At 49.6% G+C, this 115,343-nt stretch carries 104 protein-coding genes (1 of these 104 only partly in view); 66 read left to right on the top strand and 38 right to left on the bottom strand.

The annotated features are described in order from the left end of the window. Together AC4IE8_RS06605 and AC4IE8_RS06600 are read left to right on the top strand one after the other, a co-directional pair. Positions 1 to 105, top strand: the 3' end of a protein-coding gene (locus AC4IE8_RS06605; RefSeq protein WP_490790614.1) for a hypothetical protein. Its footprint begins 450 nt before the window's first position; only the last 105 of its 555 coding nucleotides appear in the window; its start codon lies off the left edge, out of view; its stop codon occupies positions 103 to 105. Positions 106 to 293: 188 nt separating this feature from the next. After that, positions 294 to 788, top strand: a complete 495-nt coding sequence (locus AC4IE8_RS06600; protein ID WP_490790613.1) for a low molecular weight protein-tyrosine-phosphatase — start codon at positions 294 to 296, stop codon at positions 786 to 788. 146 nt (positions 789 to 934) lie between these two features. On the opposite strand, the gene rne is transcribed toward AC4IE8_RS06600, so the two are convergent. Next, a complete protein-coding gene (rne, locus tag AC4IE8_RS06595) occupies positions 935 to 3,943 on the bottom strand; it encodes a ribonuclease E (protein ID WP_490790612.1) in 3,009 nt (1,002 codons plus the stop codon). A 545-nt stretch (positions 3,944 to 4,488) separates the two neighbouring features. Here rne and rluC point away from each other — a divergent pair. Genes rluC through sppA form a run of 3 tightly spaced genes read left to right on the top strand, consistent with a single transcriptional unit; the run spans position 4,489 to position 7,145 of the window. Further along, positions 4,489 to 5,445 (top strand): 23S rRNA pseudouridine(955/2504/2580) synthase RluC, encoded by a 957-nt coding sequence (gene rluC, locus AC4IE8_RS06590; protein ID WP_068995450.1) that lies wholly within the window; start codon positions 4,489 to 4,491, stop codon positions 5,443 to 5,445. A 1-nt stretch (position 5,446) separates the two neighbouring features. Continuing rightward, entirely contained in the window at positions 5,447 to 6,106 is a 660-nt protein-coding gene (locus AC4IE8_RS06585) for an HAD-IA family hydrolase (RefSeq protein ID WP_490790611.1), read from the top strand. Positions 6,107 to 6,155: 49 nt separating this feature from the next. Beyond that, the gene (gene sppA / locus AC4IE8_RS06580; RefSeq protein WP_490790610.1) at positions 6,156 to 7,145 is read left to right on the top strand and encodes a signal peptide peptidase SppA; all 990 of its coding nucleotides are present in this window, start codon (positions 6,156 to 6,158) and stop codon (positions 7,143 to 7,145) included. A gap of 45 nt (positions 7,146 to 7,190) precedes the next feature. Here the strand turns inward: sppA and AC4IE8_RS06575 are convergent, their stop codons facing one another. From AC4IE8_RS06575 to AC4IE8_RS06560, 4 genes are all read right to left on the bottom strand, one after another. After that, positions 7,191 to 8,150 carry a Rossmann-like domain-containing protein gene (locus AC4IE8_RS06575; RefSeq protein WP_490790609.1) on the bottom strand — a complete coding sequence of 320 codons (960 nt, stop codon included), beginning with the start codon at positions 8,148 to 8,150 and terminating at the stop codon, positions 7,191 to 7,193. 290 nt (positions 8,151 to 8,440) lie between these two features. After that, on the bottom strand, positions 8,441 to 9,454 hold the full coding sequence (hypE, locus tag AC4IE8_RS06570; RefSeq protein ID WP_068995454.1) for a hydrogenase expression/formation protein HypE: 1,014 nt from the start codon (positions 9,452 to 9,454) through the stop codon (positions 8,441 to 8,443). A 147-nt stretch (positions 9,455 to 9,601) separates the two neighbouring features. After that, positions 9,602 to 9,886 carry a hypothetical protein gene (locus AC4IE8_RS06565; RefSeq protein WP_490790608.1) on the bottom strand — a complete coding sequence of 95 codons (285 nt, stop codon included), beginning with the start codon at positions 9,884 to 9,886 and terminating at the stop codon, positions 9,602 to 9,604. A 195-nt stretch (positions 9,887 to 10,081) separates the two neighbouring features. After that, positions 10,082 to 11,197: an aminotransferase class V-fold PLP-dependent enzyme gene (locus tag AC4IE8_RS06560; RefSeq protein ID WP_490790607.1), complete on the bottom strand. Its 1,116-nt coding sequence runs from the start codon at positions 11,195 to 11,197 to the stop codon at positions 10,082 to 10,084. A 446-nt stretch (positions 11,198 to 11,643) separates the two neighbouring features. Here AC4IE8_RS06560 and AC4IE8_RS06555 point away from each other — a divergent pair, with 446 nt between their 5' ends. Together AC4IE8_RS06555 and AC4IE8_RS06550 are read left to right on the top strand one after the other, a co-directional pair. Further along, entirely contained in the window at positions 11,644 to 11,874 is a 231-nt protein-coding gene (locus AC4IE8_RS06555; protein ID WP_069005532.1) for a hypothetical protein, read from the top strand. Positions 11,875 to 12,173: 299 nt separating this feature from the next. Beyond that, positions 12,174 to 12,587 (top strand): chromosome partitioning protein ParB, encoded by a 414-nt coding sequence (locus AC4IE8_RS06550; protein ID WP_490790606.1) that lies wholly within the window; start codon positions 12,174 to 12,176, stop codon positions 12,585 to 12,587. A 307-nt stretch (positions 12,588 to 12,894) separates the two neighbouring features. Here AC4IE8_RS06550 and dsrE2 read toward each other — a convergent pair whose 3' ends face one another. The 3 genes from dsrE2 to AC4IE8_RS06535 form a co-directional block, all read right to left on the bottom strand. Continuing rightward, positions 12,895 to 13,389, bottom strand: a complete 495-nt coding sequence (gene dsrE2 / locus AC4IE8_RS06545) for a sulfur carrier protein DsrE2 (RefSeq protein ID WP_490790663.1) — start codon at positions 13,387 to 13,389, stop codon at positions 12,895 to 12,897. 179 nt (positions 13,390 to 13,568) lie between these two features. After that, positions 13,569 to 13,799, bottom strand: a complete 231-nt coding sequence (locus AC4IE8_RS06540; protein WP_068995463.1) for a sulfurtransferase TusA family protein — start codon at positions 13,797 to 13,799, stop codon at positions 13,569 to 13,571. Positions 13,800 to 13,880: 81 nt separating this feature from the next. Beyond that, entirely contained in the window at positions 13,881 to 14,471 is a 591-nt protein-coding gene (locus tag AC4IE8_RS06535; RefSeq protein WP_490790605.1) for a TetR/AcrR family transcriptional regulator, read from the bottom strand. Positions 14,472 to 14,611: 140 nt separating this feature from the next. On the opposite strand from AC4IE8_RS06535, the gene AC4IE8_RS06530 reads away from it, so the two are divergent. The 5 genes from AC4IE8_RS06530 to AC4IE8_RS06510 all read left to right on the top strand — a co-directional run bounded on the left by AC4IE8_RS06530 (position 14,612) and on the right by AC4IE8_RS06510 (position 21,191). Beyond that, the gene (locus AC4IE8_RS06530) at positions 14,612 to 15,055 is read left to right on the top strand and encodes an Hsp20/alpha crystallin family protein (protein ID WP_068995465.1); all 444 of its coding nucleotides are present in this window, start codon (positions 14,612 to 14,614) and stop codon (positions 15,053 to 15,055) included. 22 nt (positions 15,056 to 15,077) lie between these two features. Beyond that, positions 15,078 to 15,473 carry an Hsp20/alpha crystallin family protein gene (locus tag AC4IE8_RS06525; RefSeq protein ID WP_068995485.1) on the top strand — a complete coding sequence of 132 codons (396 nt, stop codon included), beginning with the start codon at positions 15,078 to 15,080 and terminating at the stop codon, positions 15,471 to 15,473. Between the two features lie 635 nt (positions 15,474 to 16,108). Beyond that, positions 16,109 to 18,439 carry a hypothetical protein gene (locus AC4IE8_RS06520; RefSeq protein WP_490790604.1) on the top strand — a complete coding sequence of 777 codons (2,331 nt, stop codon included), beginning with the start codon at positions 16,109 to 16,111 and terminating at the stop codon, positions 18,437 to 18,439. Positions 18,440 to 18,860: 421 nt separating this feature from the next. Continuing rightward, entirely contained in the window at positions 18,861 to 20,222 is a 1,362-nt protein-coding gene (locus AC4IE8_RS06515; protein WP_490790603.1) for an AAA family ATPase, read from the top strand. 12 nt (positions 20,223 to 20,234) lie between these two features. Further along, the gene (locus AC4IE8_RS06510) at positions 20,235 to 21,191 is read left to right on the top strand and encodes a DUF4435 domain-containing protein (RefSeq protein ID WP_490790602.1); all 957 of its coding nucleotides are present in this window, start codon (positions 20,235 to 20,237) and stop codon (positions 21,189 to 21,191) included. A gap of 684 nt (positions 21,192 to 21,875) precedes the next feature. On the opposite strand, the gene AC4IE8_RS06505 is transcribed toward AC4IE8_RS06510, so the two are convergent. The 6 genes from AC4IE8_RS06505 to AC4IE8_RS06480 form a co-directional block, all read right to left on the bottom strand. Beyond that, positions 21,876 to 22,667 (bottom strand): phosphate ABC transporter ATP-binding protein, encoded by a 792-nt coding sequence (locus AC4IE8_RS06505; protein ID WP_068995071.1) that lies wholly within the window; start codon positions 22,665 to 22,667, stop codon positions 21,876 to 21,878. A 43-nt stretch (positions 22,668 to 22,710) separates the two neighbouring features. Continuing rightward, the gene (locus AC4IE8_RS06500; protein ID WP_083226250.1) at positions 22,711 to 23,526 is read right to left on the bottom strand and encodes a phosphate ABC transporter ATP-binding protein; all 816 of its coding nucleotides are present in this window, start codon (positions 23,524 to 23,526) and stop codon (positions 22,711 to 22,713) included. After that, entirely contained in the window at positions 23,520 to 24,389 is an 870-nt protein-coding gene (pstA, locus tag AC4IE8_RS06495) for a phosphate ABC transporter permease PstA (protein WP_490790601.1), read from the bottom strand. Before pstA ends, AC4IE8_RS06500 begins: the two co-directional genes overlap by 7 nt. 5 nt (positions 24,390 to 24,394) lie before the next feature. After that, a complete protein-coding gene (pstC, locus tag AC4IE8_RS06490; RefSeq protein WP_083226248.1) occupies positions 24,395 to 25,327 on the bottom strand; it encodes a phosphate ABC transporter permease subunit PstC in 933 nt (310 codons plus the stop codon). 1 nt (position 25,328) lies between these two features. Then, complete coding sequence (phoU, locus tag AC4IE8_RS06485; RefSeq protein ID WP_490790600.1) at positions 25,329 to 26,402, bottom strand: phosphate signaling complex protein PhoU; 1,074 nt, start codon at positions 26,400 to 26,402, stop codon at positions 25,329 to 25,331. A gap of 126 nt (positions 26,403 to 26,528) precedes the next feature. Beyond that, complete coding sequence (locus AC4IE8_RS06480) at positions 26,529 to 27,413, bottom strand: PstS family phosphate ABC transporter substrate-binding protein (protein ID WP_490790599.1); 885 nt, start codon at positions 27,411 to 27,413, stop codon at positions 26,529 to 26,531. A gap of 483 nt (positions 27,414 to 27,896) precedes the next feature. Between AC4IE8_RS06480 and AC4IE8_RS06475 the strand changes: the two genes are divergently transcribed. Then, on the top strand, positions 27,897 to 28,400 hold the full coding sequence (locus tag AC4IE8_RS06475; RefSeq protein WP_490790598.1) for a hypothetical protein: 504 nt from the start codon (positions 27,897 to 27,899) through the stop codon (positions 28,398 to 28,400). 104 nt (positions 28,401 to 28,504) lie between these two features. On the opposite strand, the gene cysC is transcribed toward AC4IE8_RS06475, so the two are convergent. The 4 genes from cysC to AC4IE8_RS06455 form a co-directional block, all read right to left on the bottom strand. Beyond that, on the bottom strand, positions 28,505 to 29,134 hold the full coding sequence (cysC, locus tag AC4IE8_RS06470; RefSeq protein ID WP_490790597.1) for an adenylyl-sulfate kinase: 630 nt from the start codon (positions 29,132 to 29,134) through the stop codon (positions 28,505 to 28,507). Between the two features lie 188 nt (positions 29,135 to 29,322). After that, entirely contained in the window at positions 29,323 to 30,045 is a 723-nt protein-coding gene (locus AC4IE8_RS06465) for a phosphoadenylyl-sulfate reductase (protein ID WP_490790596.1), read from the bottom strand. Then, on the bottom strand, positions 30,032 to 31,720 hold the full coding sequence (gene cysI, locus AC4IE8_RS06460) for an assimilatory sulfite reductase (NADPH) hemoprotein subunit (protein ID WP_490790595.1): 1,689 nt from the start codon (positions 31,718 to 31,720) through the stop codon (positions 30,032 to 30,034). Before cysI ends, AC4IE8_RS06465 begins: the two co-directional genes overlap by 14 nt. Further along, positions 31,720 to 33,501 carry a diflavin oxidoreductase gene (locus AC4IE8_RS06455; protein ID WP_490790594.1) on the bottom strand — a complete coding sequence of 594 codons (1,782 nt, stop codon included), beginning with the start codon at positions 33,499 to 33,501 and terminating at the stop codon, positions 31,720 to 31,722. The genes cysI and AC4IE8_RS06455 overlap by 1 nt, the downstream gene beginning before the upstream one ends. Positions 33,502 to 34,203: 702 nt before the next feature. Between AC4IE8_RS06455 and AC4IE8_RS06450 the strand changes: the two genes are divergently transcribed. Further along, positions 34,204 to 35,424 carry a DegT/DnrJ/EryC1/StrS family aminotransferase gene (locus AC4IE8_RS06450; protein ID WP_068995141.1) on the top strand — a complete coding sequence of 407 codons (1,221 nt, stop codon included), beginning with the start codon at positions 34,204 to 34,206 and terminating at the stop codon, positions 35,422 to 35,424. On the opposite strand, the gene AC4IE8_RS06445 is transcribed toward AC4IE8_RS06450, so the two are convergent. Together AC4IE8_RS06445 and AC4IE8_RS06440 are read right to left on the bottom strand one after the other, a co-directional pair. Next, a complete protein-coding gene (locus tag AC4IE8_RS06445) occupies positions 35,416 to 36,444 on the bottom strand; it encodes a sulfotransferase (protein WP_068995063.1) in 1,029 nt (342 codons plus the stop codon). The genes AC4IE8_RS06450 and AC4IE8_RS06445 overlap by 9 nt on opposite strands. 54 nt (positions 36,445 to 36,498) lie before the next feature. Next, on the bottom strand, positions 36,499 to 37,284 hold the full coding sequence (locus AC4IE8_RS06440) for a class I SAM-dependent methyltransferase (RefSeq protein WP_490790593.1): 786 nt from the start codon (positions 37,282 to 37,284) through the stop codon (positions 36,499 to 36,501). A 242-nt stretch (positions 37,285 to 37,526) separates the two neighbouring features. Between AC4IE8_RS06440 and AC4IE8_RS06435 the strand changes: the two genes are divergently transcribed. Both AC4IE8_RS06435 and AC4IE8_RS06430 read left to right on the top strand, forming a co-directional pair. Further along, positions 37,527 to 38,864 (top strand): phenylacetate--CoA ligase family protein, encoded by a 1,338-nt coding sequence (locus AC4IE8_RS06435; RefSeq protein WP_490790592.1) that lies wholly within the window; start codon positions 37,527 to 37,529, stop codon positions 38,862 to 38,864. Beyond that, the gene (locus AC4IE8_RS06430; RefSeq protein WP_068995060.1) at positions 38,857 to 39,546 is read left to right on the top strand and encodes an acetyltransferase; all 690 of its coding nucleotides are present in this window, start codon (positions 38,857 to 38,859) and stop codon (positions 39,544 to 39,546) included. The genes AC4IE8_RS06435 and AC4IE8_RS06430 overlap by 8 nt, the downstream gene beginning before the upstream one ends. On the opposite strand, the gene AC4IE8_RS06425 is transcribed toward AC4IE8_RS06430, so the two are convergent. The 3 genes from AC4IE8_RS06425 to AC4IE8_RS06415 are packed head-to-tail and all read right to left on the bottom strand — an operon-like array spanning position 39,543 to position 43,940. Next, the gene (locus AC4IE8_RS06425) at positions 39,543 to 40,556 is read right to left on the bottom strand and encodes an Ldh family oxidoreductase (RefSeq protein ID WP_068995059.1); all 1,014 of its coding nucleotides are present in this window, start codon (positions 40,554 to 40,556) and stop codon (positions 39,543 to 39,545) included. The two genes, AC4IE8_RS06430 and AC4IE8_RS06425, sit on opposite strands and share 4 nt — an antisense overlap. Then, entirely contained in the window at positions 40,553 to 42,007 is a 1,455-nt protein-coding gene (locus AC4IE8_RS06420) for a pentapeptide repeat-containing protein (protein WP_068995139.1), read from the bottom strand. The genes AC4IE8_RS06425 and AC4IE8_RS06420 overlap by 4 nt, the downstream gene beginning before the upstream one ends. A gap of 55 nt (positions 42,008 to 42,062) precedes the next feature. Next, entirely contained in the window at positions 42,063 to 43,940 is a 1,878-nt protein-coding gene (locus AC4IE8_RS06415) for a tetratricopeptide repeat protein (protein WP_490790591.1), read from the bottom strand. 370 nt (positions 43,941 to 44,310) lie between these two features. On the opposite strand from AC4IE8_RS06415, the gene AC4IE8_RS06410 reads away from it, so the two are divergent. Continuing rightward, complete coding sequence (locus AC4IE8_RS06410) at positions 44,311 to 45,228, top strand: LysR substrate-binding domain-containing protein (RefSeq protein ID WP_068995057.1); 918 nt, start codon at positions 44,311 to 44,313, stop codon at positions 45,226 to 45,228. A gap of 257 nt (positions 45,229 to 45,485) precedes the next feature. Here the strand turns inward: AC4IE8_RS06410 and AC4IE8_RS06405 are convergent, their stop codons facing one another. From AC4IE8_RS06405 to AC4IE8_RS06380, 6 genes are all read right to left on the bottom strand, one after another. Beyond that, on the bottom strand, positions 45,486 to 46,661 hold the full coding sequence (locus AC4IE8_RS06405; RefSeq protein WP_490790590.1) for a porin: 1,176 nt from the start codon (positions 46,659 to 46,661) through the stop codon (positions 45,486 to 45,488). Positions 46,662 to 46,917: 256 nt separating this feature from the next. After that, positions 46,918 to 49,659, bottom strand: coding sequence for a formate dehydrogenase subunit alpha (gene fdhF, locus AC4IE8_RS06400; RefSeq protein WP_490790589.1), 2,742 nt, complete (start codon positions 49,657 to 49,659; stop codon positions 46,918 to 46,920). Further along, a complete protein-coding gene (locus AC4IE8_RS06395; RefSeq protein WP_068995054.1) occupies positions 49,649 to 51,358 on the bottom strand; it encodes an NAD(P)H-dependent oxidoreductase subunit E in 1,710 nt (569 codons plus the stop codon). Before AC4IE8_RS06395 ends, fdhF begins: the two co-directional genes overlap by 11 nt. 178 nt (positions 51,359 to 51,536) lie before the next feature. Next, entirely contained in the window at positions 51,537 to 52,274 is a 738-nt protein-coding gene (locus tag AC4IE8_RS06390; protein WP_068995053.1) for an ABC transporter ATP-binding protein, read from the bottom strand. Between the two features lie 4 nt (positions 52,275 to 52,278). Beyond that, positions 52,279 to 53,025, bottom strand: a complete 747-nt coding sequence (locus tag AC4IE8_RS06385; protein WP_490790588.1) for an ABC transporter permease — start codon at positions 53,023 to 53,025, stop codon at positions 52,279 to 52,281. Between the two features lie 4 nt (positions 53,026 to 53,029). Next, positions 53,030 to 53,923, bottom strand: a complete 894-nt coding sequence (locus AC4IE8_RS06380) for an ABC transporter substrate-binding protein (RefSeq protein WP_490790587.1) — start codon at positions 53,921 to 53,923, stop codon at positions 53,030 to 53,032. Between the two features lie 552 nt (positions 53,924 to 54,475). On the opposite strand from AC4IE8_RS06380, the gene AC4IE8_RS06375 reads away from it, so the two are divergent. The 5 genes from AC4IE8_RS06375 to pabB all read left to right on the top strand — a co-directional run bounded on the left by AC4IE8_RS06375 (position 54,476) and on the right by pabB (position 59,910). Then, positions 54,476 to 55,618: an ABC transporter substrate-binding protein gene (locus tag AC4IE8_RS06375; protein WP_068995050.1), complete on the top strand. Its 1,143-nt coding sequence runs from the start codon at positions 54,476 to 54,478 to the stop codon at positions 55,616 to 55,618. Between the two features lie 143 nt (positions 55,619 to 55,761). Continuing rightward, positions 55,762 to 56,691, top strand: coding sequence for a PQQ-dependent catabolism-associated beta-propeller protein (locus tag AC4IE8_RS06370; RefSeq protein WP_490790586.1), 930 nt, complete (start codon positions 55,762 to 55,764; stop codon positions 56,689 to 56,691). After that, positions 56,688 to 57,425 carry an ABC transporter ATP-binding protein gene (locus tag AC4IE8_RS06365; RefSeq protein WP_068995048.1) on the top strand — a complete coding sequence of 246 codons (738 nt, stop codon included), beginning with the start codon at positions 56,688 to 56,690 and terminating at the stop codon, positions 57,423 to 57,425. The genes AC4IE8_RS06370 and AC4IE8_RS06365 overlap by 4 nt, the downstream gene beginning before the upstream one ends. Next, positions 57,422 to 58,228, top strand: a complete 807-nt coding sequence (locus AC4IE8_RS06360) for an ABC transporter permease (protein WP_490790585.1) — start codon at positions 57,422 to 57,424, stop codon at positions 58,226 to 58,228. The genes AC4IE8_RS06365 and AC4IE8_RS06360 overlap by 4 nt, the downstream gene beginning before the upstream one ends. A gap of 290 nt (positions 58,229 to 58,518) precedes the next feature. After that, positions 58,519 to 59,910, top strand: coding sequence for an aminodeoxychorismate synthase component I (gene pabB / locus AC4IE8_RS06355; protein ID WP_490790584.1), 1,392 nt, complete (start codon positions 58,519 to 58,521; stop codon positions 59,908 to 59,910). A 78-nt stretch (positions 59,911 to 59,988) separates the two neighbouring features. On the opposite strand, the gene AC4IE8_RS06350 is transcribed toward pabB, so the two are convergent. Beyond that, on the bottom strand, positions 59,989 to 62,055 hold the full coding sequence (locus AC4IE8_RS06350; protein ID WP_490790583.1) for a TonB-dependent receptor family protein: 2,067 nt from the start codon (positions 62,053 to 62,055) through the stop codon (positions 59,989 to 59,991). A 275-nt stretch (positions 62,056 to 62,330) separates the two neighbouring features. Between AC4IE8_RS06350 and AC4IE8_RS06345 the strand changes: the two genes are divergently transcribed. The 6 genes from AC4IE8_RS06345 to AC4IE8_RS06320 all read left to right on the top strand — a co-directional run bounded on the left by AC4IE8_RS06345 (position 62,331) and on the right by AC4IE8_RS06320 (position 71,297). Then, complete coding sequence (locus AC4IE8_RS06345; RefSeq protein ID WP_068995045.1) at positions 62,331 to 63,659, top strand: ATP-binding protein; 1,329 nt, start codon at positions 62,331 to 62,333, stop codon at positions 63,657 to 63,659. A 6-nt stretch (positions 63,660 to 63,665) separates the two neighbouring features. Then, positions 63,666 to 64,313 carry a response regulator gene (locus AC4IE8_RS06340; protein ID WP_068995044.1) on the top strand — a complete coding sequence of 216 codons (648 nt, stop codon included), beginning with the start codon at positions 63,666 to 63,668 and terminating at the stop codon, positions 64,311 to 64,313. 192 nt (positions 64,314 to 64,505) lie between these two features. Beyond that, complete coding sequence (locus tag AC4IE8_RS06335; RefSeq protein WP_490790582.1) at positions 64,506 to 66,812, top strand: TonB-dependent receptor; 2,307 nt, start codon at positions 64,506 to 64,508, stop codon at positions 66,810 to 66,812. A gap of 623 nt (positions 66,813 to 67,435) precedes the next feature. Further along, positions 67,436 to 68,761, top strand: a complete 1,326-nt coding sequence (locus tag AC4IE8_RS06330) for a response regulator (protein WP_490790581.1) — start codon at positions 67,436 to 67,438, stop codon at positions 68,759 to 68,761. 431 nt (positions 68,762 to 69,192) lie between these two features. Further along, entirely contained in the window at positions 69,193 to 70,503 is a 1,311-nt protein-coding gene (locus AC4IE8_RS06325) for an NAD(P)/FAD-dependent oxidoreductase (RefSeq protein WP_490790580.1), read from the top strand. A 203-nt stretch (positions 70,504 to 70,706) separates the two neighbouring features. Then, positions 70,707 to 71,297, top strand: coding sequence for an HNH endonuclease (locus tag AC4IE8_RS06320; protein WP_490790579.1), 591 nt, complete (start codon positions 70,707 to 70,709; stop codon positions 71,295 to 71,297). Between the two features lie 78 nt (positions 71,298 to 71,375). Here AC4IE8_RS06320 and msrB read toward each other — a convergent pair whose 3' ends face one another. The 5 genes from msrB to AC4IE8_RS06295 all read right to left on the bottom strand — a co-directional run bounded on the left by msrB (position 71,376) and on the right by AC4IE8_RS06295 (position 75,778). Then, positions 71,376 to 71,822 carry a peptide-methionine (R)-S-oxide reductase MsrB gene (gene msrB, locus AC4IE8_RS06315; protein ID WP_068995041.1) on the bottom strand — a complete coding sequence of 149 codons (447 nt, stop codon included), beginning with the start codon at positions 71,820 to 71,822 and terminating at the stop codon, positions 71,376 to 71,378. A gap of 821 nt (positions 71,823 to 72,643) precedes the next feature. Then, a complete protein-coding gene (locus AC4IE8_RS06310; RefSeq protein WP_068995040.1) occupies positions 72,644 to 73,171 on the bottom strand; it encodes a DUF3299 domain-containing protein in 528 nt (175 codons plus the stop codon). Between the two features lie 53 nt (positions 73,172 to 73,224). Next, entirely contained in the window at positions 73,225 to 74,484 is a 1,260-nt protein-coding gene (locus AC4IE8_RS06305) for an ABC transporter permease (RefSeq protein ID WP_068995039.1), read from the bottom strand. After that, the gene (locus AC4IE8_RS06300) at positions 74,484 to 75,197 is read right to left on the bottom strand and encodes an ABC transporter ATP-binding protein (RefSeq protein WP_068995038.1); all 714 of its coding nucleotides are present in this window, start codon (positions 75,195 to 75,197) and stop codon (positions 74,484 to 74,486) included. The genes AC4IE8_RS06305 and AC4IE8_RS06300 overlap by 1 nt, the downstream gene beginning before the upstream one ends. A gap of 8 nt (positions 75,198 to 75,205) precedes the next feature. Next, a complete protein-coding gene (locus AC4IE8_RS06295) occupies positions 75,206 to 75,778 on the bottom strand; it encodes a DUF2796 domain-containing protein (protein ID WP_083226243.1) in 573 nt (190 codons plus the stop codon). A gap of 471 nt (positions 75,779 to 76,249) precedes the next feature. Between AC4IE8_RS06295 and AC4IE8_RS06290 the strand changes: the two genes are divergently transcribed. Continuing rightward, the gene (locus AC4IE8_RS06290) at positions 76,250 to 77,323 is read left to right on the top strand and encodes an alpha/beta hydrolase (RefSeq protein ID WP_490790578.1); all 1,074 of its coding nucleotides are present in this window, start codon (positions 76,250 to 76,252) and stop codon (positions 77,321 to 77,323) included. A gap of 155 nt (positions 77,324 to 77,478) precedes the next feature. Here the strand turns inward: AC4IE8_RS06290 and AC4IE8_RS06285 are convergent, their stop codons facing one another. After that, positions 77,479 to 77,946 carry a hypothetical protein gene (locus AC4IE8_RS06285; protein ID WP_490790577.1) on the bottom strand — a complete coding sequence of 156 codons (468 nt, stop codon included), beginning with the start codon at positions 77,944 to 77,946 and terminating at the stop codon, positions 77,479 to 77,481. 759 nt (positions 77,947 to 78,705) lie between these two features. Between AC4IE8_RS06285 and AC4IE8_RS06280 the strand changes: the two genes are divergently transcribed. From AC4IE8_RS06280 to AC4IE8_RS06115, 34 genes are all read left to right on the top strand, one after another. After that, complete coding sequence (locus AC4IE8_RS06280) at positions 78,706 to 80,061, top strand: sugar ABC transporter substrate-binding protein (protein ID WP_490790576.1); 1,356 nt, start codon at positions 78,706 to 78,708, stop codon at positions 80,059 to 80,061. A gap of 45 nt (positions 80,062 to 80,106) precedes the next feature. Then, entirely contained in the window at positions 80,107 to 80,991 is an 885-nt protein-coding gene (locus AC4IE8_RS06275) for a carbohydrate ABC transporter permease (protein WP_490790575.1), read from the top strand. Next, positions 80,988 to 81,818, top strand: coding sequence for a carbohydrate ABC transporter permease (locus AC4IE8_RS06270; protein WP_490790574.1), 831 nt, complete (start codon positions 80,988 to 80,990; stop codon positions 81,816 to 81,818). The genes AC4IE8_RS06275 and AC4IE8_RS06270 overlap by 4 nt, the downstream gene beginning before the upstream one ends. A 15-nt stretch (positions 81,819 to 81,833) precedes the next feature. Beyond that, the gene (locus tag AC4IE8_RS06265) at positions 81,834 to 82,937 is read left to right on the top strand and encodes an ABC transporter ATP-binding protein (RefSeq protein WP_490790573.1); all 1,104 of its coding nucleotides are present in this window, start codon (positions 81,834 to 81,836) and stop codon (positions 82,935 to 82,937) included. Positions 82,938 to 83,415: 478 nt separating this feature from the next. Next, a complete protein-coding gene (locus tag AC4IE8_RS06260; protein WP_490790572.1) occupies positions 83,416 to 84,252 on the top strand; it encodes a ParA family protein in 837 nt (278 codons plus the stop codon). After that, positions 84,249 to 86,321 (top strand): ParB family protein, encoded by a 2,073-nt coding sequence (locus tag AC4IE8_RS06255; protein ID WP_490777400.1) that lies wholly within the window; start codon positions 84,249 to 84,251, stop codon positions 86,319 to 86,321. Before AC4IE8_RS06260 ends, AC4IE8_RS06255 begins: the two co-directional genes overlap by 4 nt. 72 nt (positions 86,322 to 86,393) lie before the next feature. Beyond that, positions 86,394 to 86,972 carry an STY4526/YPO1902 family pathogenicity island replication protein gene (locus AC4IE8_RS06250; protein ID WP_490790571.1) on the top strand — a complete coding sequence of 193 codons (579 nt, stop codon included), beginning with the start codon at positions 86,394 to 86,396 and terminating at the stop codon, positions 86,970 to 86,972. Beyond that, positions 86,965 to 88,236, top strand: coding sequence for a hypothetical protein (locus AC4IE8_RS06245; RefSeq protein ID WP_490777398.1), 1,272 nt, complete (start codon positions 86,965 to 86,967; stop codon positions 88,234 to 88,236). Before AC4IE8_RS06250 ends, AC4IE8_RS06245 begins: the two co-directional genes overlap by 8 nt. Before the next feature lie 373 nt (positions 88,237 to 88,609). Next, entirely contained in the window at positions 88,610 to 89,077 is a 468-nt protein-coding gene (locus AC4IE8_RS06240; RefSeq protein ID WP_490790570.1) for a hypothetical protein, read from the top strand. A 301-nt stretch (positions 89,078 to 89,378) separates the two neighbouring features. Next, complete coding sequence (locus AC4IE8_RS06235) at positions 89,379 to 89,642, top strand: hypothetical protein (protein WP_490790569.1); 264 nt, start codon at positions 89,379 to 89,381, stop codon at positions 89,640 to 89,642. Between the two features lie 103 nt (positions 89,643 to 89,745). Then, positions 89,746 to 90,570, top strand: a complete 825-nt coding sequence (locus AC4IE8_RS06230; protein WP_490777395.1) for a PFL_4669 family integrating conjugative element protein — start codon at positions 89,746 to 89,748, stop codon at positions 90,568 to 90,570. A 160-nt stretch (positions 90,571 to 90,730) separates the two neighbouring features. Then, entirely contained in the window at positions 90,731 to 91,255 is a 525-nt protein-coding gene (locus AC4IE8_RS06225; RefSeq protein ID WP_490777394.1) for a hypothetical protein, read from the top strand. Between the two features lie 690 nt (positions 91,256 to 91,945). Further along, positions 91,946 to 92,557, top strand: a complete 612-nt coding sequence (locus AC4IE8_RS06220) for a DUF3577 domain-containing protein (protein ID WP_068995023.1) — start codon at positions 91,946 to 91,948, stop codon at positions 92,555 to 92,557. A 910-nt stretch (positions 92,558 to 93,467) separates the two neighbouring features. Continuing rightward, positions 93,468 to 93,941: a hypothetical protein gene (locus AC4IE8_RS06215; protein WP_490790568.1), complete on the top strand. Its 474-nt coding sequence runs from the start codon at positions 93,468 to 93,470 to the stop codon at positions 93,939 to 93,941. Continuing rightward, positions 93,871 to 94,626 carry a TIGR03759 family integrating conjugative element protein gene (locus tag AC4IE8_RS06210; protein ID WP_490790567.1) on the top strand — a complete coding sequence of 252 codons (756 nt, stop codon included), beginning with the start codon at positions 93,871 to 93,873 and terminating at the stop codon, positions 94,624 to 94,626. The genes AC4IE8_RS06215 and AC4IE8_RS06210 overlap by 71 nt, the downstream gene beginning before the upstream one ends. Then, positions 94,623 to 95,156 (top strand): lytic transglycosylase domain-containing protein, encoded by a 534-nt coding sequence (locus AC4IE8_RS06205; RefSeq protein WP_490777391.1) that lies wholly within the window; start codon positions 94,623 to 94,625, stop codon positions 95,154 to 95,156. Before AC4IE8_RS06210 ends, AC4IE8_RS06205 begins: the two co-directional genes overlap by 4 nt. Next, entirely contained in the window at positions 95,156 to 97,369 is a 2,214-nt protein-coding gene (gene traD, locus AC4IE8_RS06200) for a type IV conjugative transfer system coupling protein TraD (protein WP_490790662.1), read from the top strand. Before AC4IE8_RS06205 ends, traD begins: the two co-directional genes overlap by 1 nt. After that, a complete protein-coding gene (locus tag AC4IE8_RS06195) occupies positions 97,369 to 98,082 on the top strand; it encodes a TIGR03747 family integrating conjugative element membrane protein (RefSeq protein ID WP_490777390.1) in 714 nt (237 codons plus the stop codon). Before traD ends, AC4IE8_RS06195 begins: the two co-directional genes overlap by 1 nt. Positions 98,083 to 98,092: 10 nt before the next feature. Continuing rightward, positions 98,093 to 98,392 (top strand): integrative conjugative element protein, RAQPRD family, encoded by a 300-nt coding sequence (locus AC4IE8_RS06190; protein WP_068995018.1) that lies wholly within the window; start codon positions 98,093 to 98,095, stop codon positions 98,390 to 98,392. Positions 98,393 to 98,395: 3 nt separating this feature from the next. Continuing rightward, entirely contained in the window at positions 98,396 to 98,638 is a 243-nt protein-coding gene (locus tag AC4IE8_RS06185) for a DUF3262 family protein (RefSeq protein ID WP_490777389.1), read from the top strand. Positions 98,639 to 98,659: 21 nt separating this feature from the next. Beyond that, on the top strand, positions 98,660 to 99,058 hold the full coding sequence (locus AC4IE8_RS06180) for a DUF2976 domain-containing protein (protein ID WP_490777388.1): 399 nt from the start codon (positions 98,660 to 98,662) through the stop codon (positions 99,056 to 99,058). A gap of 66 nt (positions 99,059 to 99,124) precedes the next feature. Beyond that, positions 99,125 to 99,493, top strand: coding sequence for a DUF3487 family protein (locus tag AC4IE8_RS06175; RefSeq protein ID WP_083226240.1), 369 nt, complete (start codon positions 99,125 to 99,127; stop codon positions 99,491 to 99,493). Beyond that, positions 99,490 to 100,131: a PFL_4703 family integrating conjugative element protein gene (locus tag AC4IE8_RS06170; protein WP_490777387.1), complete on the top strand. Its 642-nt coding sequence runs from the start codon at positions 99,490 to 99,492 to the stop codon at positions 100,129 to 100,131. The genes AC4IE8_RS06175 and AC4IE8_RS06170 overlap by 4 nt, the downstream gene beginning before the upstream one ends. Further along, positions 100,128 to 100,988, top strand: a complete 861-nt coding sequence (locus AC4IE8_RS06165; RefSeq protein ID WP_490777386.1) for a TIGR03749 family integrating conjugative element protein — start codon at positions 100,128 to 100,130, stop codon at positions 100,986 to 100,988. Before AC4IE8_RS06170 ends, AC4IE8_RS06165 begins: the two co-directional genes overlap by 4 nt. A gap of 11 nt (positions 100,989 to 100,999) precedes the next feature. Continuing rightward, positions 101,000 to 102,373, top strand: a complete 1,374-nt coding sequence (locus tag AC4IE8_RS06160; RefSeq protein ID WP_490777385.1) for a TIGR03752 family integrating conjugative element protein — start codon at positions 101,000 to 101,002, stop codon at positions 102,371 to 102,373. Positions 102,374 to 102,390: 17 nt separating this feature from the next. Next, positions 102,391 to 102,837 carry a TIGR03751 family conjugal transfer lipoprotein gene (locus AC4IE8_RS06155; protein ID WP_490777384.1) on the top strand — a complete coding sequence of 149 codons (447 nt, stop codon included), beginning with the start codon at positions 102,391 to 102,393 and terminating at the stop codon, positions 102,835 to 102,837. Between the two features lie 15 nt (positions 102,838 to 102,852). Continuing rightward, on the top strand, positions 102,853 to 103,302 hold the full coding sequence (gene ssb, locus AC4IE8_RS06150) for a single-stranded DNA-binding protein (protein ID WP_068995010.1): 450 nt from the start codon (positions 102,853 to 102,855) through the stop codon (positions 103,300 to 103,302). A gap of 133 nt (positions 103,303 to 103,435) precedes the next feature. Further along, on the top strand, positions 103,436 to 103,588 hold the full coding sequence (locus tag AC4IE8_RS06145) for a hypothetical protein (protein ID WP_490777383.1): 153 nt from the start codon (positions 103,436 to 103,438) through the stop codon (positions 103,586 to 103,588). A gap of 139 nt (positions 103,589 to 103,727) precedes the next feature. Next, the gene (locus AC4IE8_RS06140; protein WP_490777382.1) at positions 103,728 to 106,559 is read left to right on the top strand and encodes a conjugative transfer ATPase; all 2,832 of its coding nucleotides are present in this window, start codon (positions 103,728 to 103,730) and stop codon (positions 106,557 to 106,559) included. Continuing rightward, positions 106,556 to 106,981, top strand: coding sequence for a hypothetical protein (locus AC4IE8_RS06135; RefSeq protein ID WP_490777381.1), 426 nt, complete (start codon positions 106,556 to 106,558; stop codon positions 106,979 to 106,981). Before AC4IE8_RS06140 ends, AC4IE8_RS06135 begins: the two co-directional genes overlap by 4 nt. After that, on the top strand, positions 106,959 to 107,195 hold the full coding sequence (locus AC4IE8_RS06130) for a hypothetical protein (RefSeq protein WP_490777380.1): 237 nt from the start codon (positions 106,959 to 106,961) through the stop codon (positions 107,193 to 107,195). Before AC4IE8_RS06135 ends, AC4IE8_RS06130 begins: the two co-directional genes overlap by 23 nt. Further along, positions 107,192 to 108,454: a TraU family protein gene (locus AC4IE8_RS06125; protein ID WP_490777379.1), complete on the top strand. Its 1,263-nt coding sequence runs from the start codon at positions 107,192 to 107,194 to the stop codon at positions 108,452 to 108,454. Before AC4IE8_RS06130 ends, AC4IE8_RS06125 begins: the two co-directional genes overlap by 4 nt. 27 nt (positions 108,455 to 108,481) lie before the next feature. After that, positions 108,482 to 109,912 (top strand): hypothetical protein, encoded by a 1,431-nt coding sequence (locus AC4IE8_RS06120; RefSeq protein WP_490777378.1) that lies wholly within the window; start codon positions 108,482 to 108,484, stop codon positions 109,910 to 109,912. 41 nt (positions 109,913 to 109,953) lie between these two features. Then, positions 109,954 to 111,567 (top strand): conjugal transfer protein TraG N-terminal domain-containing protein, encoded by a 1,614-nt coding sequence (locus AC4IE8_RS06115; RefSeq protein ID WP_490777377.1) that lies wholly within the window; start codon positions 109,954 to 109,956, stop codon positions 111,565 to 111,567. A gap of 44 nt (positions 111,568 to 111,611) precedes the next feature. Here AC4IE8_RS06115 and AC4IE8_RS06110 read toward each other — a convergent pair whose 3' ends face one another. Then, a complete protein-coding gene (locus tag AC4IE8_RS06110; protein ID WP_490777376.1) occupies positions 111,612 to 111,917 on the bottom strand; it encodes a hypothetical protein in 306 nt (101 codons plus the stop codon). A 220-nt stretch (positions 111,918 to 112,137) separates the two neighbouring features. On the opposite strand from AC4IE8_RS06110, the gene AC4IE8_RS06105 reads away from it, so the two are divergent. Together AC4IE8_RS06105 and AC4IE8_RS06100 are read left to right on the top strand one after the other, a co-directional pair. Then, entirely contained in the window at positions 112,138 to 113,028 is an 891-nt protein-coding gene (locus AC4IE8_RS06105; protein WP_490790566.1) for a hypothetical protein, read from the top strand. 51 nt (positions 113,029 to 113,079) lie between these two features. Then, positions 113,080 to 113,814, top strand: a complete 735-nt coding sequence (locus tag AC4IE8_RS06100) for a TraX family protein (protein WP_490777374.1) — start codon at positions 113,080 to 113,082, stop codon at positions 113,812 to 113,814. On the opposite strand, the gene AC4IE8_RS06095 is transcribed toward AC4IE8_RS06100, so the two are convergent. Next, positions 113,815 to 114,240, bottom strand: a complete 426-nt coding sequence (locus AC4IE8_RS06095) for a DUF3653 domain-containing protein (protein WP_490777373.1) — start codon at positions 114,238 to 114,240, stop codon at positions 113,815 to 113,817. A gap of 159 nt (positions 114,241 to 114,399) precedes the next feature. Here AC4IE8_RS06095 and AC4IE8_RS06090 point away from each other — a divergent pair, with 159 nt between their 5' ends. Continuing rightward, positions 114,400 to 115,293, top strand: coding sequence for a tyrosine recombinase (locus tag AC4IE8_RS06090; RefSeq protein WP_490777372.1), 894 nt, complete (start codon positions 114,400 to 114,402; stop codon positions 115,291 to 115,293). Positions 115,294 to 115,343: the final 50 nt, after the last annotated feature.

The following is a 115,343-nucleotide window of genomic DNA, read 5'->3' as shown; positions in this document are numbered from 1 at the left end:
GTTGTACGCCGTGGCAAAAAACACAATCTCGAGTTGAAAGTTGAGAAGGACAAGAAGGGGAGTCTGCCTAAAAAGAGACCGTCATTCAGGCCTTCCAATAAATAACAGTCAAATCCGGATTGGGAATTGGCGTAATTCCAACCGATCTCTCAATCATCATCAATCAACGATATCTTTCCTTGGTAACCAGACCATACTCCGCCGAATGGGGTAGAATGGCCCATTTTGGATGGCACCTCGATGGCCACTGGTCGCAGGCGTCATCAGCCGACTAAAGATATGAGAATAGCCATATGACAGGTAGTGAAAAAATAGAGGTTCTGTTCGTTTGCATGGGCAACATTTGCCGATCCCCAACCGCACAAGGTGTATTTCGGGATATTGTGGAAAAGGCGGGGCTGAGTGACAGAATCATTACCGATTCCGCCGGTACGATCGATTATCATGTGGGCGGTAAGCCGGATCGCCGGGCTCGGGAAACTGCCAACAAGCGGGGTATCGACCTGACTGATCTGCGTGCTCGTCAGGTGAGGGTGAGCGACTTCGATCAATTTGACTATGTGTTGGCCATGGATCGCTCAAACTATGAGGACTTGAGTGCTCTCTGTCCGTCAGGGGAGGAGCATCGGTTGCATCTGTTCATGGATTTTGCCCCCGCTCGAAAAGAGCAGGAGGTACCTGATCCCTATTATGGGGGTGCTGCCGGTTTCGAAAATGTTTTTGATATGGTCGAAGAGGCGTCCCGAGGACTGCTAGAACACATACGCCAGCAGCATCTTCTACGTTAAGCCTGGAGAGGTTCAGTTTGGATCGATCCTCAACCCAACATCTTCATACTAACTTTACAAAGCCCCTGGATGGGATTTGCTTGAATCGAGCTTGGCTGAGTCGGTCGGGAGGGGCTCAGCCCCTCCCGACCGTCACAACTTAAGAATCAATCCCTACTGGCGTCAACAACATTGACATCCGTATTGGCTGCAGGTTTCTTGGTCTCAACCTGAACGGATTTGGATGCAGGCTGAGCACGGCTCTCCAATGCCTTTTCAATGGTAGCCTTGGCTTGCGGCATTGCCGATTGTGGTTCAGGGGTAGCTTTGGCTTGCGGCTTTGCCGATTGTGGCTCAGGGGTAGCCTTGGCTTGCGGCTTCGCCATTTTTGGTTCAGCGGTTGCTTTCGCTTTCGGGCTTTCAACCTTGGCGTTTTCCGCCTTGCTCTCTTTAGCGATCGGTTTCGTCTCAACCTGTTGAAGTTTCACCGCTTTGGGTTTTGGCTTCGGCTTGGGTTTCACAGCGTTATCAACAGGCTCTTTCCGGGGAGAGGCCTGGGTCGCTGTGGTTTTAGCAGGCTTCGCCTTAACCTCGGTTTTAGCCTTGGTTGTCTCAACCTGTCCCGCAGGTTTTGGCGGCTTGGCTTTTTGCTCAGCCTGTTTTGGTTCAGCTGTGGTTTTATCTTGCTTTTTCGCCGGCTTACGATCAGCTACCAGCTTGGCATCTGAGCTTGTCTGGGATTCTGCCGGTTTGGCTGCTGTAGGCTCAGTTTTGGCCGTTTTTACTTGCTGCTCAGGTTGCGGTTTGGCTTTTGGCTTCTCTCTAGGTGCAGCCTCGGCTGTCTCAGCAACGCGATCAATCTGTTGAGATTTCTGATTTACCTCAACCCGGCTGCTGTCATCCCGCGACTCGGTCTCTTGCCTTGCCTCTGCCGGTTTTCCAGCTTTGGCGGTCCTGGGCGAGGCAGACTTCTTCTGTGCCCTGGGCTGTTGTCGCTTCGGTTTCTCCTGACTCTTCTCTTGAGCCTTCTCCTGAGCCGGGGCTTCCGAAGTCGCTTCGGTAGCGCCATTGTTTACTGCGGTCTGATCATTATTCCGTTCAGCGGCTGAGCGTCTTCTGCGTCCACCGCGACGTCCCCGTCTCGACTTCGGCTTAGGTGTGGTTTCCGTGTTGTCACCTGCCACGGCTGCCGTGGCTGGTGCGGCCTGCTCCTGGGGCTTTTTCTCCTGTGTGGCGCGCTTGTCGGCGGATCCACCAGCCTTGTTGCCGCCACGCCGCCTGTTGGACGATTTGTCCTGGTTTCTGTTGTCACCGCGACGCTCACCGCCGGCGGATTTTGCATTCCGCCCACCAGGCTGAGTGGCGCGTCGGCCTCGACGGTTATTTGAATTGGATCCGGACTGTTGACGGGCCGGGGCCTTTTTCTCTTCAACTTCAGGCTGTGCAGGTTCAACCTCCTTGGAGGAGAAGATACTGAAGATCTTTTTCAGAAAGCCGGTCTCGCCAGTCTGGCTGTCGGTTGCTGCCGGTGCCGGTGCAGGTGCCGGTGCTTCCATTCTCTGTGGTGCCGGGCTGGCCGGTGCGATGGATTTTACTGCTGGCTGTTCGGATTTAACCTGTTTCGCGGTGATGTACTCAGCAGTTTCAGTCGCTTCATCGGAGACCATCTTATAGCTGGAGACGGTATCGTCTTCGTCCGGCAGATCGCTGGCGCGGATCCGGTCAATCTGGTAGTTGGGTGTCTCCAGATGGATATTGGGAATGAGAACAACTTCGATCGACTGACGCTTCTCGATGTCATGAATCATCTGGCGCTTTTCATTCAGCAGGAAGGTGGCCATATCCACCGGCAGCTGGGCCATGATGCGACCGGTATTCTCCTTCATCGCCTCCTCTTCGATGATTCTCAGCACCGAGAGGGAGAGGGATTCCACACCACGTACTGTGCCGTGTCCTTTACAACGGGGACAAGCCTGCTCACTGGCTTCTCCAAGGGAGGGCCGCAGGCGCTGTCTCGACATCTCCAGCAGGCCAAAGCGGGAGATCCTGCCGATCTGAACTCGTGCCCGGTCCTGTTTCAGCGCCTCTTTGAGACGATTTTCCACTTCACGCTGATTGCGGGAAGGGGTCATATCGATGAAATCGATGACAAACAAGCCCCCCAGATCACGTAATCTGAGCTGGCAGGCAACCTCATCGGCTGCTTCCAGGTTGGTGTTCAGCGCGGTCTCTTCGATGTCGGCGCCTTTGGTTGCCCGGGCGGAGTTGATATCGATTGAAGTCAGGGCCTCGGTATGATCGATCACAATCGCGCCACCGGAAGGCAGACTGACCTCCCGTTGAAAGGCAGATTCGATCTGGCTTTCGATCTGGTAGCGGCTGAACAGGGGCACTTCATCATCGTAATGGCGCAGCTTTTTACCGTATTGCGGCATCACCTGGTTGATGAAACGCTCCGCTTGACCGTATACATCCGCGTCATCGATGACGATCTCGCCGATATCCGCCCGCAGATAGTCCCGAATGGAGCGAATGATGACATTGCTCTCCTGGTAGATCAGAAACGGGGCGGGTTTCTCGGCAGAGTGCTCGATGGCATTCCAGAGCTGGATCAGATAGTCGAGATCCCACTGCAGTTCTTCGCTGTTTTTGCCGACACCGGCGGTGCGTACGATCAATCCCATATCTTCCGGGATCTGCAGTTCACTCATCGCTTCCCGCAGTTCGGTACGGTCCTGCCCTTCAATTCTGCGGGAGACGCCTCCAGCCCTGGGGTTGTTGGGCATCAAGACGAGATAGCGTCCGGCCAGAGAGATGAAAGTGGTCAGCGCAGCACCTTTATTGCCACGCTCCTCCTTCTCGACCTGAACAATGACCTCCTGACCCTCTTTCAACGCCTCCTGGATATTGACGCGCCCTGATGACTCTCTGGCCTTGTTGGTGAAGTAACTTCTGGAGATCTCCTTGAGGGGTAGAAAGCCGTGGCGTTCTGCACCGTAGTCGACGAATGCGGCCTCCAGGCTGGGTTCGACACGGGTGATACGCCCTTTGTAGATGTTGGCTTTTTTCTGTTCCCGGCCGGGAATTTCGATATCGAGATTAAAGAGTTTTTGGCCATCGACGATGGCAACACGCAACTCCTCAGGTTGAGTTGCGTTGATCAACATACGTTTCATATTGTGTTATCCGTACAGCCGCCCGACGTCCCATCCCAATGAGCAAAGCGACACACCATCATGAACAGGCATAACAAATGCCTGCTCAGTTCTGGAGCATCACTCAGCAACCTCCGGGGCTGGGAGGGTGTTCCAAACCAGAAAACTAGCTCGGACGGCTGAAAAACTGTTAAAGTTCGCCGCTCGGGATCTGCTATTGACCGAACTGATCAAGGCGCTCAGAGCTGGGAGTGTGACATGGATTTTTCTATATGGCCCGGTAATCGCTTCCAGGGCCTAATCCGAATTCGTCGGATTGACACTCGATATTCACTCTGGCGCGGCTGTGAGGGTTCAGATTAAGAGCCAGGTCCCAACGGCACCTGTACGCTAAGCTGGTAATCCGGGTTGCACAAACGAGAAATCGGGCTGCAACATCGCTTACTGACCGCGTGGGCGTCGGCTGTATTGAGGTTCACAAACTGGCCGGCGCCTGAAAAACTAAATTGAATATAGCAATCTTCACACCGAACATCAATCTTACAATGCAATTAAATCGGCGCTAAATGTCAGAATCAAAAAAGAATTCTTCAACGGTACGATTCATTGACATCACTCAGGAAGAGGCCGGGCAGCGAATAGACAACTACCTGATTCGACAACTCAAAGGGGCGCCGAAAAGCTATGTCTACAGAATCCTGCGAAAAGGCGAGGTGCGGGTCAACAAGGGCCGGGTAAAAGCGCACTACAAGCTCAAGTGCGGAGACTCGGTTCGCCTGCCACCGATGAGGCTGTCCGCAAGGGCTGAACAGGGTGGTAGGATTCCGGACAATCTGCTCGATCTCCTGAGATCTGCTGTCGTTTATGAGGATGAGCGGATTCTGGTGGTCAATAAACCCTCGGGTCTGGCGGTACACGGCGGCAGCGGTGTCAGTTTCGGTGTCATTGAGATATTGCGCCAGCTGCGATCCGGGGAGAAGCATCTGGAGCTGGTCCACCGGCTCGATCGGGATACCTCCGGGTGTCTGTTGCTCAGTAAGAAACGCAGTGCCTTACGCACTCTGCATGAACTGATTCGTGAAAATAGGATCGATAAACGGTATCTCGCCTTGCTCCATGGCAGTTGGCGCAAAGGTGTGCAGACGGTGGATATGCCGCTGAAGAAGAATACACTGCAGGGTGGTGAACGTGTGGTGCGTGTGGATGCAGAGGGGAAACCCTCTCAAACCATCTTCAGGCGGATAGAGCGTTTTACAGAGGCGACCCTGGTTGAAGCGGAACTGATTACCGGCCGAACCCATCAGATCCGTGTTCACAGTCAATGGTTGGGATCACCGGTCCTTGGTGATCAGAAGTATGGTGATGCAGTGGCCAACCGGGCTTTCAGAGACAAAGGTTTGAAACGACTGTTTCTGCACGCCTACAAACTCGGACTGCGTTGGCCTGGCGAGAAAAGACAACTGACCATCGAGGCGCCACTTCCGGATGCCTTGTCCCAGGTTCTGACAAAACTTAAGGGTTAGCATGAAATTTGAGTTGTTAATATTTGATTGGGATGGGACTTTGATGGATTCTGAGGCCCGAATCATCGCCTGTGTCGAAGCTGCTGTGCGGGATTTGGGGATGCCGGTACCGGGCACTAAATCGATCAGCAATATCATCGGTCTGGGTTTGAAGGAAGCGGTCCACCAACTTTTTCCCGATGCGGATGATCAGCTCCATCTGCAGATCGCAGCCCGCTATCGGGTGCACTTTTTCAGCGACGAGGAGGCGCCGTCTCAACTGTTCGACGGGGCCAGAGAGACGCTGCAGGAACTGTCCGATCGTGGCCATATGCTGGCTGTGGCAACGGGCAAAGGTCGGCAGGGATTGGATTATGCGCTGGAGACGACTGGATTGGGTGATTTCTTCCATCTGACCCGATGTGCGGATGAGACTTTCTCCAAGCCCCATCCGGAAATGCTTAATCAGATTCTTGAATTGAGTGGCATGGATCCTCATCAGGCGCTGATGATCGGTGATACGGAATATGATATGGAGATGGCGGTGAATGCAGGTATGTCCTGTTTGGGGGTAACCTACGGCGTGCATGCGGCAGAGCGTCTGCGGAAACATAAACCGCTCGATTGTATCGATCACATCGCTATGATACCCAAGTGGCTTGATGGCTATGTGAAAAACTAGAGAATTTATCTAAATAAATTATTTATCAATAGCATGTAAGGTTTTTTTAATGTCAGATAAAATGCAAGAGGAACAGCGTAATCAATCTGAACCCAGTCAATGGGAAAGGGATCTGCTCAACCAGATGGTGATGGCGACCGTGGCGGAAAACCGCAAAAGCCGCCGTTGGGGGATTTTCTTTAAATTTCTCACCTTTGCCTATCTGTTCATCCTTCTGGCGATGTTTCTCTGGTCAGATAAACTCCAGGTGGACCAGATCACAGCGACTGAGCACACCGCGCTGATCAATGTGAAGGGGCTGATCTCCTCCGAGACCAAAGCCAGTGCCGACAAGGTAGTGACAGCGCTGCGCAAGGCCTATGAGGATGAGAAGACCAAGGGGATTATCCTGCGCATGAACACACCGGGTGGCAGCCCGGTTCAATCCCGCTATATCAATCGGGAAATCGGCAGGCTGAAAGAGAAGCATCCAGACATTCCGGTCTACGCGGTTGTCTCCGATATCTGCGCCTCAGGCGGCTACTACATCGCGGCGGCGACGGATAAGATCTACGCGGACGAGGGCAGTCTGGTCGGCTCCATCGGTGTACTGATCAATGGCTTCGGTTTCGTCGATGGCATGCAGCAGCTTGGCATTGAGCGACGCCTGATTACTGCGGGTGAGAACAAAGGGCTACTCGATCCATTCTCCCCACTGGAACAGTCTGACAAAAGCCATATCCAGCAGATGCTCGATCAGCTGCACAACCAGTTCATCGAGACGGTCAAAGAGGGACGAGGTGATCGTCTCAAAGTCGATCAACACCCGGAAATATTCAGTGGTCTTTTCTGGAGTGGGGAAGAGGCGCGCAAGCTCGGACTGATCGATGAGTTCGGCAGCAGCAGTTACGTGGCCAGAGAGGTAATCGGAGCTGAAGAGATTGTGGACTTTACTCAGAAGGAGGAGGTCTGGGATCGCCTGGCGCGCAACCTGGGAGCAGGCGCCGCCTCGGTTCTCGCCAGTATGGCCGGGCTTGGGGAGGGCCTTACGATACGCTGATGTCAGTACTGATCACTGACCTGCCCAGTGAAAGGGCAGGTCTGGTTAACAGTTCAAACCATCCCACTCTTGTTTATAGCGGCTATCCAGTCGGGACAGTTGCTGATCCAGTTGCAGCAGGTTCTGTTTACCCGGGTAGGATTGATTGTGCTGTTGGTACCACGCCTCCATCGCCTTTTTCAACCCTTCCCGCTGGTTGAAGATCGATCCGATGGCACCTTTCAGGCGGGTCAGCTGATCGCTCTGCAGATCGGCGATGGCGTAGCGCACGCCGGTCTCAAAGATTCGGGTCCCGCCGCCTTCACGTGCTGTCTGCCAGAGTTGCTCGCTAGCGTGGATCTGTACGCCGGCAAGATAGTCGATACCATAATCCTTGAAAATCTCCAGCCAGGGGGTGGTAGGTCCCATCAGCACCACCTGTGCCTCCCTCGACAGTTCCGCCAGACGGGGGAAGGTCTTATTGATCAATGTGGTGGCACTGAGAAAGACCCACTCCGCATCCCTGAGAAGAAATTCTGCTGCCGGATCCGGCAGATCCTCTGAGGTCGGATTGCGCTCCAGAATGGTCAGTTCAAAGTCACCATCGAGCCGATGTTCGATACCTGGGTAACGCCCTATCACCACCACCTTTTTTCCCGTCAGCTGAGGTTTGAAATGCTCAAATACGGCAAGATTGGCGGAGCCTTTCGGGAATAGGGGGGTGGCGGATTCAGTCAGTGGGTTGTTGCTGTTGATCTCTGCGTTGAGTGCCGCCATACCAATGGCCGCTTCATGCTGATTCCAGGATTTAACCCAACCGGCCAGCTGTTTCAAGTTGCGACCAACCAGCGTGCCGGACCAGGGCAGGACTCTGGTCATGCTCCCGGGACTCATCGCCAAACCGGTTGATGACTGGTCTCGCACCAGTGTCCAGGTAAGTCCTATCTGGACCTCTTCGACTCTGCCATCATCGGTAAGCTGATCGAGAAGCTGCTGATAGAGTGACCAGGGGTGATGAGCATTCATGGAGGCTCCTGTAATACAAACTCCGCTATTGAATAAACCGTTGCTGTAGCTCGCAGCAAAGCAGACGGCTGGTTGATTCATTGAATGCAAATATCAATCCAGTGCTAACCTGTTGAATCAGCAAGAGGATGCCATGAATATAATGTCGGCTTACCTACAAAGCCGACATCTGTGTCAGTCTGCTTGGGATCACGGTGATGTCCTAGGGCCTATTGGATTCGTGTTAACAGGCCCCAGGCAGAGGATTCTTCAACAGCTCTAGCGTTCTCACAAGGAGATCTGTCAACAGCTCAGCAGATCCTGGGCAGTGGATCATCCTCAAGCTCGTCAAGAATGCGCGATCCACCAAGTTCGGTATGCAGTACAACAAAGGGGTCGTTGCTTTCTGTCTCTCCAATGATTCGGGCCAGTTCTCCGCCGGGCAGCGCCTGCCAGCGCTGGAGTGCCTGATCGGCCTGATCGGCTGCGATGACAGCAACGACACGTCCTTCACAGGCCAGATAGAGTGGGTCGTAGCCCAACATATCGCAGACAGAGACGACTGGATCGCGTAATGGAATGGCCGATTGATCCAGATTGACCCGCAGGCCGGTGCCACGACAGAGCTCATGGGCCACTGTGGCCAAACCGCCACGAGTGGGATCACGCATGAAGCGAAGTCCCGGCAAGTCCAACAACGCTTGGGTGAAGGGTAAGACACTGGCCGCATCCGACATGAGATCGCCACGCAGACCAAACTGCTCTCGAGCCAGCATCACAGCGATACCGTGATCGCCCACCGGTCCACTGACCAGCAATCGGTCTCCCGGCTGAATCTGTGACATGCTCAGATTGATCTCGGTTGCCTTGATACCGATGCCGGTAGTCGCCAGATAGACACCACCGCCTTCACCCCGTCTTACAACCTTGGTATCTCCCGCCACAACGGCCACATCGATGGCCTTTGCCGCCTGAGCGATGGAGATGATGATTCGCTCCAGGGCAGCTACTTCAAAGCCCTCTTCAATGAATGCATTCAGACTCAGGTATTTCGGTATGGCGCCGGATACTGCCAGATCGTTGGTCGTACCATGCACCGCCAGCGAGCCGATGTTACCACCAGGAAATTCGAGTGGCTGTACGATGAAGCCATCGGTGGTGAAGAGCAGTTCACCATGACGTTCAAGGGGCAGGGTGACCGCATCAGCCTGAACATCCAGGGTTGGATTTTTCAGGTGTTTGGCAAACAGCAGTTCGATCAGTTCGCGCATCAGTCGGCCACCATTACCATGGGCCAGAGAGATGTGTCTATCAGGTAGGTTCATAGGGTCAGCCCAGAAAGCAGCGTGTCAGATATAGGTCCGGGGACGGGAATAGGGTGGGAACCTTAAATTGTTTTTTGGATTTGAGCAAAGTGTGGTGAAAAAAACCCCGCCACAATGGCGGGGTAAGTAAAAAATTAATCGATTGTATTATTCGGCTGGCGCTGCGGGAGCCGCCGGTGCAGCAGGTGCAGCGTAGGGATAGCCATAACCATAGCCTGGATAGCCATAGCCAGGATAGCCGTAGCCAGGATAGCCATAGCCATAGCCGGGATAACCGTACCCATAGCCAGGATATCCCCAAGGACCCGGGCCATACCAATCATCATCATCAAACCAATCAAAAGGTCCCCAGAAAGCCTGGGAAGGCAGTGTGATAAGCAGCGCAGAACCGGCAGCAGCTGCAATCAAAGCGGTTTTTAAGGTTTTTTTCATGGCGATTCTCTCCTTCGTTACTCATCTGTTATGTTTGGGAAGAACGGGCCGTCGACTCCCAACATGTCTTTTTCATTGGTTGAAATGGTTCAATACCTATCGGGTAGCTCCTTGAACCTGATTATTACTATATGCCAGAAGGAGAAAAATTGGTTGATCTAAATCATAAAATTACCGACTATTAATATAACGCTTTTACAGTAGCACCTTCAGTTGTTTGAAGGCTGCCGTGATCTGTTCCTGGGTATTATAAAAATGGGGTGAAAAGCGGATCCCGCCACCACGGTAGGCGCACATCACTCCCTGCTCCATAAGTGATTGATAAAGTAACTGATTGTCCTGATCAGGCACGATAAAAGTAACAATTCCACCACGCTGATCTGAAGCTCTGGGAGTGATCAGCTGATAGTGGTTGGCATCCACCTGATCGATGGTGAAATCGGTCAGTTTCTGAATGGCAGTGGCGACCTCGTCCAATCCTTGGTTGAGCAGCAGTGAGAGACTGTTGTGCAGGGCATGCACACCCAGCATATTCGGGCTGCCACATTCGAATCGACGGGCTGATTCGGCAGCTTGCCGCTCTGTCTGATCAAAATCCCCCACCTCCTCGACCATGTGCCAGCCGTACTCGTTCAGTTTGAGCTGCTCTCTGAGTGCTGGTCGGCAGTAGAAAAGCGCCAGCCCCTCAGGCCCGAGCATCCACTTATGTCCATCGGCCACCACCACATCGGCCTGACAGCTTTGTACATCGAACGGCATGGCCCCGAGACTCTGAATTGCATCGACGACAAAGACAATATCCCTGGCCTGACAATAGTCACCCAAGGGTTCCAACTGCATGCGCCTGCCGCTCGCATATTGAATGGAGCTGACAGAGAGCAGTTTGGTGCGACTGTCACAGAGGGCGAGCAGATCTTTTTCAGGCTGTTCACTCCCGGCCAGATCGAGTAAGCGGACTTCCACACCCTGGTTCTGCAGGGATTGCCAGACAATCCGATTGGACGGGAACTCCTGAGCAATGGAGACGATATTGTCACCAGCCTGCCATGTCAGGCCATAGGCAACAAAAGAGAGTCCCTCGGAGGTGCTCTTCAACAGAGCAATATCCTCTGCGTTTGGTGCATTGATGAGTTGTGCCATCAGCTGGCGCAGGGAGCTCTCTTTGACCAGCCAGTGGGGATAATTTTGTGAACCCTGGAGGCCATTTTCCCGGGCAAACGCCTGCACAGCGGCAACCGTCGACTGGGGCCAGGGGGCCACCGCCGCATGGTTTAGGTAGATAAGGGCCGGATCTAATGCAAACTCTGCCATGTTCACCCCTGAGTCGGTATTGGGTATTTGGCTGAGTAGGCCGTCAAATGCCTACCTCTTGCCTATGGAGTCAATTTTCGATTATGACCTGAAACGGTTTGGGAATGGAGCTAAAAACCTGAATTGTATGGCCATTGATCAGAGCCATTTTTATAAGGCTGGATATGTCTTGAAAAGTGAAAAATAGTAATAAATATAATAAAAACAATAAAATAATATGGAAAATTAAAGTAACTTGTCTGATATGAAATAATAAAAATATTTGAACTTGTGCATAATTTACTAGTTTAAAACTTTAGAACTTATTAATATTGCCGATATCTAAGGATAGAAAGGGACTTTATAGGTTTTTCCGGTTTTGGTGTCGATTGAGGATTGTCAGTGCCAAAACCATATTTAAACGACATTATGTATTTGTGACTAATACGCGAGTAGTGAGGTGTACTATGTCATTTCTCAATTGTAAGCTCTTGCGCCGCTTTGTCTCTTTGGCTGGCGTTCTCCTGATCGGCGGTATGTTACTCGAAGTGATGGCTCATCTGTTGATGAGTGACGTCAATCTGCTGCTCATTCAACCACTCGCACTGGGTATGGTATTGATCAGTCCTGTGATCATGCTGATGACCGTTGTGATTGCGCTGATCCCCGGGGTCAGACTGAACGACTGCATTCACTAGATAGAACCTGAAAGACAACAACACATAGAAGACTCTTTTAGGTTCGGAAGGGAAGCCAATCATCCTATCTGGCTGACAGGGTATCCTTTGGCCGCCATTTCCCTCCCAAAGAAGAAACTTCCATCCTAACATACGAAAACCAGGGTTGTAGGACAACATGTGTGCGGATAATCAATCGAATTGTCTAAACTGCGATTGACCAACTTGGTTGTTTAAAAAATTTACAATCACCAGGGAAATGGTGCGGCAGGCTTTGATCTATAATCTGACTTTTCAATCGATAAGAATAGGGGAGCCGTATGTCCATTTCGTTTAGAGGCGTGTTGTTATCTGTTGTAATTACCTGTCTGACATTGTTTCATCCAACCGCATCGGCTGCCAAGGCCTGCAAAGGAATGAGTAAGTCCGCCTGTTCTGGCAATGCAAACTGCAGCTGGGTAAAGAGTTACACCACCAAAACCGGCGCCAAGGTCAACGCCTACTGTCGCACCACATCCGGCAAAAAAAGTAGCAGCCAGAGTACATCCAGCAAGCAGAAAAAGAGTAAAACGTCGGATAAGAGTGTAAAGAAGGATAAAAAGAATAAGAGTAACAGCGATAAGAAAAAGCAGTCCAAAAGCAGTAATAAAGTAACGGATAAGAAGAAAAAAGAGAGCAAGAAAGACAAAAAGAAGAAGAAAGAGAAAAAGAGCAGTAAGAGCAGTAAGAGTTAACGCGTTCGTCTTCTCTGAAACGAAATAACGCCTGATCATCCCGGCGGATGCCCCATGTTGTCTTGAATGGTTTTTGGGTCACCGAATTGAAAGCGCTGCGGTTTCTGTGCTGTGAAAGATGACTCCCAGTAAAGCGACTCAACAAAAGGGGGAGTTACAATAGCGGTTAGAGATCGCTAACCATACAATGGCGGATTCTTGGGTCCGGCATTTGCCGGGATGACGCTGGTTACACTATCTGATTAACTTACAGTACATGTCACCCCCTCGTGATTGAGGGGGGTATAGAGATTGACGGGGCACGCTATTAAACAAACAGATTCACATCAGCCTTTGAGGCTCTGGGAAGAAAGCTAGCGGCGCCAACCCACTCTTCAATCTCAGGGATGAAATCCTCCTTGCCGTAGTCGAACAGATCCACAGTCATCTGGCAGGCAATCAGTTTCACCTCGGCCTCGATACACAACTCTCGCAACTGATCGATGCGGGCAATACCTTTCTGATCCATGGTCTTTTTCATCATGCCGGTGGCCATGTTTTCAAACCCTGGCACCAGTGTCATGATCGAGTTCGGCATCGGAATCTCTTTACCTTTGATCCAGGTCGGTCCTTCCGGCAGCTTCATTGGCATGGCCGGATTACCCAACGGGCTGACCTTCAAATCGAGGTTCTGTTTCAGCAGGTTCAGGCCGTAAAAGGTGAAAAAGATCGACACATCCCAACCCAAAGCCGCTCCAGTAGAGGCAAGAATGAACGGAGGATAGGCCATATCCAATGTGCCTTTGGTGGCGATGATGGTCATCGAGGGAATATGATTCGCCTCCCGTTCCGCCATTTTTTCGGCAAAGCGCTGGTCGAACCACTGGTTCATCTGTTCATTGGAAAGTTCGGAAACAGGTGCTGCACTACTCATTTTACAACTCCTAACTCATTCGGAAATTACAGTTCAGGAAGATTGGTTAACCACCTTCTAGTAGATGATCAAGCCTTGCGGATTCTGAAAAAGAAGCCATCTTCGATGGATTCGCTTGCGATCATTTGATTGCCCGTCTGTTGGCAGAAAGAGTCCAGATCCTTAACAGAGCCTGGATCTGTTGCCTTGATCTCCAACACCTCTCCGGATGCCAGCGCCGAGATGGCTTTTTTTGTCTTCAGTATGGGCAGTGGACAACTCAAACCGCGGGTGTCCAGGGTGTGTATGTTTTCAGTCATGACTTCTCTCCTCTAAGTTACTGTCAATCATACAAGATGACCGGTCGGTCAAGAGTGAGGCCAAAAAAATAGACCTCAAATTCAGTGTTTGCGCTCGATCCGAATGCTTTTGATTGCCGGACCCAAATTTCGTACCACATCAGGATCGTTACGGGTCTTGGCCAATAGAATCACGCCTTCGAGATAGGCCAGCATGGCTGTTGCCGTGGCTTTGGTATCCAGAGGCGGGATCTCACCCTGTTCGATAGCCTGCTCCAGTGCCTGATGGAATCGGCCGCTGGCCTTGTCGAAGATGGCGTTCAACCGGGCTCTGATCACCTCATCCCGGGTGCTGACCTCCAGGGCCAGATTGCCGAACAGACAGCCGGGCATGCGTCCTTCAAGGCTTTTTGCCGCCTTTTGCCAGAAATAGACTGCATCCACCATGTAATCCAAGCGCTCCATTGGGGGCAGGGCATCATCGAATGCCTCGGCGACGAAGCCGTTGGCCCAGTCATCTGACATATCATCGATCACCGCCATGGCAAGATCCTGCTTGGACTGGAAGAAGTGGTAGAAGCTGCCTTTCTGCACATTCGCCATGGAACAGATCTCTTTAATACCGACATCCGCATAGCTGCGCCCATGAAACAGTTCACGGGCCGTGGCCAGAATTCGCTCTTTCGTGTCCATCTCAATACTCATGTGGCTCAGTATATTAGACCGGTCGGTCAAGTCAAGTTATTTTGCCCTGATTTGAGGGGTGCTTGAAAAATTCACAGGTCATCCCTATCTATCAATCAACGCAAAAACAATTGCCAGGAGTTTTAACAATGTTCGCAAGATTAAACGGTTTTGACCGAAGCCTGACAGACAATTTCATGCATCTTGAGAGTGAGATGGAACGCCTGTTTGAGGCTGCAGGCCTGAGAGGTCTGCATCATACAGCCAAGCATTCCGTACAGCCGCAGATGCATATCGGTTCCACTCCGGAGCAGGTGGATATCTATCTGCCGGTTGCCGGCATCGATCCCAAGGCCGTGAACATTTCACTCGAAAGAAATCAAATGACCATCAGCGGTCAACGTGATGTGGAAAAGAGTGACAGTGCCAAATTGGTTAAAAAGGAGCGGTTTGACGGTGAGTTCCGCTATCAGATCAATCTGCCTGACGATGTGGATCAGGAGAAGGTGGAAGCCAGCTATGAGCAAGGTGTACTTCACGTGAAGATAGCAAGGCGTGAAGCGGCAAAGCCACGTCAAATCACGATTCAGTAATCATCGATTGGAGATCAACATCATGAGTCATCAACCAGAAGTTGTAGCAAAAGAGAAAGCGGTAGCGGAAAAGAGAGCGAGCTCTTACCAGTCGGTGCGCCCGAATGTGGATATTCACGAGGACAAGGAGGGCATCACCTTACTGGCCGATATTCCAGGTGTCTCCAGAGAGGCTTTGGATATACAGATCGATAACGAGATTCTCTCGATTGACGGCAGAGTTGAACTACCCGTGCCAAACGGCGCCAAAGCGGATTATGCCGGTAATCAAACAACCCGTTTCCAGCGTAGCTTCTCTTTGAGTAAAGAGTTGGATGGTGAGCAGGTCGAAGCCACATTGAAAGACGGTGTACTGGCCCTGCGCATCCCCAAACGCCAGGAGTTTAAACCACGCAAAATAGAGATTCGCACCGCGTAAGCACCCCCCCGCTTACCTTGCGGATAGTCGGCCCCGGCCTGAGCAGATCAGGCCGGGGTTTTTTTAGCTGATGCAGTTTTGTATTTTTAGATTACTCTCTTCGTTCATCATTTGGGCCGGCTTCCACTTATACAAAGTGCTTTATACTTCTGTCCGGTTTACTCCGGGATGACGACAAAGTATGTTATTTCAAGGTGATAGTATTCACTCTATTTCTCTTGTTGTTCCGGTGAATACGTTATTAAATTAGATTTGTATTGGGTTATTGATTAGATCCATTTTGTTTCTATTTTCATTGTTCAATTACCCTGCCGCTATCCACTGGCTTCATTAAAAAAATTAAAAGCTAGTGTGTCTCATCGATTACTTCTTATCTATAAATACTGATGGCTGTAATGATCGAATGAATGCCATGCTAGTTCTTGGTAGTCAACCGCATTGGTAATATTACCGATTACACGTTCTTGCACTTGATAGGCGCAAAACAACTGCTAATAGTTTACAAGTGGATGCAGTGTTTTTCTGAAGTCAGGAAGAAATAAGGATGTTGATACTACTAGAATGACAGGATTATCAGTTGAATGGAGTAGTCCCCACCTTTATGGATTCCTACCAATCATCAAGGAGTGACCGACATGGCAAGTGAGCAGAAAGGTTCAGGTAGTGGCAAGGGAATCAATTCAAAACTAGTTCTTAGAGAACTCAACAAAGGAGATGAAAAACCTCAGGTCGAGATCACACTGATCGATCGGCAAGGTAAGGAGTTTGAGACTGTACAGATCGCTGAAGATGGAGCTTTTGGCCTGCCACTTGGCGCCATCGAAAAAGCCCATCGTATTCGGGTTGGTCCTGCTACGGAAACCGCGAGTGGTGAGGTCCCAAGCTCTCTGTTTGTTAATTACCGGGTTGCTGATTTTGTCGCGCGGTTGGAGCAGGGTGTGTTGGATATCGGTCGCAGTGTCTGGCGGGAATGGTTGTTTCGCTACCGCTGTGTAGCGGGAAGTGTCCGTCGATGCCGACCCTCTCCCTGGTGGTATACACAGTTGGCTGAGGCTGTCAGGTATCCTCTGAGTCTATCCGCCAGAGGATTCAAAATGAACCGCCTGGCTAAGGCTTCCATTCAACCCACAGCGGTAGCAAGCTTGTCCACTACCCTGGAGTTGGGTGAACTTATTGCCTGGCCGATCAGGTGTACCCCCATCTGCTTGGGTACGATCGAGGTCTATCGGCGAATCTGCTGCTGTGAACCCTGGGTATTCACCGATCATCGACTGGAGCGCTTGATCAGAGAGCTTGAAAGGCTACTCGAAAGGATACCGGAAGTGCCCGACTTTCCCGATCCCCCAGGTCCCGGTCCCGATCCGGCGCCTTTCCAACGGGCTATTTTGCATGAGGGTGCACTGGACGAGCGCGTCTTGCACGCTGGAGAGGATCTGCACGCCTTACGTACCCTTCCGGTGGAGCGGATTGCCGAGTATGTCAACGCCAGACCCTACCTGCTGTGTCGACGCTATGAGTGCAGCGCGCCGATAAAAGTAGCCGAGGGCACGATTGGTGCCGACGGTCGATTTGATATCTGTTGGCACGAGTTTCCGGTATTGCTGCGCAGAGGATGCCATGAAGAGTTTGCCTACAAAGTGAAGCAGCGTTTCGGTCCATTTACCATCACCATCTACAATGGTGTGAATGCCGGTCATTGGTACGATGCCGATGACAATCCAATGCTTCGCTCCTACCATCCCCTGGCCGTTGCCTGCCGCGACAACGGTGGAGAAGGCGATGCCTTCGTCTATCTGGATGAAATTGGTGATACGGATTCATCACTGCTCAATACACCCGATCAGACATCGGCCACCTCGGTTGCATCACCAGGCATGAACGGTGGTGTGGCTTTTCCCAGCGGCGGCCCGGATGGTAACGGGGTTCATGACCGAAACTGGGGTGGCACCCTTAAGCTGGCCATCATGTTCTCCGAGAGCATGCGCGATACAGGCGCCAAATATTATCGGGTGAGTGTGACTGAGGCCGATAGCAATGGTAATCCGGTTGGATCGCCCGAATATGTCACCAGCGGGCTCTCTTGGAATAAAGCGGTTGCCGTGCCCGGTGGTGTGGATGTGGTGTCTGAAAGCCTGGGGCCTGTCAGCACATCGGCACCTGACGAACCTCAGGACAGTCTCTATCTGATCCCGTTTGATGGGGATCTGGGGTCCAATGCGGACTGGGAAGCGGATCAGTACCATGCCTACCTCAACACCCGGGACCTAACCAAACAGTGGAGCGATCCCGATGCGGATAACGGCCAACCTGCCAAGCGGCATCTGGTCACCATCGAGGTGTTCAACGCTGCCGGAGAACGTCTGCGACCTAACGGTACCCCGCCATCGGGTCTGCCGGGGGCAGAGGTCGAAGCAGCCTTTACCTATCGTAGAAAGATCCAGGATACAGGCCCCACCAATATGGTGCCCTATGGCGCCTTGAGCCACCTGTTCTGGTGGGATAACAGAGACGTGGTCGCCAGCATCGAGGATCTGAGAATGAACGGTGTCGCCTCGGATGAGGAGTGCCAGTTCATGAATGGTACAGAGAGTTCCACATTCGGCATCGGATACCGTGCCTACCACCCCTGGGAGATGTTCCAGAAAAACCATGTGATCTCCTGGAGGAGGGGGTTGAGTGGCGGTAGCGATACGATGCACAACAGCACGAATAATGTGGGTGCCCCCCCTGGGGCAGAGGGTGCGAGCCCAACCCATACGTTCGGCCATATGTTGAACCATCCCACACCTTCAACGCCACCACGAACCAAGTGTGCCTTCACGGTGTTCCTGACAACCTACAACAAGCGCACCGATGGCGATGATCTGAGCTTCAGCTGGGATCACGACAACGCCGCATTTGCTTTGGATGTGGCACCTGTGGTTTGTGCACCTTGTAACGGTGATGATGAGGAGGATGATGATTGATCGTAGGGTGGTCTTGAAAAGTAAACAGTCATAAAACGACAAGTTGGACAACCCGGCCAACAGGCCGGGCTGTCCAGTTCCCACCTGTACTGCTATCTACGAAGTTGCGAGCTCATCGGTTGTCTTGCCATCTATCAGGTAGGCCCATTCTTGTAAGGAACAGGTATAAATCGACCTGACTTGAACTCCACTGCAGTGCTACACCACATAAGGCTAAATGAGCGTCCTCTTTCAGGAATTCTCTACTTCGGCTATCGGCCAGGAGCGGACATTTGACGGGCTTGTTCTATACTTCTGGAACCGGCCATTAGCAGGTATATGCTTAGGCAATATGCGATAATTGGTGTCGATCCTAAGCGGATGCAAAGACAGAATCAATCGAGCCTGACACTATTAATCAAACTATTAAAAAGGCGCCAGAATGAGCGATATATCGAGATTTGAGATTACGGGCCTTCATGGCTTCAAGAATATAGACCTTCGATTCAGAGACAACACTCTGATACTAGTTGGCGAAAATGGCGCAGGAAAAACGACTGTATTGCATCTACTCTATTACCTTCTTTCAGGGCAATGGAGCGCAATGGCAAAATACAAGTTTGAATACTTGAGGCTAACAATAGGGAATACAAAACATATCGTCAACTATTCAGACATCAAAGACTCTCTCCTTAGAATCGACAAAAAGATACTCCATAATCTTCCTTTAAATGTTCGGCATCGAGTCTTAGCATTGCTCGAACAAACGGAGGGACAACTGCCAGTCCATGAATTAGAGGAACTATGTGATCACTATAACATTCCACTTCATTACTTGATAGGTCAATTAGACTTATTCGATAACCCAAGAAGAGGAAAGCCGAGCGCACTATCCAAAAAACTCGATGAAATCATAAGTTCTTTAGGTGCTCAGCTTCTTTACTTGCCGACGTATCGAAGAATAGAGCAGGAACTGAACTTGATTTTCAAAGGACTCGATGAACGTGAATTGAAAAATAGACGGCGAATGCTTGCTTCCCGCCGTAACACTGACAATTACGTTGAGCTTGTTGAGTTTGGAATGAAGGATGTGGAGTTCGATATAAGGAAAACTCAAGAAGAGTTGGATAAGTTTGCGCGAGAGAACCTTAATACTCTTACTTTTAGCTACCTGGGAGATATCGTAGAAAAGAAATACGAATCTGTTGATTTGTTACCGATTAAAGAGGTAGATCAGAAGACGATTGACAATATCCTGAATCGGATTCAGGAGCCAGTACTTTCTCAGGACAACAAACGGCATTTAAAGAAAATCATTCAGACAGTGAAAGATGATTCGACAAAGCTTGTCCACTCACAGGTCATTTGCCACTATTTTACGAAGCTGATGGCTTTTCATGAGGAGCTTGAAAAGAAAGAAACTAAAATCGTAAATTTCTGTAAGGCATGTAACAACTATATGGTTGACAAAGAGTTTCAGTACAATACATCCAGCTTCAATTTTCGGATTGTCCCAAAACCGGTAAATGATGTAGATCGAGAAATTGAATTGCAGAACCTGTCATCAGGGGAGAAGCAGATTGTGTCGCTTTTTAGCCACCTCTATTTGTCGGGTGGAAAAAAGTATTTCGTTCTAATTGATGAGCCAGAATTATCGTTGTCTGTTGATTGGCAGCGAAAATTTGTTTCAGATATTCGTAAGGCCGATTTCTGCACTGGCATAGTCGCTGTCACGCATTCACCATTTATCTATGATAATGATCTTCGGGAATATGCGCATGGGCTCGGGGAATTTATTGTTTAATAGGTCATATCAATGAGCATGTTAAATGTACACGCCGCGGCCTTAAGCAGTAAGATTGCCAGCTACCACGAGTTTTTATCGAGATTCTCGAAGAAGACGAAAGTGGTATATGGTTTTGTAGAGGGAAAGGAAGACCCCTGTTTTTACCGTGGGTTTGTTGATCACTTCCTTCCAGACGATTATGAGGTTGAACTTTGGCCTGCTGGAAATCGTGATCAAGTTCTTCGGATTCACCGAGATATCGATTGGCGGCGGTTTCCAAAAAAAAGAATAGTATTCTTTGTTGACCGTGATCTAACGGACCTAATACCCGAGAAATTACCAAGCGATATCAATATTTACATTACGGATAAATATTCAATTGAGAATTCAATCTCGAATCGTGGAACGTGTCGACGTATGTTAACTGAGGTCTTTGGATTCTCGCATGTCAGCCATTACGAAATGGATCAGGTTTGCGATAAATTTGAGACTGAGATCGAAAACTATTTCATCGCAATGATCCCAATAATGGCTCGAATACTTTTTTGGCGAAGATCTGCCGCTAATGCAAATTTGAATAACATTAATATTGGCAAGATGATGTCTGTTCAGGACGCGACGCTTGTTGTTGATGAGTCTTCAGCAGCAAAAACAGCTAGAATAGAATATCTTCACAGATGTGTTGGCATCGTTTTTGATCAACGGATAGATATTTCCACTGAACTGGCAGACTTCAGTAAGGTTTCTGCATATCGTAATTTTGTCCGTGGCAAATATGTTATGTGGTTTATGGTAGAGTTCTGTAAATCAGTTCACCATAGCGCTACATCATTCTTTTCTGCCTGCGAAAAGCCTCCAAAAATGAAGGTGTCTATCTCTACAGCAAACGCTGTGACGATCATAGGAAATCGCACCCGCGTTCCCCAATCATTCCGATCATTTATTTTAAATACATTCTGCGCATACATCGATCAGAAGCAGGCGTAGTTATCCACAAGTGTCTGCAGTAGTCCGAAAAATAAGTAGGAAAAATTTATGATTAAAGCAATAACACAAGATCCTCGAACAGGAATAAATGCGTCGAGATTAGGAAATTATATGAGTCAATGATGGAAAGACATAGATAGCTGGAAGGATGTTTACCAGATCCCCACATAATCTACTTAAGAAATAATATATAAACAACGGAGCATCATTGCATACGCTGTTAAAGAAATGTGCTAGCTATATCCTTATTATTTCCCAGGCATCAACTATTGATATAGTCATTTGAGCCTATTTAGAAAGCGCAACTCTATAGCTGAATCGGCACGTAAATATAGGAAGCGGCCACTATTAGCCAAGCCAGCTTGTCCAACTAAAAGTAAGATGACAGCTCCTATCCGACTTCAGGCTTGCCTTGTGCGAATAAGTACGTCCGCTTTGCTTGGATTTTCCTTCGACTACCTTTTAGCGCTAGATGTCCGCAACGGTCGCTCAACAGACAGCCGCAGTCTTGCCGAAGGCGAATGTTAGCTTTCCGCATATCGTGCTAAGAATTAGTCCCATCCCGTGACAATTTTTCGTACTAAACTACTAGCTAGAAATTGACTACTTCCAAATAACCTAATTGCGTCAATTAGCGTTCATTTGCGGACTTTTCATTAACAGCAGTAGATTAAAGCCGGCCCATCAACCATACCGACCTTCAATATAATCCGCCGTCTCCTTCTGCTCCGGGGTAACAAACAGATCTTCTGTCGCTTGATGCTCGATCACTCTACCCATCAGCATGAAGATGCACTCTTCACTGGCCCGTCTGGCCTGAGCCATGTTGTGGGTCACAATCAGAATGGTGTATTCACCACGCAGTTCCCAGATCAACTCCTCTACTGCGGCGGTTCCCTTCGGGTCCAGGGCGGAGCAGGGCTCATCCATCAGCAGCACGCTGGGTTTCACCGGCAGTAACCGGGCAATGCAGAGTTTCTGCTGCTCCTCCAGTGAGAGTTCGGTGCCTTTATGGTTCAAACGATCTTTGACCTTCTCCCACAGCAGCACCTGCTTGAGTGCGGACTCGACGATCTCATCCGGATCAGCCTTGGAGCCTTTGTTGTGCAGCCGATGGCCGAACAGAATGTTGTCACGGATCGAGATCGGTAGCGGGTTGGGGCGTTGGAATACCATGCCGATCTGCTTTCTGACCTGCACCAGTTCGACGGCTGGATCGTAGATATTGTTGTCCAGGACATTGATGTCACCTTCGATACGTACATAGCCCAGACGCTCATTGATGCGGTTGACACTGCGTAGAAAGGTCGATTTACCACAGCCCGATGGACCGATCAGCGAGGTGATCATGCCGTTTCGAATGCTTAGATCCACATCGAACAGAGCTTGAAAGGTGCCATACCACAGATTCAGATTCCGGGTGTGAATGGCATACTCAGGGGATTGGTTGTCGTCTTGATCAATTATGGCATTCATATTGGTATTCGTATTCGTTTTTAACTGGCCCTAAGCACCGGCATCAGCCGAACTTACCCTCGACGTAATCACGGGTTCTCTGGTCCTTCACCTCACCGGTGAAGAGATCCTCCGTATTGCCTACTTCGACACATTCGCTTTCGAGGAAAAAGGCGGTCCGGTCGGCCAGACGTCGTGCCTGTTGAACCAAGTTGGTGACCAGGATAATGGTCATATCCTGCTTCAACTCTTTAAGTACATCCTCGATACGCATGGTGGTAACCGGATCGACGGCGATTGAGAATTCATCCAGCATCAGCAGGTCGGGCTCCTGCGAGAGTGCTCTGGCAATCGTCAAACGCTGTTGCTGTCCGCCGGAGAGCAGGCTGCCGAGCGAGTTCAAGCGATCTTTAACCTCGTCCCAAAGAGCGGCCCGGGTTAGACAACGCTCAACAATGATATCCAGTTCGCTTTTTCTGTTTATGCCTCGCAGCCTGGGTGACAGGGCAACGTTTTCATAGATCGTCAGAGGCAGTCCCACAGGCAGGGGAAAAACTACACCGATGCGGCTGCGCAGGGCATAGATATTCTTCAGATTCTGAACATCCAGTCCATTGAATTTGATCTGTCCCTCAACCGACATGTTGGTGTCGAAGGTATCCATACGGTTGATCGATTTCAGGAACGAAGTCTTCCCCGCATTGGCCGGGCCGATGATGCCAAACACCTCGTGCTCACGTATTTCCAGGTTAACCCCTTTCAGTGCGGTGTGTTGGCCATACTTAATGGTCAGGTCATTGGTTTCCAGTTTGACCGGGGCCTCTTCCGCGACAGCAACCTGTTCTGTCTCGACTTCAAGATTGGTATTGGGATTTACCATTTCTTTTTACCTCGCAGATACATGCGGAAGGCGATCGAGATGCTGTTCATGATCAGCACCATGGCGATCAGTACCAGCGCCACACCAAAGGGCAGCTCTTCCGGTACGCCTGGTACTTGGGTTGCCACCACAAACAGATGCAGCGACATCGCCATGGTCTGATCGAATACGCCCTGAGGCAGGAATGGCAGGAAGAATGCCGCACCGGTAAACATGATCGGTGCGGTCTCGCCGGCGGTGCGGGAGACTTCGAGAATTACACCGGTTAAAATGCCGCTGATCGCATTCGGCAGCACGATCCGTCGGATGGTCTGCCATCGGGTCGCACCCATATTCCAACAGGCTTCACGAAACGCCTGTGGCACCGCTCTCAGTGACTCACGGGTTGATACGATGACAATCGGCAGGGTCATGATGGCCAGTGTCAGACTGGCCGCCAGTATGCTGGTGCCAAAGCCGAAGAAGATGACGAAGGCGCCGACCCCGAAGAGTGCGTGAACAATGGACGGAACACCGGCCAGATTGATGATGGCCAACTGGATGAGGCGGGTAAACCAGTTGTCGCCGGCATACTCATTCAGGTAGATGGCTGCGGCTACACCCAAGGGCACGGAGGCGAGCAGGGCAACGGCAACGATCCATACGGTTCCCAACAGGGCGGGGAAGATACCGCCGGCGGTCATCCCGTCGGTGGGATTGGTAAACAGGAAATCGATTGAGATGACACTGCCGCCTTTTGAAATCAGGGTGAACAGAATAATCGCCACCGGCACGATCAGCAGTATGGTCATCATAAGAAAAAGCATGCGAAACAGGCCTTGTACCCGTTTGTTTCTGGCATTTAGATCGGATTCTGCAAACATCTGCCTTACCCCTTACGGATGCCACGGACAATCAGGTCCGCAGTCAGGTTGATCAGAAAAGTAATGATGAAGAGGAAGATGCCGATGGTGAACAGCGCCTGATAGTGAGGCGAGCCTACAGCGGTTTCACCCAGTTCTGCGGCGATGGTGGCGGTCAATGCCCGCACCGGATCGAACAGGCTGCCAGGAATGTTCACCGCATGACCGGTGGCCATCAGCACCGCCATCGTTTCACCGAAGCCGCGACCGACACCAAGCAGTACCGCGCCCAGCAAGCCGTTTTTTGCAGCTGGCAGCACAGTCTTGAAGATCACCTGCCAGCGGGTCGCACCGAGGGCTTCTGCGGCTTCCCGATAGCGGTCAGGTACCGCTTTCAGTGCATCTTCCGCAATCGAAGTCATGATCGGTGCCGCCATCAGTCCAAGTATGATACCGGCGTTCAGCACATTCAGACCGACCGGTACATCAAATAGATCGATGATCAGCGGGTTCATGATCGACAGGCCGATGAATCCCCAGACGACGGATGGGATGGCGGCCAACAGTTCGACCAGTACCTTGAGTGTCTCGCGGACTTTACCCGTGGCGAACTCACCGATATAGATGGCAGCACCAAGCGAGAAGGGGATGGCGACGATCATTGCCAGACCGGTGACACTGGCGGTACCGGCAATCAATGCCAGGATACCGTACTCCGGTGCATCTTCATCAGAGGGCTCCCAGAAAGGTGAGAGAAAAAACTCCTTGAAGGTGAAATCCTCAAATAGGAATCCCAGCCCCTCCATGGTGATGAAGACGAAGATACCGATAATGAAGATGATGGCGGAGATGCCAGCAAAAAAGACGATAAGTTGAACAACCTTATCGATGTACCAATCCAGGTCCCGACGGTCGAAGTCCGCGGTGCTGGCTAAATTCGTTGAGCTGGCTTCGGGCATCTCAGGCACCCTCCCCACGAAGCAGCTCCATCAAATCCTTAATTAATACGGCAAGCTGGTGGTAGAGATGATCAAAATCATGACTATCCTCATCATGGGGAATTTCGCCAAGCTCCCACTCCAGTGCAGAAGTATGGAATGGGAGTTTCGGTAGATAGGTTTCAATATTACCTTGCAGACAAACGACTACATGCTGCTCTGAGATCTCTTTTTCAGTCAACTGGTCGAGGCTGTTGATGCCGGCCTGGCTGTAGTCGATGCCTTTGCTCTGCAGAAAGGTGGCAAGATTGCTGTTGAGTTCCGCAGCTGCAACACTGCCTGCGCTACGATACCTGCCCACATCGGGGTGGTTACGACGGGCAATTGCTTCGGCCAGTTGGGAGTGGCAGCTGTTGTCCTCATCGACAAACAGAATGTTGAAGACTTTCGGTTTCTTCTGCTCCCCAGTGACAGCAAATACCGTATCTTCACAGAGGTTCTTTGACTGGTCAGCGATACGTTTGAGTTGGGTAAAGACGACGAAGATCGCCAGCACTTCAGCAACCCGCTGTCGATCGTCATTGGCCATCATCTCGGTATAGACGACGTCCAGATTGTGTTCCAGTTCATCCCCCATGAGCATGGTGCTTTTTGCCAGTTCCGCATTCAACTCGGTGAATGCCTTGATCGACTGTTTCAGCATCAGCATGGTTTCACCCGCAACCCGGTCCAGTTCTCTGCCGAGATTGCCACTGGGCTGTTCGGAGAGCTGCGCGGACTCGCGCGCGATGGTGACGGCATAGTCACCGATACGCTCCAGTTCAATGTTGGCGCGGATCACCGATGAGAGCAGACGCAGATGGCCGCCGCTGGGGATATGAATAGCAAAAAATCGGTGACAGATTCGGTCGATCTCCCGCATACATCGATTGATCGGGTTGTCATTCAATACCGTGGTAAAGGCAAGTTTTCGATTGCCGGTCTGTAAGGCGTAAACCGAGTTCTTAACAGCCTCCTGAACCTGTGCGCCCATTTTGGCGACTCGGTCGTGCAGATCTTTGAGGTCTCGTTCTAATCGTTCTTCAAGATGGGACATTGATTAATGCTCCGTAGTAGACCGTTTATTATTTTGTTTATGCCATACATGCCGGATTGGTTGGTCTGACAGCTTGGCAATCAGGCTACCAACCAATCCGGAATTCTGCTGAGTCGGATCTGAGAATCAGTTACAACTCACATCTCTGGTCGGGGCGTAGCCTTTTTTCTTCAGGATACACTGGCCCACATCACTCTTTACCCAGTCCATGTACTCTTTGATTTTTCCTGCAGGCTCACCATTGGTGTACATCAGCAGGGGACGGGCAATCGGGTAGCTGCGATCGCTGGCGGTTGCAACGCTGGGGTTGACACAGGTATCCCCCGCCTGCTTTGCGATACAGGCCATTTTGATGTGATCAGTTGCGTAGGCCAGACCGCTGTAGCCGATGGCGCATGGGGTTTTCTCTACCAGGTCGACGACATCTTTAGAGCCGTGCATGTCGAGAGTGCCCTGACGGAACTTGCCTTTTTTACCAAGTACAGCTTTTTTGAAATAGGCGTAGGTACCGGAGTTGTTCTGCCGGCTGACGACCACAATTTTATCGCTCTTGCAGCCCGGTACACTCAGGCCGATGTCAGACCACTTGGTGGCTTTTCCGCCACGGGCAAATACCGCTTTCAGTTGATCATAATTGAATTCAGTTGCTGGATTGTTGCTGTGTATGAAGACAGCCAGGGCATCGTAGCCGACCACGTGTTCCATGGGCTTCTGGCCTTTCTTCTCAGCCAGCTTGATCTCTTTCGATTTCATCTTTCGGCTGGCATTGGCGATATCGACAGTGCCGTTGATCATCGCGGCAATACCGGTGCCCGATCCACCACCGGATACGGCAATCGCCACATTGGCATCGACTTTTCCGTACTCTTCGGCCCACGCCTGGGCGACATTCACGAGCGTATCTGAACCTTTGTTCTGAACAACAGTACGATCAGCTGCATTGACTGCTTGTGCAGAGAACAATAAGAGAGCGGCTGCCATGGGTAGGGCAGTGGATCTTAGAATCTTCATATTTCCCCTCAGACGGTTGGTTTGTTTTTTGAAATACGAGCTTTTTCAGAAAGCTTCTTTTTATTTTCACTGTAACGGTTGTCTGTTAGGACAGGACCCACTTTGAATTTCCTATAGGAAGAGGGTGCGACTGTGATAACAATTATTACAGAATGATGACAATAGTATGCTAGAAATATTACAGCTTTATGACATATTGAAAATAAAATGCTGCCCGAGGTGCTCTTAATCTCCAGTAAATTATGAATATAACTCTCTATCTATATGTAATAATAGGGAAAATATTGTTATCAGCAATAGTTTTCCTCTGTTTTATATGATTTCCGTGTCATGAAACCACAGCTTTGCAAAGCGAATTGATTTGACCTAACGGGCTGTTTCATGAAATTAAAATAAGTACCGTTTGAGGTTAGCCGACTGGTAGAAGCTGATGGAAATCCAAGATAAAAAAACAGAGCACCACATTGGGTATGACAGGTCGCTATGAGTATCAGGAAAGGGTTGGAAAAATGGAATGGCAAATCCGTTGATGATATCAGCAGATTATATGGCTTAAATCGAACTGATGAAGCCTTTGTCAATGTTGTTATTTCTCTGTTCAAACAGCCGGATTGTGAATCCGGAGCAACCTGGTTGTTGAAACGCTACCTGGAGGATCATAAACGTATCGATGATTCACATCTGGATGAGGTTTTTAAAAGTCTTGCCGGTTTGAATCACTGGCAGTCGAAATTACACTTGCTTCAATGCTTGAGCTATTTCAAAATATCGAAATCAAATAAGAGAAGGTTGGAGCTGTTTTTAAGAGAATGTTTAACGAGCAGCAATAAATTTGTCAGAGCCTGGGCCTATAACGGATTTTATGAATTGACGATTCAGCATCCTCAATATATGGATGAGACAAAATCCTTTTTTGAAATGGCCATGCGGGATGAGGCGCCATCGGTAAAGGCCAGAATCAGAAACATCATGAAACAGGGATTCTAGATTGGATTAGTGTTAACAGGCCCTAGAAAACCCGATAAACAGACTGACTCTGCGAGTTGTCCCCAACGATATGGAGCATCCTTGCTCCATTCCATGCAATAAAATCATGCGCCAATTGCGATGGGTTCATAACCGGCCTGCAGCGCACCGATTTCATGTAAGTAGGAGAGTAGCTGGTTAACTGCCTCAGAGACACTGATCTGATCGGCTTGAATATGGACCTCCGGTTTTTCAGGGACTTCGTAAGGGCTGTCGACCCCGGTAAACTGTTTTATTTCGCCCCGTTGGGCTCTGGCGTATAAACCTTTGGGGTCACGTGCCTGACAAACCTCAAGATTGGCATCCACATAAACTTCGATGAATTGACCCTCTGGAAGGATCTCCCTGACCAGCCGGCGGTCATTCCGGAAGGGTGAGATGAATGCTGCGAGGGTGATCAAACCGGCATCCGCCATCAATTTTGCCACTTCACCTACCCGACGGATATTCTCCTGGCGGTCGTGATCACTGAAGCCCAGATCGTTGCACAGGCCATGCCGTACATTGTCGCCATCAAGCAGATAGGTGTGGTAGTTCTGGCCGGTCAGGATCTGTTCCAGGGCGCCGGCGATGGTCGATTTTCCAGATGCACTCAGACCGGTAAACCAGATAACCAGAGGTCGCTGGGATTTCTGATCGGATCGGGTTTGCTGATCCACGAGGTGTGAGTGCCAGACGACATTACTGTTACTCATTGGCTGTTCTCCATAGGTTGGTATTCATATCTGGAATCTCTGTTTGATCCCTCAAGGCAGTCATTACTGTCTTCATGTGGTTGCTCTCACAGGATCCCGGTATTCACCGGAATGATGTAAAAATGATCAGAGATTCCTTGTTTGTTCAATTGTCTTATGGCGGTGGTGAATTCGATCGTTCTGTCGGATTATTCGTGAATCCCACACTCCCGCTTCAATCCGAAAAACCGGGTCTCTTCCTCTTGCATGCCCAGTTTCATTGGTTGGCTGGTGTGTCTATCACCGACGGAGGCGTATCCCTGTTCCCACAAAGGGTGGTATGGCAGGTCATATTTCCGCAGATAGCGATGTACATCTCGGTTATGCCAATCGATGATCGGATGGACTTTGAAACGCCCATCCTGAATTCGTACCACCGACAGGGAGGATCTGCTGGTCGATTGTTGACGGCGCAATCCGGCAAACCAACTGCCTACATCAAGATGGTTCAATGCACGTTGCAAAGGTTCGACTTTGTTGATCCGGTTGTAGTGCTGGATGCCTGAAAGTCCCTGTTCCCAAAGACGACCATAACGGCGCTCCTGCCAGGCAGGAGAATGAATCGGGCGGTAGATTTGCAGGTTTAACTTCAGCCGCTCTGTCAGTTGATCGATGAAGCTGTAGGTCTCCGCAAAGAGATAACCGGTATCCACGAGAACCACTGGAATATCCGCTTGAATCTCTGTAGCCATATGCAGCATCAGTGCCGACTGAATGCCAAAACTCGAGGTCAGCACATAATTTCCCGGCAGATAATTCAAGGCCCATTCCAGGCGACTCTCAGCGGTTCGCTTTTCGAGTTGATGGTTGAGGTGTTGCAGATATTTTTCATCAACCATCTCCGGGGTGGTAATCGAGTCAAGGCGTGTCATGGTAGTCCTCAGCAGGATTGATCACCGGTTTGACTAAGCCGTAGCGGATCGTAAAGTCACCGAAACCTTCATTGGCCAAGCGCTTTTCAGCATAGAGCTTGAACAGGTGATCCAGAGTTTTCAGCAGTTCATGCTCATTGAGGTTTTTACGATAGAGACGATTCAGCCTCAATCCGGTACCGTCCCCACCCAATTGCAGATTGTAACGGCCAGGACCTTTGCCGATCAGACCTATCTCAGCCACATAGGGGCGAGCGCAACCATTGGGGCAGCCAGTCATGCGCATCACAATGGTACTTTGCTCGATGCCATAGGTAGCGGTGATCTGCTCGATTCGGTTCATCAAGTCTGGAAAATAGCGCTCTCCCTCAGCCATTGCCTGGGGACAGGTTGGTAGTGCAACACAGGTGATGCTGGCAAGACGGGTTGGACTTCGACGATAACTCAGTAGACCGTGCTGGTTGGCCAATTGCTCTATACGATCTTTTTGCGTTTCAGGCACGCTGGCAACGATCAGGTTCTGGTTCGGGGTGATGCGAAAGTCCCCCTGGTGTATGCCGGCAATCTCTCTTAAGCCACTCATCAGGTTTGCCTCAGGGGTGTCGGCAATGCGTCCATTCTCAATGTAGAGGGTCAAATGCCATTGGCTGCTACTGTCTTTCACCCAACCATAACGATCACCCTGACTGGTAAAGCTCACCGGTTTCGCTGCTTCGAAATGGATACCAGCGCGTTTCTCCACTTCCGCCTTGAAGGCGCTCACTCCCATGCGTTCAATAGTGTATTTGAGTCGGGCGTGACGACGGCTGATACGATCACCGAAGTCACGCTGCACCGCCACTACGGCTTCCGCTACCGCCAGAGTATGCTCCGATGCAATAAAACCCAGTTCATCGGCCAGACGGGGAAAGGTGGTGTTATCGTCATGGGTTGCGCCCATACCACCTCCCGCCAGAACATTAAATCCAAGTAGATGATCAGCCTTGGCAATGGCGACAAAGCCAAGATCATTGGTATAGACATCCACATCGTTGTGCGGTGGTATCGCAATGGCGGTTTTGAATTTGCGGGGCAGGTAGGTTTCACCATAGAGCGGTTCGGTTTCACCACCAGCCACTGCCTCACCATCAAGCCAGATTTCATGATAAGCCCTGGTTTTTGGGAGCAGTTGCTCACTGATCCGTTTTGCCCATTGGTGTACTTGCTGATGCAAAGAGGAGTCATGGGGGTTGGGATTGCAGAGCACATTGCGATTCACGTCGCCGCAACCGCCGATGGAGTCGATCATCACCTGATTGATTCGTTTGATCAGGGGTTTCAGGTTGGCTTTCAGAATACCGTGGTACTGAAAAGTCTGGCGAGTGGTGAGGCGAATGGTACCGTTAGCCAGGTCCCGCCCGACAGTATCGATGGTCAGCCACTGCTGTGGTGTGCAGACGCCACCGGGAAGGCGTGCCCTTAACATGAAGCTGTAGTAGGGTTCGAGAAACTGTTGCTGTCTCGACAGCCGCAGATCGCGGTTGTCCTGCTCATAGAAGCCGTGAAATTTACTGACTTGGGCATCATCCGCTGACAGGGCGCCGGTTGCCTGATCCGCCATGCTCTCCTTCAAAGTACCACGCAGGTAGCGGCTGTTCGCCTTGATCAGTTCATTGGGGTTGAGCTTGATATCCATCAGTAGACGTCTCTCTGGTAGCGTCCCTGCGTGCGCAGGGATTCAATGTAATCTGCAGCCGACGCTTCATCATGTCCGCCATGGGTTTGGGCTACCGCGAGCAGGGAGTGGTAGACCCCTCGCTCCATCTCAACACCACCACAGACATAGAGATGGGCTCCCTCCTGCAGCCAGTGGTAGAGTTCGGCTCCCTCTTCATAGAGTCGCGCCTGGACATAGGTACGTTCCTGGTTATCCCGGGAGAAGGCCAGGCTAATACGCTCCAACAGGCCTGATTTGCGATAGTTGAGCCAGTCGGTCTGGTAAAGAAAATCCTGGTGAAAGTGGCGATTTCCGAAAACCAGCCAGTTGCGACTGTGAGTCCCAAGGCTCTCCTGCTGCTGCAGAAATGCCCGATAGGGGGCGATACCGGTACCTGAGCCAACCATGATCATGGGTGTGTCAGGTGAAACGGGCAGTCTGAAACTTGGGTTCTCTACAACATAAACTCCGACCCGGTTTGTCGCCTCGACCCGACGGGTCAGATCCCCTGACGCACCACCCAGGTGGTTGCGGCTATGACTCCGATACTGCAGCGTGGAAACTGTCAGATGTATCTCATCTTCAATCGCGCGCTGACTGGAGGCAATGGAGTAGAGTCGGGATTGCTGATGGTGCAGGAGTTTTACCAGGCTTTGTTCATCCACTTCTGCCGGGAAGCTGGCTACCAGATCGATCAACTGACGATCGCTGACAAACTCCCGTAGCTGTTCAATATTCTCACTCAGGTCATGCAGGCGATGGTCATCAGTCAGAGATGACCAGGCTCTCACCACACTGGGATGGAGCTGGGTCAGTTCGAGTCGTTCAATCAGTGCCTGGTTCAAGCTCATCGCATCACTGCCCAGCGTCACCTTTACCTCGCCGGACAGGCCAGTGATTGAGAGTAGCTCGTCGATCATGGCCGGGTCATTGCGAAAGTAGAGACCCAAGGCGTCACCGGGTTGAAACTGGATCAGTTGCGGGTCGATCTCAAGACTCAGGTGGTGGACCTCAGACAGGGCGTCGTCAGTGGTGATACGGCGGCGCTCAAGCAACTCAGCCTGGTAAGGATTGTTGCGGTCATATCGGACCGGGGCAGATCGTTGCAGTGGAATGATCAATGCCTGATCTTCCGGTTGATGCTGTTTCACCACAGTATGGATCTGTTGCTGCCAACTGTCGGCTTCTTGCTGAAAGTCCACATCCGCATCGACTCTGTCGAGAAGACGCTTAGCGCCGTGTTCATCGAGCAGCCCCTCGAGTGTTATACCGGCCTGGCAGTATTGATCGTAACTGGAATCACCCAGGCCGAATATGGCGTAGTGCAGATCTGACAATGAAGAAGATTTTTTACTCTGCAGATAGCTGAACAGGCCATACGCACTCTCGGGTGGATCGCCTTCCCCCTGAGTGCTGATCACAACGATCAGTAATTTCTCTTTGGCCAGATCGCGGGGACGGTAGTTTTCGGCTGAGACCATTCGAGGCGCGTAGCCGGATGCTTGCAACCGATCCGCAAGCTGTTCCGCCACACTCCGTGCATTACCACTCTGGGTGGCATACAACAGGGTCAGGGCTGGTGACTCATTGGCAGCTTGTTTTAGTTTGGGCTGATAGGCGGCCAAAGCTGCCAGATATCCACTGGCCCAAACCAGCTGTTCACTGTTGAGGCCTTCAATCGCCTGTTGCAGACGGGTGAGCTGTAGATCATCCAGTGGATGTGCGGGAAAACGCTCTCTGTTTTGAACTGCGACTTCCATCAGGATGTCTCCAATATCTGATTTTCGGGGCTATTGGGAAATAATATTGGAAGAGATATGTTATCTTTGGAAGTGATAAAATATGATAAACAATCAAAAAATCAGATATAAGACTCGGGTTCCTGTTTGCCTCAGCACCTTGTTGATGGAATGACATCAATGCGGTATTCAGCTTGTGCAATCGGTCCAGATTCGTGGCTGAAGAGTATTGGCACGATTCTCGACGCGATGATCTGTAATATGCTGTTATCATCAAGTTGGAATAGAAATGAATAAATTAGTATAAAACACTGTTATATATATTTTTAATGCCTATTTTTGGGGGTGATTTGGATCTGGAGAAACAATCGGGGAGAGTCAGGCTGACGCCTACCATGGCTGTTCTGTGGCTGCGAATGCAGCGCATCTGTAACTGACTATGCTGATTGAAAACCCTACCTTGCCAATACCAATGATCTGTGTTGATGACAGGTCTGGGATTGAGTGACGGAGTAAAGCTGTTCAAACTCAATGTAACAAGCAGAGGAAGCCTGTGTAGGGATTGGTAATGACCCTGGTGACATACCAGTGTCATAATCCACTCTGGGGAGATGCAGCGACGATGGCAGAGGTTGTGGTAGAGATAAATCTGCCGGTAATGATCCAAGGTCAACCAAGGTGTTGGTGTATATCGATTATGTTTACACAGATCCGAGTGATTGGATGAAGCAAAAAAATATCAATAAAAGTAACGAATCGATTACCAAGCGTACTGATTTGGCTATCAATGGAGCTGAACCGGCGTTTAGCGAGCCTTTGCATGTGGGTCGACCCAATATCGGTAATCGCGAGCTGTTTCTGCAGTACACCGAGCAGATACTCGACAGCCGATGGCTGACCAACAATGGTCCCGTCGTACGGGAACTTGAAGAGAAAATTGCGGAATACCACAGTGTGGCGCACTGTGTCGCCATGTGCAGCGGCACGATCGCGTTGGAGATAGCCATCCGCGCCTTGAAGCTTAAAGGCGAGGTGATTCTTCCATCCTATACCTATATTGCCACAGCTCATGCGCTTCATTGGCAGGGAATCAGGCCGGTGTTTGCCGATATTGATCCGCAAACCCATAACCTGGACCCGGATGCCGTAAGGCAGGCCGTGAACAGTAGAACAACAGGCATCATCGGGGTGCATCTCTGGGGCAGAACCGCAGCGGTTGAAGCGTTGCAGGAGATCGCCAATGAACATGAGTTAAAACTGATATTCGATGCGGCACACGCGTTCGGCTGCTCTCACCAGGGTAGAAAAATTGGCGCTTTCGGTGATTGCGAAGTTCTGAGCTTTCACGCCACCAAGTTTTTTCACACGTTCGAGGGTGGGGCGGTATTGACCAATAATGCCCGCTTGGCTGAAAAGATGCGTTTGATGCGTAATTTCGGATTTGCCGGTGTTGATAATGTTATCTATCCGGGTACCAACGGTAAGATGACAGAGATTTCTGCCGCCATGGGAGTGTCGAACCTGCAGGCTATCGACAAGGTGATAAAGCACAATCATCTCATCCACCAAGCCTATCAGCAGGCACTAGCGGGGATTCCATCCTTGAGGCTGCTCGAGTTTGATCAGAACGAGTCGAACAACTATCAGTATGTGATAGTGGAGACTACCGAGGATTGTCCTGTCACTCGGGATCATTTGGTCGAGATGCTGCATGCAGAGAACATTCTTGCCAGACGCTATTTCTGGCCGGGTTGCCACAATATGAAACCCTATCGGGATCTCTATCCGGAATCGACTAGTAATCTTTCTTCCACTGAGCAGGTTTCTGAGCGGGTGATTGTGCTGCCGAATGGATCCTGTATGGATAGAGCGAGTGTCGAAATAGTGGCAGCAGTCCTTCAAGTTGCGCTTGAAGTACCTATAGCCGATCAAACTTCAATTTGATCTATGAGCTGTTCCAAACTGCCTGTAGACATTATTGAGCGCTTCAATTTCATCACTGACAGGTCCATTGCTGTTGCTAAAGCCGGGTGTTCCAGGATACTGGCTCGGTAATTCATATTGTTGACTGGACAGCTTAGCGGCTAATTCACGATAGATCTGTTGAGGCTCCGTGCAGAAATGCTCATAGTCCACGTTCATCCAGCGATTATCAGATATTTTGTCAAAGGATTTTGAGATTGCTCTGCGGGTAAAAAAAATCTGTGCTGCAACCTCTTCCTCAGGGGAAGAGAATTTCAAGTGCTCGAATTCCGGTGTTTTGAATCCCCACCAGAGCTTTCGATCTCCCCTGAAGCGTGCTCTTGCGTTCAGTATGGATTTCATCTGATACGCGGGCTCACGACGGACGTGTATAAACAGGGCTTTTTCAAATAGTTGGTCAATAAACTCAAGATTCCAATTGACTATGATCCCTTTTAACGCAAAGGGCTTGTTAAAAGCCGATTCGATAGCCGCAAGTTCTTTGACAAAGCTTGCAGTGTCCGCGCTTTGTTGCTGTGCTTCATTCAGGTATGGACAATCGGCGAATTTGAAAAAGCGCCGCCAAAAGTACCAGAATACATTGGGTGCTGAAGCACCGATGGTTTTACCCAGATCGGATTCAAAACGGCTTTTCAGTGTGAAGGGAAGCAGATCAGAAAAGTCATCCTTATATTGGTAGTCAGGATTGAACATCATTTCATGGATCAGGGCGCCGATGTAAGGTGCACGGTAAAAGCGAGCCATCAGATTGGATGGATAGCCAAACAGGCCGCTCGATGCCAGCCACTGCATCATCAGGGTGGTGCCTGACCTGGGTCCACCAACGATGAAAATTGACGGATATTTTGGTGAATCAAAAAGCGCCGACTGTTTACTGCTGGCGTCGTGTAAGATCTCATTGAGTTGTTGCAGAAGGGATTCGAGACGATCATTTCTGCGAAAGGGTTCTGTGCGTACTTCGTTGCGCAACTCGTAGGACATGGGTCAGCCTTCTTCTTCCCCGGTGGGTTGTGCCGGATTTATAGTTATACCAGATTAAGGCCAGTAAGCCATAAAGCCATCACAGATTTTCCAATCCTGCTCTGAGGCCAATCCTGGGTATCGTTTAAGCAATGTCGCTTTTGAAGCTTTGAACCATAACCATAAACGGGAATCGACTGCATAGAGGGAACTGGAAAAACCCCATTCCTGAAACAGTATTCGCATGGCTTGATTGGTAAAAAAGATGGTGTGAACCGGCAGCAGATAGAACCATGAAGGATCTCTCGGTATCTCACCACGAACCAGGGTATGCAGGGCAAATGTGCCGTCCTCTGTGATGAGATTGATGATCGCATCCATTTCGGCACGGCTTCTCAAGTGCTCAAATAGAGCGGTGTTTATAACAACAGGATAGCTGCCGGGCAGCAATTGAGATTTATCGACAGAGTGCTCTTTTTGCCAGTAGCGGTCATAGCAATCCACCCGTACACCCTGTTGCCCAAGTAATCCAGACAGTTCACCCTCACCGCATCCATAGTCCAACCAACGATGCTGTTCAGGCAGCAGACCCATTTTGCTCATGGTGAACAAAAAATCGCTTTGAGACTGCAATCGTTGACGCCAATTTGGGTCATCGGGATTTTCATCCCCAATACGATAGTGGCCATGATATCGGACGCACAGAGATTGCCACTCATCTTCCGGCAGTTGCAGCAAGCTGGTGGCAAATACGGCTCCACAGTGACTGCAGCGCTCATACTCGACCTTGCCAAGGCCAAAGTCAGCGAACTGCTTGGTGAAGAAGTAGTGTGTGTAAGCGTTGCAGATGAGGCAGTGCATCGTTAAACATTCAGCCTGAAAAGCACTGATCCTAAATCCGCAGTGGAGTACGGTTTTCCAGGGTGTATGGTTGGCGATGACAAGGCAGACTCCATCTCAATAGTAATAACAGGTTCTGCTGGTTCAGCGAATCAGAACCGATTCAGAATTGTACCAATTTTCAGCATAAATAGTTGGTCGATACTCAATAAGTATGAGAAAGTATTGGAACATTTCCAGGTTGTCATAAAGCACGATCCAGCATGCATCGAAACGACGATTACTATTGGGATAAGGTACGGGAAACACGCCCGGCCGAACAGCGTCAGAGTCTGATATTTCAACGACTCAAAGCCCAATTGGACTATGTCTACGAAGAGATCCCTTTCTATCGGCAACTCTATCAGGCTCACGGCGTTGAGCCCAGGCAGATTGACAGTCTCGATAGCTTCAGTCGCAGAATACCGGTGGTGACCAAGGCGATGCTGAGACAGTCTCAACGGGATCATCCACCATTCGGCAACTATCTTGGGGTCGACTTCAAAGAGGTGGTACGCATTCAAGGGACATCAGGGACTACAGGAGAGCCTACCCTGTTTGCCATTTCGGCCCAGGACTGGGATGAGATATCTGAAGCTCAGGCCATGCAGTGCTGGGCAGCTGGACTTCGTCCAGATGATATTGTGCAAATTGTTTTTCCTCTGAGTCTCTATGTCGGTGGCTGGGGGCTGCTGGGTGCAGCAGAAAAAATCGGTGCCAAGGTCCTGCCGATGGCCGGCGGTAATACCGAACGTCAGATCATGCTGATGCAGCAGGTTGGTTCAACCGTGATATGTGGCACCCCCAGTTTCTGTCTGCACATTTTGGAAAAGGCCCGGCAGATGGGTGTTGATCTGGCGGCAGGTCCATTGCGGCTGGGTTTTTTTGGTGGTGAACCGGGTGCCGGTATCGCTGGGGTTAAACAGCGACTCGAAAGTGGATTTGGCATCAAGGCCATCGACTTCGGCAATGTTGCAGAACTCCACCCCTGTTCCAACATGGAGTGCGAGCAGAGAACTGGCATGCATGTCTATCAGGATATCGATTATACCGAAGTGGTGGATCCATCCGATCCAAATATACCATTGGGCTACAATCGGAAAGGTGCGGTTGTGTATACCCATCTATGGCGTAAATCCCAGCCCATGATTCGTTACTTTCCCGGTGATGAGACGATCATCACCGATGAGCCTTGCCCTTGTGGCCGGAGCTATCCACGAATGCCCAACGGCATTATCGGACGACTTGACGACATGTTGATCATACGTGGTGTTAAGTTCTATCCTTCCGATATCGAGGAGATTCTACGTTCCATAAGCTGGTTGGGCACCGAGTTCAGGATTGTGATAGAGCAGAAGGGGGCGTTACAAGAAGTGACGGTTGAAGTGGAACTGGAGCGAGCTGTTGCACCTGCGGATCATCAATCCCTGGTCGAACAGAAACTGCAGGCCAACCTGGGCTTGAGAGTCTCTGTGATTGCCAAACAGCCAGGTACGTTTCCCCGTACCGCTTTTAAAGCGAGGCGGGTGATTGATCGTCGTACAGGTAACCAGGATGAGTAGTCAACGGCCAATCAAACCCATGGTAATCATCGGCAGTGGTGGTCACGCCTTTTGTCTGCGGGAAATCGCTGCATTGGCCGGATTCAATGTCATCGGTGCAATTGACAGAACCGCAACCGACATACAACAGGTGAATGGTCTGCCGATACTGGGTGGTGATGATCTGCTACTGGACAGCTCATTCATTCAGGATCATCAATTCGCCGTCGGTATCGGTAACCCGGTGGCCAGAAATCGTTATGGTGATCTGTTGTTGCGGCAGGGAGCGGATTGCCCACCGATTATCAATCCTTCATCCTATGTCTCTGCCGACGCCAGCCTGGGTGCTGGCGTATTGTTGATGGGGATGAATGCCGTCAATCATGGTGCACGGCTAGATGATTTCGTTGCATTGGACTGGCAAGTGACCGTGGGACATGGCTCACACCTCGGTCGGGCTGTGTTCGCCGGGCCAGGCAGTCGTGTTGCCGGTGATGTGGAATGTGGCAAAGAGAGCTATCTGGGGTTGGGATGCCAGGTGATTGAGAAGGTGAGCATTGGTGAACACTCGGTCATTGGCGCCGGTGCAACCGTCACGCGGAATATTCCAGCGAACGTTGTCGCTGTTGGATCTCCTGCGAAAGTCATCAAGGAGAATCCTCTTAACACCGACCATTCACTGGGGCCTAAGTTGAGCGGTTAGTTACTCGTCACTGCCATCCGGTGTAACCGTTCCCACAACTTTTTCGGCAGCGAGATCAATCCCTGATCTTGACTGTTACGTAAGCTGGTCTCCCCATGTACGCCGGGTATCGCGTGCCAATCGGTCTGTTGCACGATCTGTTCAATCTTATTGGTAACCGCATCCGGATGCAGCCCTTCGAATTGTCCAGGGTCGATGGCGGCCATTACCAGGGAGCCCCGAGGGTTGCTGCCGGCAAGCAGGGTAGTCAATAGCTCAATGCCCAGGGTGAGGGCGTACTGACGTCTTTGTGGTGGTGTCTCCAACTGCTGAACGATCTTGCCGGTCAAGCGAATGCGATCGTCAAACAGATCCTCGACAGTTTTCGGCGACTCTCCTGCTCGGGTGGTTACATCCAGCTGGTCCAGGTTGCCGGGAAAACCGTATAGCATGGAGAGCAGCTGGCCGAATGTAGCTGGGGCAGGACTCACATCGGCGACAAACGGCGGATGCCCTTCACAGGAAGGTAAAGCGATACAAATGGGATTGGTCCCCAGCAGGGGGGATTTACCGGGCGGCAGGGTGACCAGAGGAGGACTGGTTGCAAAGCCTACAGCCAGCCTACCGGATTCGGCCAATGGGCGAAGATAGTCTCCGATCACCCCGGTTGGAAATGCATTCGCACAGACTGCCACGCCAAAAGGGTGGTTTGCCAAAGTCTCTAGCAACTTCGTCTGTGCCTCTCGGGCGGCAATGTAACCAATGCTCTTGCTGCATTCAAAGCGACTGAACCAGGGTAGAATCTGAATGCCTTCCGGTGTGTGATGGCTGACCTCGCCGAGACGCTCATAAATCCATGGAATCCGAACCAGACCATGAGAGTGTTTACCTCTCAGTTCCGCATCAAGCAGCTGTTTGAAAACCTCTTCAGCGGCAGGCTCCGGTGTTATGAAACAGGTCAGTGCTGAGCGGCAGACTTCGCTCACCTCATCCAGATTGAGCTCTAACATCTCCTGTTTGGATGTGTTCAAGTGGAACCTCTGTGCTGATCGGTCAACAGACCTTCCAGACCATCGACAAAATCTGCCAATCTCTGGCTCTCTTCACCTGCTGCAGAAGCAAGTGCATCGGTCAGACCGCTACAGCGATCGCTGAAGGCAGGTCCGATCACATCATCCAGACAGGCGTTTTCAAAGATCGTCTTAACCAGACTGGCGCCGAACAGGGAGGCACCGGTCAGATCGGCATCACTCAATACAGCCTGATTCAGGCGTGCATACACCATCAATGCCCCATTCAATTTGGCACCAGTCAGATCTCCGGCAATGTACGCCTGTACCAGGGTGGACTCGGACAGATCGGCGCCCATCATGGACATGGATTTCGGTGGATCCCCGGTGATCATGGCACGATAGAGGTAGGCCTTGTGTAACGAGGCATGGGCAAGATTACAGTCCCGGAAATGGGCGCATCGGGCAGTAAATCGATTCATGTTCGCCGCTTGAAAGGAGGACTCTCTCACCGACAGATTCTCACCCATGGCACCTGAAAAATCGCTCTGGTTGGCCATGCAGTTAGCCATCAGGGCTCCATCAAGTTTGGCGCCGCTGAAGTTGCTGTTTTCAAGGCTAACATTCGACAGACGGGCATACTCAAGATCGGCGCACGCGAAATCGGCAGCCGGCATGGAAACAGCAGCGAGATCGGCCTCTCTAGCGGCCAGGTGTGAGGCATTCAGTTTTGATAGGGTACTGTTTCGAATTCTCAATCCTGGCAGGTTGCTGCGGGCAAGGGTTAAACCGTCCGCATCCAACAGACGTTGCAGTACAAGCCCCTCACCGCTGGTGTCCGATAAGATGGCACTACGCAGATTGCATTTCGTGATTGTCAGCTGAGAGAGTTGCGCACCGGAAAACTCCGCCTCGCCAAGATGGCATTCGTTGATCGTCGAGCCTTGAAGATTACTGCGACTGAAATCGACCCGATCCATGATGCATTGATAAAAGCTGGTGCCGGCGATTGCCGAACCGGACAGGTTCACACCTTCCATGAAACAGCCATGGAATAGACTGCCAGTGGCATCGGTCAGATTGCTCATGTCGGCACCGGTAAAGTCACACACCTGAGCCGCAAAGGCGTGCATATAGACGCCGCTGAGATTGGCACCTTTGAGGATCGTCCGCTCCATACCGGCACAGACAATCGAAGCACCTGACAGATTGGCATGGCTCAGATTGGTGCCATGCAAAACTGCACGGTTCAGGACAGCAAGACGTAGATTGAATCCGGAAAGATTCAGCCCGCGTAGATCGGCTTCACGCAATACCATGCCGCGCCCACTGCGTTCGATCAGCTGTTCGGTATAGGCATCCACTTCTTTTGCGGCAAGCTGTCGGTCAGCCGCGTTGGCCCATCTGCGTAGTCTGGACAATGTGTCCAATTCCGGGATAGTCGCCTCGATTGAATCAACTTTCTCTGACATGTTCATGTTTTCAGGGTACTCCAAATTGATGTGGCAGTGGTCGAGGTGATCGTTATTAGCTGTTGTTGTTTTGATCTTTAGCGTTTTCCTCGCATAGATTATTCCATCCGGTCAGTAGTGCCGATTCGATATCTTCTGCAAGGTGTCGATAGTCCATTAAACTGGAATTCTGAACCTCCTGTCGTAAATTCTTTCGCAGCCTACTCAAGTTCTCCTTGTCCTGGGCCAGCCCCAGTGCGATATCCACATACTGTTCAAAGTCCTCTGCCAGCCAGGCTCGTTTATCGATGGCATTCAGGATGCGCCTTGAGTAATTACTGGCCACCGATTTACCACAGCAGGAGACTAGAGGTAAACCCATCAGCAGGGCATTGAAACTGGTGGTTTGACCATGATAAGGGTAAGGATCCAGTGTGATATCCACTTCGTTATGGGAAGCCATGTAGTCTAACAGCGCCAGACTCGGTTTGAGTTCAACTCTTGAGCGATCCACTCCATGCTGGGCAAATATCTCGTAAATGTGTTCTCGCATCGTGGCGTTATTATAGTCCTCGATGACCATTCTGATACGTGATTCCGGGAGTTTAAGAACTATTTTCGCCCAGGTCTCCATGATGCGTTGGTTGATTTTTCTTAAACCGTTGAATGAGCCAAAGGTGACGTAACCATTGTCAATGCAGGGAGGCTCACTCAATGGAGGCAGTTCGGATATCGGGTTGTAGAAAGTCAGGTTCTCAACCGGCAGCATCTTTTCCGAAGCGTTCTGATCGAGCTGACAGGCGTCAATGGTGAGTTGATCCTTCAGTGCATAATCCATGCAGTCAAGGCCGGTTGTTATCGGCAGTCCCATCCAGGAAACCTGCATTGGAGCCGGTCGTTGGGTGAATGCCAGAAGCCGGTTTCCCACCGTATGGTTGGATAGATCGATGAGAATATCGACCTTATCCTGACGAATCAGACTGACCAGTTCCCGGTCATCCAGGTGGGCTGTCTCCCGCCACTGATCGGCATGTGCTTTTATCGCGTGGGTCGTCTCGTCATAGACATGATTGTTATAGTAGAAATTGAGCGAAAACCTCTTCCGATCCAGACACTCCAGTATTGGCTTGAAATAGTGTGAGATCGCATGATGACGCAGATCGGCAGAGACGAAACCAACGCTCAGTCGACGCTCTGGATTACAGTCAGGCGCGCCGGGAAAGACAGCTTTCGAAGCCTTGTTGATTGAGTTGGTGAGTTTACGCACCTCACTGTATATCTTCTGTTGGTCGTCCTCCGTGTAGAGTAGTTGCACCAGATAGTTCTGTATGGCGATGGTGTTGTCCGGATCGAGCTCCAGTGCTTTCTGATTACAGGTCAGTGCCTCATCCTGGCGTCCCTGATGGGAGAGGGCATGACTCAAATTGATATAGACTTCCGGGGATTCAAAGTTCAGTTGTAGACACTGATCGAGTGCCTGCAGGGCCTCCTCATATCGCTCCTGCAGAATATAGAGTCTGCTGAGTGCCATATAGGCGATCGCGGCATCGGGCTTTTTGCTGATCAGTTTGCTGAGGTAGATCTCCGCCTTGCTATAGTTTTTGGTGATATTGATGTTGAAGTTGCCGATCATGTAATACATTCGCTCATTATTGCAACCGGCCATCTCGGCAAGCCGGTAGGATTTTTCCGCATCAGCGTACTGACCTTTTCTTTCAAGCGCCACGCCACACATCACATACCAACAGGGCTCGGCCTGATTGCTGGAGACAGCCTTCATCAGGTAGCTGATCGACTCATCGGTACGATTCTGCAGTAGCAGTGTTTCACCAATCAGATACTGTGCTTTCAGATTATCGGGCTCTTTCTTCAGTGCCCGGACGAGCAGCTTGTGTGCCTCGCCCAATTTGCCCTGTTTGAGTTTGCGTTCAGCATTGATAAGAGGGTTAGACATATTGGTTGTGAAAACTCTAATTAACGGGGCAAATGGATTGTTATGGTTGATGAGTGATTATAACCATAAATTATATTTAATACAGTATGATATATGGTATTTATAATGTAAGAGATGAAGCGTTGTAACAACAGGATTAGCAGTTACTGAGCTGGCGAATCCGTGTAGTTCAATCAGAGCACCTGGGTTGTCTGCTGTCAATGAGAATGACTGAGGTGGAGGGGCCGATCCGCCTGCCATGCCGAAACTGTTGTAGCTGCTCGACTGTTAAATTCCTGAGCCGGTTTATGGGCAGACCGGATAGTAATATCGAACGAGCAGTATTATCATATTATCTAATCCATTTAGATTTATAATCATGAAATAAGATATGGAACTGAGACAACTAACTTCGCTGGTTGCCCTGGAAGAGTCGGGTTTTAACGTCACCCAGGCTGCCAAGCAGCTGTTTTTGGTGCAGTCAGCCGTCTCCCAGCATCTCGCACAGCTGGAGCAGGAGTTGGGTACTCAGCTGTTTATGCGCAAAGGCAAGCGCTTGATCGGGCTCACCGCAGCAGGCGAGGAGGTGCTCAACTATGCCCGCCAGGCACTGGCCATTCGTGAGAACATTCTGGATGTCGGACGGGAGCATGTGGAAGAGGGCAGTGGTCTATTACGCATCGGTACCACCCATACTCAGGCCTGCTATGTTCTGCCAGCTGTCATCCGGGCATTTCGCAAGCTGTTCCCACAGGTCAATCTGCAGATAAATCAGGGCACACCTCAACAGCTGGTTGAATTGGTTGTTACTGACCGGGTCGATTTCTCGATCTGCACGGAAGAGCTGGGGGAACACTCAACTCTTACCTCGATCCCCTGCTATCGCTGGAACCGGAGTCTGATCGCCTTAAAGGGGCATCCGGTGTTGTCAGAAAAACCGCTCTCTCTAGAGCGTATCTGTAACTATCCTCTGATTACCTATACGTTTGGCTTTACCGGTGCCAACCATATGCAGACAACCTTCGCCCGGGCAGGGCTGCAACCCAATGTGGTGCTGACTGCGGCCGATACCGATGTGATTAAGACCTATGTTCGGGAGGGAATGGGGGTTGGACTGATTGCCAGTATGGCTTACTCTCCTGAGCTCGATCCTGATCTGGAAACAAGGGACTTGAGCCACATGCTGCCCTGGGAGACCACCTGGGTGGCCTACCATAAAGACAAATATCTACGCCGCTACCAGAGAAAATTCATCGACCTGTTGGAGCAGATGATTTTGGATAATGGAGCCACTAGATCTGAAGACTAGTGCAGTACCTGGGCAAGCTGTACTCAGTAGTGTTAACAGGCCCTAGTTCATTCAATCCTCTTTCATATGAATTGCCGGGGTGGGCGACAAGTAGGCTCATACTGACGATAAATACCACAATGTTCGAAATTGTTGTCGAACTTGCAGCAGATAAAAAAAATGCCCTTCATGACTTGGGGAAAGTCATGAGGTGGGCATTAAGGGTGGAGGAACTGAATGTTTACGGCTTATTCAATAGGCGCTATCTGTTCGATTGCTTAAAAGGACATGAAAGCGCCGACATTGAAACTGTTGGATTCATCCGAACCAGCGGTTAGCTCACTTTCCAGTGAAGAGAATTCAGCAAGCAGAGTCAGATTGGCAGTCAAGCTGTGGTACGCCCCAACAGTGATGCGGGTATTTTCAACTTCAACCAGTTCATCACTCTCGCTGAATGAGTAGTTCAGGCCCAGTTTGGTTTTATTCAGTGTATAGGTACCTTGCAACATATAGCCCTGAGACTCTTCCGGGGTACCGTCTGTTGCATCGAAACCTGGCAGAACCAATCCGCCAAGTGCAAGCGTACTCATGCCTTCACCACTGAAGAAGGAACCTGCCACGCCAATATCACCGACGGCGATTTTACCGAATAGATCGAAACCGGTAATCGATTCAGACGTGCCTGCATCAGTAACGATATCTTGAGTAAGAAAGGTTGCAGAGACGCTTCCGGGTACGGATCCTTTCCAGCCATAAGAGACCTTGCCGTGGATACCAGGGTTGCTTCCGCTATTGCCGCCATTGGCATCCATTGGTTGAAAGATACCGATGGTGCCGGTCACACCGTTAACTGATGGAGTTGTATAATTGATCTGTGTGAGACGGTCGGCATACACGTATCCGAAGCCTAAACCGCCGAGGGTGGTATGTCCTGGCTCAGCAGGTGTGAACCCGGCGCCGATGCCGATCAAAGACATGTCTGCGAGTATGGCGTCGATACCAAAAAGACCGAAATCACGACCGAATTTAAAGCTTCCCATACCCTCATTACCGAAGGTGAGAAAGACCTGACGGGCATCAACCGTCGAAAATCCCAGGGCTTCATTACTGTTGGTGCCGTAATAGACACCGACGGTTGCATTCAGATCATAACCTTCTTGATTCGTGCCAGCGCTGAATACCAATGCGGCGGGCAGAAGACCATTCTGTACAGAAGATACGTCATCGGGATTCCCATCTTCATCTGCCGCACCAGCGCATTGAAGACTCGTTAAAGTAGTGCCACCACTCTGAAGATCGCCGGCATCACACGTGGTATAGACATAATGCGCATTTACATTGCCTGCGAGAGCCAGTTTCCAATCCCCTGAATCCCATGTAACTGCCTGGGCAGAGAGTGAAAAGGCTGTTAGCGTTGTACTGCTCAATATGAGTGAAATTTTCTTGCTGGTCACGTTCTCTTCTCCGGAAATGTTGGTGATTTACAACGCCACAATCAGCGATTTTTTTTGGCGTATTTCATTCCGAAGGCAGATTATGGGCCAACCCAGGTTAAATCCTCATAACATATTGTAATTAAAGTATTTAATCTTTACTTTGAATTGCGAATTTTCAGTTGTTCCACGATCTGTTGTAACTAAGCTGAAAAACTGTAACAGAAATGCCACAACTGTTTTTTTTGTCTCATGTTTACACTTTTCCATCGTCTGTTTATCCCGCAGCAACCTGAATTGCACAGAATTTGAACTCGGGGATTTTGGCGGATGGATCGAGTGCTTCATTGGTCAACAGATTGGCTGCAGCCTCGTGGTAACAGAAGGGTAGAAATACCTGTCCTTTGGACATGCCGTGGTCTGCACGGGCAAACGCCGTCACCGTGCCGCGTCTTGATTGAAGCTTGATCCGACTGCCTGGCGCGATAGCCAGTCGTGAAAGCTCGTCGGGATGCAGGCTGGCCACTGGAACCGGTTCGATCTTATCCAACATCGCAGCTCGACGGGTCATCGCACCGGTATGCCAATGCTCCAATTGTCGGCCTGTGATCAGCACCCAGGGGTACTCCTGGTCCGGTAACTCGTCGGCATTGGTAAATGGCGCGGGGGTAAAGCTCGCTTTGCCGGATGGTGTGGGAAAGGTGTCTGTGAAAATTACCGCCTGGCCTGGGTCATCCTCATCGACACAGGGATAGGTGACCGCGCCATTCTGTTGTAGGCGCTGCCAGCTGATACCGGCGATACTTGGCATCGCCTGGCGCAGCTCATCGAACACCTGTTTTGGATGGTCATAGTGCCAGTCGAGCCCCATTCTGTTCGCTATCTCTTGAATGATCTCCAGATCCTGTCGCGCTTCCCCCGGTGGCTCAACGGCCTGTTGGCCGAGTTGAACCCGTCGGTCCGTATTGGTAAAACTGCCGGTTTTCTCTGCGAAGGCGGAGGCGGGAAGAATCACATCGGCATACCAGGCCGTCTCCGTCATGAAGATATCCTGTACAACCAGATGCTGGAGCGTTGCCAGTGCTTTCCGCGCATGATTCAGGTTGGGATCCGACATGGCAGGGTTTTCACCCATGATGTACATCCCCCTGATGGATTGATCGGTAATCGCATGCATGATCTCAACCACAGTCAAACCAGGTTTTGGGTCCAGGGATGTCTGCCAAAGCTTTTCAAATTTTTGTCGGATTTCAGGCTTGTCGACTCGCTGGTAATCGGGAAACACCATCGGGATCAGTCCAACATCAGAGGCACCCTGTACATTATTCTGACCACGCAGTGGGTGGAGTCCGGTGCCGGGCCTGCCGATCTGTCCGGTCATCAGTGCCAAAGAGATCAGTGCTCGTGCATTGTCTGTTCCGTGTACATGCTGTGAAACACCCATACCCCATAAGATGATCGAAGCTTTGGATGTGGCATAGAGTTTCGCTATCTGGCGAATGGTCTCAGCATCAATACCGCATATCGATGCCATCACTTCCGGCGTAAAGTCGCGTAGGTGAGCTTCCAGCTCCTGGTAGCCTGAGGTCCGCTGCTCGATAAAGGCATGATCCACCAGATCCTCATCAATAACCGCGTGCATGATGGCATTCAGCAATGCGACATCGGTATCGGGTTTGAATTGCAGATAATGGCTGGCATGGCGGGCGATGGTGGTACGCCGGGGATCCATCACGATCAGTGTCTTACCTGCCTTAACCTGGTTCTTGATAAACGTGGCGGCAACCGGATGATTCTCAGTGGTATTGGAACCGATGATCAAGATAACTTCCGCATTCTCCACATCCTCAACCGGATTTGATACGGCTCCGGAACCGATCATCTCCAGCAACGCCGCAACCGATGAGGCGTGACAGAGGCGGGTACAGTGATCGACATTGTTGGTACCGAAGCCGGTCCGAATCAGTTTCTGAAACAGATAAGCCTCCTCATTTGAACCTTTTGCTGAACCGAATCCGGCCAGAGCGGAAGGACCCTGGGTATCACGGAGTTTGCGTAAACCCCGTGCGGCATAGGAGAGGGCCTCCTCCCAGCTGGCCACACGAAAACCAGCAAAAGGATTCTCATGATCAAGTGCCAGAGTGGCCTGTTTTGGCGCATCATCGCGTCGGATCAACGGAACAGTCAGGCGATGTTTGTGGTGGATGTAATCAAATCCATAACGTCCTTTGACACAGAGTCGGTTTTTATTCGCAGGACCATCGCGGCCACTGACAAAGCAGATGCGATTATCGTCTACATGGTAGGTGAGTTGGCAGCCAACGCCACAATAGGGGCAGATGGAATCAACCTGATTTTCCGTCTCGACCTTGCCCGCCTCCTTAGCCGGCATCAAGGCGCCAGTGGGGCAGGCCTGGACGCATTCGCCACAGGCAACACAGCTACTGTTGGACAAAGCTTCTTCACTATCGAAGACAATGGTTGAAGCGGAACCGCGCCGGGCATAACCGATGACGTTGTTGACCTGAATCTCACGACAGGCACGCAAGCATCTGGTGCACTGTATGCAGGCATCAAGATTTACAGCAATGGCTGGATGGGAGTGATCACTGAGTGGTTGTTGTCGAGCAGGAAAGCGGGGGTTCCCAACCTGCAGTGCTTGCAACCAATGGTCGAGCTCATTGTTGGGTGTGTAGTCTCTCTCTCCGATATCCGATTTCAATAGTTCCAGCACCAGTTTTTGGGCATTGCGAGGTCGTTTAGTTTGACTATTGATCACCATGCCCTCAGTGGGTGTTCTGCAGCATGAGGCAGCCAGGGTTCGTTCGCCTTCAATCTCAACCACACAGGCACGGCAATTTCCGTCGGCTCTCAAGCCATCCTTATAACAGAGGTGTGGTATCTCGATACCCGCCCGCCGGGCCGCATTCAGCACCGTTTCCCCAGGCATGGCATTGATGGAATTGCCGTCGAGCGTAAAGGTTACTGAGGCTGGTGCCGTGTTAGAGTCACTCGCCATGTTGCAACTCCTGGGGAAAATATTTCAAGACACTCAACAGGGGGTTGGGTGCGGCCTGTCCAAGACCGCATATCGAAGCGTCGATCATGACTGATGAGAGCGCTTCCAGCAGGTCGCGATCCCATATTTGCTGCTCCATCAAGTGAACCGCTTTCTCTGTGCCAACCCGGCAGGGTGTGCACTGGCCACAGGATTCGTGGGCGAAAAAACGCATCGCATTCAATGCCGCATCTCGTACGCTATCCTGTTGCGATAAGACGATGATAGCGGCGGACCCGATAAAGCAGCCATGGGGTTGCAGTGTATCGAAATCAAGCGGAACGTCAGCCAGGTAAGCGGGCAGAATCCCCCCCGAGGCACCGCCGGGAAAATAGGCGTAGAGCTGATGACCCTCAAGCATACCGCCACAGTACTCATCGATCAGCTGCTGCAGGGTGATGCCGGCGGGCGCCAGATAGACACCGGGCTTTTTAACACGACCGCTGACTGAAAAACTACGCAGGCCATGCCGGCCATTTCGACCCTGCCGGGTAAACCAGTCGGCACCTTTCTCCAACAGCTCACGCACCCAGTAGAGGGTTTCCAGGTTGTGTTCCAATGTCGGTCGACCAAACAGCCCAATCTGTGCAACATAGGGAGGGCGCTGGCGGGGCATGCCTCGCTTACCCTCGATCGACTCGATCATTGCCGACTCTTCCCCACAGATGTAGGCTCCGGCACCCCGACGCAGATGAATCGGTGGTAACGCACAGGGTGGTTCTGACTGCAGTGCGGATAATTCCCGTACCAACATGCTACGGATGGCGGCATATTCATCCCTGAGATAGATGTAGACCTCACTGATGCCGACAACCTTGGCCGCAATCAGAGCGCCTTCTAGAAATCTGTGGGGATCCTTCTCCAGATAGTATCGATCTTTAAATGTACCGGGCTCTCCCTCATCGATATTCACTGCCAGCAACCGGGGGGCTGGCTGATCTCGGAGAATTCGCCATTTCCGGCCGGCAGGAAAGCCAGCGCCACCCAGGCCTCTCAGGTTGGCGCCCTCCAGTGTCACCAGAACCTGCTCCATGGATATCGAATCGGTTTCATCACAGCTGGTATCGCTGCTTTGAATCTGTTGCAGAAGTTGGTAACCACCTTGAGCACAATAGGCTTTGTAGTCCAGGTACCCTTCGGGCAGGTCGGGTTCAGTCTGGCCAGCTTCAATCAGTTGTGTGACTATACTCAGATCAGCCTGGGAAACGGGCCGCTTGCCGACGACTGCAACCGGTGCATTCTGACATCTTCCGACACAGGGAACCCGCTGGATTCTCAGTTTGTCACCCAGTGCCTGACTCAGCTCATGAATCAGATTTTCTGCGCCTGCAAGATCACATGAAATGGACTCACAGACCCGGACTGTGAGGGCAGGAGGGAGTTGCTGGCTCTCATCGAGCAGATCAAAGTGGTGGTAGAAGCTGGCCACTTCATAGACTTCAGCGCTGGAGAGATTCATCTCATCAGCGAGTGCATAGAGCAGATCCTTTGAGATATAACCTAGATGATCCTGTAACTTGTGTAGTGCCTCGATGAGCAAATCTGGACGACGCGGTATGTTCTCCAACAGTCGGCGCACAGTTTGCGAGGCAGCCGGATCGATTTGATGCCCCTTGCTTTGACCAAAGCGTCGCTGTCGAGTTTTAGCTGAAGATCTCAAAGGTGTTTACTCTTCGTGTGATCACTGATTTTATCAACCAGTATAAGCAATACTTTTGTCATTTGATTGATACCTGTAGCAGCCAATCGAACACTCTGGCTGACGCTTTGAACTCTTTTTAACTCGAATGTAGCTGAATCTCCATTTAGAAAATAAGTGAACCTGGAAATCTATGAAATTATCGATATAAGTGCTTAAACAGTGCTTTTTTCTCCGCATACTGCCGATTGACCGCAGTCTCTTCCCGACGTTGGTCCCGCGTCAGGTCTACCGGCGTCTCACCGATCACTTTGGCGGGAGACGTTGAAAGAAAAAGAATGCGGTCAGCAAGCTGGGTGGCTTCATGGAGATCATGGGTGACAAAAATTACTGTTGTGCGCTTGACGGTCAGGATTTCCAGCAGCAGTTCTCTGAGCTGGGCAGCAGTAGGTCGATCCAGTGAGACAAACGGCTCATCCATAATCAATAGAGAAGGTTCGATGACAAAGGCGCGTGCCAGAGCTGCTCGTCTCTGCATACCGATGGAAAGTTGAGCCGGGTGGTAAGTTGTGAATGCACTGAGGCCGGTCGCCGCAAGCAGCGAGTCAATCTGCGCCTGCTTGGCAAGTGGATTATCCAACACCAGAGCAATGTTGTCGTAGAGATTGAGCCAGGGAAGTAATCTGGGATTCTGGAAAACATACCCCAGCCTGGCTGAATGCTGGCTGGTACCATTCTTCCAGCTGATCTTCCCTTCAAAATCCCTATCGAGTCCCGAGATGATCTGTAATAGCGTGCTTTTACCACAACCGGACGGGCCTACGAGTGCAATAAATTCCCCCTCGTTGAGCTGGATTCGTATATCAGTCAGGACTGAGAGCGGGGTCTCTGAGCCTGATTGAGTGAAACTTTTGTTTCTGACTTGGATATCTAACATAGACCTATCCGCGCCAACGATTGATCTTACGCTCCAAGGGCTGTAGAAGCGTGTATTCAATGGTCAACATGATGAGGATAAAAGAGAAGCTGTAGGCCATGATGCCGGTAACATCAAACAGCTGGAAATAGAGATGTAACTGAAAACCTACCCCGTTACTGCGGCCCAACAACTCCACGACCAGTACAATTTTCCATATCAATGCAATTCCGGAACGGGCCGCAACGGCGAAAAACGGCAGTAACTGGGGCAGGGTGATGTAAATGAGTATCTTGCGCTTGCTGAGATTGAAGCTGTGGGCCATCTGATCGTAGTCTTCATTCAAGGTGCGAGCACCTTCACGCATGGTTACGATCACATTGGGTATCTTATTGATTGCAATTGCAAATATTGCGGTAAGTTCCGCCAGACCAAACCACACATAGGCGAGGATGATGACCACAAGAGCGGGTATATTGAGAAACACAATCAGCCAAGGATCCAGAAACTGATCCGTGATTTTTGATCGGCCCATCAGGATACCAATTATGCTACCGATCAACATGGCAATGATAAATGAGATCAGTACCCGCAATAGGGTTGCACTGAGGTGAAACCAGAGCTGACCACTGAGCATCTCCTGCCAGATCAGCTGAACAACCGAGCTTGGGGGAGGCAGCATGCTGTTTTGCCAGAGTATGGCGGTGATATGCCAGACCAACAGCAGCAGTATGATGGAAGAGAACTGTCGTATGTATACGGTAAAATTCAAAATCCTACTCTACACTGTTTGACCAGAAGGTGCCCTCTGCAAGTTGAGTGGTGTTGCCAACGAGCTTTTTTCCACCCAGTTTGAAAAGTATATCAAACAGTTGTTTAGCATCATTTTGTTCAGCGGCCCCCCACTGACTGGGAATGCCCGCTCTGAATCCCTCGCGTAACGCAATAAATGTGGCTTCATCCGGGACTTTCATCAAGGGTCTCAGCTGCTCCCACTCCGGATCGGAATTGAGCATGATCTGTTTCGCTTGGTTGGTTGCGCGGATAAACCCCTGAATGAGGTGTTTATTCTGCTTCGCCCACTGCTCATCAAAAACATAACCGACGAAGGGAACCTGATTCCGGATACCCAACCCCTGGGATACCTCCTGTACACTGATCAGCTGCCGCATACCGATCGCTTCAAGCCTGGCAACATAGGGCCAGAAGTTAAGAACCGCTTCGATGCGTTTCTGCTTCAATTGCTGATTCAGCAGTGGCGGGGCGGCAAACACAGGGATTAGTGTTTTATCGAGTTCTATCCCGGATTGATGAAAAGCCAGGGCCTGTAACAGCAGCCAGCTCTTGTCCAACGGCCCTCCGGCGATACCCAGGCGTAATCCTTGCAGGTCCTTGATTTGTGTAATTGGCGAGTCCTGGGGAACCACAAGCGCGCCGAGCGCTGTGGAGTAGGGGACAAAGGTAAATGCTTTGCCCTCATTACGTTGTCTTGATACCCAGATCCAATCGCTGACGGCAATATCGACCGATTCCGCCTGAAGGGCAACCATGGTTGCCTGTTTGCCCGCCATTTCTAACACTTCAAGGTTGAAACCCTGCTGACGATCCAGACCGTGCCGTTTTATAACATCAAGTTCCCAGTTAACTGTTCCAAACTTTAACACTGCCATCTTTATGTTGTCGGCTGCAAAACTGTAAGGAGTATGCAGCAGAAGGATTAAGGCAAGAATAAATGATTCTTTAACCGCAATGATCTGGGCGCTTTTACCGCCTATTAATCTCTTATCACGATGCATTTATTCCTCCAACAGGTTGAATTGTTATTTATTGCTATCGTTGCTGGAAATGAAACAAGTTGTCGTAACTCGTCAAGACCGCATTTCGATACCTTATTTCTATACTTTCTTACTACAGCATCGCAAAAAATATGCCAATCCTAATCAGCTTAATGTGTAGGCTAATAGGTTATGCGTAAACAGGCCCTATTTCTCGGGATAATATCCCTTCGTATCTTTCTAACCATTAGACTATGATGAGGCAATCGGTGATCTATTCGTTCTGTTGGCGCTGCTGATCTCTATACTATCCATGGTATAAAACTTGCAAAAAGTGGTGACAGAGCTTTAGCAAAGTATGGAGATGCTTTGAGAAACCCCTTTTCAAATAAGATTAATATTCAATGCAGCTTATTGAGTGTTGTTTGGGCTGTTTTACTACTGGGGATGTCTCTGGGATCTCTACATGCTGATACGCTTGATATACCCATTGGATTGATTACGGAAGAGGAGGGGCGCCATATCCCCTTGTCACTCCTTCAACCGGTAATCGAGGATATCGGTGAAGCCGGTGCACTACAGGGTATTCATGACAACAATACAACCGGGCGATTCACCGGTCAGTCGTTTACGCTCACCGTGGAGAAAGTCAACCCGGAAGAGCCGGCCACCCAGGCATTCAGAAAACTGCACGGGCAGGGTATTCGACTTTTTTTACTCAATTTACCTGCTAAAAAGCTACTCAAAGTAGCCGATCAGCCAGAAGCAAAAACGAGCTTGTTATTCAATATTGGTGCTACGGATGACTATCTAAGGCAGAACGAGTGTCGAGCAAATCTGTTACACACCATGCCAAGCCGGGCAATGCTGGCAGATGCACTCGCCCAATATTTAGCCTGGAAACGCTGGACAAAGTGGTTTTTAGTGGTAGGTCGGCATCCTCAGGACAAAGCTTATGCCAAGGCTCTGAAACGTGCCGCCAAGCGTTTTGGTCACAAAATCGTTGAGCAGAAACAGTGGGATTTCGAACCAGGTGCGAGACGCACAGACTCAGGCCATAACCGGGAACAGCAAGTGGTGAATGAGTACAGCCAGGTAGGCGATTACGATATTCTGATTGTTGCCGACGAGTCAGACGAATTTGGAGAATTCCTGATCTACCGTACCTATCGACCCAGACCTGTTGGTGGCACCCATGGCCTTTCGCCTGTTGCCTGGAGTGGGGTTCATGAGCAGTGGGGAGCAACGCAATTTCAGCGTCGCTTCAATGAACAGCATGCTCGCTGGATGACTGATCGCGACTTCTCTGCATGGTTGGCGGTACGCAGTATCGGGGAAGCCGCTACGCGTACAGCCAGTGGTCAGGTGGATCGGCTTCATCCTTACATTATCGGACCCGCGTTCAATCTCGCTGCTTTCAAAGGTCGACCGGTCAGCTTTCGTGACTGGAGCAACCAGCTCAGGCAACCCCTGTTGATCACCTCAGCCAGGTTAACGATTTCAGTCTCCCCTCAGAAGGGATTTCTTCATCAGTTTACAACCCTCGATACATTGGGTTACGACCGCCCTGAGAGTGACTGTGTGAACTAGGGCCTGTTAACAGGCCCTAGTCCTTTGCCTGTCCAGCCTGAATAAAACGATAAACCGGGAGTGATCCAATGCGACTCAAGTATCCTCAAAACAGACTTTCAATATTGTTATTACTCCAACGATTGTTAGGATCGATATTGTTCATGCTGTTGAGTACGCCGCTCTTCGCTTACACAATCTATGTCAGCAGTGAGAAAGACAACCAGATAACGGTCATCGATGGCAAATCCCTAAAGGTTGTTGATGAGGTTTCTGTTGGTGAGCGTCCACGTGGTATCGCCCTGAGCAAAGACAACAAAACCCTCTATATCTGTACCAGTGATGCTGATCGAATTGAAGTACTCGATCTGCAAACGATGAAGATTACTCACACACTTCCATCCGGGCCGGATCCGGAACTCCTGGTCATTGGACCACAGGGTAAGTATCTCTATGCGGCCAATGAAGATGACAATATGGTAACCATGGTGGATATCGAAAAGAGGGCGAAGGTCACTGAGATTCAGGTCGGGGTTGAGCCTGAAGGGATGGGGATAAGCCCCGATGGCAAATGGCTGGTTAACACCTCTGAGACCACCAACATGGCTCACTTCATCAACCTGCAGAACATGAAAGTGGAAGATAACGTGCTCGTGGATCAGCGACCCAGGGTGGCAGAATTCTCAAGTGATGGGAAACAGGTTTGGGTTTCATCAGAGATTGGCGGTACGGTCAGTGTTATCGATACCGAGAGCAGGAAGGTCCTGAAAAAAATCGCATTTAAAATTCCTGGAATTCACAAAGATCTGATCCAGCCGGTGGGGATTAAAATCGCCACTGATGGCAAACAGGCGTTTGTAGCCTTGGGTCCGGCGGCCAGGGTCGCGGTAATTGATACGACTTCCTATGAGGTTGAAAAATATCTACTTGTCGGTCAAAGGGTTTGGAATCTGGCGTTTTCTCCAGGTGAGAAATTTGTCTTTACCACCAATGGGGCGAGTAACGATGTTTCAGTCATTGATGTCGAACGATTAAAGGTGAAGAAGTCGATCAGAGTGGGGCGGCTGCCTTGGGGAATCACGGTAGGCGAATGAGCGAAGCAGCACTTAGATTGTCGGACGTCAGCTTTTCCTACACCAAGCGTCAGGTGTTGGATGAAGTCAGCTTTACGCTGAATCCCGGTGAGTTCTGCGTCCTGCTAGGCGTCAATGGGGCGGGCAAGACAACGCTGTTCTCATTGATCACCCGACTGTTTATCAGTGGTGGTGGTTCCATCGATATTTATGGGTATGACTTGAAACGCCAGAGTCGCAAAGCACTTGCCCAGCTTGGGGTGGTTTTTCAGCAGCCAACCCTGGATCTGGACCTGTCACTGACACAAAATCTCCACTACCACTGCGCTCTTCAGGGTATCAATCCCAACAAAATTGGCGATCGGATCGAGATGGCAATGGAGGAGGTCGGCCTGGCAGACCGTATGGCAGATCGCGTTCGAGCCTTAAGCGGTGGGCAAAGGCGACGGGTTGAACTGGTTAGAGCGCTGCTGCATCAACCACGGTTACTGTTGGCTGACGAACCGACCGTCGGGCTTGATATACACAGTCGTCAGGCGATTCTCAAGCAGGTAAGAGAGCGCTGTCAGCAGGATGGTATTGGGGTTTTGTGGGCGACGCATCTGGTTGACGAAGTAGAACCGGAGGATCAGGTGGTAATACTTCACGACGGTAAAGTCCTTGCCAGTGATAAGGCAAATCAGATTATGCAGCAAACTGAAACGGATAGTGTGAAACAGGCATTCAACCAGCTTACAGGTAGTGACTCAGCATGAAGGCGGGTCAATATTTCCGTTGCTTGTGGGGCATTTTCCTTAGGGAAGGATTGCGCTTTCTACATCAGCGAGAACGGTTTTTCGGCGCTTTGGTTCGACCATTGGTCTGGTTGTTTATCTTTGCTGCAGGTTTTCGCTCGGTTTTGGGCGTCTCGATCATTCCCCCCTATGAGACCTACATTCTTTATGAAGAGTATATTGTTCCGGGTTTGGCCGCGATGATACTGCTGTTCAGTGGCATGCAGAGTTCACTCTCGATGGTTTATGACAGGGAAATGGGCAGTATGCGTATGTTGATGGTCAGTCCCTTTCCCCGTTGGTATCTTCTGCTCTGCAAGTTGACTGCCGGAACACTGGTTGCGATTGCTCAGGTCTATGTTTTTCTCGGTATCGCCTGGTTTTGGGATGTTCAACCGCCGTTGATGGGCTATCTGCTGGCATTTCCTGCTCTGTTATTATCCGGGCTGATGTTGGGAGCCCTGGGTTTGTTACTCTCATCTGCCATAAAACAGTTGGAAAATTTTGCTGGGGTTATGAATTTTGTCATTTTCCCTATGTTTTTCGCCTCCTCAGCCCTCTATCCACTCTGGAGAATCAAGGATTCCAGCCTGTTTCTCTATGAGATCTGTCGTTTTAATCCCTTTACACACGCAGTTGAATTGATCAGATTCTCACTCTACGGTCAGATCGGATGGACAGCTCTTTTTGTTGTAGTCGGCTCTTTATTGCTTTTTCTGGCCGGCGCGCTCTATGGATATGATCCGGCAAGAGGTCTGATGAGTCGGAAGCAGGGAGGAGGTTGAAAATTGATTACCCTGTCACTGAAAGGATATATAATCGGTGATCCCAGGATGGTTAGGACGGATGCGACACGGTAGAAGCAGTCAGGCTTGGTAACGAGATTTCAAGGTTGCCGGGCAACCTTTGAGTGGTGCGGTTTCGTGGCTGGAGACCTGGTGGATCTGTTTCCTGACCCGATAACAGCTGAGAGATTGCTGATTGAATCCATGACACACTGTTTTCTACTTGTGGTAAACCTTCCATCTATCGTGGAGTGGGGCAGTGCCCCGGCCCTTGCTCCTGAGGATTATCAGTGCGCATTGAGGTAACCATCTTTCCCTACCGGCAGGATAGCGCGGAATTGTTCGAAACCATCGCCCACCTGCCATGGGCTGCATTTCTCGACAGCTGTCATCCCTACTCTGAACAGGGTCGTTACGACATCCTCTCAGCCGACCCCCGGAGTGTGTTGATCACTCAAGGTGAGCAGACCCGGATTCTGGGGAGAGGTGGATCTATGTCACTTTCAACTGACGATCCATTTCAGCTGGTAAGCGATGCACTTGGAACAATCCAGCCGGGTGCTCAGGACCTGCCCTTTTGCGGCGGTGCTATCGGCTATTTTGGTTATGATCTGGGGCGTCGTCTGGAGAGCTTGCCCTCATTGGCGGAAGATCGGGAGCAGCTACCGGAAATGGCGGTCGGCATCTACGATTGGGCCTTGGTTGTGGATCATCAGCAACAGCGTAGCTGGTTGGTTGGACAAAGCACTGCCAGGCTGGAGAGCCTCCGCCAGCAGCTACTGAGTACTGGAGAACCTGCGGCAAAACCGACAAGTCACTCCCCCTATCGGGTGCTCGGCGAGATATCCTCCAATATGAATCGGGATGAATATCTGGCCTCTCTGAGTAAAATCAAGCAGTACATTCTGGATGGTGATTGCTATCAGGTGAATTTTTCGCAGCGGTTTTCAGTCTCGGCAAAGGGTGATCCCTGGCAGGTGTACAAGGGACTCAGACAGCTCAACGCTGCCCCCTTTGCGGCTTACCTGAATACCCCGAACTGTCAGATAATGAGCTCTTCTCCGGAGCGTTTTCTGCAGCTTCGCAACGGCCAGGTAGAATCGAAACCGATCAAAGGTACCGCACCCAGAGCAGAGGATCCGATTGAGGATAAGATGCTGGCTGAAATGTTAAAAAACAGCCCTAAAGATCAGGCAGAGAATCTGATGATCGTCGATCTGTTGCGCAATGATCTGGGCAAGGTATGCGCCACCGGCAGCGTTAGTGTACCTGAGCTTTTCAAATTGGAGAGCTTTGCCAGGGTACACCATCTGGTGAGCAAGGTGTGTGGCAAGTTGGCTACGGGTGAAAATGCGCTCTCTCTGCTAAGGGCCTGCTTTCCGGGTGGCTCGATAACCGGTGCGCCGAAGTTACGTGCCATGGAGATTATCGAAGAGCTTGAACCCCACAGACGAGGGATCTACTGTGGATCGATCGGCTATATCAGTTTCGATGGTGATATGGACACCAACATAGCCATCAGGACCATGGTGCATGCCCAGGGCATCACCCGGCTCTGGGCTGGTGGGGGGATAGTTGCCGACTCTGATAGCGAAGCAGAGTATCAGGAGACCTGCCACAAGGCATCCGCCTTACTCGATCTGCTAAGACGCAAGGAACAGATAAACGCCGAATATGGGTAGTTGAATTGCTTTTACTCTACTTGTTGCGGACAATCTGATAAGCGGTCGGCCGCTTGTGGTCACCGGTTTAAGGAATCCTCAGCCACCGAAATCATAACGAAGTGTCAGGCCCGCATAGATATCCCGGTCTGGTGCAGGTTCGAAATATCGACCACCGAATGCATTGATGCGCACATTGCCGTTGTATTGTTTGTCAAAAAGATTGTTTACGCCAATGAACGGCGAGAGTTCCCAGGGACCGAAAAATCGGCTGTAACCAATTCGAAGATCAGCCAGGGCATAGGAGTTATTGGTCACCGTGTTGGCATTGTTCGCATAGATTTCATCCACGTAGAGTGCTGTCAACTGACTGTAAAATCCATTTGGGTGGGTATAGGAGAAATCGGCACTGAACAGGTTTTCAGGAACGCCTGGTATTGTATTGCCACTGAAATCATTACCGTTGTCATCGATGAATTTATCAAATTCAAAGTCTGAATAGGTGTAGGCGAGGGTGGTGATCAGATGGTCAAACAGCTCAAATACAAGCTGAGCCTCCAGACCGTTGCGGCGGGATTCGCCGGCATTTTCATAATAGGTGATATCATCGATTTCAAACGGAACCAATTCGTCAGTGACATCCATGGTGAACAGGGCCAGATCGTAGCGGACTCTGTTATCCAGATACCCTTTAACACCGATTTCATAGCCTGTGGCTATTTGCGGTTCCAGATCCTGATTGAAACCGGCGCCATCCGGGTCACGCAACTCCACTGCGGTGGGTGATTCAAAGGAGCGGGACAGATTGACGTATAGGTTGATATCCTGTCTTGGGGAATAGCGAAATCCAAGGGATGGACTGAACTTGCTGAAGCTGCGGTCATCTGAATCGTCCCCGTTGCTGAGGAAATCATCTTCCACCTCGAAATCGAGTCGGTCATAGCGCCCGCCAAGGGTCAACTCCATCATGTCACTGATACTGTATTCGTTCTGCAGATAGAGACCGATACTATCGACCTGTTCATCCTGATCCTGGATCTTGGTTCCGAGATCGTCTCCAGCTAGCAGATAGCGTTTCCGGTCATCCTCTTGTCTATCCAGATCCAGTCCGATGGTGAATCGATTGGCATGATTGTAGAGCGGGGCACTGTGGGTGTATTGGATTCCTCCACCATAGGCAAATCGATCGAGTACGATACCATGGCCCGTTGCTCCAATCGGTAGACGATTGGCAAGATCACGCCATACATAGTAGTTGCGCACTCTGAGATCGCCTTGTTCCCCGATCGGGTTTTCATAGACAAATCCCACTCTTGTCTGCTCCAGCTCCTCTCCGGAGTCGAGGGATTCATTCCTTGTCCAGGCCGCTGTGGGATCATCGTCTGCCAGTTGTTCGGTCAAACCACCAGGATCGTCTGCTTGGGGAGAGTCGGTATAGTTGAGTACCGTATTGAAGCGACCGCCTCCATCCAGGTCGATGCCGAACTTGCTATTTAACGAACTGTGTTCTGTTGTACTTTGATCCCGATAACCGTCGTAACTCATGTCAGACAGATTGACCAAATAGTCAAAGGAGTCAGCCTGACCGCCAAATTTGATCTGGTGTTTTTGAAAACCGTCTTCACCAAAGGTAGGGCGTAGAGAGATAAAGGGAATTTCCGGAGCCTGTTCTGACTCGATTAAAATAGCACCTCCGGAGGCATTGCCATAGAGCGCAGAGACCGGCCCACGGATTACCTGTATGTTGCCGATTGAACCGATATCGATACTGTCCACATTGGCTTGTCCGTCCGGCAGTGTTTCGGGAATTCCATCAACAACCACCTTGATACCCCGGATACCGAATGCGGAACGGGCACCGAAACCACGAATTGATACCCGCAGGTCTTGTGCGAAATTGTAACGGTTCTGCATGAATATCCCGGGAATCTGGGTCAACGATTCATCCAGGCCTAACTGAGGTTCTGCAAACTGGATTGTCTGTTGCTGCACTATGCCCACCGCAGCAGGTACAGTCTGTAGCGGTTTTTCAACACGGGTTGCGGTCACAGAAATATCATCGAGCGTGGTTGGCTGCCCTGTATCCTCTGCCGTGGAATAACTACTGAGTGGGACCAGTATCAAGGTAGTGACAATTGACAGGGTTTGACGATTTGACGGTAACATGATTCACTCCGGATGAGAAACTGCTCAAAAAAGTTGTATTGATTGATGACTCTATCGAAGTACAAAGAGTGAAATAGTACGACAATGATTCGGGGCGCCCTACATTAGCAGTTTATAATTTATATACTGTATTAACCGATCACAAACTCTCATCAAGCACATGAATGAGTATCAATCAGCGTAAACTCAAGCAAAAACTAATCCACTATGCACAGCGATGTCATGGGAATATTTCCCGAAGTTGTAATGAGTGTAAGTTGAGGAACCGAACCTAGATGACACTGACAGGCCGCTTACTGATTCTGGTCATCTTAATCGTTACAACGATGCTGATCAGTGGTGCCTATCTGGCATTGGGTGTGGCCAGAGATAACATTAACAATGAAGTGGAATCGAGCGCCCGGCTCACCATGCAGTTACTAACGGCAGCTCTGATCAGTGGCCATACTGAAGACCAGGTAAAGGCTCAGCAGATTCTCATAACCCATTTGCAAAGTCTGGATGATACCCGCCATCTACAGATTGCTGTCATTCGCGGCGATGGAAGGATTATCTATCCGAACAGCGAACAGAAAACCGCATCCTCAAAAGCGGTTCCCCAGTGGTTTTATCAACTGGTCAAACCGGCGCCTGCTGAATATCGTAAACGCATTGCCAGCCCGTTATTTGGCAGCAGCGAGATTGTAATACTGGCTGATCCGATCGACGAGATCAAAGAGGTCTGGCTGGAAGCAAAATCCGTCTTTACCTTGATCATTACCTTCACTGTGATCTGTCTGTTTCTGATGGCTTTCACCATTCGCCACGCCTTACGACCTGTGAATAAGATCAGTAAAGGCTTAGGGGTAATTCAAACAGGAGACTACGCCGCGCGACTGCCCCGTTTCAATCTTCCTGAACTCAATCGACTGTCTCAGCAATTCAACCATATGGCACAGGTACTGGAAGCTCAACAGCTTGAGAATAGACAACTCAACAGGCGTCTGATCTCTGTCCAGGAGTCAGAGCGTCGCCACCTGTCAAGAGAGTTGCATGATGAGCTGGGTCAGTCGATCAGTGCGATCAAGGCGATGTCCGTCAACCTTCGACAACACCCGGACAATATGCAGGATGGCACCAATGCAATCATCGGTGTCTGTAATACCATGTATAGCGTGGTCCGGGACATGATGAACCGTCTACGCCCGGTCGCCCTGGAAGAGCTGGGTGTCGAGACTGCGATTGAGCGACTGGTTGATGGCTGGAATGACCACCAGGAAGAGAGCTTTTGTGCCCTGATGATCAGCGGTAACTTCGACAGTGTGGATGATGATACCGCGATGACTCTCTATCGTATCGTTCAGGAGGCATTGACCAACGTGGCCAAACACGCCTCGGCAGAGAAGGTGGAAATAACGATCAAACGTCAATCGGATGGTTTGATAGAAGCCTATATCAGCGATAACGGCAAGGGTATCAATCAAAACAATCCCCATAAAGGTATGGGGCTGCTGGGTATGCGGGAGCGGGTCGAGGCGTTGAATGGGAAAATATCCCTTGCCAGTAATCGACCACAGGGTGTAACAATTGACATTACGATTCCTTCCCAAGATGATGCAGGCTGATCGCTAATGAGTAATATTCAGGTACTGCTGGTTGATGATCACGCTGTCGTACGAGCCGGTTACCGTACACTGCTCGATGGTACACCTGATATCAAAGTCGTCGCCGAGGCAGAGCGGGGTGAAGAGGCATGCCAGCGCTATGCCGAGCTTCAGCCCGATCTAGTGGTGATGGATCTCTCCCTGCCCGGTATCGGTGGGTTGGAAGCGATCCGCCGGATTATCGCCCGGGATCATCAGGCATCTATTCTGGTGTTCAGTATGCACGATGATACAGCCTTCGTTGAAAAGGCTCTCTCTGCCGGTGCCAGAGGCTATATCACTAAGAACAGCGCAGCAGAAATCATGGTGGATGCAATTCGCACCATCGCTTCCGGGCAGGCCTATATCGATCATGAACTTGCACAAAATCTGGCGCTGCATAAGGCGGCTGGCGGACGGGAGATATTTGCCTGTCTGACAACACGGGAATTTCAGATATTCAATCTGCTTGCCCATGGCCTGACACCATCTGAAACCGCCAACGAGCTCGCATTGAGCTATAAAACGGTGGCCAATTACACCACCCAGATCAAATCCAAACTCAACGTAAAGAGCACTACCGAACTGGTCCACCTGGCGATCAGACACGGTGTGATCGATCCGATCAGCGAATAGCGCTCTGTCAACATGCCCAGTTGTTCAATTGTCACACGTGACACTGTGCAAAATTGCTCAATTTTGGTACGGGAAAATTTCCCGGATCACTAAGTAAAAGTTCCCCTACACATCGGGCATCTATGTCGTTATAAATTCAGTTATGCAACTGAAAAACACATTCTTTACTCTGAAAGAATAATGGAAAGCCATATGCCAGATATTTTTCCCAGACGACTTAAACCCAATCGCTTACTCCTTGGTATTGCCCTGATACCGCCAGGCATTGGGCTAAGCTATGCAGCTGAGACATTGGCACCCATAGAGGTCATCAGCACCACGCCATTGCATGGAGTGAGTATTCAAAGAGACCGCTTACCCATGCACACCGAAGTGGCGACCGATGAGGACCTGGAGAATCAACAGACTCTCGACCTTTCTGAGTTTCTCAATCAACGTTTCGGCAGTGTCTTTGTCAATGAAGCGCAAAACAATCCTCTGCAACCGGATGTCTTGTATCGCGGGTTTGTTGCTTCGCCATTGATCGGCTTGCCTCAGGGCATGTCCGTCTACATGGATGGTGTCAGAATCAATGAACCCTTCGGAGATACGGTCAACTGGTCTGTGATTCCGGAATCGGCAATTGCCGGTATCAATCTCATGTCTGGCTCTAATCCCCTGTTTGGTCTGAACACGCTGGGCGGGGCACTCTCGGTTCAAACCAAAAACGGCTTCACTCATCCTGGTGGTGAGGTTGAAATATCAGCTGGATCATTTGAGCGGGTGACCACCCAGGCGAGTATCGGTGGCAGTGCGGACGATCTGGCCTACTTCATCACCGGCAACTATTTCGAAGAGGATGGCTGGCGTGACTATTCACCTTCAGAATCAAAACAGCTGTTCGGGAATCTGGCATGGAAGGGTGATTTCAGCTCACTGGATGTGAGCCTGAGTGTCAGCGATAGTGACTTGATCGGAAATGGCGCACTACCGGAAGAGCTGCTTGAAGAGGATAGGGAGGCGATATTTACCCGGCCCGATCAGACTGAGCAGGAGGCACAGCTGCTACGTTTTGGGGGAGAACACTATGTGAATGATGAGTTTGTTCTTGAGGGCACACTCTTTTATCGAAACAGCGAGGTCAAAACCCTGAATGGTGACGATTCCGATTTTGAAGCGTGTGAAGAGGAAGAAAATGAAGGCTTCATCTGCGAGGAGGATGATGAAGAGGAAGAGGTCGTTATCGATCAGAATGGCAATCCGGTTGTTGCCGATGATGATCTGGAAGGTGGTACGATCAATCGTTCAAAGAGTGATCAGGATACTCTGGGACTCAGCTTACAAACCGCTTTTCTGCAACCCCTGGCCGGTAGAGACAATCAGCTGATTGTTGGTTTTGCCACGGATCGCAGTGAAGTCGATTTCTCATCAAGTACCGAACTGGGTGCATTGGATGAGACTCGACGGGCGATCGGCAGTGGTATTCTGGTCGAAGAGAGCTTTACCGAAGTCGAAACCAAGAGCAAGAATCTCTCTTTCTATCTTACAGACACCTGGTCGGTTACTCAGCAGCTCTCCCTGACCTTGTCAGGTCGCTGGAATAAGACTGAGATCGAGTTGCGCGATCAACTGGGTACGGCATTGAACGGGGATCACAGTTTTACCCGCTTCAACCCGGCAGCTGGTGTGGCTTACGATGTGACTGAGCAGATCAATTTCTATACAGGTTACAGTGAATCGAATCGAGCTCCCACCGCAATGGAGTTGACCTGCGCGGACCCCGATGATCCCTGTCGCTTGCCGAAAGCCTTTCTTTCCGATCCTCCATTGGAGCAGGTTGTAGCCAAAAGTTGGGAAGCTGGCATCCGTGGCTCGCAACCAGGCTTCGATTGGCATTTAGGACTTTTCCATACCACCAATGAAGATGACATCATTTTCATCAGTGCTGGTGCTCTGACCAATGAGGGGTATTTCGATAATGTTGGTAATACCAGCAGGCAGGGTATCGAAATGAGTTTCAGTGGAAATGCCTATGACGAGCGGCTCGACTGGTTTGTCAGTTATACCCATTTGAAGGCCACCTTTGAAGATGATCTGACCGTTGCTAGCCCAAACAATCCATTTGCGGTAGATGGGGAGGTCAACGTCAGCTCGGGTGATAGAATTCCAGGTCTCCCTGAAAACCTTTTGAAAGCCGGTGTGACTTATCGATTTACCAACAAGCTGGCAATTGGCCTTGATCTTCACTATAGCTCCAGTGTCGTATTGCGAGGGGATGAAGCCAATCTTGATGATGAGATTGATGGCTATGCCCTGGTCCATCTGCGTGGTGAGTATCAGGCAACAGACAGATTCAAGCTGTTTGCCAAAGTGGATAACCTGTTTGATGAGGAGTACGAAACTTTCGGACTTTATGGTGAAGCGGATGAAGTACTTGGCGATGACTATGAAGAGAGCCGTTTTCTCTCTCCGGGCTCTCCGAGGGCAATCTGGGCAGGTATTCGATATGAGTTTCTGTGATGTGTTACATAGATTGCGGGCAGTCAGTAGAGAATCCAGACAGGAGTGAATCTACATCCACAGATCCTTTAATCCCAGGCCATTCATACCTGACTCAACAGACCGGGCCTGGGATGACCGGCAGAAATCTTTGTTTAGGGGTCGGCGGATTGGATTGATCGGACTGTGAGACCGATTTCAGGCAATACCTATATCGAATCCCGGCCCTTTTTTTGTCTTTTTATCTCCCCCTCAATTGACCTCTGTCCAAGTCACGGGGCACAAAAACAGACCCAGCCCCCACTTTAATATCAATATAGGGGGCTGCGCCTGCAAAAGCGCCACGAATCGTTGCTCGTTGCTCATTTGGAACAACCAATCTACGCTCCTCGCGCCTCGATTGGCGATTTTTCAGGCACAACAGGACATATTGAATTAGAGTTAACAGGCCCCAGTAGCCTAAGTTACTAATAATTATAAGCTTGTTGAATTTGACAGCGATATTTCCCTGTTTCTGGTGATCAGTTTGTTTACTCTATGCCAGACTGGTCTCAATATGCGCCATGAGATCATATACAATAGATCAAAAGGGAATCCCAAATATACATCGCTATTTTTAAAGCTAAAGGACAGTGTAGAGTAGAATGATCAATAGAATCATGCTGGTTGATGGTTCCACCGCTTCGCGGGAGGTGCTCATTCGACGCCTGCAGGTTGCTATGCCTGAAATCCATATAGCAAGTTGCGCCACGGCAAACGAGGCTCTGGCCCGCATCGCAGAAGAGCGCTTTTCACTGATCACAACGGCCTTGCTGCTACCCGATATGGATGGCCTCGATTTATGCCGCAAAATTCGCAGCAGTAAACGATATCGTTATACCCCCGTGATCGTGGTCTCGTCGGATGCCGATCAGCGCCTGTTGCATGAAGGCTACAATGCCGGTGTTACCGACTATTTTGATAAGGCCCGCGGTTTTATGGCTTTTGGTCAATTTATAAAATCGATTCTGGCGCGCAATGCAGAACTCTATGGTCGGATACTCTATCTGGAAGACAGTAAAACAGCCATTGCCTCGACACGACAAATGCTGGAAGAGCATGGTATGGAAGTGGTACATGCCAGCTCTGTGGAAGAGGCATTGACTCTACTGGAAAAATCCTGTCAGACCGATGAAAAGAGTTTTGACCTTGTGATTACAGATTTTCATTTACAGGGTCAAATGACCGGTGGGGATCTGCTTTACTCGATTCGCGTCCGACAACACTACTCACAACAGGAGCTGCCGGTGCTCGTTACCACCGGAAAAGAAGATAGCAAAACCCAGGTTGCGGTGTTCCATGCCGGTGCCAACGACTTTGTCAACAAGCCTCTGGTGGAAGAGGTGGTGATGGCCCGGGTACACGCCCTGCTACTGGTGAAATTCCAATACGATACCCTGCGCCGGCAAGCAGCAAATCTAGAACAAATGGCCAAGACAGATGCGCTGACCCAGACCCATAACCGACTCTATCTGGTCGAATCGGGGGAAACATTCCTCACCGAGCGAAACGACGGATGGGTGGTCATCATAGACCTTGACCATTTCAAGAGGATCAACGATACGCAAGGCCATCTGATCGGCGACCAGGTTTTGATTGCGATGGGTAAATTATTGAATCAATCGTTTCAGGATGGTCTGCCGGTGCGCTTTGGCGGGGAGGAATTTGTCGTCTTGGCCCACGGCGAGTCGATACCCGGTCGTTGTGAAGCGATGCGCAAAGCCGCCGAAGCACTCAAACCGGGTGGCGTAGCGGTGACGGTAAGTATCGGTCTGGTAGCCGTCGAGGATCAGCCTGGAAAAGATTTGAACAGCTTGCTCGGTCTGGCTGACAAAGCCCTGTATGCGGCTAAGGACGCTGGCAGAAACCGCCTCTACCTCTACGACGTGGATGGTCATGCCGTGCCTTACTCAAGCTTTGACTCAGCTTAAAATAAGCTTCTGATTGCTTTGAAATGGAGCACTAACAGACTCAAATTTGATACATGTATGCCTATTGAGTGTCCGTTAATGTGACAGTTAAGTTATTGCTGGACTTAATGAAATTAGGACACTATCCTAGGGCCTGTTAACACGAATCCAATACGTCCTGTTGTGCCCAGCGGCGTTATCATTCGCTCATGTAGAATAACTACACGACGCTCATTCTGCCTTGCTGGACGATAAAACAGTCCCAGCAGGGCGTATTGGATTCGTGTTAACAGGCCCTAACTCTATCCATCGCTGGCCCACTTGTCAGCAATCCGTATGATGCTGCCAGTATCCTCGATGAATACCTTTCTGTATTGAGATGAGATTGGAACAGTTCTGCTTCCTGACAAAAACTCAATCGCTGCACGTTCAAATTAAATTTGGAGCCACTGATGTTGGAATCACCGAAAATCGTTGTTGTTGGCGGCGGTGCTGCCGGTCTCGAACTCGCAACCCATCTTGGCAGACGTTTAGGCAAGCATGACAGGGCACAGGTAACCCTGATTGATGCCACCCGTACTCATGTATGGAAGCCGCTGCTCCACCAAGTGGCTGCCGGTACTTTTGATCCGGCACAACATGCACTTGGGTATCTGGCGCATGCCCGCTGGAACCACTATCGATTCCGTCTTGGCGTCATGCAGGATCTGGATCGGATAAAGCGTGAGATTATTCTGGCGCCATTGCACAACGAAACGGGTGAGGAGCTGATTCCCAGTCGCACTTTCTCCTATGACTACCTGGTCTTCGCTGTCGGCAGTGTAAGTAACGATTTTGCTATTCCCGGTGTTCAGGAGCACTGCTTGATGCTGGATACAAAATCTCAGGCAAGCAATTTTCAGCAGCAGTTATTGGAAGCACTGATCAAGGCCAATACCCAAACAGAGGCACTGCAGGATGGCCAGTTGGATGTGGCCATTGTGGGTGCCGGTGCGACCGGTGTTGAACTGGCAGCTCAGCTCCATCAGGTAACCCGGCAGATCGCCCAATACGGATTTGAGACCATTGAGCCGGATCGCCATATCCATCTGCATATCTTGGATGCCGGGCCAAGCATACTGCCGGCCCTACCGGAAAAACTCTCCAGCCAAGTACAAAAAGAGCTGGAGAGCCTGGGTATCCAGGTGCATGTCTCGGAAATGGTCACTAAAGTAACCGAGGATGCTGTTCATACAGACTCTGGTCTGGTGATACCTGCCGCTATCAAGGTATGGGCGGCCGGCATCAAAGGCCCCGATTTTCTTGCCCAGCTCGATCTGAGCGTCAATCGCATCAATCAACTCAAAGTTCATGGTGACCTGACCCTGGAGGATGATGAGCGTATCTATGCGATTGGAGACTGTGCCGCCTGCGTGATGAATGAGCAGGGGGAACTGGTGCCACCCAGAGCTCAGGCTGCACATCAGCAGGCCTCATTTGTCGCCAAAGCGTTGCTCAAAAGGATAAAGGGACAGAGATTTGACAAGCGCTACATCTACCGTGATTACGGCTCACTGGTAACGCTGGGTCGATACAGCACTGTCGGCAATCTGATGGGTGCCATTACCGGCAGTGTCAGAGTCAGTGGATGGATCGCCAGATGGGTCTATTTGTCTTTGTACAAAATGCATCAGTTGACTCTGTTCGGTTGGTGGAGAACCGGTTTAACCACATTAGCCAGGATGCTAAGACGAAGTATTGATCCTGCGATAAAACTGCATTAATCGCAAAAAAGAGAAATAGTGCGTTAAATATGGGCCCATTGAGGGTCTAATAGACAGAATTATCGGCAATTGCCAGGGTAAAACTGTAAAACAATTGTGGTTTCGTTGAAATAATTCGTACTTTTTGCAGGTTTTTAGCACTTAGATCGAGCCCAGCCTGTCATTTGTGTACAAACTCTCTGGAGTGTTGTGATAAATTAATCATGCAACTGAATGGAGGGGCCCTCAATATGCAGACCGTCATGCCCATTCTGGCGCTGGACCAGGCCGGCAATCCAAGTCGCTGGCTTAACCAGGAAAAGGCAATACACCTGATTGCAACCGATCGGGTATTGGCTCCTTTGGGCCAGCAAACCCGTGTTGTCCGAGGTGGCATCAACGCTTTGACTGGTCTGCAATCCTGCATCGAGGTCTCGTCCATTCTGCTTACCCGTTCGAAGGTGCAGCCCCATCTCTGGTCCGAATCCTATCAACCACCTTTGAGCAATCGGGCTCTGTTTGCCCGAGACGGTCATCTCTGTCTCTACTGTGGAAATCAGTTTCCGAACAGTGAACTGACAAGAGATCATGTGATACCGAAAAGTCGGGGTGGCACCGATGCCTGGTCCAATGTAGTCAGCTGCTGTTATCGCTGTAATCACCTGAAAGGGGCCAGAACACCGGGCGAATGGGGGGTTGAACTGCTGGCAATACCCTATGCTCCCTGCTATGCAGAACACCTCATGTTACGCGGAAAGAATATTCTGGTCGATCAGGCCGAGTTCCTGCTTGCACGAGTTCGACGGGCTTCTTAGAACTGTTTACGCCAATCTATTCAGCTTGCCGCTTTTTCAGCTGCGAAAGGGCGCATTAGATGTGTGTTATCGTTAGACTTATTCCTGAATTTTTTTCAGCGACAGGGCATTGATGCAGTAGCGTAATCCGGTTGGCGGAGGCCCATCGGGAAACACGTGCCCTAAATGAGCGTCGCAGGTATTGCAGAGTGCCTCGACCCGCTGCATGCCATGGGAGTTATCCGCATGATAGGCAATGGCATTGATCTCTGCTGGCTGTGTGAAAGAGGGCCAGCCTGTACCGGAATCAAATTTCTGTTGTGCATCAAACAGCAGAGTGCCACAGCAGGCGCAGGCGTAACGACCGGGTTCAAACAGGCCGCACATCTCTGAACTGAATGGTCTCTCCGTTCCTTTTTGACGGGTAACGTGAAAGGTCTCTGGAGAGAGCGTTTCCCGCCATTCTGTGTCGCTTTTGACAACCTTGCGGTCTGGTGCCGGATTGCCCTGATTGGCAAATTCCAGGATTTTCTGCCAAGTTATCATTTTTCTTCATAACTCCGGACGATTTCAGATACCGTTCACAACCAGCTTCTTGAAATGCTTAAGCGTAACCAGCCACGCTCACTGATTGCTCTCTTGGATGTCATTCATCTTGCTCGCTGTATATCCACAACAACTACTTAATATCTATACAAAACTTATTGTTATGTATGCTCTAGCTATCGTGAGTGTTGTTGATTGATCAGCTTCACGCCCCTGCTTGGGACTATTTGATTAAGTATATTCGAGAATTTGGTTTTACCAATGTAAATTTCGTATCTTTTCTGTGCGAATTGTTTGAGGACCTGTATTACAAACCTCTCCGGATCCATCTTAGTTTCATTAACTCTGTACTGGATCTCAAGCGTTATACCATTTCTGGGATAATCTGATGTACGACTATACCGAGGTACCGATACTGGGCCCTGAATGAATAACTATTGTTAGCGGCCTTTGACACAGAATAACTGGGCACACTGCTTTTTCGCGACAATACCCAGTGTTGAACCCATTGCAAAAAAGAACGGGTCAATCACGGCAACATTTCAGGCCGATTCCTTGAGGAGGAGAAATCAGCTGGGCCACTGTTATCCTGAAAACTGATCCCACCTTGAGGGCAATGGCATCGACCTCTGTTACTGAAGCTTCGCAGATTGAGCTGCTCACATTCCGAGGGATTGCCCACTGCGGGTATCACTAAGGGTTGTTTGCTGAACTTGTTATAGTCCGCCGGAGTATGCAGGTGGCAGGTAACCTCCTTGGCCTGAAGCGGATAGCAGAATAGCACGCTGCACAGGCTTGCACCTGTAAGCAGACGAGCCTGGCTACTCATCGTATGGCGCGACTTCTTCTGCCTGCAGTTGATAGCCGGCTGTGGCGAGATCACTGTCGAAGGACTTGGCGCTGAGAACCCCGGTAACCCAGACTGTGTCGAATGCCTGGCGGATCTTTGCATCTCTCGTTGGTACCTTTACATAGACGGTCTGGTTGGCTGGTGGGGGTGGTACGTGAATGCAGGCGCCATAGTAGGGTACCAGGAGAAATTCGCTCAGTTTCTTCCCGTCTCCTTCAAGCGGCACTACAAAGCCCGGTATCCTGACCCGTTTTCCATCCAGACTCTCGACCACAGGCGCCACCTTCCAGGCCGCCTCAAGTTCATCCATGATTTTTTGCGCCCTGGGGTCATTATCATCAAGCTCACTGATATCCCCAAACTGATTCATGATCTTATCAGGTCGATAGTCCTCTGGGATCATTGCATCCCACTCCAGCTCCTTGGCCGTTTCCGCCTGTAAAGATCCCAGGGAGAGTAGAAATGCAGAAAAAATCAGACTCCCAAACCAGTTCTTCATCTGTTGACCTCAAGTGTACTTTTTAACCGAGCGATCAGATAGTTAACAACATGTCAGATACGCATGCTCATACCATCTGATAAGGAGTAGCGATAGGCACGATAACCGGGAATTAGGCCAATGATCAAACTGGAAGTTCCAATCAGGCCCAGGATAATCCACTCCCGCAGTGCGGGAATGCCGATTGGCAAGTGTAAGCCATAGCGACTTTCGATGGCAGGCTGTCCGAGTAGCAGGCCGGTATAGAGCAGCAGCAAGCCAAGCGCGATCCCGAGCAGGCTAAGCAACAGGCTCTCGCCGGTGACCAGTAGCAGGATATGGCCCGGGCGGGCCCCCACCGAACGCAGTATCGCCATCTCCCGGCGCCGCTCATTGAGACCGGCAAGCATCACAGTGAGCATTCCGATCAGGCCCACAAACACCACCAGGACCGTGACGACCAGTAGTGCATTCTCTGCCACTCCCATCATGTCCCAGAGTTGCTGCAGCGCCACCCCAGGGAGGATTGCCAGCAGAGGTTCCTTACGGTAATCGTTGATCTCACGCTGAATCCGAAAGGTGGCGATTTTACTTTTCAGTCCTACCAGAAAGGCGGTGATCACCTTCGGTGTCAGATTCTTTTCCAGCGCCTCCTCGGCACTGATCTGAAGCCCGGCAACCTGTCTCCCGGCTATCCAGTCTTTATGGATCGCCTCAATGCCTTCCAGGGGAACATGGACGGTACGATCGACCGGTGTGCCGGTGGGTTCGAGTATGCCCACCACCTCGAACGGTTTGTCATCATGCCGTGTGAAACTGGTCTTGCCGGCACCGTGGGCGATGACGATCTTCTCACCGACTTGATAGCCGAGCTTGCGGGCCACCTCCTGTCCCAATACGGCTTGATAGACCTGTTTGAAAGGCTGTCCCTGGTTGAGGGTCAGGCTTTTTTTGTGGCCATATTTGTAATATCGAAAATAGTCCTGATTGGTGCCCATCACCCGATAACCCTTGTGCGAATCCCCCAGAGAGATGGGAATGGTCCACTTCACCAGATCGTGTTCGGCAAACTTTTGATAGCTCTTCCAGGAGATGTTGTTGGTGGCATCACCGATACGGAATATCGAGTAGAGCAACAGGTTGATCGAGCCACTGCGGGCGCCAACCACCAGATCCGTGCCAGAAATGGTGTGCGCAAAGCTGTTGCGTGATTCCACCCGTAAACGCTCGACAGCCAGCAGAAGTGAGACACTCAGGGCGATGCTGATCAGGATCAGCCCGGCCGTGTATCGGCGATTGAACAGGCTTTTGAAGGCAAGTGAAAGGATCGCCATCACCGCCCCTCCTGATCGGCCTGGTTGAGCTCATCCAGCGCGATATGGCGCTCGAACAGGGACGCGAGCTGTCGATCGTGGCTGACAAACAGCAGGGTCGATCCGGTCTCGTCACACTCCTGGAACAACAACCTTAGAAAGGCCTGTCGCATATCGCTGTCGAGGGCGGAGGTGGGTTCATCGGCGATGATGATCTCTGGGGCGCCGATCAAGGCTCGGGCCGTAGCAACCCGTTGCTGTTGTCCGACACTCAGTTCAGTCACCGGGCGATGGATGAGACTCTCGTGGGCCATATCCAGGTGCGTCAGCAGGCGCATCGCTTCGGAATGAAGATCGCCACCCGATTCGGTGGCCTTCTGCCTGCGTAGCTGTGAGAAACGGCAGGGCAGGGTGACATTCTCCAACACGGACAGGTAGGGGATGAGATTGAACAGCTGGAAGACAAATCCGATGTGATCGGAGCGGAAATGGTCCCGCCTGGCGCCGCTGAGACGGTTGATCGTCTCACCGAGGACCGTCACCTCACCACGGGTTGGCAGATTGACCCCGGCGAGTAGCGCCAACAGGGTGCTCTTGCCGCTACCACTGGCGCCTCCAATGAAGATTCGCTCGCCACGGGGTACTTCAAGTTCCGGTATGTGCAGTACCTCAGGCAGGTTCTTACGCCAACCAAAACGAAGATCTTTTAACAGTATGGCAGCGGTTTGCGGCATCAAATATCTCAGAATTCCAGGGTACTGTTTCCGGGAGTTAAGTCTATCTTCTGCTGCCCCTTTTTAGAAATACTCTGTACCTCAAGCTGTTCTGTACCTGGAAAGCGTTTAAAGAGGTCAAATTCAATCTTATCCAGCCGTGAGGGTTGCTCACATCGAAAACTGTAATGCGCGGTGAAGTCACTATGGCTCTCTACTTCGTGCTCATGGTCATGGTCATCAGTGTGGCCGTGCCCGTCATTCTTGGACAGGGGAGACTTCACTTCGATCGACACAGGATTGCATTGGGCGGCTGAAGAGAGGGTGAATATCAGATCGGCCTGTTTCAGGGTCTCTATTGCGGCCTCTACCGCCTTGACCTGATTCTCGGTTTTCGGTTGATGCTCAAAACCCACAATATTCATTGCAGGAGACTGAAACTCGAGTTCAAGGGTTGAGCCGTCCAGGGCAATCAGCAACTGCGCTTCGCCATGGACATGGGCTTGATGCTGTTCGTGGTCTGAATCAGCCGCTTGGAGCTGGTTGGAAGCGGCTAACAGTGAGCAGGAAAGAAAAATGAGTCCCTGATTGGTCTTGGTCATGGCGCTTTGATCTCCTGATAAAACAATTTAAAATGTTATAACATAACATTATCAAAAAGTATTGAGTCGAACACACATTTCAACGATTGACTTGCGGAAACTGTCAAAGCTGGAATTCCACTTTCGGAACCTTGCCGGTAATCCCCGTAAATTGAAATTGATCCCACCGACATTGTCAGGTCTCGCACTTTCAAACCCCCTTCAGGGCTCAAGCTTCGGTATGCATGAAACACAAACAACTACTTTGCGATGAGAGAATTTTTGGACCACTAAAAGTAAAGGGCAGGGTAGCCATACCTAACTGAAATACGGTGAGATAAAGTCAGTCTTAAAGATTGGAGGTGGTAAGAAAACGCATACGGTCAAGTTAGTGATTTTTTACCAATAGCAAAGTTTCTAAACAGCTATACTGGATACAGCTAATCAGGAAAAAATAACAACGAACATGAAGAGGATATCAGGATGTTTGTCGTGACCAATCGTGAAGTGATTCAGAATGCAAACGGCCTCGATCAGTTTGGTAAAAGGCCGAATGCAAAAGGCCCCAATGAGCTGCGTTTGGCTGAAGTTAAAAAGAAAGGAACGGGCTGGTCTGTTAACTATCTTAATGACGAACTTAAGAAAGCTGAAGTTGAAAAGTTAAAAAAAGAGTTCCGCTTAACTGTAAATACCAGTGAGCCACACTATGCCAGCCTACGAGTTGCCTGTGAGCTTACCCGAAGAGCGCGTAAAAATCGTCGTCATATCCTTTTCTTCATCCATGGTTTCAACAATGACCTGCAGGATGTGATAGAGACTGCCAGCTATCTGGAAAAGCATTACGGTGTTGAAGTATTCACATTCTCTTGGCCAGCCAACGGTGGTGGTGTTTCCGGTGTCTTGAACTATAAATCAGACAAGCGAGATGCACGTGCATCCGCCGGTGCCTTGGATCGTGTCCTGGCAATCAGTTTTCGTTATTTCAAGCTGCTTACAGAAGCGAGAAGGCTGGAACTCTACGAGATGGCTAAAAAGAAGCATCGGGAGAATGCCGCACAATGTGAGGATCTCTATGTTCGTCTGCTGGAAAAAGAGTGTCCATTCACCGTCAACGCCATGTTTCACAGTATGGGTAACTATCTACTCAAGCAGGTGATTAAAAGTACAAGCAATGAAGGCAACCACCTACTCTTTGATAATGTCATTTTGTGCCAGGCGGATGCCAACAACCTTGAACATGACCATTGGGTTGATCAGATCCGATTTCGTAACCGTCTCTATGTCACTATAAATGAGAACGACTATGCCTTGCGCGCCTCACGAGCAAAGGCCGGATCGGAACAGTTGGCCCGGCTTGGTCACTATGTACGCAATCTATCGAGTCGTGATGCCCATTACATCAATTTTACCGATGCATCCTGGGTCAGATTCTCGCATGCGCCATTTGCCAAGCCGGCTGAGAAAAATGAGAAAGTCAATGAGTTCTTCACTAGTGCTTTCAGTGGAGGTTCACCTGAAGGTGGTTTGCGATACTTTCCGGAAGGTAACTTCTTTTCGGTTGGATAATGTTAAAACTAAATAAAGTGATGGAATCCAACTTGTAAAGATGCACTGACTGAGATGGAAGAGCGTGTCTACGTGAAATCCAGTTGACTTAACAAAGGTAAGCGTGGTGGATTTTACGTAGCACACGATAAAAAAGGGCTATTTTTGGATTAAATCTAGAATGTCGGTTCTACATTAGGATCAGCGCCTGAAAGAACATTATCGATCTGAATCATGGCGTTCATCTTTAATATGATCTCTTCCAGGGTGCTCAGACCTTCGATTGTTTCATAGGTTTGGTCCTTGATTGAGAAACTGATGGAGATATTCAGTTTTTGTTGTTTTTCATCAAAAACAGGCTCAATATCCACATTTCCACCAGAGGCAGCAAAAGCATCCAGTGTGGATTTTAAGTGCTTGGTTGGCTTCATCTTCTGGAACTCATTATAGAGGTCAGCAAATTCGAAGTCGGTTATGTCATATTTACCCTTTAATTCACTGTATTGAGAATCAGAGAGACTGGCATTAACCTCGTGGCTGTTATCGACATATTTCTTGCCTAACTCTTTCTCCATATTTTCCAGATAGAATTTGGCCATTTCAACAACAAGTTCATCGTGCTGTTCTACAAGTAAGTTAGTCATGCTAGATCACATATCCATAAAAGTTGGAATTTGGAAAAGGCGATATTTTACCGATGTTTCAACTGATCACAAAATAATTTCACTATCCTTTCATGGTCTGCTTAGAGCAAGATGGGTACTACGGTCCGAGCGTAGACCTAATCGGTGGCGGTATCTTCATGAATCTAGCCGGGTTTAAGAGACAAAGAATTGGCACGTATTTTATGAACCAATTTGTCTTGTGGGCACGGTAATCGCTTGATGCTGCAGTAAAACCATCACATTACTGGCAAGTGAAGTAAAGCCTGATGAGGCTCGGAATGGACGTATTTTGCGAGGTTTCACCAGGGCTGCTCTGGGGTGTTAAAACCTATAGTGGTTGACGAACTTATCACCGTATCTTCTTGGGAGACAACATATAAAAAATATTCACACAATGTGTTTGCCTATGAGATGCTTGATCAAATAGATACCCTTGAACACAAGCTATTGTGTCTTAACAGGATCAAGATGGGAGGGGTAATCACACCTTCCGGGTCACCTGGTGGACATCTGTGTAGTGGCGTAGTCTTTTCTCTAATCAATCTACTATTCTTGAGAGACGAACTAGCAATGACAGGCTCTCAAATTGCCGATCTCATCCACAATTTATTGTCTCTGTTTTAAATCCGCTATGACCTCGTTTTAAGGCGCTCCAGCCGACTGTCCAGACTCCTCCAGGATCGGGTTAGGGTGAAATCCCCGAAATGCGATGACCATAAATGAATATATCATGCATTCATGAAACGATTGCCAACGTCTGATACCCTGAGGTTGCACAACTCATTAACAGTGATAAAAAAATGGACTATTGAGGCTATGTGGAAATATCTTTTGATCGGCTCATTGGCGCTAGTCATAGGCTGCAGTGATCAGCAGGATCATCAGTCGCCTGACCTGACTGTACTCATGGTCTGGGCACATGCAGGTCAGGCAGCTGAAAGAAAGGTGCTTGAACAACAAGTAAAACGTTTTAATAGCTTACAGACAGAGATACAAGTCCAGCTTACATTTATCCCTGAGCAGTCCTACAATGCTCAGGTGCAAGCAGCTGCAGTCGCTGGCGAACTGCCTGATATGCTTGAATTTGACGGTCCCTTTCTCTACAACTATGTCTGGCAAGGTCACTTGGAACCTTTGGATAAGTTGCTAAGCGCGAAGTTGCAGGAAGAACTTCTGCCGTCAATTCAAAAGCAGGGCCATTATCTTGGCAAATTTTACGCTGTTGGCACTTTTGACTCCGGACTAGGACTATATGCAAGGCGGAGTGCACTCAAGGATTCCGGTGTACAAATTCCATCCGGGCCTGATAATGCCTGGACAGGCGACGAATTTGCCACTGTGCTGGCAGCACTCGCCTCTCGTGATTCTGACGGTAGGGTATTGGACCTGAAGCTTAACTATTCAGGCGAATGGTTTACCTATGCTTTCTCCCCATTACTGCAATCAGCCGGGGGAGATCTTATCGATCGCAACGACTATCAATCTGCGGAGGGGGTTCTGAATAGTCCTCAATCGGTAAGGGCCATGAAGGCTCTGCAGCACTGGTTTACCCGTGGCTACATAGATAGCAATGTGGATGATGCTGCCTTTGTCAGCGGCCGTGTTGCACTTTCGTGGGCCGGACACTGGGAATACTCTCGCTATGCAGAAGCGCTGGGTAGCGATCTTGCCCTTTTACCGCTGCCTGACCTTGGCAAGGGTTCGCGCACAGGCCAGGGTTCTTGGGTATGGGGTATCACAAAGCACAGCAAAAATCCTCAGGCAGTCGTACGATTGCTCGAGTTTCTGCTCCAGCCAAACGAGGTCCTCGTGATGGCTGCAGCCAATGGGGCAGTACCGGCCACTCGCACGGCCATCGCTCGCTCGCCATTGTATGGCGACAAAGGGCCGCTGCAACTGTTTACCCGGCAGTTGCAAGGGGGATTTTCCGTACCACGTCCACAAACGCCTGCTTATCCAGTCATTACATCGGCTTTTCAACAGGCTTTCATCGATATACGAAACGGTGGTGACATACAAAACGCGCTGGATAAGGCGGCGGCTGAGATCGATCAGGACATTCGTGATAACAAAGGTTATCCTCAGGTGGATTGAACAGAGGTCGCCAACCAGATCGTGCCGATTATGAGACAACCGTTATTGGATAGTCGGAATTTTACCGCCGCCTTTATGAGTGCCCCGGCACTAGTAGGCTTGTTGCTGTTTGTTGCGGTGCCATTTCTGTTCGCTGTGGCGCTCAGCTTTACCAACCTCCGACTCGGTTCGCCACTACCCCTCGAATGGATGGGGTTCGAGCAGTATCGCCGTATCTTTTCCGACCCTTCTTTCGTTCGCGCCCTGCTGAATAATCTGGTGTTCGTGGTCGTGGTGGTGCCGTTGCAGACTGTCTTGGCGCTTGTTCTGGCATTACTGCTCAATCGACGCTTCTACGGCACCACATGGTTCCGCACTTTGTTCTTCATGCCCGTAGTGTTCCCACTTTCATTAGTAGCCGTTGTCTGGGTATTGATTTTCGCACCGGGACCCAATGGAATGATGAACGCTTTTCTGGATCTGGTCAGCTTAGGTAGCTGGACCCCACGTGATTTCCTTCATGATCCGTACTTTGCGTTGCCGGCGATCATGTTGACCTCGATCTGGCAGGGTACCGGCTTCCAGATGGTCATCCTGCTTGCCGGCCTACAGGCCGTTCCAGCGGAGCTCTACGAAGCCGCCGCTATTGACGGCGCCGGCCGTCGGCAGCAATTCTGGCATATCACGCTGCCTCAACTTCGCAATACGTTGATCTTCGTCGTGCTGGTGACCACCATTCTTGCCTTCCGGTTATTCGATCAGGTGCAGATCATGACCCAAGGTGGTCCTTATGATGCTTCCACCACTGTGATGTTTGAAACGGTAGAAGCCGCCTTTGCGCGTCAACAGGTGGCGCGAGGCGCAGCCATGACCGTGATCTTGTTTCTGGTGGTGTTGTTGATCACCTGGCTGCAACGCCGAGTCGCTCGCCAGGAACGGGAGGTGACATGACGCACCGTTCGTTCCTCCCAATGATTTATTTGTGCCTTTTGCTCTTTGGGCTGCTGTTTATCAGCCCAATTGGTTTCATGCTGGCCGGCAGTTTGAAGCCGGATGCCCGGGTTTTAGTGGAGGCGGGGGATTGGCGTGCCTTCTGGCCTGCCGGGGTGACGCTGGATAATTATCGGGATGTGTTTGCCCGCGTGGACTTTGCCCGCTACCTGCTTAACTCCCTGTTCATCAACGGGATGATCGTGGGAGCGGGGCTGTTGGTGAATTCCCTGGCCGGATACGCCTTTGCCCGTCTACTATGGCGCGGGCGTGAACTACTATTCGGTCTGGTGTTAGCGGTGATGATTATTCCCCTCGAGGCTATTGCCGTGCCCCTTTTCTACATGGTGTCGCTGGTCGGTTGGCGTGATACGTATATAGTGCAGATCTTGCCGTTCATCGCTAATGCATTCTCCGTCTATCTGTTCTACACCTATTTCATCGGTCTGCCGCGCGAACTAGAGGAGGCGGCGCGTATCGATGGCGCTGGAGTGCTACGCACCTATTTCAGTATTATTCTGCCCAATGCCAAGCCGGTTTTCGCAACCGTTGCAATATTGACCTTCCTTTCCCAGTGGGGCGCCTTTCTCTGGCCGCTGATGGTTACCAGCAGCGAGACCGTGCGACCATTACCGTTGGCCATTGCCACATTTCATAGCCTGCCGCCACTGCAATGGGGGGATATCTTAGCTTTCGGTGTGATGATGGTGCTACCAATTCTGGTGGTGTTCCTGCTGTTTCAGCGTTGGTTCGTTCGCGGTGTTGCCCACACCGGTATAAAAGGGTAAGGGGGGTAGGGCGCTATGGCCGACGTTGAATATCGACATGTTGATAAGATCTTTGAAGAGGGCACAAAAGCCCTCGAGAAGTTCAGTCTAGCAGTCGAAGATGGGGAGATGATGGTGCTGGTGGGGCCGTCGGGTTGTGGTAAGTCGACAGCCTTACGGCTGTTGGCAGGATTAGAAGCAGTGACCAATGGTGAGCTGTTGATCGGTGGCAGGCTTGTGAACGAGTGTTCACCACAACACCGTGATATTGCGATGGTGTTTCAAAATTACGCGCTCTACCCACACATGACCGTACGCCGAAATCTTGAGTTCCCCCTGCGGATGATGAAGCTGTCCAAGTCCGAAATAGCCCGGCGGGTTGAGGATGCCGCCCACTTGTTGACACTCACGGATCTACTGGAAAAGCGGCCTCGGCAGTTATCAGGTGGTCAACGCCAGCGGGTCGCTATGGGGCGTGCCATGGTGCGTCAACCACAGGTGTTCCTCATGGATGAGCCACTCTCCAACCTGGATGCCAAGCTACGTACTCAGATTCGTACGGAGATCATCCGTCTGCAAAAAAGCTCGGGAGTCACGACGATCTACGTCACTCACGATCAGGTTGAAGCAATGACATTGGGCGACCGCATAGCGATACTCAACGCGGGAAAACTACAACAGGTAGGACCACCGCAGGAACTCTATGACCATCCTGCCAACACTTTTGTCGCGGTCTTCCTGGGTAATCCTGGCATGAACATCTTTGATGCGACGCTGAACAGAGATACTGGGATGCTTCAACTCGCCGCCGGTGCTTGGCAGATCCCATTCGAGCCGTTGTTGGCACGTAAACCCTCACTGTCAGAGTACATGGAAGGACCAATGTTGGCGGGCCTGCGTCCGGAAATGTTTTCAACATCGACTTCGGGTGCCGAGGTGACCGTAGAAAGTGTCGAGTCGCTAGGACACGAATGTCTGGTATATTTCACGGCATCATGCGTAGTACCTGGTAGGGATCAGAAAACACAGGTCGCTCGCTTGCCTGGCCCAGCACTTTATGAAACAGGGAATAGCATCCAATTAAGCTTCGACCCGGAACGGCTACACTTCTTTACAGCAGACGGCGATGCAATAGCTTGATAGCTGTAATCGATAAAGACAGAAACCCAGAATAGTGGCCTCCAGACCATCCATTCCGTGTAATAACAGACCAACACCCAATTAAAATCCGCAACTTTATATTCCTTGTATAACAGATGTTTAGAGCCTCTATGGACGTACTCCTACGTGAAATGTAGACACTTCGTGTCAGGGGATAATGGTAGATTTTGCGTAGCGTGACGTTATTATTGCTCTGGTACCATGTCATGTGGTTTTGGAATGAGGGATCATAGCTCTGACGTATAAGGCATTAAAATATACATTAAAAAACAGGGATATATAGAACATACTTAATAAATATAATTAACTATATTCTCCTGAATTAGCAAATTGCATATATGTTCATAATGTATATTACAGTCGTCGAGAATTAGTATGTAAAATATTGATAACTTAGATATTTCCAGTGCATTAGATTTTGGTTTTTCTCTGGCCTTATAACAGTGAGAAAATCGATATGCACGGTACTATATTGACAGTTTGTAATCCCAAAGGCGGTGTGGGTAAGACCACAATAGCTGCCAATCTTGCCGGCCTTCTGGCCGATCTTGGACAACGGGTTTTGCTCATTGATGGCGATACCCAGCCTACCGCATCCAGCTACTATGCCATTGTACAGCGAGCCCCCCAGGGCCTCACAGGCCTAGTACAGATGCCATACACATCCAGTGGCAGTATAGAGCTGGATCAATTCATCTCAAAATCTTCTATCGATCGTCTGGATGTGGTGATCTCAGATGACCCAACTGGAAAACTATCCACCTGGATTCAACAAACCCCCGATGGTCGAACGCGCCTGAGAGCCACCTTACGAAAGGCCACACATAACTACGACATCATCATCATTGACAGCCAGGGCGCAATGACTTCGTTGCTTCAGGCAGCCGTGATAGCCGGTGATATGTTGCTTTCACCGGTTCCCCCCAGACTGATGGACACCCGGGGGTTTACCCGCGGTGCTGTGCAGCTCATGCAAGACTTAGCACCCCTAAAGGACCTCGGGATCCCCATCGGTAACCTCTTTGGTTTGGTCTACCGGGTTGACCGAACTAACGACAGTCGTAATTACGCAAAGATTCTAACCTCCATGGCATGGGAACAATACCGAATTCCAGTTCGGTTTCTTTCAACCCTGGTGCCCGAACGCGTTGTCTACCGAGAGGCCTGTACGGCTCAAACGCCAGTATCCCGTATGGATCCCCATGCACGCGAAATCATGTGTGATCTCGTCACTGAGCTTTGGCCTCATCTGTCGGATACCGCACAAGCACATTCTCAGGGGACGTCGAAATGAGCAAGAAACAGCCCACTCAAGAGGAGTTACTGGACAAGGTTTTAGTCGGTAATTTTTCCAACGAAACGCAAAGCAACCTGATTCCACAGGATGGAGACACACTGATCCTGCATCCTACTCAACTCACCCCCTATGACCGAAACCCCCGTCGGGTACGAAATCGAGAATATGACTCGATCAAGACCCAGCTTTTGACTCAAGGCCTCCAAGAGGTTCTGTCAGTTACACAGCGCCCCGGTATGCCCCCGACTCAATTCATCCCGGCCAGGGGTGCCAATACTCGCGTGGAGATCATCCTGGAGATATTCGAAGAATCGGCAGATGAACGATTTTTGCAGATTCACTGTCGTTACAAAGCTTGGAAATCCGAAGCCGATACGTACACAAGCCACATGGCTGAAAACGAAGTCAAAGGTGACATCACTTTTTTTGATCGTGCCTCTTCAGTCATGAAACTGAAATTGATTCTCGAAGAGGATACAGGTATTCCGTACGGGCCGAGAGAACTGATTAATTACCTGAAAGACGAAGGTATTAAAAAAATAACTCGAGCCGATATCGCCCGCTTCAAATATACCTCAGAACAGCTTCAGCACGCCTTAGTTAAAACCCTATCGTTAGGCTTGGGCCCCCGACAGGTTGATGCCATCAGTAAACTTCATGAAGCCGCATCCATGCTGTGGGAAGACGCCGGCGAAACCGATGATTGGGATCCTCTGTTTCAGGGGATTCTCAAAAAACTGGATCAGCGCGTAAAGACGCTGGATGACTGGTCCTACGACCGGCTGTTTAAGGAGGTCGCCCGGGAACTGGGCAGTAACGATACTCAAGGGATTGAGCGCGCCAAGGCCGGGCTGGAATTCGTGTTCGAGACCGGCCAGCTGCCCGAAAAACGCGAATACAAGCCCTTCAAGGCCCATGATGATGCCGGTACTGGCGAGATCGAACCGCCACAATCGACGACCAAGCCAAGTACGCCTAAATCATCATCAGCACCCAAGCCGTCATCACCATCGAAACCCAAGGTTGAGCCACCTAAAGCACTGGAGCAGACACCACCCAGCGATACCCCGGACATCTCCTTCCTTCTGGAAGAGACGGAAGAGGACCCAGATGATCGGCCGGAGTATTTCGCGGACGATCCCCTCATGCAGATTGCGAACACTGAACTGGAAGATGACGAGGCTTTACGTGGATTGGTGCCGGATGAGGATTTGTACATCGATGAAGACGGCAAAACTCACTATCGGCCCAAATTCCGTGAACTAACTGATGAGGAGGAGGAGGCCAACACCAGAGCCAATCTGGAGGTTTGGCAAAAACATAAAGCGGAAAATCCGGAAGGACCTGAGCTAACGCCAGAGCAGAAGGATCTCATGCGGCGCCGGGAGGCTTGGTTGGAGGGATTGCAACGGGACCGGGAAGAAAGTGGCCGCACCCGATCCACCAGCATGCTGGTCGAACGAGCGATCATGAATTTACGGCATCTCCCCACGGAACGACTGCACCATGACGCTTACGCCTCGGCACGCCGTATCTGTTGTGAATTCTTCAGGCAGGAAATAGCCGACCATCTGGTTCAGCCGTTCAACCGTGGCGTTGGTTTCTTTGTCGCTGACTGGCCCAGGGATCTGCCGTTAAATGAGGAGAACCCTATCCTGGCCTACCTGCAGTTGGCGACCTGGCATTGGTTGGTCGTGGCCAGCGGCCAGCTCAAGATTATTGAGCTGGGTCAGCTCCCACAGGAAATCCTCACATCGCCTTTTGGCCAGATCCTCGATGACGTCTTTGACAAAAACTTCGATGGTGGGGACTTGCTGTTCCAGCGGATTGGCAACGCCATCGCCAAGCGCGTTCAAATTGAGCCGAGCATGTTGCTGATGCATGACCTGATGCTCCATGCCCCGCTCAATTTCAGCCTCGAGCAGATGATCATCAATCGGGCCAATAATGAACTCAACCGGCGTTGTGTGGAGAAATTCGACACGGGGAATTTGTTCCTTTTCGAGTCGAACTGGGATCGACAATACGGCGATCAGAAGATCGATAGCTTAAATCGTTATGAATAGATTTACACGATTTGGTAGGAAGGCGGCAAGGTGGCCGCATAGTGATAGAGGGAGAACCCTATGGGTCATCACATGGAATCTAACAACACAATCGACGACATCAGCCTGTCAAGAGCGGCTTTTGAGATGTTGTTTCGGTATCACAGCAGAGGCGAGGCAGAGAGTTTGGAAAGACTGGGGATTGATCTGGATCTATTGATCAGAGTTAGGGGTCTGTCGAGCGAGTCCTTTCACCGGCTGCTCACTCGAATGGGTAATTTCGTCAAATTTCGCCTGGATAACCAGGTGTTGGATATGCATCTGCAGATAGAAGAGAAACATATGGAAGCCCAAGCACAAGCACGCCAATTGATTATCAGGGGCGCCCCTTTCCCGATGATTCGCGAGCTGTATGGCTGGACGCGGGAAGCTTTCCATTTTGAACGGCGCCTCGCCGGGTTGACCAACCTTCAGTCTCGTGGGCGCCCCCCACTGCCGGCAGACGATATCGGTGACCACATCGCTCAGGCCTGGTATGAGGTCATCGGTAGCGATCGCTCAACCCCACAGTCCGCGCAAGACTGGCTGGCACTGGCAACGGTCAGTGGCACAACCCTTTCAGAAATATGGTTTTGGTATTGCAATGAGCTCAAGGAGATCACCCATGGCTGATGATCGTGTTGATCTGTCGGTTAGGCATTCTGGAATACCCCATCAGGCACTCCCCACGGGGATATTTATCGACCCGACGCTTAAAGCGACGGATCGGAATGTCCTTTGCGTCTTTCGGACGCAGATGAGCGAGGTATCCAAGATGGCCATGCCGACCTACCGAGAGATCAAACGCATGGCCAATATCGGCTCCGATGCGACTGTCTCCCGAGCGATCAGCATCCTTCGACTTACCCGATGGATCATCAAGGTCGGAGATATCCGCGACGACGGTGGCCGAATTGTCCGGACAGCCTACGACATCTGCGACGAACCCGAATGTCTGCAGACCGTCATAAAAAGAGATACAAGATATTTGGGTTTTGTAAAGCGCATGCATTCTCATCACCATCCGGCGGTGGTCCACATAGCGAAATCGGTCCAGGACGGGATTGACCTGTTTAGCGATCTGGTCGCTGATGGAAAGCGATCAGTACGCAGTCTGTCGCCGACGGAAAAACAGGAAATCCGTGAAGAGTCCCATGAGAATCTTAGGCAATTCCAGCAAGGTAAAATCGAGAAGGTTACCTATCACGCTGTTGCATATTCCAACAAGATTAGCACCCTCGATGAGGAGGAATTACCGACAGAAGCCAGACTTCAAAAACTGAAGTCAGGTACAGGAGGGCAGGATTCTGAACCCAGACTTCAGTTTTTGAAGAGCCAAAAATCCCTGACTTCAAAAACTGAAGAGTATTGTAGTAGTAGTAGTTTTAATACAACTACTACTACAACGGGCGAGAATCGAAAAACTTCAGATGCTGAGCTTTTCTGGCCAACTTTGCTGATGTCAGAGCTCAACGACAGTGAACGGGCCTTGATTTTACGCAGATTGAGTCTCGTAGAGGGCCAGGATCAGCAGCCGCTCATCAATCAACTCACCGGACGGATGATGGATTGCCATCAACCTGATCTTGAGGATCCGGTCAAGTACATGTTCTGGCTGATCAAAAAACATCAGGAGGGCGAGGAGGTACTGACCTCTGCCTCTACTCGCGATTACCGAAAACCGTCAGGCGACATTTCAGCGAGGGTGCAGAAGAACGATCTCGAAACGCAACTGCGGGAAGTGAAATCCAGAATCGGATCGTTGAAAACTCTGATGGATGGTCACAGTGCCGGTAAGAACCCAGCGCTTCATCAGCAGCTGTCGCAATCGCTCCAACGGGAGGAGACTGCATTGCAGGCGTTGACCGAAGAGATGCAGCAAATTGCAGAAAATTAACAAGCTGGCCCACCGTGGGCCAGTATGTGAATTATCAACATAATAGCTATGTCACCGACCTAATGACGTAGGTAATTAACAAACTTGCCCATTGTGGGCAAGAGTGAGAGATAACAACACTATGGCACAAAGTATGGGTATGAAGATTCCATTCAGCTTGCTGAAGAAGCGAAGCGACTGTCATCCGAGTAAACGAAAAGATGAAATTGCTAGATTTGGAAATCCTGAATTTCAGATTCAAGTCTGCATTCTCTTGGAGCTTATCTCTGTAAATTACACCGTAAAGATTCTCCAAGATAACAACTTGGCATTGGCAATTGTTCGTGGAGTAGCTATGTATCAATCTTCGAAATCTGATACTGGTGAATGGGTTTTGACAGCAGATCAGTGGGAAGGATTGTCCGGGCTGAAAAGACATCGATTGGATGGGGCCAAAAAGCTCTTGATGGACAACGGAGAGTTACAAGTTGATATCAGGGATTTTCCACCTAAATCCTACTACCAATACTTCTACCCACAAGAAGACCTGGAAGTACAGAGTGAGTTTCAGTATTACCACGAATTGGCGCATCTCCTTGGCCATGATGCAACAGCTTTGTTTGGCTGGTTACTGGAACTCGATAAACAGTCCGAAGCCCAGGGTTACTTCTTCCATCTCAAAATGGCAGATATCCAACAGTCCCTGGGACTCTCCCGGTACCAGGTCGATCAGGCCCGTAAAAAACTCATCGAACATGACCTGCTCAAAGAGCGGTTCTGGGGTATACCCGCCGTGCGGGAATTTCGGTTGCGACTGGATGGCCTGGAGCAGCTGGTAGCCGAGAAGGGAGCGTTGGAATGACTCGCACATTGAGACAACTCAGGTGGAGCGACGGACTGGTGAGGCTGTCCTGGTCGCCAAACAGAGCGACAGCCCCTGCCGTGGCCATGGCAGGAGGTGCTCCGAATTCTTGGCTTCAGAGCGGCGCCGGGTGTGCGTAGAGACTCACATTTAGGCGTGCGTACAAAAGGTACCACCGGTGACAGGACAGACTGCAGTAGATGCCCGATGGCTCACAGTCTGCTGATTTTGGGTCCGACGCTCCACCTGAGTTGTCTCAGAAGTCGGTTTTATTGAATCGATGATATCAATGTTAACAGCGATGGAGAACATACAGCAGCTGCTCCAAATCCATGCCGAAAAAGGCGTGCCGATGGAGATGAGCGTACCGTTCCTGCTTAAACTGGCGGGAAGAGGCGTGGAGGAAACGGCCAATGAGGCAGGGTTCACTCGTACCCATTTCTATCTGACATTGAGAGGAGAAAGAACCCCACCTGAAGGTCTGCGACAGCTACTCGAGAAAAGACTGGGACAGGATCCATGGAAGGTTTACAGAGAGACAGATGATAGAAATTTGGCCCAGTAATCCAACTGCGACAAAAGACAGCCGCTTGGAATCTTTTCTCGGATACCTGGCGCAGTTTTCATGATAAGACGTAGTTGAACGACCGAAATTAGGAGCAATGATCATGGTAGATGCTAGTAAACAAGATCCACAGTCCCCAACCACACTGCAGACCATTGATGCAGACAAACTGGACAAAGCCCGAGTGGGTCGACTGCAGGCGAGCTCAACTCTGAAGTTGGAGACGCTGCAGAGCCAGCTGCTCTTCAATGGGCGTCGCGAAAAAGAGAAAAAAGATCGGATCATTGGGCTGCGTGGATTTGGCTCACTACTGACGGCAGTCTGGCATGGCGCAGTAAAAGACTGCCCTTGGGCATGGGAAAAACTGCTCCAGGTCGAGGAAACACTGAAACGTCAAAAAGCGCTTATTGAGGAGCTGACCCAGACGGCTGATCAGTCATTGGTGTCTGCGCCAGGTCTTAGTCATTCTGAAGCTCATAGCATTGAACCGCTTATCGTCGAAATTCGATTTTCGACACCCTATTCATACATCGGCGCCAGTTTGCTCAGTGAGTACGATCGGCTGGTACGACTGGCGATGCAGGCGCAACATGTAGGTCGATTGGCAGATAAAGAGGCCTTTCGATTGATTCACAAGGGTGGCCGTGCGGTTCGAGGTGCCTTTGAATCGGCATTTGGCTACAAATTCTCTGGCCTAACTACAAACGATCTGCTTCAGGGCAATGCTAAAGCGAAAGAGACTGTAGCAAAGCGAGGCCAAGTGTCTGATGCTATTCTCAGAGGTCTGAAGAGACCGGAATTTACCCCAAAACCTGTGGCAGCCTTCTCCGCCCGTTACTACAGCTACCGGATGCCTGCAGCAAAGACCGAAGAGAATTTGCCGGAAAACCATGACCGACTTGATAACAGGAAGGCCATGACCAATTAGAACTCCCTCCCTTTAAGGGTAAGGGAGGGAACCTCCCTTCAATTCATAGATGTCTGCATCAAGGGTTTTGTGATTGGGAATGACAAATAAGAAAGACTTAAAGTAGTATTCGATAGGTAGATAAATGTTACAAACAATCGCTCCTACAATGGACAACACAATGAAGAACATCACTGGATATGGCAATGATGTCATCTATCCTGAGTCCCAGAGGGACTGGGCGGAGTTGATAGAATACCCATTTCGTACACTTAAAGAGCTCGAAGGCGCGATTGAGGCCGCCGATGCTCAAGTTAAGCATTTGATGGAAGTGGCACGTATCTTTCGAGATCGAGCTAACGTGGAGCTGGTTGGTGTACCAGTTGTTAAAGGCACAAAGGTTCAGGGTAAATATGTCTCCCCTTACTACATCGCTTACTCGTTTGACCGTTCCTACAATATCCTGAAGTGGCGGAATCACCGTACTGATGGTAAAGGCAATCTCCTCAATAATCGCCGTCGTGCTCAATTATCCGATGAGATGTTACTCCAGTGCCCGGAAGAACTTAGAGAGAAGATGCTGAAATTTGAGCGTCGGCGGATCGAGCTTAACTATGTGGCAGGCGTCGTCGCTTTCAAGCGTGCTCGGCTCGAGAAGGTTCTGGAGCAGATCCGATCTGTGAATGCTCTGAAGAGCCTCGTTTAGTCTGAATGTTCTACAAGGAACATTCATCGCGTTTTTCTTGATGGTCGCTGTCGCAAATATTGTCGGCCATCATTGGATCAATAACTTTTACTGTTGAATTCCTGGGCCAAGGTATCTGGTGTTTGCTATTGGAATGCTGCGCCAGGACCTGACAAGCGGGTAATCTGGTTCAGATCGCGGGCGCTCGATTAGGGATCGAGCGCAAAGGGGTGAGCGAGAAAGGGCTTTTCAGCAAAAGGGACATTCGTGTGCTGCGGCAGATCTCAATCGGCTTGGTGCTACAATCTACCTTTGTCAGGATTCCAAGCGCACTGCGACAACATGGCCAGGAGCGTGTTCTGATTCTGAAACAGTTCATACAATACCTTTTCACTGACCTAGATCTCGTTTCAGTAGGCCGAAGGAATGCAGTAAATCCATCACGATTTATTGACTGAATTTCAACTTGTGCTTGACAGATACTGTGGTCATCAGCTACTAATTTAATTGTAAAGCGATTTTCTTACCGACGTATCCCGGTATATGGATACAACTGCAGCACCTGCTGCACCCACCAAGTCATCGCTCCATCAGACTTGGCGCTTTTAAAGCGGGAGTTCTTTCCATATCACTCAACCCTCAGGGGACAAACCATCCCTTGTGGGCATTGGTGCGTCTTCTGATTTTTTTCGATTAATTAGGAGATTCACTATGAGCACTTCCAACAATCTGTATTTTGATCTGCACACTACTGGCCTTGGTTATTTGGGCAGAGCCCGTGAAGTCAAACCAAAAGCAGGCCAACGGTTCACACCGTTTTGGGCGGTATCAATTTCTGCTTTTCATGGTCCTCGTGATGCCATTTCTTATGTTTTCTTTGATGTGAAAGCAACTGGCGCAGAGTCAGAGAAAGTCATCCAGGAATTTGAAGATGTTATTAATGATAAGGAACACAAAGTTCTTGCCGGTTTCAATATTGGTGATATGTACCCAGACGAACCTTACGAAAAGGATGGTAAGTTGCGTGTCACCCTCAAAGGCCGGTTACTTCGGATCATGTGGGTCAAAGTAGATGGAAAAACTGTTTACTCCGCTCCCCAACCATCCGATACTGAAGGAGCGAAGGATGACGACCAAACGCCTGCAGCAGTTTCAGCTGATCAGCAGGAAGCGAGTTCGGAATCCGATAAAGTTGACCAAGCCCATTCAGAGACCACTAGTGGCCCCATAAATGGTAATGCGTACAGCCACTCTCCTGTGACAGACGGACAAGGATTGCCTGGCAGTTATTCTGTTAACATCCAGATGCCGTCTGAGTCATAAACCAATTGGAAATATCATGTTTCCTTGAAGAAAGCCCACACTCTTGAGTGCGGGCTTTTTTTTTGCAGTATTGATCAATATCTTTTTTAGATGGTTCAAGCATTGTCATATCAAGGTTATACTGAACTGGATTTCATACCGCCGCGCCTCGGTATATTGGTGCACCATAGCGGCCTTGCCGCACCCAAGACTGTAACCGCACCCTGAAAATACGGTCGAACCTTCGGGTTGGGTGTTGATACCAGGTATCTCCGACAAGATAATCCTGGTTTATTAAGACGCCCGTGAAGCGTTATCTTCAACGATAAGCACCGGAGGGTTTTTTACCCTTCGGTGCCCCTTACAGCTACGTCCTACGGTCTTCCCGGATGATCTTGTATTGGGGTCATGCGGGAAGACCATAGGTCTTCTTTCAGCAAAGCCGGTCGCCGTGGCCGGAATTTACGCGGCACCCTTTGTACGCAGTTAGCGTGCCTTCTCGATTGATCTGTCCGGCTTAAATCAGATCGAATGCGACTGGGTTGTAGCGAGAACCTTTGCAAAGGCCTTTCTTTAATCGAGCTGACGGCCAATTTAATTCGCATGGCCTGACGTGATTTCCATCCCGGCCAGCCCTTCGCTGGCCTTTTTTCTGCCTGCAATAAATGTTTTTGCCGCAAAAACTTTTTCCAGCGTCTTTTCTGATCTTTTGTGGCAGCCTAACCACGAGACTTGATATCTGGACCTTAGCCATGCGAGTGAATCAATGAGAGTAAACGTTTTGATGCTGTTGTTCGCAGTAATTGTTACACAAGATTGCCTGTCTCACGGATTGGATGACGTCGCTGCTGTAACAGACCGTGACGCTCGGTACACAGGCTATCGGAAAGCCCCGCCTTCTCCTGGCCAGATCAATCCGCTAGAGGCCCCAATGGGGCGTATTGCACCCGACTCTCTAACCGTTGAGCGTGCAATGAAGGATCTGCTTGCCGGTACCAGCTACACCCTGACGCAGGGCTTTACCGCGGATCCAGAAATTCGTGTGTTGCTCGACGCAAGGCTGCCCCAGCACCAACGATCTCTCAAGCATTTCTCTGTTATAGAATCGCTCGCGATCATTGCAGGGAATCCTTGGTTGCTGGTTGTCGATCCTGTTCATAGGATGGTTTCATTTGAATTACCTTATCCCTACCAAGACGATCCTATTGTCACCAAATCTGGGCCACACAATGGCCTGAAACTCCTGGGTTTCGAAGAATCAGAAACGAAGTCTGAACAGATTTATCCGCTCTCTCTCAGTGACAACTGTAAAACCATCTCACGTGATATGACGGTTGCCTGGCCTCAGCGTGTTTATTGGTGTTACCCCCACGCATACAACAAACGAGGCCAGTGTCGTGACTAATTATTTCTCTTCATTTTGCTCGACCTCCACCCGTGCTTTGGCGTTCTTCCTGAGCGCCACTTTTTTTTCGATCGCGTATGGTGATGAGGTCAAACAAACCGGTGTTGAAATATCAAATCTCAACTCTACCGCTGTTAATGCAGAGGCAATGGGGTTTGATGGTTGGGGACTGAGTGAGACCGAGACTGAGCGATATCAGCGCATCATGAAAGGCCCTCGAGGCAATTGGACGCCAAACCTGAGTCCACTGCAGGTACTCGGAATCAATGCTGAGTCAGTTCAGGAGCGTCAACACTATGCTCGACGATTGGCCATCATCGAGCACGATCGACTTGTGCGTGAACGCGCCTTTGAAAAAGCCTACTTGGCTGAGTACGCAAAGCTCTATCCGAATGCGCCTCTTTATGAGGGAGCCCCAGCCTTTGCGAAAACAAAGAAGGTAAAGCACCAAAGAAAGCGGGTTAATATCACGCTTCCCTGCGATATTCAGTCTGTCTGTTACAAGCGAATAGCACCAACCCTGGCAAAGGCGACGTCTAAACCGGTGGATCTTTACTTCTTTGGCGTCGAGTCAGTCGATGACATTCAAACCTGGGCGAGAGAGATCGGTATTGATCCTGATCGGGTGAGGCAAAAGCTCATAACTCTGAATGTTGGCGAAATAATGTCATCGTCTGGCGAATGATGTTTATCTCCTCTACAAAACTAAGATTTATTTTCGCATTGACGATGATGCTTGGGGCGTCGTCTGTCTCATCGAATCAGAGTATCCCCTCGCGAGAGGAACTCAAAACCGTTGCGACGTCAATTGCTAAACACTACGGCCTATCAGCGGATTTGATTCACGCTTTGATAACCGTAGAGTCAGACTGGCAGCCTTCTGTGGTGTCTAAGAAAGGCGCGGTTGGGCTTATGCAGCTTATGCCGGCCACTGCTGAGCGATTTGCAGTCGTGGATTCCTACGACCCTTATCAAAACCTGCAGGGAGGAATGCGATATCTACGTTTTCTGTTCAACAGGTTCCATGGCCGGCTAGACCTTGTCTTGGCAGCATACAATGCCGGTGAGAATGCTGTTGATCGATACAATGGCATACCCCCGTATTCTGAAACACAAGCGTATGTCCATAAAGTTCTAAAACTGTATGGCGCTCCAGCGTTTCCTGTGAGATCAGTACGTCGAATCAGAAGCTATCACCTGATGAGGGTCATGTGATGGCGGTAGGAGGCAATTTCCCGCTTCAATCACTTCTCAGGCCACCTGTGGAGCTCTATACAGCGATGGTAGCTGTACCGATCGGGGGTCTTCTGATTTACAGCCCCTATATCACCTTGTTAACACCCACTACGGCTATGACTTCTGGGGGGTTGATGATACTTGCCGGGTGCTGGCGCGCTATACAGGGATTTAAGGTCATCCGGTACCGAAAACGGTTGACTCGATTGCCTCGATACGCCTTGACCAGTCATAAGATTCCTGTTTCTAAACGAAAGTTGTTCTTGGGGAGAGGCTTTGTATGGAAACAAATGCACGTTCAGAGACTGAGAGATATCCGCCTTTTTGGAGATCAGTACACGCAACTATCTGGTATGAATGCCTGGATACGGTCGCGTCCCATCGCCTGGGAGACTACTTGGCTACTGAAACGCGTTGGTGATGCACTACTCTGGGATAGTCCGTTCAATCCCCGGCGTCCACGACCCGATATCGGCGGAAAACCTGAGATCCATGCGGTTGGCCTGCTGGAAGGTGAGCGGGATCAATACCAAGATCTCTCCGAGCGGGTAGGGCACACCCTGGTGCTGGGTACCACTCGCGTTGGAAAGACTCGTTTGGCCGAGATTCTGATTACTCAGGATATTCACCGAGGGGATGTGGTGATTGTCTTTGACCCCAAAGGGGATGCGGAATTGATGACCCGTACCTTCGTTGAAGCACGCAAGGCCGGCAGGCCTTGCTATATCTTTCATCTCGGATATCCAGACATCAGTGCCAGATACAACGCTGTAGGTAACTTCGAGCGTGTCACAGAGGTGGCGACTCGGATATCTGATCAGCTTCCGAGTCAAGGTAATTCTGCTGCTTTTAAAGAGTTCGCCTGGCGATTTGTCAACATCGTTGCTCGCGCACTTGTCGCCTTGGGTAAACGACCTGATTACAACCTGATATCCAGATACATCTTTAATATCGATCCGTTGTTGGTTGAGTATGGAATGATGTCACTGGGCCTGAATGGTGACAAGGGTTGGGAACAGCATGTTGCAATGCTTGAATCGAATGTTGACGAAAAGAAGCTTCCGCAAGCGCTTAAAGGTCGGAATCATACGGCGATTGCCATCCTTAGGTACACGCAACAGAAAGAAATCTATGATCCTATCTTGGAAGGCCTATTAGGCGCATTTCGATATGATCGAACCTACTACGACAAGATCATTTCGTCTGTGGGTCCCTTACTTGAGAAGCTAACAACTGGCCAGGTCGCAGAACTCATTGCACCGAACTACTTCGATCTCAAGGATGAACGCCCCATCTTTGATTGGTATTCTGTCATACAGCAGCGAGCTGTTGTTTATGTCGGCTTAGATTGTCTTTCCGATGCAATCGTCGGGGGAGCGGTCGGCGCCTCGATGTTTGCCGATTTAACGTCTGTCTCAGGCCGAATCTATAAGCATGGTACTGAATCCCAGCTACCCGATATCGGTGAGGCTGATCCAAAACTTCCTCCACCCAAAATTGCCCTCCATGGTGATGAATTTAATGAGCTTGTGGGATCTCAATTCATCCCAATGATCAATAAAGCCGGTGGATCCGGATTTCAGTTTACCGGTTACACGCAAACCGGTGATGACATTATTGCCGGAATTGGTGATGTGCATAAAGCTGGTGTGATTCAAGGCAACTTTAATACGTTGGTAATGTTGCGTGTAAAAAATAAACAGACCTCAGAATTTTTGACGAATCAACTGCCATCAGTACAAATAAGCCAGCATATGTTGGTCAGTGGTGTCAATGATAGCTCTGACCCAGATTCTGATACTCACTTTACATCTCGCAATGAAGATCGCATCACGACGCAAGATGTGCCGATGCTCGAGCCTGCAGATTTGACGGCTTTGCCAAAAGGCCAGGCCTTTGCCTTTATAGAGGGTGGAAAGCTTCTCAAATTACGTCTACCGCTGCCTGTGAAGGAGAAAGATGATCTCCCGTCGGATATTAAGCGGGTAGCGCAAGCAATGCGAGAAACCTACAAACCAACGACACCTGAACATTGGTACGCAAAAGCGGAGCCAGATTGGTGGGGAGGAGGGCAAATCACCTCAAATAATGATCAGCATTCGTCTGGCGCTAATTTCAGTGGCGCGTTGACTGAGATGGGTAGTGACTCACCTGACGACACCAGTCACAGCAACGATATGATGGGTATCTAATGGCCAGTACAGCAACCGCGTCCAATCATCCTCAGCACAAAAAACGAGAGATCCGTGAGCGTCGGACTGGCGTGATCAGTAATACCTTTAATCTGATCATTTCACTCTTAGGTTGGATGGTGCTTGCCCTAATCTTGAATATTGTTGTTGAAGTGGCGGGCATTGCGTTCAACTGGTGGGAGTTAAGTGGGTCACAACACGCAAGACAAGTGCTGGTTCAAGAGCTGAATTGGCTGAACAGTGACTTCAAGCAGGCCTTAGGTAATCCGCTTTCAATCGCACTCACTGCGAGTAAAGCGTTTTATCAAGTCATTTGGGTTTGGGACGGTGAAGATTTTGGCCAGGCCATACTGGGATCTATTGGCAGTGGTTCCCTTTACGATTATTTCAGAGCTGCCCTATGGACGATTCAAGTCTTTGCCGTCAGGTTGGTGGTAATTCTGTTCTCATTACCGATTTTCATAGCGTTTGGCCTCGTGGCATTGACAGATGGTCTGTTACAACGCGACTTAAGACGATTTGGAGGAGGGAGAGAGTCCGGCTATATCTGGCATCACGCCATGAGAATGCTTAAACCATCGATTATCGCACCGGTGGTCATTTACTTGGGCCTTCCGATTTCAATACACCCCAACCTGGTAGTACTGCCGTTCGCGGTGATCTTTTCCATCTCGCTATGGATTGGTGCCGCTTGGTTTAAAAAATATCTCTAAGGAGTAATCGATGAATCGTTTTGGGATGATTTTAGTGAGTGCATTTTTATCGGTGCCCAGTTGTGCTTTGTTTGCTGATGCTTCAGGAGAAAAAGCATCATTACAAAGGCTTGCTTGGGAAGTTCATGCCATGGAGCAATTGCTGCAAGAAGCAGAAAGCATGGCCGATCCTGCCGCCCGTTATCCATTTCGTTACGACTATTTGCGCCAGGATTTGTTGACGATCAGGCATGGTATCGAGGCCTACATCAGTACACCACAAGACAGGCCTGTGAATCTAAACAAACTGAAAGGAAACTATAGGCGCTAACTCATGGGCAATACCCTTGCTTCAGTTATTACGGCTTTTGAAACCTATGCAGGATCCAGTGCGGCCAGTATTGCTCAATATATTGTGTTTTTTCTAGCGAGCTTGTTTTTTGTTTGGACTGCCTTTCAATTGCTTGGTTATTACAGAACGTGGGTATTAGGAAGTTTTACTTTTTTTGAAATGGCAATGTATCTGTTGAGAAACATGATTCTCTTAGTCATTGTCGTTGCTTTTATTCTTCAATAGACGTTCAGGAGGACTTATACGATGACACATGTAAATAAATTCATTAACTCGATGGTTGGAAATCCAGGAAGCCTTTTCTCAGTGATTTTGATGTTCGTTCTGATCTCTCTGTTGTTTCTAGCACCAGAAGCCATGGCGACTCAACCTGCATTACCCGATATTGGATCGGGTGGTGCGGATGATTTATTGGAACAAAGTGCAGGTACCACCCAACAAGGTATGTTTTATGCCATTTGGGTCGTTGGCATTCTACTGATATTTGTACCGGCGTATTTCCTCATCGGTGCTTTTGCTGATTGGATGAAAGGTCGTAAAGAGCTCGGCGAAGTCGGTGCGGTGATCATTGTCGGGGTTGTGATTGTTGTTGCAGGCATGTGGTTACTATCAACCGCATCGGACCTCACAAACACAGGTATTTAAACAAAACACAAGAACAACAATGGTCGGTTGACTGACCATTGTTGTTCTTAACCTCGGATAGACGCTATGAGAGAAATTCCAGATTTAGCACCAAATCGTATGGACCGCGTTCCGATTGTTGTTATGAGCTGTACTGCCAAAGAAGTGGAGATGGCCTTTGGTGTATCGCTCGTAGCCAGTATCGTACTTGGTTTAATAAGCGGTATTTTTTTTGGAATGGGAATCGGAGTCACGATTGGGGCAGTTATATTCCTTGGTGGATCATTTGGCACGATGCGGATACTGGCCTATGTAAAGCGAGGTAAACCGGAAGGCTATTATCTCCAACAAATGCAGATCTACAAACAGAACATGGGGTTTGGAAAGGCGCCATTTATCTATAGACCTGAGTACTACGAAGGATTTAGAACCGCTTTACAAGGAGATAAAGGATGAAGAATGGATTATTTACATTTGAGAATCCATCGGATAATCAATCCTCCGCCATCCGAATGTTGGGTCGGGCGTTATTTTTACTGCTGATTATCAATGGTGGCAGTATTGCGACGACATTCTATGCGCTTGAAACAATTGAGGTGTCACTCCCACCTGACCCCAGTAAGGGGGCATTACTCAAACGCGGTCAAAAGGATGAGACGGCCATCTACACCTTTGCGCTTTGGTATTTTCAGGATTTACAACACTGGCCTGAAGCAGGGCAGACCGATTATCGTAAAAACATCGACAATCTGATTCCTCTGTTAACGCCTGAATACAAAGGATACCTAGACCGTGATTTCAATCGCCGTAAAACAAAAGGCGAGCTTGCAAATCGAATTCGTCACATCGAACCCTTTGTCGGTATGCACTATGACGAAAAAAGAGTCCAGTCCTTGGGTTCTGGTGAATGGCTTGTCATCGCTGATTATGTCGTCAAAGAGTGGTACTTGGGCCAAGAAATCAAAACCGTACCGCTTCGGTATTATCTTTCAGTCAGTGAATCTTCTGTGATTGATGATAATCGATTTGGACTCAGACTAAACGGATTTTATAAAAACCCAGAAAGTATCGCTGTAAAAGAGGGCCAATCATGATGTATGCCATTTTTAAATCCATCGTCAGCTTAGGGCTCCTGCTTTTGGTGAGTACGGTTTCTGCGCAAACGATCACCCCTGAGCGTGTGATCTATCGTGGAGATCCGCTGCCCATATCATTATCGATAGGACATGAACGGAGAATAACCTTTGATCATCCGATTTATGTGGATGTCCCTGAATCCTTAGCAACGCTTTCGACCCAGATTGTCGGACCCGATCTCTATTGGAAAGCCAGCAGCCCGTTTGATTCGGTCAGAATTGTCGTTGGCGAGGAAGGGGGTAACCGGATATACCTCATCAACTTAAATGCCGTGCAACAAGACTATGCTGCGCCTCAATTATTAGTCTCGGATAATCGAGCCGTTAAAAGTGATGACAACAAAAGCATGGAGCAGGAGGTTGCCACGGTATCTGACAACCTATACCCAAAAATCGGTTTTGGCGGTCTGTTTCGTTATTCAGCGAAGCAACTCTACGCACCCCATCGGTTAAGAGAAGCTGGCCAACACAATAACCTCACCAATGCGCCCATACCTGAGGGCCGAATACATCACTTAATTCGAAAACATAAAGTGATCACAGAACCCATTAAAGCCTGGCAGAACGATGCCCATTATGTCACAGCCTTGTTGGTTACTAACACTACTGATCGGCCAATTACCCTGGATCCACGAGAAATCCGAGGTGAGGTTCTTGCGGCACGATTTCAAAGAAACCACTTAGAACCGCTGGGAAGCATGGGTGATGCGACAACGCTTTTCTTAATTAGCAAGAGACCGCTCGCAGAGTCAATCAATGGCCATGCTGTGCGCATTGATTCTCGCTCGATCGACCGTGCTCACCAAGAAGACTGAGGAGAGTATTCGTGAAACTAAGTGGCAACAAGGCGCTTCCAGTACTGGGTGCAGCTACGGTATTAATGGTTGTTCTGTTTATTCTCTATATCAACAGTAACAAGCAAACCACCAACAGGGCCGGTGGTTCGAACATTGATACTGAATTTGGTAATGCGATCGCGGTTTCACCCGATGGGGATTTACCCGAGCATACCCTGAATAAGCTATCCACGGATATGAGTGAGTTTAAGGATTTACTTAAGGGTAATAATGAGCTTGTTACAGAATCCATGGATGAATTCAACCTCATCAAGCGAGAAATCAACCAACTCAGGGCCAGTAATACCCAACTCAAAAAAGATCTCGACAAGGCCAAAAAACGGTCTCGCCAAAACAGTGGTTCTGATACGGACGTTGATCTCGATGAAATAACAAAAAAAGTCATGGCAAAAATCAATCGATCGGAGTCGTCGACACAAGGCCGACAACCTAAATACCCTGTTGCCGGCGCCAGCATGGACCTGACATCAACGAAACGAATCCATGGATTAGACGTGGTTGTGGATAAGAAGGGTGGGGTAAAAAGCATGCTTCCCGAATTCATGAATAAACCGGACCTCAACAATGTCTCTCTGACTAACCCGCGAGGTCATCGAAACGAAGACAAGGGTACCCCTGTCTATACGTTACCAGATCTCAGCATCTTGAATGAAGCCACTGCGGTAACGCATATGATCGGTCGGGTGCCAATCAAAGGCGACGTTACAGACCCTGCGCCTTTCAAGGTGGTGCTCGGCTATGACAACCTGGCCGCAAATGGACACAACATTCCCGGGATCGAGGGGATGTTTATGGAGGGGCACGTCTGGGGTGATGCAACACTCTCGTGTGTCAGGGCCTATGTGGAACGGGCGAGTTTCGTCTTCAAAGACGGTCGTATTGTCAATTACCCAGAAAAAAAGAGCGACAAGAACAAAAAAGGTGGTAGCAAAGAATCCATCGGTTATTTGACGGATGACTACGGTTCGACCTGTATTCCCGGAAAGTACATCACGAATGCACCTCGCACGTTAACGGCCAGGTTTCTCGCAGATCTCGCCACAGGTGCTGCGGATGCTTATTCCAACAAAGAAGCTACCAGTGTCGTCTCTTCTACAGGTGGCATAACAACCGCTGTAACGGGCAATGATGGAAAGTACGTCATGGGTCAAGCCATCGCCAGTGGTTCACACGGCGTTTCCGACTACATCCGGAATCGAAATCTCGATATTTGGGACTCCGTGCTTGTGCGAGCCGGCATGAAAGTAGCGGTTCACCTCCAGGCGGAAATTCCCATCAACTACTCGAAAGAGGCCCGAAAAATATCCTACCTGTCCACGGCAACCGGCAGCATGACCGACTGATAAGAGGAGCGCTCACGATGAATTTAATTTTACCGATGTCCATGATGGCTCTGCTCTCGCTGATCGGCTGTGCCAATCAGCCACCCAAAGACCTCTCAGAAGGCCCCACCATGCGTGAGGTATTGAATCAGCATATCGGGGGCGGGGGTGCGTTAAATGGACCTATTCGCCGTCTCGGGAGGCCTGACACCTATAACATGTCTGGTTACACCCGAACAGCGGCAAACGAAACACGGAATCTCTTCGCTCGATTACCAAATCCAGATCTCTGTTTCTATGTCTATCCACATCTCTCTCAAGAGGGCCTGCCGGTACCGGGATATTCCAGCTGTATCCCCATGTACGAAACCACTCACTACGCGTTACCTGGTGAGATCGGTACACAGCCACTGCTGTCACGGCCACCCGGGGGGGTGCGCTATCAAGACAAGCGGGAGACGGAACAATCACTACTCGACTACTGAGTCAAGGAGCTATCAATGGCAAGAGGCACAATCAATAAAGTCATACTGATCGGTTATTTAGGCCATGATCCAGAAATCCGGTATATGCCAAAAGGCAATCCGGTCGTCAATGTGTCATTGGCGACTACTGAGTCCTGGAAAGATAAGGAGAGCGGCGAACGACGAGAACGAACCGAGTGGCATCGGGTGGTCCTTTTTAACCAACTGGCTGAGATTGCGGCTAAATACCCCAAAAAAGGTTCACAGCTCTATGTCGAGGGGAGTAACCGTACACGTGTGTATAAAAAAGACGGTGAGGATCGATACATCACGGAGATTATCTGTACCGAAATACAGATGTTGGGCAAGAATCCTCAATCTTTATCACCAAATGGTGCCGATGAAACCGGTATCAGTGATTCGGAGCTGGCTCACTATGAGTCCCTTGCCGAAGTGAGTGGCCAGAGCGAACCGCCGTCTGAATAGCTCGTTCTGCTGTCGTGGTGGAGTTAGAGGCCAATTTCCTAACCCATCATACCGTTACTCAAACTGGGTTGACTGCCATTGACACGGTAAAAATCCATTCGTAACGCAGTAGGAATAACTCATCGGAACAATCATGCCTTTACGTCGATTGCAAGAGACTCAAATCAAGATAATTCTGGTGGTGCATCAGGCGTGTTTTATTCCCTTACCACTGAGCGTGAACTTACGCTTTAAGGTGATGAATATGACGCAAAACCTGATTGCCGATAAGGCCGGTGTCGATTAATCCAGGATCTGCAAATCACTGGCAGGGCTACGCACACTACCCGAAAGCCTGAAACGTGAGATGCATAGCGTGCTCGGCATGGACGTATGGGAATACAAACCAAACAACGCAGAAGACAGCTAAACCACTGAGGTATATTGTGAGCAATTTATTGTATGAGACTACCGGTCAAGATCAGGATGCTCAAAACGAGCATGCTGAAGAATTTGCGTCCGTGCGTGAAAAATCGATCGAGGGTGGATTTACGCTTCTCAAACGATTGATCGGTCTATACCCACTCAAAGGCGATATACCGCTTGAAACTCGAGACAGTGACCTCCTGCTCAAGAAGCGCGCCTCGAGGACATTACCTGCCAAATCGTTTCTTTCCTTTGTCCCGTTTCGTTGGTACGACCCGGATTATCAACAGTTTGTCTGTGCGGATCGTCAGCGTCGCGGCCTTGTTTTTGAGCTGATTCCAGCAGACGTAGAGGGCAGGAACGATGAAATCATTGATGAAATGGCCGATAAACTGACAACGGCACTCCAAGCCTTACCCGGCAAAGAACCCGCATGGCTGCTTCAGATCTACATGCAAGATGAGCCAGTTGCCGCACAAGTTCACCGTCTTCGATCCTACATGGTCGAACACTCGCCTTCCAATCGACAAGTCTTTAACGAAGAATTACAAGATACAAAATTGCATCCATACTCTGAGGCCTGGTTAGAGATCATGGATGAGCATCTCAAGCTGACGTCTCGGCAACAAGGTATCTTTCGTGACGATATGGTCGGTGGTACGGCCTGGCGTGCCCGAGCAAGAACGGTCAGATGTGTGCTCACAAAAGCACCCGGCTCCAAAGTAGATCCGGATGAGCTGAATGGTGTACTGGAGCGGTTTCGTCAGACTTTAGTCGAAGGCGGGGTCAAGATCCACCTGTTAGATGGTGAGTCCCTCAGGGACTGGTTATTACCCTGGTATACCGGCGATGGAATCGATGCCTATCAATGGATCGAGAAGAACCCTTATCCAAAGGAAGATGAAGCAACTGGTGAATTACCCCCTGAATGGGATTTGGGTGAAGCCTGCATCAGAGGCCGCCTCAGCTTGGCGGATGAGTCTAATTTTTGCTGGCGACATGGGGATCGGTTTAATCGGTTTGTCACCTTACAGCCGCTACGGCATAAACCGAGAGCAGGCGTATGGACGCGTGAAACCACCGGGGGACAATCATCACCCTTTGATCGTCTGCCAGATGGCTCGATACTGGCCATCACAATCGTTTTTGATGCTCAAGATCTGATCGATGAGCGTATCTCTAAACTGTTGACGGTCTCAATCGGTGATGGTGCCGATGCCTCACTGACTGCAGAAGAGTGCAAATTATCACAAAGTTGGATAGCGAAAGGCCATCGGATGATATCTGTTTGTTCTGGTGTCTATTTATCCGCCGATAGCATTGAAGACTTGGAACTCAATACCAATAAGGTTGTTGCGGCGTGTTCGTCTGCAGGGTTTGATGCCATAGAACCCGGTGATGATCTTCTCTCGATTGATACCTATGTGAGAATGCTGCCGTTTTCTTGGAATCCGAAGGTAGACCGTAAGTTCATTCGAAGAGGTCGATTACAATGGGATTCCCATTTATCCCGCATCGTGCCATTTCTCGGTCGCGGCACTGGAACAGGTCACCCGGGTATTTTCGCATTTAACCGCATCGGTGTACCTCTGACCTTTGATCCACTCAACAGTCAGGATCGATCTAAGAATGCTCATATGTTAGTGCTTGGTCCGACTGGATCAGGAAAAACAGCAACTCTTGTCTCCATGCTGATGCATACCATGGCTGTGCACCGTCCAAGGCTTTTTCTTATCACGGCATTACCCACCTTTGGACTATTGGGCGCATGGTTTGAGCGTCATGGTTTTAGTGTTTTACACAAACACATCAAAAAAACCGAAGATATCTCATTACCACCCTTTGCTGACATCACAGAACTTGCAAAAGACGATGAAATTGATCAGGCGAGCGAGCAGAGTGAACGCGATATATTAGGTGAAGCCGTACTTGCTGCAAAACTGATGATCACAGGCGGCCGTAAACAAGACGAAGAGGCTTTGAAACAAGAAGATATCACTATGATCGGTAGTGCAATTATCAAAGCGGGTAAAAAAGCTGCTGCTGAGGATCGTCAAGCGCTAACGGAAGATGTGGTACAAGCATTTCGTGATTTATCACAGGGTGAAGGTAACTATACCCACAATCAACGCGAAAAAATGCTTGGAATGGCGGTTGCCATGGAAAAGTATACGCAGCACTGGGATGGTCAACTCTTCAATCGACCTGGCGAAAACTGGCCAGATGTTGACGTTACCATCGTGGAATTGGGTATGCTGGCACGGACTGGGTACGAATCACAATTGGCGTTGGCAATGACCGGATTGATGGGCCGTATCAATGATCGAGTTGAGCATAATCAATACTCAGGCCGTCCTAATATCACGTTGATCGATGAGGCGCACTTACTTATCCAGAATCCTCTGGTTGGCCCCTACATCAATAAAATCTCGGCTATGTGGCGAACATTTGGTGGTTGGTTGTGGATCGCCACACAAAATCTACGCCAAATCCCAGAATCATCGAAACAGCTGTTGAACCAACCCGAATGGTGGCTGGCACTCTCATCCGACCAGGATGAGGTGGATGAAATCAGTAAATTTAAGGATCTTTCGCCAGAAGAGAAAACGCTGCTGAAACAGGCCAGAAAAGAACCCGGCAAATACGTTGAAGGTGTGGTGATGTCCAAAAAGCTGCTGTCGCTCTTCCGTAATGTGCCACCGACACTAGCGCTTGCGATTGCTCAAACCGAGCAAAATGAAAAACAACAACGGCATCAAATCATGAAAGAGTTGGGGCTTTCAGAGGAGTTGGATGCCGCCATAGAAATCGCTAAACGTATTGAAGCCGGTAGAAGGGAATTCAGACTATGAAGATCATCATTTATTCAATGCTGTTGACGCTGCTGTTTTGCTCATCGGTTTATGCAGAAAGCGACACGATCAAAGCCCATGTGTTTGTATTGGATAGAGATCAGCAATATGCGTTGGCGGGTAAAACTCAAGCAGAGGAAAGATTACACCTGGTGTGGCACTACTGGAGCGATGTGGATCTGATTGAAGATGAAATGGGTAAAGCGTTACCCAACGATCAGAAAAAAGCACTTATGGTATTGAAACAACGTATCGCGTCCATGACTGATCAAGATAAGACGATGTTGGCTAAGTCATGGCGTGGTCGACATATGGCCAGCGATCTTAGTATTAATCCCGGAAATATGCCTGCCGTATGGGCGGATGGGCGCATCTTTACTCATGTAGAGGATCTGCGTCATGTCTTCTCAGGAATCAAATAAAAACGATCAAGCGTCAACAGGTACATCAGATGACATTGAGTGTATATGGTGCGGTATTTCGCGTCGGTTATTTCCGGATCTGGATATTCAATGGGCTGTTGTGGATAAAGACAAGCGAGTTGGCATATGCACAGAGTGCTGGAATGTCCTACCTGAGGAAGATAAACAACTCAAGCCAGCTACCCATGTAGATGAGAAGGGAGTCGTTGAATGAAATCCAAACTAATAATCTGCTTCATGATACTCGTACTGATCGTGTCTACCCCGGCCAAATCCGATGAATTTGGCATTGACGATCTTGTTCAAGGTTTTACAGCAGATGAGTGTCTTGATTACTGCATTGTTGGTGTTTGCTTTTGGTTGGTCGGGATCTGCCCATTTTGTGAGATTGAAACGACGGCAAAAATACAGCATCGATTACCTGATCTCATCGTTAGCGCCTATAAACTCCCAGGTGAAAACCCCTGGACCGAAGCAAGAAATGTGTATGGAGAATTTGCCCTGGATGCGCTGAGAAGCATCCAAGGTGATCACGCAGATGGGTCCGCGACCGTCTATTCAACCATGTACCACGACAGTGAAGAAAAATCGTCAGTTGCCTTTAATGAAGTGCAGGTTATCGGAAATCCAGTCGCTTACGTGAGTGAGTCAACGGACTATCTGTGTGACACGGAATCCGATCCCATTCCCTATTTTATGTCAGAAGTCGATGCAGCAGCTTGGAGGAACCCATATTCTGAGGGCCATCACCCAGAAAGCTACATACCAGGTATGCGTGAAATCTGGCCTATGGGAGGCAGTGTGTTTCCAAGAGTCGGTTACCTGAAGTCATACGACCCGCCAAAAGCGGCAGCCGTCATGGCGCAACGAGCCATCGATATCACACTACAAACCTGGCAACTACCCCATCTCTATATTCCATTTGGCTACGGTAAGATCAATCCAGATCTTGATAATGTTGTCAGTGATCCATCAAGCACAGACACAGGTCCTGATGGATTGGAATGTGCGGGTACTGATTCGGAGACGGGCTTGTGGTCGTATAGTGTTGAGTCTGTGACACCCGAATTCATCGAGTATATGAACTCGCTTGTTCAAACAGGCGGAGAAGGGGCGGGTAGTGAAGAACTCACGCGCATGCGTGGTGATCCCTGTGCAGACAATCAAGCCGATTGTAGTTCAAGCGGAGGATTTTGGGACGGGCTTTCCTGTCAATTGCAACAATACGTTTATTGGCTGGAGCCAGGCTTAGAAAGAGAAAGAGCTTGGCAAATGATCTCGCCCGTTCAACAAAATTACTGTGAGTCTTTCATCGAAGTACCTGATGACTGGTCGGATGATAAACAGACCGATGAATACACCTTTGGCTGGCAATATTGGCGTAAATACAAATGCTGTGTACCCACAGCAGGCATTTTCTTGGGGTCAGTCGAGTTTTCACCCATTTGTGTGATTGGATCGAACGATTACTAGCATCAACATTATTGTAGGGATACCCAGATGAACAAGTACTTATACATCGTTGTTACACTTTGTATGCTTTCTCCCATCAACGCTGTCCGTGCTGATATGCCCCCACCGGGTGAAAGTGAGCTCTTTTACGAAATCGGTGGTGGTCTAAATATACCTACGGATCTTGGTGGCAGAGATTATGTTCCCTTTAGTGCAGACATTAGCGCATCCTTGTTTGGTGCCTGCGGACAGTTCGACCCTCATTATTCTGTTCAGCAAATGATCAATGATTTCTCAGATGCATTCACGCAACTTGGCAGTTATTTTACTGCGATGCTCGGTGGATTACCGGGTTATATTTTCTGCCGATCGAATCCATTAGCGTGTCAGCTGCAGGAAAATATTACGGCACGTATGGAAGGGTTTTATAAAACGGGTATGGACTTTTGCCAAGAGTTTCAATCGAGTGTTGCATCGGATACGGACCAAACAAGAGGTTGGCTAAAATCGATTCAAGCTGAGGAATGGGAAGATAACGCAGGAAACGATGAAAACCCGGAAGAAACCAGTCGTGAAGTGAGTCAAGTTGACGGCTCATCGGGCGTCACCTGGATTGGAGGTGTACGTGCCGGCGGCCATGGCCAACCCCCCTTACGGGTTGTTGCAGATACGGTGAAAGCGGGTTACAACCTACAGTTTGGTCGGAATGTATTGAATAGCTCGGTCCTTAATCTGTCTAATGAAGATGCTGCCAATAATCCGATCGCCAGATATTGGCGTACTCCTGAAGAGGCCGCTAAGTGGGTGACTGAAGTCATCGGGGAAATACGTCCTGATATTGATGAGAGTGCATCAGGTATATCACCCATAGGCATCGGCTCAACAGATACCAGAGATTCCGATGGTGATCACGGCGAAGGGGGCGAGGATGTTGTTGTGACTCATGAGTTTCTCACGGCAGACAACAACTCGCCAGCGCTTGGCTTGTTACCTAAGGTTCATATTGAAGAGCAACCCATCAGAGATCTAATTGAGGAGTACATCAATACGGGTATTATGCCTTCTAACGATGATCTTCAATCTATATCGGGTACCAGCTCCACCGCCGTTCTGACTCCGGAACTACTGAGAGCACTTCGAGCCTCACCAATGCGGGATGTCCTTGGGGCTCGCCTAGCGAGAGAAATAGCGATCGCTAACGTTGCACAGATGGCGATGGCCGCCAGGCGTGCATTGATTGCTGGATACAGTGAACCCAATATCTCTTCCTATGAACCAGCACGTCAGCAACTCGCTTATCGTCAGGATCTCATGGACAAAGAGATTCAAATGTTACTCACTGAGAAAGATGTCAGTCGTATGTTGGTCTCAGATACGGCTCTAACCCTGTTACGCAATTTCAGATCAAGGCGGCAATCCGGACCCGGTGAAAGTAGCAACTCAGGACCGTTTATGCAGGGCGGTTCAGTCACTCAGTGAGTATGTGTTTGCCTGTCAGCAACTTGAATGAGGGGTAACCTATGGAAGCCGGTAGTGTATTTGGCTCTTATACCTTCCTATTCGGATGGTACATCTTCGATATGCTTGTGGGTGTACTCCAAGCTACCGCCTTGTGGTTAGTGCCATTCTTTGTGGTCTTTTTTGAATCGACAATAGGCCAAGCAGGGGCAGGTAGTTATCGAGGATTTCATGAACGGTCGCTTGGTACGATGGAAGTCGGCGTCTATGTTAAAGCGGTCGTCATCGCCTTTTCGTTATTGCCCCTTGTTTCTGTGAATTCATCCTCATTCACCTATTCGGATGAGACAAGCACCTATACGCCAGGCAATACCAACACCACGTTTGATAACACACTCACATCGCTACCGCCTCAAGTACAGGTCCCCTTACTTTGGTACACGGTAAGCTCATTGGCGGGTGGTATCAATGCCGCCATCGAGGCTATTCTTCCAGATCAGGAAGATATCCGGAGCTTGATGCACAGCATGGGTCAACTATCGATCCATGACCCTGCGCTACAAGCGGAAGTGAGACGATTCAACCGAGATTGCTATCAACCTTCGATATCCGCCATTCGATCATTCAATTTAGGCGGTGATTCAAGTGCTCAAGCGCCCGTTCAAATGGTCACAGACTTCAATACAGCACAAAATCTCTATGAGGGTGAGATCTACGGTGATCTAAGTTACATCGGGGCAAGACAGCTGCTCAATACACGTGGGTTATATCGACTGTGTAATAGCCCAGCGGATTGCCCTCATCAAGATGCGATAGGACCCTATTCACCGGTATCTGGCTGGGAGACGATCTACGATTTCTCCTCGCCGGCCAGGTCAGGACCGAGCTGTGCAGACTGGTGGTCGAGTCCAGCGAGAGGTTTGAAGCAAAAACTGATTACCTACATGGAATCAGAGCGTTCGGACATAACAGACTCAATTGCGGATAGCTTTACGGCCTGGGGCGCCACTATCGGTGTGGTGAATGCCGAAGATCGAGGTGACGCAATTATCCAGCGCGCCTTATCAAATACCGGTAGCCTGATCTATGGTAGCAACTCGGCTGAAGGCCATAACTCTGTTACAAACTTCAAAGATTTTATCGATTGGGTGGTGGGGACATTTTCCGCCGTAACAGGCAACGGCATTCTGTCTCTGCTCAACGGGGTCATTGTGGACAGTCTTCCGCTACTGCAAGGCTATTTGGTTCTAATTATTGCCGCTCTTTTACCTTTGGTGATGTTGGTGACACTCTACAGCCCAAAACCAGTAATCACTCTGGCCTTTTTTATGATGGCTGTCCTGTTATGGCCTGGGATGTGGTCGATCGCCCGTTGGATTGACAATGTATTATTAGAATCGATATTTGACGGCTACTCAATCCTGGGGATGCAGCTCAATGCGCCAGCAGCGATTCTCTCTATCATTGCGATGTTAGGATATATCGGGATACCAGTTGTTTTCAGTAAAATGCTTGTTGCAGCTGGAAATGAAGCAGGAAACCATGTAATGGGTGCTGTTGGTAATCTGCAACAAGGCTCGCAGAGTACGATTAGTCAAGGTGCCGGCACAGTTGCAGGGGGGGGCAAGAAGATCTCAGGAATGGCGGCTAAGGACGCACGTAGCAATCTCAAATAACAATGAGTGCGAGATACTATGTGACTGATAGAGACTACGGACGATTAAGGTGGATCGCAAGGAGTTCCATATTTATCAGTCCACTTACCAGTATAAGAATCACGACAATAGGGTATGCCAGCTTCATTAGCTTGCCAAGGATCATCCTCTTCATCCTTGTTGCTGGCCTTACTGGCTGCTTCAAGACCCGACATCAGTGCAACGAAGGCCTCAAGCAGCACAACCCCAACCGCCCAGAAAAAACGACTGGTCTTGACCCACGTTGGGGTCTGCCGGAAGGCATTGAGTTTGGCCAACAGACCAGTAAGTTTCGTTGGCCTTTTTTCGTGGGTTGCGGTGTAGGTCTTCATGTCTGGAATCCCTGTGTGTTAAAGTCAGTCCCTTACAAGGATAAGTATATGATCGGCCGAGGATTGTTTCAACAATCATTCCCTGACTCTTCAGGTCTTTTATACCCAATCCTTCGTTTTTTCTTTCTCGGACATTTGATTAATGTCTCGTTACTCAATCGCTTAACATCATTCAGTTTTTAGATAAGGCGTTTAATTATAGCTGACAAGGAGCGTTACTATGAATTTGTTACTTTCTAAATCACTACCCTTGGCTCTTTTGTTTTCCTTGTTTGTTGGCTGCGGGGGAGGGGGTGGACAATCTGATTCTTCATCAAATAATGAGGATTCGGATGCAGATGACATTGATCTCGATATCACTACATTCGAGTATATGGGTAACGAATCACCTACCATTGTGACAAGTTCGAATCTTGTTCAATTGGCATATGCCGTAGCACAGACCGTCAAAAATCTTGGGTTGTATGATGTCATTCTTCAAACTGAAATGCTGAGAACAACCCGTCCATTTCCGTCAGATGCTACCAGCTCACTATCCTTAACGAGCGACCCACACTGTGTCCCTACTGGATCATCGACTTCTGAACACAATGTGTCAGGCACGATCAGTAAGTATTCATTTACCGATTGTGGCACCAACGGGAGAGATCGTAATGGGACCTACTATGTGTCTGGCTATAATACGATTGTCCATGAAGATTCCCTGGCTGGTCCATTTGTGAGTATTCTTGATGGCGAAGTGCTCGATGAAAAGGGGTACTCAGCACGCATACATCGCACATTGAGATGTGATTTCGATAGTTGTGTCTTCGTGGTCGATTATTTTAGCGATGACGACTTTGTCTATAGGATGACCGATATTTATCGTACCAGCAGAAGCCGTAATACCGGAATACAGGTAAGTGGCCGTGCCTACCATCCAGATCTGGGTTATGTGGAGTTCGAAACAGATTCTGACTTGAGGATCGATTTGAACTGTGAGAGCACGCACCCAAGTGTTGGGAGGGTCGTCTTTTCTGGCAGTAATAATTTACAAGGTTCAATCGATTTTATCAGCTGTACGCAGTATGTCGTTTCAAATGGCTCGTCAAGCTATGTCATGAATTGGTAGTGCACTATCAATGACTAATATTTTTCTTCATCATTGATTAATAAGGTCAATATGTTATCTACTACCAACGCTCAAAACGCTTCATTATTTGTTGATCTACCATCGATATCTATTTCGAGTGGTTCATTGGAGTTTTTAAAGTGGTTTGCCTTTTTGGCAATGATTGCTGATCACATTGACGTGTTTCTCTTCAATCGACAAATGCCATTTCTGTATGAGATAGGTAGATTGGCTATGCCTATTTTTATGATGGTTCTTGTCTATAATTTAGCTCAATCGGCTATTGATAATCATCAGAGTTATTGGAGAGTGGCTTGTCGATTGTTCGTCTACGGACTCATTTCTATTCCAATCATTTATCTCCTGAGACAAAATGCTGGTCTATCTGAGACATTTCCGCTCAATATCTTGTTTACGTTGCTTGTTGTAACGCTATTCTGTCAATTATGGGAAGGTGGAACAACTCGGGATTATACGCTAGCCATCCTGTTTCTACTTGCTGGTGGCATCTTTGTGGAGTATTTCTGGCCTGGTCTCTTATTTGGGGTATCTGTCTGGACCTACTTTCGATATAGGAACTGGTATTTCTTCCTGGGTGTTGGCATACCTGCTCTGGGATTGATTTGTTTATTTAACGGCAATCTGTGGGCGATTGTGTCAATACCCATCATATTGGTTTTATCTAAAATACGAATAAAAATCCCACGATTTCGCCACATCTTCTATGTGCTTTACCCATTACACCTTGGGCTACTACTTGCTGTTCAATTATTGATTCAGAATTAATTAAGCTTCATGCTCACGGAATTCATACCCGTGGTAGTAATCCTGGTCATAAAGTTGTCCGGTCTTCTGATAGAGCTCTGCTCTTAATGAGCGAACCGATTGATCCAACCAATAGATGGACATGATGTCGCCAGGTGTATGGCCTGATCCTACTGGACTCCATATTTTTCCTTTTCGGATCTTCCAGCCTTCCCATCCATTATGGATGAGATATCCGGCACGGCAGAGTATGAGTCTGTAAACAGACACCTTTACATCTATTGTACCCCGTTCCATTTTTCTGTAGTAACTTTCCTCGATACCGCAGAGTTCAGCGGCTTCTCCATAATTAATACCAGCTAAATGTCTTGCTGTCCGTAGCATATCCTTCGTTGGATTAGGGTTTAAAAAATCCATGCCCTCTGCATCTGGGCTGATATTACTCATATCTAATATCCTCTATTTGGTCATTTGCAATGACACACAGTATTTTGATTTAATGTTTAAGCTTAGAACTTCTGGTGGTTCATGATTAGTCACTTAACATTATATGACATGGAGTCATTGTTATCGACAAGCACTTTTTGTGTATAAAAGGGATTTTTGGTGTATGAGTGGGTTGATTATTACTTTTCTCACCTAATGGTGGAGCGTAGGCTTCCGCCGAACACAATAGCTTCTTATAAACGAGATCTGGCTTCTTTTACTGGTTGGATCCGTTGGCGAAGTATTGCTCAATGGTCTGAGGTTAGTGATATACAAATAACTAAATATATAGGGTTTCGCAGTCGTGATGGTATGTCCATTGCTACTTTGCAGCGAGAGCTCTCTTGTATTCGATCATTCTTTAAGTACTTGATGGCAGAAGGGGTTGTACAGACGAATCCTGGTAAGTTGGTTCGTCTCAAAAGACAGCCCAGAAAGCTACCCTATACATTGAGTCAGGAAGAGATTAAAAAACTACTCGATGCGGATTTTGATCATCGATCACCTACCGATATTCGTGATCATGCAATTTTAGAATTACTCTACTCGTCTGGGATCAGGCTCCAAGAACTCGTACAGCTCTCCCTGGTAGATATCGATTTTGATGAGAGGGTTCTTATTGTCACAGGAAAAGGATTAAAAGACCGATACGTGCCTTTTGGGAGCATTGCGGCAAAAGCTATCGAATTATGGATGTCCGTTCGATCGCTACTTGCGAATGAAAATGAAATTGCTCTGTTTGTCGGTGCAAGAGGAAAGCGCATATCACGATCTGTTGTTAGAAAATCATTAAGTGATTTATCAGATGAGGTGTTACATAAGCACGTTTACCCTCACTTGCTCCGTCACAGTTTTGCAACTCATTTATTAGAGTCTCGGTGCGACCTGAGGGGTATACAGGAATTGCTGGGCCATGAAAACATCAACACAACCCAAATTTATACGCACCTGGATATTAAAGCGATCGAGGATGTATACAGGGAGTCTCATCCTCGCGCTAAGTTGAAAAGGTGATCGTTCTAATTTAGCTTCGATAATTTCTTATCTTAGAGATACCATTTAAT

Source organism: Candidatus Thiodiazotropha sp. AKAK2 (genome assembly GCF_058244685.1).
The sequence above is the reverse complement of the archived record's forward strand: the minus strand, read 5'-3'. Positions and strand labels throughout refer to the sequence as shown.

Coding starts and splice junctions, on each gene's coding strand:
- AC4IE8_RS06600 (WP_490790613.1), top strand. CDS start 294: ATGACAGGTAGTGAAAAAATAGAGGTTCTGTTCGTTTGCATGGGCAAC.
- rne (WP_490790612.1), bottom strand. CDS start 3,943: ATGAAACGTATGTTGATCAACGCAACTCAACCTGAGGAGTTGCGTGTT.
- rluC (WP_068995450.1), top strand. CDS start 4,489: ATGTCAGAATCAAAAAAGAATTCTTCAACGGTACGATTCATTGACATC.
- AC4IE8_RS06585 (WP_490790611.1), top strand. CDS start 5,447: ATGAAATTTGAGTTGTTAATATTTGATTGGGATGGGACTTTGATGGAT.
- sppA (WP_490790610.1), top strand. CDS start 6,156: ATGTCAGATAAAATGCAAGAGGAACAGCGTAATCAATCTGAACCCAGT.
- AC4IE8_RS06575 (WP_490790609.1), bottom strand. CDS start 8,150: ATGAATGCTCATCACCCCTGGTCACTCTATCAGCAGCTTCTCGATCAG.
- hypE (WP_068995454.1), bottom strand. CDS start 9,454: ATGAACCTACCTGATAGACACATCTCTCTGGCCCATGGTAATGGTGGC.
- AC4IE8_RS06565 (WP_490790608.1), bottom strand. CDS start 9,886: ATGAAAAAAACCTTAAAAACCGCTTTGATTGCAGCTGCTGCCGGTTCT.
- AC4IE8_RS06560 (WP_490790607.1), bottom strand. CDS start 11,197: ATGGCAGAGTTTGCATTAGATCCGGCCCTTATCTACCTAAACCATGCG.
- AC4IE8_RS06555 (WP_069005532.1), top strand. CDS start 11,644: ATGTCATTTCTCAATTGTAAGCTCTTGCGCCGCTTTGTCTCTTTGGCT.
- AC4IE8_RS06550 (WP_490790606.1), top strand. CDS start 12,174: ATGTCCATTTCGTTTAGAGGCGTGTTGTTATCTGTTGTAATTACCTGT.
- dsrE2 (WP_490790663.1), bottom strand. CDS start 13,389: ATGACCATCATCGCCACCAAAGGCACATTGGATATGGCCTATCCTCCG.
- AC4IE8_RS06540 (WP_068995463.1), bottom strand. CDS start 13,799: ATGACTGAAAACATACACACCCTGGACACCCGCGGTTTGAGTTGTCCA.
- AC4IE8_RS06535 (WP_490790605.1), bottom strand. CDS start 14,471: ATGGACACGAAAGAGCGAATTCTGGCCACGGCCCGTGAACTGTTTCAT.
- AC4IE8_RS06530 (WP_068995465.1), top strand. CDS start 14,612: ATGTTCGCAAGATTAAACGGTTTTGACCGAAGCCTGACAGACAATTTC.
- AC4IE8_RS06525 (WP_068995485.1), top strand. CDS start 15,078: ATGAGTCATCAACCAGAAGTTGTAGCAAAAGAGAAAGCGGTAGCGGAA.
- AC4IE8_RS06520 (WP_490790604.1), top strand. CDS start 16,109: ATGGCAAGTGAGCAGAAAGGTTCAGGTAGTGGCAAGGGAATCAATTCA.
- AC4IE8_RS06515 (WP_490790603.1), top strand. CDS start 18,861: ATGAGCGATATATCGAGATTTGAGATTACGGGCCTTCATGGCTTCAAG.
- AC4IE8_RS06510 (WP_490790602.1), top strand. CDS start 20,235: ATGAGCATGTTAAATGTACACGCCGCGGCCTTAAGCAGTAAGATTGCC.
- AC4IE8_RS06505 (WP_068995071.1), bottom strand. CDS start 22,667: ATGAATGCCATAATTGATCAAGACGACAACCAATCCCCTGAGTATGCC.
- AC4IE8_RS06500 (WP_083226250.1), bottom strand. CDS start 23,526: ATGGTAAATCCCAATACCAATCTTGAAGTCGAGACAGAACAGGTTGCT.
- pstA (WP_490790601.1), bottom strand. CDS start 24,389: ATGTTTGCAGAATCCGATCTAAATGCCAGAAACAAACGGGTACAAGGC.
- pstC (WP_083226248.1), bottom strand. CDS start 25,327: ATGCCCGAAGCCAGCTCAACGAATTTAGCCAGCACCGCGGACTTCGAC.
- phoU (WP_490790600.1), bottom strand. CDS start 26,402: ATGTCCCATCTTGAAGAACGATTAGAACGAGACCTCAAAGATCTGCAC.
- AC4IE8_RS06480 (WP_490790599.1), bottom strand. CDS start 27,413: ATGAAGATTCTAAGATCCACTGCCCTACCCATGGCAGCCGCTCTCTTA.
- AC4IE8_RS06475 (WP_490790598.1), top strand. CDS start 27,897: ATGAGTATCAGGAAAGGGTTGGAAAAATGGAATGGCAAATCCGTTGAT.
- cysC (WP_490790597.1), bottom strand. CDS start 29,134: ATGAGTAACAGTAATGTCGTCTGGCACTCACACCTCGTGGATCAGCAA.
- AC4IE8_RS06465 (WP_490790596.1), bottom strand. CDS start 30,045: ATGACACGCCTTGACTCGATTACCACCCCGGAGATGGTTGATGAAAAA.
- cysI (WP_490790595.1), bottom strand. CDS start 31,720: ATGGATATCAAGCTCAACCCCAATGAACTGATCAAGGCGAACAGCCGC.
- AC4IE8_RS06455 (WP_490790594.1), bottom strand. CDS start 33,501: ATGGAAGTCGCAGTTCAAAACAGAGAGCGTTTTCCCGCACATCCACTG.
- AC4IE8_RS06450 (WP_068995141.1), top strand. CDS start 34,204: ATGAAGCAAAAAAATATCAATAAAAGTAACGAATCGATTACCAAGCGT.
- AC4IE8_RS06445 (WP_068995063.1), bottom strand. CDS start 36,444: ATGTCCTACGAGTTGCGCAACGAAGTACGCACAGAACCCTTTCGCAGA.
- AC4IE8_RS06440 (WP_490790593.1), bottom strand. CDS start 37,284: ATGCACTGCCTCATCTGCAACGCTTACACACACTACTTCTTCACCAAG.
- AC4IE8_RS06435 (WP_490790592.1), top strand. CDS start 37,527: ATGCATCGAAACGACGATTACTATTGGGATAAGGTACGGGAAACACGC.
- AC4IE8_RS06430 (WP_068995060.1), top strand. CDS start 38,857: ATGAGTAGTCAACGGCCAATCAAACCCATGGTAATCATCGGCAGTGGT.
- AC4IE8_RS06420 (WP_068995139.1), bottom strand. CDS start 42,007: ATGTCAGAGAAAGTTGATTCAATCGAGGCGACTATCCCGGAATTGGAC.
- AC4IE8_RS06415 (WP_490790591.1), bottom strand. CDS start 43,940: ATGTCTAACCCTCTTATCAATGCTGAACGCAAACTCAAACAGGGCAAA.
- AC4IE8_RS06410 (WP_068995057.1), top strand. CDS start 44,311: ATGGAACTGAGACAACTAACTTCGCTGGTTGCCCTGGAAGAGTCGGGT.
- fdhF (WP_490790589.1), bottom strand. CDS start 49,659: ATGGCGAGTGACTCTAACACGGCACCAGCCTCAGTAACCTTTACGCTC.
- AC4IE8_RS06390 (WP_068995053.1), bottom strand. CDS start 52,274: ATGTTAGATATCCAAGTCAGAAACAAAAGTTTCACTCAATCAGGCTCA.
- AC4IE8_RS06380 (WP_490790587.1), bottom strand. CDS start 53,923: ATGGCAGTGTTAAAGTTTGGAACAGTTAACTGGGAACTTGATGTTATA.
- AC4IE8_RS06375 (WP_068995050.1), top strand. CDS start 54,476: ATGTCTCTGGGATCTCTACATGCTGATACGCTTGATATACCCATTGGA.
- AC4IE8_RS06370 (WP_490790586.1), top strand. CDS start 55,762: ATGCTGTTGAGTACGCCGCTCTTCGCTTACACAATCTATGTCAGCAGT.
- AC4IE8_RS06365 (WP_068995048.1), top strand. CDS start 56,688: ATGAGCGAAGCAGCACTTAGATTGTCGGACGTCAGCTTTTCCTACACC.
- AC4IE8_RS06360 (WP_490790585.1), top strand. CDS start 57,422: ATGAAGGCGGGTCAATATTTCCGTTGCTTGTGGGGCATTTTCCTTAGG.
- AC4IE8_RS06350 (WP_490790583.1), bottom strand. CDS start 62,055: ATGTTACCGTCAAATCGTCAAACCCTGTCAATTGTCACTACCTTGATA.
- AC4IE8_RS06345 (WP_068995045.1), top strand. CDS start 62,331: ATGACACTGACAGGCCGCTTACTGATTCTGGTCATCTTAATCGTTACA.
- AC4IE8_RS06340 (WP_068995044.1), top strand. CDS start 63,666: ATGAGTAATATTCAGGTACTGCTGGTTGATGATCACGCTGTCGTACGA.
- AC4IE8_RS06335 (WP_490790582.1), top strand. CDS start 64,506: ATGCCAGATATTTTTCCCAGACGACTTAAACCCAATCGCTTACTCCTT.
- AC4IE8_RS06330 (WP_490790581.1), top strand. CDS start 67,436: ATGATCAATAGAATCATGCTGGTTGATGGTTCCACCGCTTCGCGGGAG.
- AC4IE8_RS06325 (WP_490790580.1), top strand. CDS start 69,193: ATGTTGGAATCACCGAAAATCGTTGTTGTTGGCGGCGGTGCTGCCGGT.
- AC4IE8_RS06320 (WP_490790579.1), top strand. CDS start 70,707: ATGCAACTGAATGGAGGGGCCCTCAATATGCAGACCGTCATGCCCATT.
- msrB (WP_068995041.1), bottom strand. CDS start 71,822: ATGATAACTTGGCAGAAAATCCTGGAATTTGCCAATCAGGGCAATCCG.
- AC4IE8_RS06310 (WP_068995040.1), bottom strand. CDS start 73,171: ATGAAGAACTGGTTTGGGAGTCTGATTTTTTCTGCATTTCTACTCTCC.
- AC4IE8_RS06305 (WP_068995039.1), bottom strand. CDS start 74,484: ATGGCGATCCTTTCACTTGCCTTCAAAAGCCTGTTCAATCGCCGATAC.
- AC4IE8_RS06300 (WP_068995038.1), bottom strand. CDS start 75,197: ATGCCGCAAACCGCTGCCATACTGTTAAAAGATCTTCGTTTTGGTTGG.
- AC4IE8_RS06295 (WP_083226243.1), bottom strand. CDS start 75,778: ATGACCAAGACCAATCAGGGACTCATTTTTCTTTCCTGCTCACTGTTA.
- AC4IE8_RS06285 (WP_490790577.1), bottom strand. CDS start 77,946: ATGACTAACTTACTTGTAGAACAGCACGATGAACTTGTTGTTGAAATG.
- AC4IE8_RS06280 (WP_490790576.1), top strand. CDS start 78,706: ATGAAACGATTGCCAACGTCTGATACCCTGAGGTTGCACAACTCATTA.
- AC4IE8_RS06270 (WP_490790574.1), top strand. CDS start 80,988: ATGACGCACCGTTCGTTCCTCCCAATGATTTATTTGTGCCTTTTGCTC.
- AC4IE8_RS06265 (WP_490790573.1), top strand. CDS start 81,834: ATGGCCGACGTTGAATATCGACATGTTGATAAGATCTTTGAAGAGGGC.
- AC4IE8_RS06260 (WP_490790572.1), top strand. CDS start 83,416: ATGCACGGTACTATATTGACAGTTTGTAATCCCAAAGGCGGTGTGGGT.
- AC4IE8_RS06255 (WP_490777400.1), top strand. CDS start 84,249: ATGAGCAAGAAACAGCCCACTCAAGAGGAGTTACTGGACAAGGTTTTA.
- AC4IE8_RS06250 (WP_490790571.1), top strand. CDS start 86,394: ATGGAATCTAACAACACAATCGACGACATCAGCCTGTCAAGAGCGGCT.
- AC4IE8_RS06245 (WP_490777398.1), top strand. CDS start 86,965: ATGGCTGATGATCGTGTTGATCTGTCGGTTAGGCATTCTGGAATACCC.
- AC4IE8_RS06235 (WP_490790569.1), top strand. CDS start 89,379: ATGGAGAACATACAGCAGCTGCTCCAAATCCATGCCGAAAAAGGCGTG.
- AC4IE8_RS06230 (WP_490777395.1), top strand. CDS start 89,746: ATGGTAGATGCTAGTAAACAAGATCCACAGTCCCCAACCACACTGCAG.
- AC4IE8_RS06225 (WP_490777394.1), top strand. CDS start 90,731: ATGAAGAACATCACTGGATATGGCAATGATGTCATCTATCCTGAGTCC.
- AC4IE8_RS06220 (WP_068995023.1), top strand. CDS start 91,946: ATGAGCACTTCCAACAATCTGTATTTTGATCTGCACACTACTGGCCTT.
- AC4IE8_RS06215 (WP_490790568.1), top strand. CDS start 93,468: ATGGGGCGTATTGCACCCGACTCTCTAACCGTTGAGCGTGCAATGAAG.
- AC4IE8_RS06205 (WP_490777391.1), top strand. CDS start 94,623: ATGATGTTTATCTCCTCTACAAAACTAAGATTTATTTTCGCATTGACG.
- traD (WP_490790662.1), top strand. CDS start 95,156: ATGGCGGTAGGAGGCAATTTCCCGCTTCAATCACTTCTCAGGCCACCT.
- AC4IE8_RS06195 (WP_490777390.1), top strand. CDS start 97,369: ATGGCCAGTACAGCAACCGCGTCCAATCATCCTCAGCACAAAAAACGA.
- AC4IE8_RS06190 (WP_068995018.1), top strand. CDS start 98,093: ATGAATCGTTTTGGGATGATTTTAGTGAGTGCATTTTTATCGGTGCCC.
- AC4IE8_RS06185 (WP_490777389.1), top strand. CDS start 98,396: ATGGGCAATACCCTTGCTTCAGTTATTACGGCTTTTGAAACCTATGCA.
- AC4IE8_RS06180 (WP_490777388.1), top strand. CDS start 98,660: ATGACACATGTAAATAAATTCATTAACTCGATGGTTGGAAATCCAGGA.
- AC4IE8_RS06175 (WP_083226240.1), top strand. CDS start 99,125: ATGAGAGAAATTCCAGATTTAGCACCAAATCGTATGGACCGCGTTCCG.
- AC4IE8_RS06170 (WP_490777387.1), top strand. CDS start 99,490: ATGAAGAATGGATTATTTACATTTGAGAATCCATCGGATAATCAATCC.
- AC4IE8_RS06165 (WP_490777386.1), top strand. CDS start 100,128: ATGATGTATGCCATTTTTAAATCCATCGTCAGCTTAGGGCTCCTGCTT.
- AC4IE8_RS06155 (WP_490777384.1), top strand. CDS start 102,391: ATGAATTTAATTTTACCGATGTCCATGATGGCTCTGCTCTCGCTGATC.
- ssb (WP_068995010.1), top strand. CDS start 102,853: ATGGCAAGAGGCACAATCAATAAAGTCATACTGATCGGTTATTTAGGC.
- AC4IE8_RS06145 (WP_490777383.1), top strand. CDS start 103,436: ATGCCTTTACGTCGATTGCAAGAGACTCAAATCAAGATAATTCTGGTG.
- AC4IE8_RS06135 (WP_490777381.1), top strand. CDS start 106,556: ATGAAGATCATCATTTATTCAATGCTGTTGACGCTGCTGTTTTGCTCA.
- AC4IE8_RS06130 (WP_490777380.1), top strand. CDS start 106,959: ATGTCTTCTCAGGAATCAAATAAAAACGATCAAGCGTCAACAGGTACA.
- AC4IE8_RS06125 (WP_490777379.1), top strand. CDS start 107,192: ATGAAATCCAAACTAATAATCTGCTTCATGATACTCGTACTGATCGTG.
- AC4IE8_RS06120 (WP_490777378.1), top strand. CDS start 108,482: ATGAACAAGTACTTATACATCGTTGTTACACTTTGTATGCTTTCTCCC.
- AC4IE8_RS06115 (WP_490777377.1), top strand. CDS start 109,954: ATGGAAGCCGGTAGTGTATTTGGCTCTTATACCTTCCTATTCGGATGG.
- AC4IE8_RS06110 (WP_490777376.1), bottom strand. CDS start 111,917: ATGAAGACCTACACCGCAACCCACGAAAAAAGGCCAACGAAACTTACT.
- AC4IE8_RS06105 (WP_490790566.1), top strand. CDS start 112,138: ATGAATTTGTTACTTTCTAAATCACTACCCTTGGCTCTTTTGTTTTCC.
- AC4IE8_RS06100 (WP_490777374.1), top strand. CDS start 113,080: ATGTTATCTACTACCAACGCTCAAAACGCTTCATTATTTGTTGATCTA.
- AC4IE8_RS06095 (WP_490777373.1), bottom strand. CDS start 114,240: ATGAGTAATATCAGCCCAGATGCAGAGGGCATGGATTTTTTAAACCCT.